A 113,043-nucleotide genomic window follows, 5' to 3' on the forward strand; every position below is an offset into this window, starting at 1 on the left:
GCCCAGACCTGATCGATTGCCAAGGTCTGCAAATCATCAAGCAGCACGATATCGGCAAAGCGACCCGGCGCAATGGCGCCCACCCACGGGGTCAGCCGCATATGGCGTGCCGGGTTGATGGTCACCATCTGAATGGCAATTTCCGGCGCCAGCCCTGCCTGTATGGCCAGCCGGACATTGTGGTCGGTGGCGCCGATTTTCAGTGTGTCGGAACAGGAGCGGTCATCGGTGCACAGGGCGAAATTGGACCAGTCGGTTTGTCCGGCAGCCCGCAGCCCGGTGACAATCTCGGCCAGTGAGTGCGGGCGCAGTTCAATGAACAGGCCGCGCCGCAGCTTGTCCTGCACTTCCTGGGTGGTCCAAGCTTCATGGTCCGAGGCCATGCCCGCCGCGGCAAAGGCGTTGATGTCGTCAATGGCGCGCATGCCGGCGGCATGGCCTTCGACAACACCGCGTTGCTCGAAAGTGGCGCGGATCATGCCCCACAGACGCTCATAGGAAGGGTTTTCGGGGTTCCAGACAGCGGGCCAGTCCATCACCTCGTCGAGTCCGGCGACCATCAATTGCTGCTGGAGAAAACTCTGTTGCTCGGCATAGCCGAAATGACCGCCCCCCCATTCATAGGCGGTTGGCGGCACGGCCGAGCCGGGCAGGGGGAAGATTTTCATGGGCGAACCAGCCAGGCGCGCCGTCAGCCAGAATTCGAGATTGTGGGGTCCATCAACATTGGAAAATTCGTGGCTGGCCTCGCAGGTCCAAGTATTGCCGTGCGGCAGCACAAGTGCGGCCTCATATTCCGGCGTCAAATGGCTGGATTCGATATGTTTGTGGACTTCGCCAAAACCCGGCACGGCGCTCAGGTTGCCAGCATCAACCCGCTCACCCACTTCGCCGCTATAGGCGCCAGCGGGCCCCACCCAGGCAATACGGCGCCCGGCTATGACAATCTCCTGGTCCGCATGCCAGTTGCGGCCATATACATCGAGCAGCCGACCAACACGCACGATGCGGTCAGCAGGGCGTTTGCCCAGAGCGACCAGCGCCAGGTTCTGCCGGATGCGGACTTCGTCAGCGGCGTTGATCAGCTGATCGGTCGGTAAGCTTGGTGTCATGTCAGATGCCCTTCATCCAGCTTCTTGATGATCCAGTCGCGATAGCGCTGATCCTTGTTCCTGATTTCCGGCAAAACCCGTGACGCTTCCTCCATAAAGAAGCGATAGTCGCGTCCCATCTCCTGGCCGCGCCGGGTGTGCATGTCCAGTGCAATGTCGGGAATTTCAGGCATCTGCTCGCCCAGCGCCACAGCTTGCCGGGCCCAGTTCACCATGTCATCGGAGGTGCGGTCCTTCTCCGAACCTGCCAGAACCCTGATGGCATGGGCCGCAAACAGGAAGCGGTCCCCGCCGGGCCGGGCATGACGCTGATGTTGCTGATACAGTGTCTCGATTAGCACTGGTGCCTGAGGATTGCCCATGCCGATGTCTTCAACCGCTATCACGCACAACCGGGACCACAGCACTTCCTCGAGCTCGGCACTGGTCTGGTACATTTCCCAGCCCAGCAACAGGGCATTGTCTGTCATGCCCCGGCGCAGGCTCTTTTGCAGGGCCGAAATGACCTCGTCTGCTGCCATTCCATGCTCGGTCGTGGTGCGCTGCCATGGATCGGCCGGTTGCTGAACCTTTATCATTCCAATTCTCCCATTGGCGGGTCACGATCCGCGACTCGCACCTGTCATTATCATCCCGTGCACCAGGCCCAGTTCAGACCGCTGGTGGGCGGTACCCGTGGGCTTCAAATGCTCACATGGAGCTGCCACCGGTGAAGAGGGCAACAGATCTGCGCTCGATCAGCTCAAGCGGCAGCCGGGTGACCGGCTCCACGGGCTCCCCGTTCAGCAGAGCCAGCAAGAGCTCAAAGGCGAGACGACCCATTTCGGGCACAGGCTGGCGGATCGTGGTCAGCGGTGGGTTCACCAGCTCGGCGAACGGCATGTCGTCGAACCCCACCAGGGACATGTCATGCGGTACCGAAAGCCCGGCGCGCCGAAATGCCTGCAGGACACCGATGGCCAGATTGTCGGAACTGGCGAATATCGCGCTAGGACGGAGCTTCCGTGCGATGATCTGTTGCGCCGCCTCACTGCCGAAGGAGCGGCTGTAGTCGCGCAGGAACACGTCCGAGGCAGCAAATGTCAGCCCGTCCTGCGCCATGGCGCGCGTGAACCCGGCCAGACGTTCACCGACGCTCATCAGACCTGGGGGGCCACCGATATACGCAATGTGGCGATGGCCGGCGTCAATCAGGTGGCGTGTCGCCAGATAGGCACCGCGTTCATTCTCAACAAAGACACTGGGAAGACAGATGCCGCGAACATCCTCGTCGAGCAGTACTACCTTGTCCTGATTGCCGAGCAGCTTTGCCAGTGATCCGTCATCGGGTTGGCTGGTGATCAGGACCATGCCGTCAACATGCCGGTCGCGCATCCGACGGACGGCTTCGATCTCGCGGGCTCGATCGCCATGCGTGGATGACATGTAAACGGCATAACCGTGTTTTTCGGCTTCTGCTTCAACAGTAGCCGCGAGCTGGGCGAAGAAGGGGTTGTCGATTTCTGGCGTCACCAGGCCAATGGCTTCGGCGCGACCGGTCGACAGACGCTTGGCAAGCAGGTTTGGTCGGTAATCCAGCCTCGCAATGGCCGCGTCGATGCGGTCCCGCGTGGCCTGTGGCAGGACGATACTGTTGTTGAGGTGGCGCGACACCGTCGTGGGGGACACGCCTGCCGCTGACGCGACGTCGCTTAGTGTCGGCATGAAGCTGTCTCAAATGGCATGGCGCGCCCTCCACTCACCAATCAGCCGGATATTTTCCGCCACGATTCCGGCAAACAGGGCCGCGCCCTTTTTGGCGGTTGCGCGACATGGGTCACCAAAGCCGCCGGTCCCATTGAAGGTTCGCAATTGCATCGGTTCGAGACCAAAAGTTGGCGGGAATGAAGGATATTCGGGAACGGCGCGAGACAGGTCGACCGCTTCAGGGCGAATGGCCAGCATCATGGCGGTCTCCACTTCATCGGCGTGGTAGAATCCGGGGCCTGCCGGTTGGCTATCGCAGATTTCGGAAGCCAGCTTTTCCAGGCCGGGGTAATCTAGGTGGATGACCGGCAGGCCAGCCTGAGCCAGTGTCCGCGCTGCCAGCGCGATGGGTTCGCGATTGCCGAAATGGCCGTTGATCACCACCAGACCCCGGACACCCATGCGCAGCACGCCGTTGCCGATCTCTTCGATCATGGCGCGCAGAGTGGCTGGCGAAAGTGACAGGGTCCCGCTGAACGCCTCGTTATTCCAGGCGTCGCCATAGGCAATCGGGGGCAGGAGCAGCGCCGAAAGTGCATCGGCGGTGCGGCGGGCGACACTGCTTGCCAAATCGGTATCGGTGCTTAGCGGAAGGTGGTGGCCGTGCTGCTCGCAGGCCCCAACGGGCAGTACCGCCAGCACGCCCTCATCTACCGCCGCTGCGACATCCACCCAAGACACTTGCGCCAAATCTCGACTGCCGCTCATTCCATTGTTCTCCATATCCGCGTTCAGACTAGCGGTCGGACACCGCAATCCGCAGCTGGCAAAACGTATCTGCCCGAGCAGCTACCGCCCTATTGGCCATGCGGCAGCGTTTCTCGCCGGGGTCCGCAGCATTGCGTACAGCGCATGATCGCTACCCACCAATGTGTAGTTGCTTCCCTCTTGTGCATTTTTTCAAGCTGCATATGATTTAGGCATGAACCCAAATTGTGCATTTGACAAGACCTTGAGAAATGGCATGAGACCGACACGTAAAGCGCTTTACAATGTCGTTGCCAATTGAGCCGGGTTCTTCTCACCGATGCCGTCATTTTGACGGTGGACGAACGCAACAGCGTCCATAGCTGCGGCTGGCTTTCATTTGAGGATGGGCGGATTACCGGTCTGGGGCCGTCAGAGGCACAGCCCGAACCGAGCCGGTTTGACCTGGTGGTCAACATGGCCGGTCATCTGGTCATGCCTGGTCTGGTCAATGCGCATACACATTCCGCCATGGTGCTGTTTCGTGGACGTTCCGAGGGGCAGAGCCTGCTCACTATGGAAGGCTGGTACAACTCCATTCGCGAACCCGAGCTTTCCCTGATTGCCGACGATATCGCGCCAGCAGTCGCGCTCTCCTGTGCCGAAATGCTGCTTTCGGGCACGACAACATTTTGCGACCAGTACTTTTTTGCCTCCGAGATTGCCCAGGCAGCCGCTGAGAGCGGTATCCGCGCCGTGGTGGCCTACGGCATCGTGCAGTTGGGCGACAAGGCGCGCGGGGAGGTGGAGCTGGCCAATGCGGCTGCCTTCATCGAGCAGCAACGCACCGCCGATGGCCGCATCGTCCCGTGGTTTGGGCCCCATGCGCCCTATGTGGATAATTCGGAAGACCTGCTGCAGGCCGAGGTCGCCATGGCGGTCCACTACGGTGTGGGCCTGCACCTGCATATGGCCGCTGGCCCTGAGGATAATGAGCTGACCATGGCCCGCTATGGTCTGACCGCCACCCAGGCGCTCTTGCGCGATGGCTTTTTTGCCGGGCGGGTGCACGCAGCGCATTGTCTTGATCTGTCAGCGGACGACATCGCCATTTTTGCTGCCGCGCCAGCTGCATCGGTGGCTTACTGTGCCTCGGCCGGTCTGCGGTCTGGCCGGGCGGGGGCATGCCCCGCAGTTGCGCTCAAGGCAGCCGGAGTGACCGTTGCGCTGGGGACTGACAATGTCGCGGCCAACAATGCCTATGACATGGTGTCTGAAATGCGCGTGGCCGGTCAGGTTGCTTCACATCGTGAGGGCGTTGCGCAGCCTATTTCGAGCGCCGAACTCATCCGCATGGCCACCATTGATGGCGCCCGTGCTCTTGGGCTGGATCACGAGATCGGCTCGCTGGAGCCAGGCAAATCAGCCGATATCATCGCCATTGATATGCGCGGATCCGGCTATTCGGAAACCCCCGACTATGAAACGCTGCTGGTCTATTCCGGCAGCGGTCGCGACGTCGATAACGTCTGGGTCGCTGGGGAACAATTGGTTGCTGAGCGGCAGCTCGTTCGGCGACCCTATCAGGATATCCGATCCGCCTATTCCGCCACTTATCGCGATTTCTGGGCGCGGGTCGAAATCAACAAAAAAGGTAACTGACTTGTCCTCGAGTAAAAATCGCCTGATCCTGGATACCGATGGTGGTGTGGACGACGCACAGGCACTGTTGATGCTTATTGCCAATGGTCGGACACCGGACGCCATCACCACGGTTTTCGGCAATGTCGGGCTGGATGTGGCAACCCAGAACATTCTCGCGACGCTGGCGATCGCCAAGGTGGATGTTGCTGTCCATGCGGGAGCAGGGCGCCCGCTGACGCAGCCGGTGATCGACGCAAAGTATATCCATGGCGATGACGGTCTGGGGGGCGCGCCAAGGCCTGACGTGGTCGCTGATGTCGCCAGCGAAGACGCCAATGGCTTTCTGATCGAAACGCTGCACGCAGCTAGCACGCGCGGAGAAAAGATCGACATCCTGATGATTGGCCCACTGACCAATCTGGCACTGGCGCTACGGCTTGATCCGACGATCATCAACGGGATCGGTCAACTCACCATTATGGGCGGCACGGTCTATGGTCGGGGCAATACGACGCCTGCGGCTGAATTCAACATCTATGCCGACCCCGAGGCTGCCGCGATTGTGTTCGGCGCCGATATCGACATTCTCGTGGCGCCCTGGGAGCCTTGCGTGCTGCACAACATGACCGGTGAGCATGTCGATGAGCTGTTTGAGGCTGTGCCCGAGAGTCCACAAAAGGCGTTCTCCACCGCCTTGGCACGCCATGCCCGTCAGACTATTGCCGGCTATGGCGGCGGCGACAATTTCCGCTTTGTCGATCCGCTCGCTGCCGCCGCAGTGATCGAGCCCGATATCATCACCAAGTCCATCCGCGCATCGGTCGATGTCGCTCTCGCGCCTGGCATCGCCCGGGGCATGACGATTGTTGACCCTTCAGGTCGCCTGGGTACGCCCATGGTGAGCCTGATCGAAGAGGTCAAGCTGGAGCGGCTCATCGCCCTCTACGCGGCCTCGATTGCCTTCGTTCCACAACACGCCTGATCCAACCATCCCAGGAGTACTTCCATGACGTTAAAAAATCTCTCCCGCCGTTCGGCCCTTGGCCTGCTGTCTGCCGTCGCCCTGATGGGCTCGGTTTCCTCCGGCGCGGTTCTGGCGCAGGAATATTCGGCCGAAAACCCGCTCAAGGTCGCGTTGGTGCTGCACGGTACCCTTGGTGACAAGAGCTTCTTCGACAGTGCTGCTGCGGGCATGGCCAAGGCCCAGGCCGAGCTACCTGTCGAAATTAAGATCATTGAAGCGGGCTATGACAAGACCAAGTGGCAGCCTGCCTTGGCCGATGCTGCAGATAGCGGCTATGACGTTGTTATCGCAGGCACCTACGATATGACGCCTTATATCACCGAGCTCGCTGACGAATATCCCGAGGTCAAGTTCATCGACTTCGACGATAGCCCGGACTTCAGCGGTGGTGCCTATCCCAACGTGCTTTCGATCATGTACGGCACCTCAACTGCCGGCTACCTGGCTGGTTATGCCGCTGCCAAGGTGTCCGAGACCGGCACCATTGCAACCATTCTGGGCATGGAATTCCCCACCGTCACCGATTTCAAGGTGGGGTTTGATCAGGGTGCCACGGATGCCAATCCCGACATCAATATCATCAGCACCGTGGCCGGTACGTTCTCCGATCCTGCAAAGGGCAAGGAAATAGCGCTGGCGCAGTTTGGTCAGGGCGCCGATGTGGTTTTCCCAATCGCGGGCTCCACCGGCATTGGCGCACTGCAGGCCGCCAAGGAAAACGGCAAGCTCGCCGTTGGCGTGGACAGCGATCAGGCCACGGTCTTTGCCACCTCGGATCCCGAGCAGGCCGAGGTGATCTTCACCTCGGTGGAAAAGAAGATCGGCGAGTCGTTGTTCCTGGCCCTCAAGGCCACGATTGATGGCACCCAGGAATACGGCAAACGCGAGCTGCTGGGGCTCAAGGATGGTGCGGTGGGGATCTCCAAGAACAGCTACTACGAAAAGCTCGTTTCCGCGGAAATTCGCGACGAGGTCGAGGCGCTTGAAGCCAAGATTGTCTCGGGCGAGCTGGTCCCCAATAGCGACATGGAATAGTCGCCTGGCGCCGCTGTCACGGCGGCGCCAATTCTGTTTTCTGGAGGGATCATCATGGCGCCGCTACTGCAAGCGACCAGCATCGGCAAGACGTATCCGGGTGGCGTGGTCGCCAATGACGGAGTCAATCTGACGGTTTCAGCTGGAGAGGTTCACGCTGTCGTGGGTGAAAACGGCGCCGGAAAATCGACCCTGATGAAAATCCTGTTCGGCATTGAGCGACCGGACGCCGGCGAACTCACCCTGGATGGCAAGCCGGTGAGCTTTGCCAATCCCCGCGACGCCATCGATGCGGGCATTGGCATGGTTTTCCAGCATTTCTCTCTGGTGCCCTCGTTCTCGGTCTATGAGAACGTCGTGCTGGGGTCCGAACCCCGATCCGGCGCCAGGTTTGACCGCAAGCGCGCCATCGAAGAGGTGCGTGCCCTGTCGAAGCGCTTCCGGCTCAAGGTTGATCCCCTGCCTGCCGTGGGGACGTTGCCCGTAGGACAACAACAACGCGTGGAAATCCTCAAGGCGCTATACCGCGACGCGCGCATTCTCATTCTCGACGAGCCCACAGCTGTTCTTGCCCCCCAAGAGATCGAGGAACTGTTTGTCGCTGTGCGTGAACTGGTCGCGCAGGGCCGGACCGTCATCTTCATAGCCCACAAGCTGCCCGAGGTTTTGGAAATCTCCGACCGCATCACCGTAATGCGTGCCGGACGATCGGTGGGCGAAGTGGGGCGCAGCGAGATCACCGAGCAAGGCCTGGCCACCATGATGGTCGGCCGCGACGTGGCGCTGCGCGTTGATCGTGCGGCGACCGCTGGTGCGCTGGCCTGCGAAATCAAGGCGCTCTGGGTCAGGAGCGAGAGCGGCCAACCCTCGCTGGAAGACCTAAATCTGCGTGTTCATGCCGGCGAAATCGTTGGACTTGTTGGCGTAGAAGGGAACGGGCAGGCCGCACTGATCGACGCCATATCGGGCGCCGGGCCAATGTCCGCAGGTGTCGCCTATCTCAACGGCACCAGTCTGGGGCCGCTCAGCACGCTGGAACGGCGCGCGATCGGGGTAGCCAACATCCCCGAAGACCGAATTGCCCAAGGGCTTGCAGGCGGGGCCAGCGTCGCCGAAAATCTAGTGGCCACCAAGCTAGGGGACAGGCGATATGTCCGGCGCGGACTGCTCGATCTCAGGGCAATCAAGGCAAACGCCGAGGCGCTGATTGCGCGATATTCAGTGCGGGTCGGTGGCGCGGACCAGGCCGTTGCCACGCTGTCTGGGGGCAATATGCAAAAGGTCGTGGTTGCCCGCGAACTGTCGGAGCAGCCCAAGCTGCTGCTGGTCAGCCAGCCGACACGCGGTGTCGATCTGGGCGCAACCCAGTTTATCTGGCGCTCATTGACCGATGCGCGTGACGCGGGCGCCGCGGTACTGCTCAGTTCTGCTGACCTGACCGAACTGCTCGCCCTGTCCGACCGTCTGGTGGTGTTCTATCGCGGTAAGCTTGTCGCCGCCTTCCACAACGATGACACGCTGACCCCGGAGGTCCTGGGCAGCTACATGCTGGGTCTTGCCGTGCAGACCCAGGAAGAAGTGATGGGAGCTCTCCGATGAGCACGACAGCAATCCTTGCCCGGCAGTCTCGCTGGAGCACTTTCCGAAAGGAAACGCTGCGCGCTGTGACCGCGATCGCGGTGGCGCTGCTGGTCACCATCATCGTGGTTCTGCTCACCTCCAAGGCACCATTGGAGGCACTTAACACGCTGCTGACCGCTCCAGCTTCCAAGCCCCGTACTATCGGCCTGTGGTTCGATGATGTGGCCAAGCTCACAGTGACCGGGCTGGCCTTCTCCCTGGTATTTCAGGCCCGTCAATTTGCCTTGGGCGTTCAAGGACAGATCTATGTCGGTGCGCTCGCTTCGTCCTATGTGGCGCTCTCGCCCATTGGGCCCACCTTTGCAGCCATTCCGCTGGGCATTGCTGCGGCGATGCTTGCAGGTGCCGCCTGGGGGTTCATCCCAGGTCTTGCCAAGGCCAAATTGGGGGCCAATGAAATCGTCTCGTCGCTGATGCTGAACTATATCGCGATTGAGCTGTGCAATTTTCTGGTCCGCGTGCAACTGCGCGAGAGGCCAGGCGTCCTGACATCGCTGAAATTTCCAGACGCCGCCGTTTTCCCACCCCTAATTCCAGGCACCCGCATCGATCTGGGCCTCATTCTGGCGCTTGTTGCGACGGTTCTCGTCTGGTTTGCGCTTTATCGCACGAGCTGGGGTCTCAAGCTCCGTCTTGTCGGTCACAATGCCCGCTTTGCGGAATATGCCGGCATCAAGTCTTCGCTGATCATGGTTTCGGCCATGACTGCTGCAGGTGCTCTTGGAGGCATGCTAGGGGCAATGTTCGTGCAGGGTCAGACCTATGGCAAAATCACCGTGCTATTTGAGGGCGGTCTGGCCTTTGAGGGCATCCTTGTTGCCATCGTCGCCCGCAGCCGGCCACTGGCCGTGCCTGTTGTGGCGATCTTTTACGGCTATCTGCGCCAGGGTGCGCAGCTGATGAACATTCGTACCGACGTGCCGGCGGAAGTGATCGGAGTTGTGACCGCCATCATCATCCTGCTGGTATCCTCCTCCTTCTCGATGCCAGGCAAGAAATGGCTGTCAGCGCAGTTTGGGCGCCGGGCGCAGCCGGCAGGCCTGTCAGCCGATGGAGCGGCCAAATGATCGAACTCTTCGCCACAATCATGTCGTCAGCCTTCTTTGTCACCGTCATTCGAACGACAACGCCGCTCCTGCTGGCAACATTGGGTGGATTGATTGCCGACCTTTCCGGTGCGCTCAACGTGGCGCTGGAAGGCCAGATGTTGGTGGGCTGCCTGACGGCCGTGATCGTATCGGTCTATGCGCCCTGGTATGTTGCGGTACTGGCCGGGCTTGCGGCGGGTGCAGTGCTGGGCCTGGTGATGGCAATCTTTGCGCTGCGGCTGAAAGCCGACATCATTCTAGTCGGGTTCGCGATCAACATCATGGCGGCGGGCGGCACCGTCTTTGCCCTAGCCATGGCGACCGGCGGCGACAAGGGTACATCTATCAATCTGGCCTCCAAGGCCATTCCGCCAGTCGATCTGTCGTTCCTGGGTGTCATCCCCGGTATCGGGCCATTGCTGGTGTCACTATTGTCGGGGCACTCTGTATTGTCGTGGATCGCCGCTTTCCTCGTCTTCGCCATCTGGTATTTTCTTTATCGCATGCCGTGGGGGCTGTGGCTGCGCGGGGTGGGGGAATATCCCGCCGCGCCTGAAGCGGCCGGTATACCGGTCAATGCCGTGCGGGCCTGGAGCTTGGTGGTGTCGGGTGCACTGGCCGGCCTTGGCGGCGCCCAACTGGCCATGTTCAATTATGTCGGCTTCGCGCGTGACATGACGGCTGGTCGCGGCTTTATCGCCCTGGGTGCCGTGCTGCTGGGCGCTCGACATCCGGTCGGTGCCCTTTTGGCGGCCCTGCTGTTCGGAGCATTCGAAGGGCTTGCCGTAGTCATGCCTGGCCTGTTCGCCGATGCACCCGCCGAACTGATCCGCATGATCCCCTTCGTCGTGACCATTCTGGCACTGATGCTGTTCAGCTACCGCGCCCAGCGTGCCCTCAAGCTCAGAGGCGTGAAATCCGCATGAACGCGCAGATCTGCAACAGCAACCAGGCAGGTGAGGCCTATTGCGGTGCCTGAAGAACTGGATCGCAATCGGTGCCGGGGCATTTACGGCACCTTCTTTCATGCGCCCACGGCCGGCGAACTGGCAGTGCTGGAAAACAGACTGATCCTGGTCGATGAGGCCGGTGTGATCAGCGCTGTCCTTGCCGAGGATGATCCGGCGCAGGCCACGGCGATAGCTGCGCTTGGCGAGGCGCTTGTGTGGCTGCCCGAAGGGCAGTTTGGCCTGCCGGGCTTTGTCGATCTGCACATCCACGCGCCGCAATATTCCCAGCTTGGGCAGGCGCTGGACGCGCCGCTGGAAATCTGGCTGCAAAAATACACCTTTCCACTCGAGGCCAGTTACGCGGACCTGGGGTTCGCCCGCCCGCGCTATGAAGCGCTGGTAGCAGACTTGCTGGCAATCGGGACCACTACGGCGCTGTATTTTGCGACGCAAGACCGCGCCGCAACTGAACTCCTCGCCGAGATCTGCATGGCCAAGGGTCAGCGCGCTCTGGTGGGCAAGGTCGTGATGGATGATCCGGCCGGATGTCCGGACTATTATCGCGACGAGTCAGCTGAAACCGCCATCGCCGAGACGCGCGCAGTGATCGAGCATATCCGCACGCATCCCGCAAATGCCGACGGACGTGTCCTGCCGGTCATCACGCCACGTTTTATTCCGTCCTGCACCGATGCAGCCCTGGACGGGCTGGGAAAACTGGCAGTCGAATGCGGCTGCCATATCCAGTCGCATTGCAGCGAAAGTGACTGGGCTCATGGCCATGTCCTTGAACGCTTCGGCCATACCGATGCCGAAGCCCTCGACCGCTTTGGTCTGCTGACGCGCAAGACGGTTCTGGCTCATTCGAATTTTCTAACCGATGCTGACATGGATCGCCTTGCCGCGCGCGGCACGGCTGTTGCTCATTGTGCGCTGTCCAATGTCTACTTTGCGAACGCTGTATTCCCCTTGCGGCGGGCGCTCGAAAAGCATTTGCATGTTGGTCTGGGCACCGACATTTCAGGTGGTCCGAGCGCCTCTATGTTCGAGGCCTGTCGCACCACAGTGCAATCCTCGCGCTTGCTCGAAGATGGCGTGGACCCCACGCTATCGGCCGCAGAGCGGGGAACGGCGGGGTCGCGGATTGATCTGGTAACCGCCTTTCACCTGGCGACGGCGGGCGGTGGAATTGCGCTGGACCTGCCGATCGGCATCCTTGCGCCGGGCTATCGTCTCGATCTGATTGCTGTCGACACCATGGCAGAGGAGGGTACTATCCGCCTGTTTGGCGAGACGCACCCTCAGGCCGTCTTCGAGAAAATTCTCTACTGTGCCAGCCGCGCCAATATTGCCGCTGTCTGGGTCGACGGCCAGCAGGTTTGCTGACCTGCATCAGTCCGCGGGTATCCAGCGCTTTGTGTCAACCAGTTGCAGCCGCGGTGAGCGGAGCGGCGCCATGATCCGGTCGCGCCATGCAGCCAACGGCTCCTGCCAGCGCGTGCCTTGCAACATGGCAGCGGTTATGGCCACTGGCGCAAGGTCTGCGCGCTCCAGCAGGGTGAGGACCGCCGCCATTGAGGTGCCCGAGCTGATAACATCGTCCACTACTGCGATCCGCTGTCCCTCCAGCAAGGGCAGTGAGCGGGGGTCGAGAAAGATGGTCTTTTGCTGTGTCGGGCTGGTGATGGAAGATATGGGCGCCGACAGAGCGTCCTGATACCAGAACTTGCGCGATGTGCCCAAGGCAACCATGCGCGAATGGCCCAGACGCCGTGCGATATTGTTGGCCAGCGGCAGGCCCAGCGTTGGCACGCCGACAACAACATCGACTCCGATCCGCGTGAGCATGTCCGCCATGGCCTGCGACAGCGCGTCCTCGACTGCAAAGCTGGCCTGATTGACGATCAGCGAGGCAACTGCAGAACTTCCATCGCCGGGCAATATGCGGATGGGCAGCAGGATTTCCCGACCATCGGGCAGGGCGGCCGGAACGCCATCCACCCAGCCATCCGTGACTCCCCCAACATGTGTCCCTGGCGCATCAATTGTTTGCCAGAACTGATGGGGCGCGAGCGACATGAGAGGTTTCCTTGCTGGGGCGCGGCAAATGTTGGATGCTGCAGCAACGTTGATTTTCAAGAGCTTAGCAATCCATGCCCCACAAGGACAGTGATCCATTCGAACTCGATGCGATGATCGCGTTACGTCATGATCTGCACGCCCATCCCGAGCTTGGGTTCGAGGAAGTCCGGACCAGTGATATCGTCGCGCGCCTGTTGGCTGACGCGGGGATTGCGGTGGACCGGGGGCTGGGCAAGACCGGCATTGTCGGCACGATCAGCGTCGGCCATGGTGGCCGCGCCATCGCGTTGCGCGCCGATATGGATGCCCTGGCCATGCCCGAATTGGGCGAGCCCAAGTACAAATCCACCGTGGCCAACACCATGCATGCCTGTGGCCATGACGGGCACACTGTGATGCTGCTTGCCGCCGCCCGTCATCTGGCGCGAACCAGACAGTTTTCGGGAACAGTGCACTTCATTTTCCAGCCTGCCGAAGAGGGTCGGGGAGGGGCCCGGGCAATGCTGGCTGATGGTTTCCTTGATCGTTTCCCGATTGATGCCGTCTATGGCCTGCATAATATGCCCGGACTGGCAACCGACGAGATGGCGGTGGTCGCGGGACCTCAACTGGCGTCCTCCGACAGCTGGGAGGTAGCGTTCCACGGGATTGGAACCCATGGCGCCAAACCCCATCTCGGTCGTGATGGCATGACGGCTGCGGCCCACTTCCTGACAGCGCTGCATACCATCGTGGCCCGCCGCGTCGACCCGCTGCAACCTGCCGTGGTCAGCGCCTGTGCCATCAGCGGCGGAGATTTCCGGGCGCTCAATGTCATTCCCGATGACGTGCGTATCGGGGGGACGGCCCGTGCCTATTCTGCCGAGGTCCGTGAGCAACTTGAGCTTGAGATCGGCCAATTGGCCGCGGGCATTGCTACCAGTTTCGGCATCACGGCGAGTTACAGTTTCAAGCGCCGAATAGCGCCTGTCATCAACGACCTCAAAGCGACCGAGACGGCCCTGGCAGCGGCCCGACAGGTGACCGGCAAGCCGGTGGTTACCGATTTTCCGCCCTCCACGGCAGGCGACGATTTTGCCGAGTTCGGCAATCTGGTGCCCGGTTGCTATGTCTGGCTTGGCAACGGGCCGGCAGTTGATGGCGCGCTGCACCACAATTCTCGCTATGATTTCAACGATGCGGCTATCCTGACCGGGGCCCGTTACTGGACTGCGCTGGTCGAAGCCGAATTGCGCTAGTCGAAGGCGCTTGCGAGTAGGGCCAGGGCGCCCTCGACATCCACCCGCATGGCGACATTGACGGGCGAGCCCGTCTCGCTCAGGCGCAGTCTGCCAGCATCGGCATCAAGGGCCAGATCAACGCCCAGACAGAACCGTTCGACCTCGAACAGTCCCGGTGCCACTGCCAGCAGCATCACGCAGGGATCATGCAGCGGTCGGCTTTGTCTGTCGTCCTGCAGGTAGGCCGTGATGAGATTGGCCGCAATATCGCCGGCCGGGGTCTGGCGCAGCGCTTTGACATAGGGGCGGTCGGCCCGAACACGCCGTGTCACATCAAGTGGCACGATGGTTGTCTTGATGCCCGAGCGCAATACGGTCGAAACGGCTTCGGGGTCGAAGGCAAAGTTGAATTCCGCCATAGGACCTGCATTGCCAGGTTCATGGATCGTGCCACCCATGACGATGAGATGGCCAATGCGTTCGGCGGCTGCAGGATGATGTGTGACCAACTGCGCCATATTGGTCAGCGGGCCGAGCGCCAGAATGTCGATCGACCCGGACGGCGCGTCCGTCAGCGTCCTGGCAAGCCAGTCCACTGCGCCGCTTTGTGGGCTCATCAGGGCTTCGGGCAGCGTGACGCCGCGTAGTCCATCATCGCCGTGAATGACACTGGCATCGATATTGTCACGCAGCATGGCAGTGGCCGCACCCGAGATGACCGGGATGTCGCTACGCCCCATTGCCGTCAGCAGCGCGCCGGCATTGGCCGTTGTCCGTTCCAGACCGATGTTGCCGGCAAGGGTGGTGACCCCGATGACGTCGAACAGACCGCTGGCCAGTGCAAACAGGATCGCCACGGCATCGTCCAGGCCTGGATCGGTATCGATGATGACGCGTCTAGTCATAGAGGGGAGCAATCACCATTTCAGGCACCTTGACCAAACCCTTGTCGGTGATGCGGATTTCGGGGATGACCGACAGGGGGATCAGGTTGAACCCCATATAGGGAATAGTGCATCCCACCGCTGACCAAGCTGTCTTAAGCGCCTGATTTTCGGCAGCAACTTCGTGCACCCGCTTGTCCGAAAGCAGACCGGCAACCGGCAGGCCGACAAAGGCAATGACCTTGCCCTGCTGCACGACCACGATGCCGCCCTTGGCGGCCTCAATGGTATCAAGCGCGAGGGCCATGTCGGCCTCATTGCTGCCCGCAACAATAATGTTGTGGCTGTCGTGACCGACGCTGGAGCCGACGGCGCCATCCTTGATCCCGAAGTCGTGCAGCAGACCATGGGCCATGCCACCATCGGACTTGCCATGGCGCTCGATGACAGTGACAAAACTCAGGTTGTCGCGCTCGAGAATTGAGGCCCAGTCATTGGCCGGGGCGATGGCCACCTTGCGGTGCGGCAACACGATACCGGGCATTTCGATACCAATGGCATTGGCCACGACCGGGCCGCTTGGCAGGTCGGGTACCAGCTTGCGTGTCTTGGGCAGATGCACGGTGTTGTAGGCAGTCTCTGGATAGCGATAACGCTGGTTCAATGTCTCTTCGAGCACCGGTGCAACCTTGCGGTCATCGACCATCAGTTCGCCGCCATACCAGGTGCTGACCGGTTTCATCTCGTCATCGAGCAAGACCAGATCGGCGCGGCGACCACCACCAAGCCCGCCAATTTCATCGCCAAGCCCAAACCGCGTCGCACCATGCAGGGAGCCCATGGCCCAGGCCTGTTCCGGTTTCATGCCGCAGCGAATGGCTTCGCGCACCACCCAGTCCAGCCCGAAATTCAGCAGATCATCGGCATCGCGATCATCGGTGCAGAGGCAAAACCGCTTGTGACTGGCGCCCAGTTCGGTAATCGGCTTGATGGCCTCCACGATCGAATTCCACGGCGTCGCCGGGTTGCCACCGCGCAGGAAGACCCAGATCCCGGCGTCGATCAGGTCGTCAGCGATGGCTCGGTCAATCGCCTCATGCGTGTCGGTGACACCAGCAGCAGCATAGGCCGGCACCAGTTCGCGACCATAGATGTGTCCCGAAACGGGCCGATTGCGCTTGAGGGCTTCCGCGATGATGGCATGGCTGCGCGGATCGCCCATGGTCACGGGCACAAAATCCATCTTTTCGCCCAGAGCAAGCGCTTCGGGCCATTTGTCGAACAGGGCGCCAATCTTGGCAGGCGTCAGATCACCGCCGGCGGTTTCCAGCTCCGGCGAGGTTGCCGGTACAGTCGATGGCACCGTCAAGAAGATCGACAATGGCGCCATGCGGGCGTCCTCGAGCATGGCCTCGACGCCGGCGACGTCCATCACATTGCCGATTTCATGACTGTCACAGAAAATCGTCGTCGTGCCGTTGAGCAGGGCCGCTTCCGCATAGGCGCAGGCCGTTACCATCGAACTCTCGACGTGAATGTGTGGATCGACCAGGCCCGGCGCGATAGTGCCGCCCTTGGCGTCATAAACACGCTTGGGGGCAGGGCCGCTTTTGTGAGCGCCTGCTGGCATCACCGCTGCGATGCGGCCATTGGCCACCCAGATTTCCCGCTCAGGCGCGATTCGCTCCGAATAGGTCGAAAGCGTTCTTGCGCCCGTGATCACGAGATCAGCCGGTGCGCGCCCACTGGCAACGGCGGCCAGGTGGATCGTGCTCTCATGCAAGGGGGCAACAGAGAAACGGGTGATGGTCATGCTGGCGTCTCCGAGAAAGCCGACAGGATCCGGACCCAGGACCGGATGCCCTTGTGAAAGCTCGACAGGTCGTATTTTTCATTGGGGCTGTGGATGCGGTTGTCGAACCGTGCAAAGCCGACCAGCAGCGAATCCATGCCCAATCGCCGCTTGAACTCGCCCAGAATGGGGATTGATCCGCCGGTTCCGGCCAGTGCGGCTTCCCGCTCCCATTCGATCGAGAGCGCGTCCCTGGCCTTGTTCAGCAGCGCGCCATCAAGCGGCATGGCCTGGGCTGCGGCCGCGGCATAGGCCTTGAAGGTCACGCTGCAATCTGGCGGCAACAGGCTTTCAACAAAGGCGCGGAACAGGCCGCGGATGCGGTCGGGGTCCTGACCGTCAACCAGCCGAAAGCTCAGCTTCGCGCTCGCCCGGGCGGGGATCACCGTCTTGAACCCGTCGCCGGTATAGCCGCTCCAGACCCCATTGATCTCGCAGGTCGGTCGCGCCCACACCTGCTCCAACACGGATCGGCCCGCCTCACCGGCAGGTGTGGTCAGGCCGACATCGGCAAGAAATTTCTCGGCGTCGAAGGGCAGCGAGGCCCATTGCTCGCGCATCACCTCCGGCAATTCGGTGACGTCGTCATAAAAACCGGGAATACCAACGCTGCCATCATCGAGACGCAGCTTGCCGATGATTGTGCCCATCACCTGTGCCGCATTGCGCGCGGCACTGCCGAACATGCCAGAGTGTAAATCGCGATCGCCGCAGACGATCTCGAACTCCTCACTGACAAAGCCGCGCCACATGGTGGTGATGGCGGGGGTATCGTGGTCCCACATATCGGTGTCGCACACCAACATGATGTCGGCCCGCAATTCGTCGCCATACGCATCAAGGAAGGGCGCAAGGCTTGGACTGCCGGCTTCCTCCTCGCCCTCGAACAGCATCGATATCCGGATCGGCAAACTGCCGGTTACGTTTTTCCAAGCGCGACAGGCTTCGATGAAGGTCAGTAACTGGCCTTTGTCGTCCGAGGCGCCGCGACCCAGAATGTGGGTTTCCCCATCCGGCTGAGGCACCAGCTTGGGTTCGAAGGGCGGGTTGGTCCACAACTCGAGCGGGTCGACCGGCTGCACATCGTAGTGCCCATAAAACAGCACATGGGGCCCAGGTATGCCGGGGCCATGACCCACCACCATGGGGTGCCCCGTCGTATCGCGCACCGAGGCATCCATGCCCAGCGCGCTCAATTCGGCGGCCAACCAGTCGGCAGCGCGCCGGCAGTCGGGTGCAAAGGCCGCTTCGGTTGAAATCGAGGGGATGGCAATCAGCTCAAACAAGCGATCCAGACTGGCGTCCAGACTCGCATCGACATGGCTCAGAATGGCGTCCAGCTGGCTCACATCGGTTCTCCATCTATGCGCGTCATTTCGGCCTTGAAGGCTTGGGCAATCTGCATGGCATCACGCAGGATCTTCTTGGGCTCGAGCGTTTGCACGGCGCCGTCACGCTTGAGCCAGCGACCTGCGACCATCACGTCGCGGACATCGCTGGGGCCGGCGGCAAATACCAGCACGGCGTATGGATCGTAGATGGGCTGCAGGCGGGGGGAAGCCAGACTGATGCGGATCAGATCTGCCTGTTTGCCTGGCTCAACAGAGCCGGTCTGCCGATCCAGACCCAGCACGCGCGCTCCCTCAATTGTCGCCATGCGAATGACATCGCCGGCGGGAAGCGGTTTGCGCGAGCCGGCCAGCAGTTTGGCGAACATGGAAACCGGCGCGAACTGGGCAAACAGGTCCAGCGTATTGCCGCTCATCGGCCCATCGGTGCCAATGCCAACCGGTATGCCGGCCCGGCGCATGGCTTCTACCGGGGCGATACCACGGCCCGCCTTGCCATTGGACCGTGGGTTGGTGGCTGCGCCGACCCCGGCCTGCACCATCATCGCGATGTCTTCATCGCTCAGATGCAGGCAGTGGGCGGCAATCAGACCCTGCTTGAGCAGTCCGGCCTGATGCACCACCGCGACGGAGGAGCAGCCGTGCTTTTCCCGCGCCCAGTCCACTTCAAGCTGGCTTTCGGCCAGATGGATCTGCACTGGCACCGTGGAATGCTCAGCGGACCATTGCGCGATGCGGGACATTGCGTCCAGGCCGGTGGAATAGGGAGCGTGAGGCGCGATCGACGCGCTCACCAGCGGATGGTCGGCGAAGGTCTCGGCCAGTTCCTCGGTCAGCGCAAAGCCGCGGTCAAAGTCCTTGTGATCGGGCGCGTCAAAATCGGCGAGCGTTTGACCAACAATGGCGCGCAAACCCGATTGCGCGACGATGTGCCCCACTTCGGTTTCGAAATAATACATGTCAGCGACGCTGGTCACGCCGGCCTCGATCATCTCCAGAGCAGACAGCGCCGAGCCCACCCGAACCATTTCCGCGGTAACGAACTTGCGCTCCAGCGGCAGGATATAGCGATAGAGCCGGTCATCGACATCTTCGGCCAGACCGCGGAATACCGACATGCCCATGTGGCAGTGGGTATTGACCATGCCGGGCATGACAATGTCTCCGCCACAATCGACGAGTTCTGCGCCTGCGATTTGGGGTGCCGCGCCGGAGCCGAGGGCCTTGATCATGTCGCCCTCAACATGCACCCAGCCATTGGCATGCTCGACCATGGCCGGGTCCATGGTCAGCACCCATGCATTGGTGAACAGCGTGCTCATTCCGGCGCGAGAATGGTGCATTGCTCGGGTACTGGCACCAGCTTTGCCGCGGCGCCCGGTTCCAGCGGCCGGGTGAGTGGTCCATTGGCAAGCAGCGCGCCTGCCGGCGTGTCACACTGGTATTGATAGGCTCGACCCAGATAGGTGCGCAGCCCCAGTGTCGTGGGAATACCTGCTATGGCCGGGTCATCTGACACCAGCAGCCCATCGGCACGGCAGGCCAGAACGAAGCTGTCAGGAATCACACCGAACTGCTCAGGCGACAGCGAGAGCGCCACGCCGCCGTCCGTTTCAGCGGTGATCTTGGCCCCGTCGCGCGACAGCACGCGCATGGGGATGAGGTTTTCGAAGCCCACAAAACGGGCGACGAAGGCATTGGCTGGTTTCTGGTAGAGCTGCTCAGGCGTATCGAGCTGCATAATCCGGCCCTGATGCATGATGGCCACGCGATCGGAAATCGAGAATGCCTCCTCCTGATCATGCGTGACATAGACCGAGGTGGTGCCATTGGCGCGCTGTAGCTTGCGGATTTCCACCCGCATATCAACGCGCAATTTGGCATCGAGATTGGACAGGGGCTCATCAAACATCAGCAGGGGCGGCTCGATGACGAGAGCGCGCGCCAGGGCAACCCGCTGCTTTTGACCGCCCGAAAGCGCTCCGGGCAGCCGCGCGGCCAGATGATCCAATCCGACCCGATCCAGCATGGCGTCGACACGCCGGGTCCTTTCTGTCCCCGAGATGCCGCGCTGTTTCAGGCCGAACCCGACATTGTCAGCAACCGACAGATGCGGGAACAGCGCATAGTTCTGGAACACCAGGCCAATATCGCGCTGATGCGAGGGCAGCCGGGTCAGATCCCGGCCACCCAGCGTGATGTTGCCCGATGTGGGCTGCAAGAAGCCGGCGATGAGCCGTAGCGTGGTGGTCTTGCCGCAGCCGCTGGCGCCGAGCAGTGACACCAGTTCGCCTTCCGCAACGTCGAGCGACAGGTTCTCCAGCACCTGGGTGGTGCCGTAGTGAGCGGAGATGGACTGCAGTGAGAGTGCCTGGGTCATGAATTCTACTTGGCTAGGAATGTGAGGCCGAGCGTGCGCTCGACAATGGCCATAACGGCAACGGTAAGCAGCATCAGCAGCACCGAAACCGAGGCGACAGTGGGATCAAAAAACTGCTCCATATGCGCCAGCAGCTGGATCGGCAGCGTTGATAGTCCTGGCCCGGTCAGAAAGATCGAGATCGACACATCATTGATCGAGGTAATGAAGGCGAGGATGAACGCCGCGATGACGCCCGAGCGGACATTGGGCAGCAGGATTGTGAAGAAGGTCTTGAGCGGCGGGGAGCCAAGGCTGATCGCCGCTTCTTCTATCGAAAAATCGAAGGATGCCAGGGACGCGCTGATCACCCGCACGACATAGGGGAGAACCAGCAGGGAATGGCCAAACAGCAGGGCCAGATAGATCGGTGTATCAAGCTGCACCGCCAGGTTCTTGAGCAGCGAAAAGCCCAGCACAAGTTCCGGTACCAGCACCGGTAGAACGAACAGCGTCGACAACCAGCCGGGCAATTGTATGCGGTGTCGATTAAGTGCATAGGCCGCCGGAATACCAATGATCAACGCGATCACGGTGGACAGCACAGCTGTCTGCAGGCTGGTTACCATCGTGCGTCGAAAGGCGCTAATGGCGAAAATGTTCTCGAACCAGTGCAGGGTCAGGCCCTGCGGCGGAAACGTCAGATAGCTGGTGTCGCTGAGGGCCGCACCAAACACGATGATCAGTGGGCCAACCAGAAAGATGAATACCAGCGTGGTCGCCGCAATCAGCAGGGGATGAATGTTCCGGGTCATCAGACAGCCATGGGGTTGAGGTGGCGGGCCAGCCGGGTCATCACCAGCACGATGGCGATCGTGATCACCACCATGACCGCGGCAATGGTAGAGGCCGCGACCCAGTCAAAGGTGACCATGGCCTGCTGATACATCAGCGTGCCCATCATCATGACCTGTTCGCCGCCCAACAATTGCGGTGTCGCATAGGAGGTAAAGCTACCTGTGAACACCAGCACTGCGCCAACGATCAACCCTGGGACGGCGAGCGGCAACGTCACCTGCATGAAGGTCGCTATCGGCTTGGCGCCGAGCGAGGATGATGCCTGAATCAGGTCCTCAGGAATGGATTCCAGCACACCCACCAGCGTCAGGATCATCAGCGGCACAAACAGATAGACCATGGCCACGATAACGGCGCCTTGCGTGTAGAGCATGGAGAAGGGTTCGCTGATCAGGCCCAGATTGAGCAGGGTCGAATTCAGAATTCCGTTCTTGCCCAGAATGATAAGCCAGGCAAAGGAACGGACCACAACGCCGGTCAGCAGCGGGAACACCGCCGCAACAATCAGAATGGATTTCAGCCAGCCCGGCGCGCGCGAGACCACATAGGCGGTCACGAAGCCGATCACCAGGGCAATGGCGGTCGTAATCAGCGAGATCTGGATCGTGCGTACTAACACCGTGCGGCGAAACCCGCTGCCAAAAAACGACACATAGGTAGCGAACGGACCGGCGGGCGTGGTGAATGTGGTTGCGATGGTCGCCAGGACCGGCAGCACAAGGAAAACCACGACCAGCGCGGTCGCGGGAGAGGCCAGTGTCCAGCCTGCGAAGCGTTTCATAAGGGGTAGCCTTGCGCCGAAGCGAGTAGGGGCGGGGTGGGCCTGACCACCCCGCGGAAGCGGTTTACATGCCGAAAATTTCGTTCCAGCGATCAACCCAGCCGCCCTTGGCAGCATTCATCTTGACGTAGTCCACGCGCTGCAGGCCGGCCACAACGTCGGCACCATAAGTCCACAGGGCAGCCTGTTCCGGCGTCAAGGTTACCGAAGTGTTCACCGGCGCATCGACACCCTGCTCGGCCAGCTGCTGCTGGATTTCAGGAGAAAGGATGAAGTTGATGAATTCATAGGCCAATTCGGGTTCAGCGGCGCCGACCGGAATGTTGACTGTGTTCAGGGTTGCGATCGAGCCTTCGGCGAGATCAGCCCAGACCACGGTGGGAACAGCCGCCTGAATCTGGGCCAGGGTGAAATCCTGCGCGATGGCGGCGCTGACTTCTCCGGTCGAGAACAGATTGATCATCTCCGAGCCGGTATTGTAATTCTTGACCACATTGGGCCGGAGCGCAGCAACGCTGTCGAATGCGGCATCGGCGTCAACAAAGGCATCCACGCCCACGTGATCGCCGGCCTTCATCACCACCATTGGGCCGGCCGTGGTTGTGATGCCGGGCAGTGACAGCGATGAGGCCAGGTCTTCGCGCCATAGATCGTCCCACGAGGTGATGGGCGCCGAGACCTTGCTGCTGTCATAGACAATGCCGACGCGGCCGATCGAATAGGCCGGGCCATAGCCGCCCTGTGGATCCTGGGCCAGTTCATAGCTGCCGGCCAGATTTGGCAATTTGGATGCGTCGATCTTCTGGAACAGCCCGGCTTCAATGCCCTGCTGGCTGTAGCTGTCGCTGAAATAGGCCACGTCAACGCCGCCGCCATTGCGAATTTGAATCTTGTTCAGGCGTTCGCCGTTGTTACCGGTTTCAAACACCACCTCGCAGCCGCACATCTCGCGGAAGGGCGCGACGATGATCGTTTCGAGCTTTTCGCCGTTGAAACCCCACCACGAAATCGTCAGCGTCTTGTCCTGCGCCATTGTTGGCGCGGCGGACAGCAGGGCGGCTGCGGAGATCGCCGCGGTGGTAATGAGGAACTTGTTCATTGACGGCATCCTTTATGATTTTTTCCTAGGGGAAATCGGCGACACATCTGATATCAGACATTTCGGGAGCGAGCCTATTTTTTCAGCGATGTCGGTGCAAGCCTATTATTTGCGCTAACCTGCTAGTGAAGCGGTTTAGTGGTGCCTTTGAGAGGTGATACGGCTGTGCATTCATCGAATTTGTACCGTCATCACGTACCGGTATGACCGGCAGGGATGGGGCCCGAAACGGCCGGTCACCTCGCTTTGCACCAACCATGGCTCATCCCGTTATTGCCGTGCGAACGACGAACGAAGCGACCAGCGTTGCGCAATGTTTAGAAGACGAGCGGCTCATAAGTATTCAGTACGTTGCCTGAAGATGGCCATATCTGTGAGCTGACTAACCTTAGTGCTGCGGTCGGACGGGTCTCGAACATGGGGGTGCCTTCACCACCGATCAGCGGGAAAGTGGTCAACTGAAGCTCGTCAACCAGCCCTTGTGCTAGCAGATCCTGCCAAAGCAGCCGGCTTAGGATGATGAGGATGTCTCTTGTCTGAGTTTCCTTGAGTATCTTCAGTTCTGAGCTTGCCGCGTGGCGGCTTATGACGCGCGTATTGGACCAAGGTTCGAGTTCGTCAACCGTTATCCGGTCCGACACTACCAGTTTGGGTTTGTTGGCGATGAGTTCGGCGTAGCGAAGGCGCGCGGGGGTGGGCTCGGCGCTCGTCGGCACAGTTGTCCAATACGCCTTGTTACCAAGGAAGGCGGTGTGGCTCAAAAGCAAAAAGCCTGCGCTTTCCAAGATGTTTACGTTGTAGTCGTCAAACGCGTTGTCGCCGGCATAACTGGGATGTCGGAACTTGAATAGCGACTCCAGGTCGTCATTTGGCCCGCTATAAAGTCCATCGATAGTGATGAAATTGCTGACTATTATCCGACCCATCCTGATGTTCTCCACGGTCGTATCTCAAGGTCCAAAATCGTTGTTCCGTTTCAGGGCGAGCCTAGAGGCCAAGTCGCGGTATAGGGTACGGCGACGGAAGCATTGGCATGAACGGTCGCCAGATCGCAGACGCAGCTCGTGAGAGCCGCCCGGAACTACGTGTCCTATTCGTCACCGGTTATGCGGAAAAAGCAGTTCTGAACCATGGCCACCTTGAAACTGGCATGCAAATCCTGACCAAGCCATTTCAGATGGACCAACTCGGAAGGAAGGTCCGGGAGTTGATCGAACAGTAAAATTTCGCAAGGTCCCGCATTTGTTAGGCGGTTCTATCCACGCACTATCCTTATCTGGATTGCTTAACATGCTCAGAACAGCGACAACCGGATTCACACCGAGGTGCCAGTGACAATACTCCAGCGAAACAACATTTCTATCGACGGTTCAGGCGAACGTACGATTGTCTTTGCGCACGGGTTCGGTTGTGATCAGAATATGTGGCGTTTTGTTGAGCCGTCTTTCCGCGGCCAGTTTAGGACCGTTTTATTCGATCATGTGGGCGCCGGGCGTTCAGACCATTCGGCCTATAATCCGAGGAAGTACGCCACGCTCGGTGGATATGCCGCCGATGTGGTCGAGATCGGTCGCGAACTGGGTTTGAAGGATGCAGTATTTGTCGGCCATTCGGTTAGCGCCATGATTGGCGCCCTCGCCCAAATTGAGGCCCCAGAATTGTTCTCTGACCTGGTTATGGTGGGGCCATCCCCGCGATACATTGACGACGCGGACTATACCGGCGGCTTCAGTGAGGCGCAGATCGAGGAACTTCTTGCATCACTTGCGGACAACCACATGGGGTGGTCTGCGGCGATGGCACCGGCGATCATGGGCAATCTCGAAAAGCCCGAGCTCAGCGAGGAGTTGACCAATAGTTTTTGTCGGACCGACCCAGAGATTGCCAAGCAGTTCGCGCGGGCGACTTTCACTTCGGATAATCGCGCTGACCTGCGAAACGTCACGGCGCGCACTCTGATTCTTCAATGCCGAGACGATATCATTGCTGCTGAAGAGGTCGGCGAATATGTTCACCGTGAAGTGGCCGGCAGCCAAATTGTCTATCTCGACGCGAGTGGTCACTGTCCCAACTTGAGTGCGCCCCAAGAGGTCATCAACGCGATGGACGCCTTTGTCTGATCAGTTGGTGCCCGAGGACCTTGAAGACCTTTATGAGAATGCGCCTTGCGGATATCTATCGCTTTCGCCAAAGGGCCGTATCGTCAAGTTCAATGGCACCTTTTGCCGATGGACCGGTCTGAGGCCCGAAGATCTGCTTGAGAAGCGGCTACGGGATCTGCTGAATGTGTCCGGCGCCATATTCTATGAAACCCACTTCGCACCGCTGCTGCGAATGCAGGGCTTTTTCGATGAGGTTGCTCTCGACATTATCAAGGCAGATGGTGAGCTTTTGCCAGTGCTGGCAAACGCTGCAGAGAAGCGCACCGAAGCCGGCGACGTTTTGTTTACGCGGGTGACAGTTTTCCGAGCCCATGAGCGCCGGCGTTACGAACGCGAGCTGGTCAATGCTCAAGAAACCGAGCGGGCCGCCAGATTGCAGCTCGAGAAGGCCAATGCTGCGCTCCAGGCCGACGCCGAGTTGCGGGAGCAGTTTATTGCCGTGCTGGGTCATGACCTGAGGAATCCACTGGCGGCCGTCGATGCGGGACTGGGCCAGCTGCTAAAACGCGGCTTTTCGGAGCGCACGCCGACGATACTCCAACTCATGCAGCGCAGCGTGTCACGCATGAGTGGACTGATTGAAAACATCCTGGACCTTGCTCGGACGCAGCACGGCGACGGTATGGTGCTGCATATTGAACACGGGCGGCCTCTTGAGCCGACGCTAACCCAGGTCATTGACGAACAGCAGGCGGCTTGGCCGGAACGTGAGTTTTCTGTCGACATTCGCATCGACCACAACCCACCAGTCGATCATGTCCGATTGGCGCAACTCGTTTCAAACCTGCTTGGAAACGCAGTCACGCACGGCGCACAAGATCTGCCAATTCGAATCCAAGCGGCGGGTAATCAAGAGATACTGGAAGTATCCGTTTCAAACGGCGGCAAACCCATTCCAGCGGAGATGATCGGAGAGCTATTTAAGCCCTTCCGCCGTGGGTCGGTGAAATCGAATGCCAAAGGTCTGGGCTTGGGGCTCTATATCGCCAATCAAATCGCTGAGGCGCACTGTGGGCGTATCGATGTCATGTCAGACGCGACAGAAACGCGATTCACCTTCTCGATGTCGACGATAGACCGCAGTTCCAACAACACGCGTGATTATGACGACTAATTGAACTGGCAATTCCCCCAGTTTTCCGGCGTTTTCTCCAAAATTAGTGTGCTCGCTTGAAAGGTCGCCCCATACTCTTGGGCTTGAACAAAGCGTCTGGAAAATTCGGTTGAGGTTTAGAATGCGCATTCTTCGAAAGCGTTATCTTGGAGCGCTAGCACTCGTGCTCGTTGGCATCATTGGCGCATTTGCGGCGATCATACTGGTCCCGGAACCACATGAGTTATCAGGACCCGTCGACACTGAGATGGCTGTTGGGTCCGCAGAATTCGAGCGCGCCATGCTTGGGCTTCACGGAGGCGGTAGCGATGACGGAAATGCCGTCGAAACGCTCCAAAACGGTGACGAAATCTTTCCGGCAATGCTCCAAGCCATCGCGGGCGCTGAGCACTCAATCAACTTTGAAACCTACGTATATTGGAGCGGCTCGATAGGGACCCGTTTTGCTAAAGCATTGGCCGAACGCGCAGCTGCTGGAGTTGAAGTAAACGTGCTGCTTGACTGGCAGGGTAGCGTCTCAATGGAATACGGTCTGATACAGTCGATGGTGTTGGCAGGCGCCAGTGTCGAGCGGTTCCGTCCCGTCGAATGGTTCACATTGGATCGCCTGAATTCGCGAACTCACCGCAAACTGCTGGTCGTCGATGGGCGCATTGGGTTTATCGGAGGCGTGGGAGTTGCCGACGAGTGGCTTGGCGATGCTCGCAATCCAGAGGAATTCCGCGATCTTCACTACCGTGTTGAAGGCCCTATCGTGAGGGGCATGCAGGGGGCTTTCGCATTCAACTGGGTGGAGGCCACTGGTCTGGTGTTGCAGGGAGAGGAGCATTTCCCTGAAACTGCCCCTGCCGGAAATGTACTCGCGCAACTGGTCTATTCAACAACGGGCTCGCGCAACGTGATGCACACAATGCTCATGACTGCACTAGCTAGCGCTCAGGACCACATTCGAATTGGCACGGCCTATTTTGTGCCGGACGAGATTGCCATCGCTCAGCTGATCGCCGCCCGGCGTCGCGGTGTAATGATCGATATACTTATTCCTGGCGAGCACCATAACAAGGATGTTGTTCGCTCTGCGTCCAGACACTTCTGGGGGGAGCTGCTCGAAGCGGGCGTCAATTTCTACGAATATGAACCCACGATGTATCACGCCAAGATAATCGTAATAGACGAAAGCTGGACCTCCATAGGATCTGCTAATTTCGACGAACGGTCGTTCCGGCTCAATGATGAGGCAAATCTCAACGTGTACAGCCACGAATTTGCCACCGAACAAATAGCCATTTTTGAACAAGATCTGGCGCGCTCATCGCAGGTCGCGCCCAAGGATTGGGCGAGCAGGCCCCTGCTGCAAAAGATCACAGACTGGATCGCCAGCACATTACGTGTGCAATTGTAGACGATGCGGGGTGTCCTCGTGCGGCCAAAATCAAGGATCAACGTCGATGCACTCGTTGTGATCTAGACGATATTATCCCGCATCAAGCGATGCTTGATCATGCCCTGACTGGTGCACGTCCGGCGCGCTGGTTTGGCGCCACCCCGCTGCATAAGGTCAGTGAGGTAGGTTTCGCGGAAACTGGAATCTTTATGTAGTGCAAAGCGGTAACCGTCGACACGATGCCATCGCGCAAACTTACCAGTCTTTCCAGAGGCGCCGTCGGCAGCGAACGAGAAGAGGAATTATCCTATGACCGACGACATTTGGCATTGTCGGGATGTCTGCTTACACCGCCGCTCTCACAAAAGCCGCCGGTCCGCACGCCACCGGTTGTTTCCATTGTCGCGAGGTGAGCGGACAGTCCGTTTTCAGGAATCCAAGCGGACACAAATCAGGCGTCGAGTCAGAATGCCGAGCCTCAAACGGGGCGGTGTGAGGCAAGCATGCCTTTTTCGCGAAGCGGCTAAAGCTGCTGCAGAAGATACTCGGTTTTCACAGCGCTTCGGGGGTTGATGGGCACTCCGGTTTCGACGAACACGCCCCTTACGCCGGCGCGCTGCGCGGCCAAGATATCGGTATCGAGTTGATCACCCAGCATGATTGCGGATTGCGCCTGAACGCCAAGCCGTTCCATTGCCAGATGGATGATGTCTGGTGATGGTTTGCCAATGAACTTTGGCGAGACACCCGCCGCCGTGGCGATAGAGTGTGCGATAGCGCCGGCGCCCGGTTCGAAGCCGTCATCGACAGGGCGGATGAGATCTGGATTGGTGCCAATGAGCTCGGCGCCGCCGAGCACGTTGCGCAGGGCGGCCTTCATCATCGAATAATCAAACTGGCGGTCGAGTGCGACGAGAACCACTTGCGCTGCGGTGCTGGCGAGCACGAAGCCAGCCGCTTCGACCCTGTTCTTGAATGACGGCGTGCCGACAACATAAACCGGGGTGCCGGGGGCATAGCGGGCGCTCACATAGGCCAGGGTCACCTCTGCTGCGGAGACGACCTGATAGGGCGTGCAGGGTATGCCAAGTCCGATGATCTTGCTGGCGAAGTCGTCCGCTGATTTTTCGGCATTGTTGGTGATGAAGCAGTAGGGCAAGCCCTGGTCGTGCCAGCTTCTAAACCGCGCGACCGCACCTGCGATAGCGTCATCGCCCCGATAGACAATGCCGTCAAGGTCCGAGAGGACAGCGGAGAACTTCAGTTCGTCAAGCGATTGGAGGCGCGTAGGGTTGTGGGGCTGCGTCACGCGATCTCGCCTTTAAGGTTTGGGTCGAGCATGTCACGCAGCCAATCTCCAACGAGACTGATAGCGAGCGTGGTCAGGAAGATTACGACGCCGGCAGGTATGCCGATCCACCAAGCAGTGGCAAGGTAGTTTCGCCCTTCGCCCAGCAACAAGCCCAGGCTGGTACCAGGCGGCTGCACCCCCAGACCGAGGAAGGACAGGGAGGTTTCCAGCAGGATGATCTCGGGGAAATTCAACGTGATCTGTACCATGATGATGCTCAGCATATTGGGCAGTACATGGCGGAAATACACCCGCGCCGGGTGGACACCCAATGTGCGGATCGCGAACGCGTAACCCTGGCCATTGGTGGAAAGGACCAGACCGCGCGCGATACGGGCATAGCCGTCCCAGCCGAACAGGCCGATCAGCACCACCAGCAGCACGAAATTGTTGCCGAAGAACGCCAGAACTGCCAGCGCCACGATCAGGAACGGTATGGCTGCCTGAAAGTCGACCAGCATCATGATCAGGTCATCGACCCAGCCACGGAAATGAGCGGCGATAATGCCCAGAGCGGTGCCGACGGACGCGCTGATGACCGTGCCCATCACAGCAATGACAATGCTGGTCCGCATGGCATAGATGACCCGGCTGAGCACGTCGCGACCCAGACCATCCGTTCCAAGCAGATAGTCAGGGAGCCCACCCAGAAAGGCCGGCGGCTGCAGCCGCTTGAGCAGGCTCTGATCGGCATAGCCATGGGGTGCCAGCACTTCGGCGAACAGGGCGGCGATGAGGACAACAACCAGCCAGATGATCGACAGGCCAATCACTACGGGCGGACGCGTCTTCCACAATCGAGTCAGCCAACCAAGGCGCCGGAGCGGTATGGGGGCGGAAGAAAGAGGGATTGTTGTCATGCTTTGGCGGCCCGCTTGTTATGGAGTTCGATGCGCGGATCGAGCCAGCCATAGGCGAGGTCGACACACAGATTGACCACCACCATGGTCAAGGCGATGAGCAGGACGACCGCCTGCACTACGGCAAGGTCGCGTTGGTTGACCGAGTTCACGAGCAGTAGGCCAACCCCGGGCCAGGCGAATACCGTCTCGATGGTGACGGCACCACCAATCAGCCCGCCAATACGCATGCCGACCACAGTCACGACCGGAATAGCGGCATTGGGCAGGGCGTGACGCAGCACCCGCCTGTCGTAAGGGATGCCCTTGGCCTTGGCGGTGCGCATGAAGGGTTGGTGCAGGACGTCCAGCACCGACGAGCGCGTAAAGCGCGCTATTGTCGCGGCGGCACCAGTCCCCAGGGTTATTGCGGGCATTAGCAGGTGCCAGATGGTCCCGGTGCCCGAACTGGGAAGCCAGCGCAGCGTCATTGAGAACACCAGGATGAGGATGATGCCGAGGAAGAAATTCGGCACGCTGTGGCCGAAAATCGTTGCGGACATGGTCAGTTGGTCAACCAGCTTGCCCCGAGACAAGGCAGCAAAGATGCCCGAAGGAATACCCAGGACCAGTGTGATCATGAAGGCTGCCGAGCCGAGCAACAATGTTACAGGAACCCGCTCCATCACCAGCTCGAGTGCGGGGCGTCCGTCGCGAAAGGAGAGGCCGAAGTCACCCTGCGCGATGGCCGAGAGATAGGTCAGGTATTGTTCGAGATAGGATCGGTCGAGACCCCATCGTTCGCGGAACCTGGCGATGGCATCGGGGGAGGCTTCGTCGGACATCATGATCTGGGCAGGGTCGCCCGAGGCGCGAAGCACGATGAAGACAAAGGTGACGGCCAGCAGCAGGGTCAGCGCGCCGCGGGCCAGCTTGGTAAGGACAAAAGTCAATTTCATTGCGACCACGCCCCGGTGCCGGCTGTCCAACCGCAGTCGACGATGGTCTGACCATCGACGATCCATTGGCGCAGATATTGTTCGTGCCCGTTGCATTCGGCGTGCAGGAGACGCGTTTCGACGGGTGGCACGAGGCCAAAGCGCGGGTCAGCTCCCGCGAGTGCTTCGACCAGTGGGCGCCCTTCGGTGCCATCCAGAGGCAGCCCCATTGTCGTCAGCACTGTTGGCAGAATGTCGGGCAGCCAGCACGGCGCTTCGGCGGTAAAGCCGCTGCGATAAGCGGGACCCTGCGCAGCAAGCACGGTTGAAAGCTCGCCCTTGTTCAGCCCCCCATGCATGCCGCCGCCGGGTGAAATCCAGGCGGCGAAAATGCAAGCGTCGATGTCCGGCCCATAGTTCTTGGAACAGTCGGTGGCGCGCAGCGTAAAGCCGATATCTGCGCCCCGCGCATGATTGTTACGGACGGCGCTCCAGGGGAGGGCGCCGGCAATGGGCGCGCCATTTGCTGCGGTGGCGAAGACCAGCCCGCAGAAATCCTGCCGGGTCAGCCAGTCAACCACCTCTTGTTTGTTCTGATCGCTCGTATCGTGCAGATACAGGCCGCTGAACGAGCCAATGGAGGCTCGACCGAATTCGGCTGGTATGATGTCCAGATTGGCCAGTTGGCGCTGACCCGTGATCTGGCCATGGTCCGACATGACAATGATGTTTTCGGGTCCGTTGCCGGCGCGCCACCAGTCAAGAATGCGACCAAAATTGTCGTCGCACCCTTTCTGGGCCTGCGCTGTTTGGGCTGCCGTCACGCCAAAGGCGTGAGAACTCATATCGGGATCATTCATCCAGTAGACGCAGAAGTCCGGATCATATGTGTCGTAGACAAGCCCGATCAAAACGTCAGTGGCATAGGTCATTCTGGCCGTGTTGGGCGCTTCCGCCGCGGGGATTTCGCCGAACCGGGTGAGGACTTGCTGGTGCAGATCCTGACTGGAAACGGGTGTGCCATGCATTGAAAACACCGGTTGGCTGAGCGCATGTGCGCTCGAATTCATCATCCGCGATGCGCCCTTGGTGGCCGTGCTGACCACCGCCATGGTGCGGCCTGCCTTCGCCATGTGCTGGCCCATGGTGGGCCGGTCAAGAAGCTGTCCGGCCTGCGCGGCCAGTTCGAGATCGTCCCATTCAGCGGTTCGGAACAGGCCGTCGGCGCGCACCGGGTGGATAAACTGGTTGGCTACCACGCCGTGGGAGCCTGGTGGACAGCCAGTCATGGTTGATGTGACAGCGACCCGCGTTTCGCTGGGAAAGACAGAGCGGGAATTGATGAAATTGCTGCCTTCGCGCATGAAACGATCAAGATTGGGCATCAGGTCGGCCGTGGCGCGGTCCCGGCGCAGGCCGTCGAAGGTTACAAGCAGAGTCGATCCGGTGCTCATGCCAGCGCCTCCGCTCGTCTGGTGGCCATGGCCACGTCATTGACCAACAGGCCGCTGACCCCTGACTGGGCGAGTTGCGCGATGTCTGTGCCCGTGTGATCGCCGCCCGCAAGGCCGGTGCCATGGCCGCCACTGGTGACCCAGACTTCGGCTCCAAGGCTGCGCAGGCGCTTTACCAGCGCGGGTGATGCATCGTTTTCCCAGAGCCGGATTGATCTTGCGCCGGCGTGCCAGAACGCTTCGGCCTGTTCGGGTGAGGGAATGAAACCCAGAATACTGGTCTCGCCCTGCGCGCAGAAGAACCGGACGGCTTCGAGCGAGTGGCATCCAGCGATAAGCAGCGGACGCAGCGTTGCCGGCACCTCAGCACTTATTGTCTGCCATAGGCGATCCAGAGCTTGCGGCGTTTCTTCCTTGAGATCGAGCAGAACCCGATTGCCGTCACGAACATAGCTCAGCACATCCGAAAGAAGTGCAATTCGGGCCCCGTCTGCATTCTCAAGTTTGGCCAGCTCTGCATAGGGCAGGGCGCTGACTTGCTCGGGCCGCTGAAACAGGCGGGCAAGATCGGCATCGTGGGCGCAAACACCGACGCCATCGCTGGAAAAACGGATGTCTGTTTCAATGGCGAAGGCGCCGGCCGCCAAGGCAGCGTCCCAGCTCTGGGTGGTGTTCTCGGCAAATCCGGCGCTGAAACCGCGATGGGCGATAATTCTCATGGAAAAACTCTGGTGTGGCGCTGTCTGCTCATGGCAGGGCGGCAAAGGTTTTGAGGTCGCGCTCGCGGCGCTGGCGAGGGGTGTCGGCGGGAATGGCAGCGAGCAGACGACGGGTGTAATTGTGCTGCGGTGCCTCAAAAAGCGTACGCGCGTCACCGATTTCGAGCAGCTGGCCGCGATACATCACGCCGACACGATGGCTGATATGGCGGACAACGGAGAGGTCGTGGGAGATGAACAGCAGGGAGAGTTGCAGTCTGTCGCGGAGTTCAAGCAACAAGTTGATGATCTGGGCTTGCACGGAAACATCGAGCGCGCTGACGGCTTCATCGCAAACCAGCAATTTGGGCTGGAGCACAAGCGCTCGTGCGATCACGGCACGTTGTAGCTGTCCACCAGAAAGCTGGTGCGGCAGACGATTGCCCATGGTCCCGAGCCCGACAAGCGCAAGCATTTCCTGAGCACGATGATCGGCCTCGGCGCGGGCCAGGGTTTCATGGGTGGTCAGCGCTTCGCGAACCTGGGCGTGTATGGTCCAGCGCGGATCAACAACGGCGGCCGGGTTCTGGAACACCATCTGCACCAGCCGCCTCTGTCGGCGCCATTGTGCTGCGCCAACAGGCGCGTAGCGCTGGCCCCAGAAAGTCACGTCACCGCTGGTTGGTGCCTCAATGCCGGCAATCATCCGACCCAGTGTCGACTTGCCGCTGCCGCTTTCGCCGACGATCCCAAGGGTCTCGCCTTGCTCAAGATGGAAGCTGACGCCATCGACGGCACGAAACTGTTCGCCACGGCCGAAAATAGTGCGACCCACCGGATAGGTTTGCACCAGATGGGATGCGACGACGCCCTGGTCGGGTGAGGGCTTCATTGTGGCACCATGGGCTGCGCGGGAAACAGATGGCAGGCGATCGTACCCGCGTTCGTCGAGGTGAGTGGGGGCTCGACCTGACACCGTGCCTGTACCTGCGGACAGCGCGGTGCGAAATTGCAGCCGGCAGGGCGGGAGGATGGTGCAGGCACCGTGCCCGCAACGGCATCAAGCGGAGTGCCGGGCTCGCGCTGAAAACCGATGCGGCAAGCCATCAAGGCGCGGGTGTATGGGTGGCGTGGGTCCTCAAACAGTGCGTCAACCGTTCCTGCCTCGACGACGCGTCCGGCGTACATGACAGCGACGTGGTCGGCGATCTCGGCAACTACGCCCAGGTCGTGCGTGACAAAGACAATTGCCAGTCCCAGCTCGTCCTGAAGATCGCGCAGCAAGCGTAAAATCTGCGCCTGAATGGTCACGTCAAGCGCCGTCGTAGGCTCGTCTGCGATCAGGAGTCTGGGCCGACAGGCCAGTGCCATGGCGATCATCACGCGCTGGCACATGCCGCCGGAAAGCTGGTGTGGATAATAGGTCTTGTGGCGAGCGGCATTGGGAATACCAACCTGATCGAGCAGTTCCACCACACGGCGATCCACCGCGCCGCCAACCAGATCCGTATGCTCCCGGATCGCTTCGGCGATCTGCAGGCCCACCCGCTTGACCGGGTTGAGTGCAGCCATGGGGTTCTGGAAGATCATGGTGACATCACGGCCGCGCATGGCGTTGAGAACGCGCTCGGGTGCGCCAAGGGTTTCCGTTCCAAACAGCCGCACCGAGCCACGGGCCGTCAGGCCCTCGTCGAGCAGACCGAGGGCCGACATGCAGGTGAGGCTTTTGCCGCAACCGCTCTCGCCAACAAGGCAAAGAGTTTCACCCGGCATGACGGCGAGGCTCACCTGCTCGACCAGTTCGAGATTGCCCGAAGAGACCGTGAGGTTGGAAATCTGAAGGACGGGCTCGGCACCGGAATGCTCGGTGGAGCGTTGAGAGGCGGCACGAATGCCGCCTCTGCCCTGTGTGATCAAACTGGCCATCAGTCGCGATTGAAGCTGAGGTTTTCGGGCCGCAGGTCCATGTAGTAGAACGTGTACGGCTGCCAGTTCACGTCCTTGGCGACGCCATAGGTCTCGAGCGGCTGATAAAGGATCGTGCCGGGGGCATCGGTCTTCCACAGCTCGAGCATTTCCCAAGCCGCCTGCTGGCGCGTTTCGAGATCAACCGTGCTTTGCAGTATGGCCCCCAACTCGTTGAAACGGGCGAGGTTTTCTGTGCCAATCCAGCTCTTGTTCGCGCGCTGGGCGCTGCCAAATGGCCCCCAGACATTCCACAGGCCGCCGACCGGGTCGGGATAACGTGTCGAATTGGACCAGGTCCGGACCTGAAGCGTTGAAGGGTCGATGCCAGAGAAGCTCTCGACAACGTTGAGTTCGACGTTGAGGCCGATTTCCTTCCACATCTCGATGATCGCCTGCGCGGCGGGCAGCGAGTTCAGATAGTAGTTGGGCTGGGTTGTGTAGCGGATGAGCTCGCCATTGTATCCAGCCTCGGCCAGTAGCGCCCTGGCGCGGTCGGGGGCGTATTCGAGCCCGACATGGTCAGGATTATACATGTCGCCGTATTCGGGGTACTGGTGCCCGTTCGGAACCACGGCCTGACCGCCCCAAAGCGCCTGATTGAGGAGCTCGCGGTCGATGCCCAGATTCATGGCCTGGCGGATCCGGATATCGTCAAGGACGGTGTCGGTGACGTTGTAGACCAGCACATGGGAGTTCGCCAGAACCACCGAGCGCGTCTCGATGTCATCATACCCGTTAATCTGGTCGATCTGGTCCGGTGCAACATTGGTGACAATGTCGAATTCGCCAGAGACCAGGCCCGCAACACGGGTCGAGGGCTCGGGGACCTCGCGGAAGGTCACCGAAGCGGCTGTTGGCATGCCGCCGAAATAGTCATCGAAAGCAACAAGGTGGATGGCCTCGTCAGCCTTGTAGCTTTCAAGCATGTAGGGGCCGGTGCCGACCGGGAACATCGGCACGCCACCATCGGTTGCCGCCTTGGCTTCCCAGTCTGCCTTGTTGACCACCCAGGATGCCCAGGATGCCAGACGCTGTTCCAGCAGCGGATCGGGTGCCTTGGTGACAAAGCGCACGGTAAGGGGATCAACGGCCACAACTTCGTCAAGCACGGAGAAATAGGCCGGGCCTTCGGGAAGCAGCGCATTCTCGCCGCTGAGGCGCTGTGGCGAGAAGGTAAAAACGATGTCTTCGGCGGTCAGGGCGGCACCATTGTGGAAGGTAACACCCTCGCGCAGCTTCACTTCCAGTGTCAGATCGTCGATGCGGCTCCAGCTTGTGGCCAGGCCCGGAATCAGGGTGGAGCCGCCGCCGCCTTCTGCCGAGAGAAAGTCGCGTCGGATCAGCGTGTCGAAAATGCTGTAATTGACGCGGGTGCCAACATTGGAAAGCTCTTTGCCTGGTTCGAGCGTTGCCGGCAAATCGGCTACGCCAACAACCAGATCATGTCGATCCTGCGCGAATGCCAGAGACGAGCATGTGGTAAGGAGCAGTGCTGCCGCTACCTTCGTGAGGTTCGTTGAGAACTTGCGAGTAAATGGCACTATGCGCCCCCTTCGTTGTTGAATGGGGTGCTGCTACGGTACCGCTATTACGTAAAGGCGACGGTGCAATGTCAGTTTGGTGACATTGCAGGCCGCTGCCAGTGCTTGCCTCGGCTGATCTGGGTACCGCCACCAGAATTTTGGTTGAGCAGATTCCGGGCTGCCCAGCACAGGTCCTGCCTTTTCCCGCACTCTGGTGGGCCCTCGCCGCTAGGACCGACGCGGTTTGAGTGGTCCGCGCCGTGTCGCTCTGACCGCCCTGAAGCTGTGCTGCAGTTGCCGCGCTATTTCTGGCGCAGGTTTTGGCGCCATTGGTCGAGAAAAATCCGGCGTTTGTGCTGGTCCATGCCAGCCAGCAGAATGGGTGACAGGGCGATGGGGCGCAGGCTTGATGGTCCGCCACCGGGCAGATCGAAGTCGGCGCCATCGGCTCCGCCGATCCTGACCACCAGTCGGGCCTCGCTCAGCGCGGTCTGGCCGGCGCTGGAGAGCAGAAAGTCGATGAAGCCGCCAGCAGCGCCGACATTTTTTGCGTGTTTGGGGATCAGCGCTGCGCGGGACAGGACCAGCGCGTAATCGCTGGGCGCCCGTACGCCGATGCGCGGGTCCTTGTCGGCGCGGGCCAGCGCATAGGAACCCAGCACATTATAGGCGATCAGGTACCGGCCATCGGCCACCGCGTCGATCAGTTCGGCCGAACAGCAGGTGGCCACAGCGCCCGAACGGCCAAAAGCTTCAAGCAGCCGACCAAAAGTGTTGGCCTGCAGGGAGTCCATGAAGGCGAACAGATAGCCCAGACCAGAGGCTTCGATATCATAGGTGGCGACGCGGCCGACAAAGCGGGAATCGGCGGGGCGCAGCAGGTCGATCAGGTCAAAGCGCGACAGGGGCACTTCGTCCGGCGCCACCAGCTGGATGTTGTAGATCAACACCGCAGGTTCCTCGGTGATGCCGAAGATCTCGTTGCGCCAGTTGCGCGCGGCCGGCAGGGCGTCCGTGGCGGGCGATCTGTGCGCCACCGCGCAGCCATTGTTGACCAGCTGGACCTGCAGATCGACAGCCGAGCTGATGACCAGATCGGCGCTGCCGCTGCCTGCCGCGCAATGGCTGGCCGCCAGTGTCGCCAGATCGTTTGAGCCCCACTGCTCATAAGCAATGGCCAGATTGGGTCGACTGGCCAGAAAGTCGAGCATGACCGGCGCGAAGACGCCGATATCGGTGGTGCTGCGCACGATCAGTGTTTCGGTTGCCGTGGGCAGGCCGAATACCGCGGAGTCTTCCTGAGCCAGGCAGGCGGTGCAGGCCATCATGGCAACAAACAGGGCCGAGACGATGCGGTTCATGGCGCGCGCTCCTCGTGCTGCAGCGGGATCGTCAGGCTGATGGTGAACCCGGTATTGGAGGCGATATCGACCGCCATCGTTGCGCCATGGGCATGGGCCACGGCGTGAGCGATGGACAGACCAATGCCGGTGCCGCTGGTGCGGTGCTGGTCGGCCGACAAAAAGCGCTGTCCGAGCAGGTGCGCTTGCTCGGCCGTCATGCCCTTGCCCTGATCATGCACGGTCAACACCGCCTGACCGCCCTGGCACAGCACGGCGATGGTCACTCTGCCAGCCCCATGCTGGAGCGCATTGCTGATCAGGTTCTTGACCGCCTCTTGCAGCGACAGGGCATCTCCGGCGACCCATGCCGCCGTCTCGCACAGGTCAAGATGCAGTCGCCCGGCTTCAAAGATCGCCCCATCATCAAAGACCTCGGCGGCGGCCATGGCGACGCGGCGCAAGTCGATCCTTTTGTGGGCGGCGCTATCGCCGCGATGGATGACCAGTGCGCGGTTCAGCATCTGATCGGTCAGGCGGCTGAGGCCGACCGAGCGGGTCAGGATCTTGCTGACGATCTCGGACTGGCGGTGTGGGTCCTGTTCCTCGGCGGCTAATTGGGCCTGCGCCCGCAAGGCGGAAATCGGCGTGCGCAATTGGTGCGCGCTGTCGGAAATCAGGTTCTGCATGCCATCGATCTGGCGGTGCAGGCGGGTGATGAACCGGTTGATCGCATCGACGATGGCGCGCAGTTCGCGCGGCACCGCGATATCGAGCGGGGTGAGGTCCTTGGGGTCACGTGCCAGCAGGTCCTGACCGATGCGTTTAAGCGGCACCAGGGCCGAGCGGATCGAGAAAACGGCAAGGGCAACCATGCCGATCCCGGCCACGGCCAGCATCATCCAGGCATTGCGCGCGATATCCCAGGCCAGAGCCTGACGGGCAATGGTAGTGTGGGCAACAATGGTGGTCACGGTGCCGCTGAAGCCGCGTTCGGCGAAGTGCCGTCGCACGGCCACCAGCCGGACCGGGTCGCCGGCAAATGTGCCATCGAAGAAGCTGAGATCGGTGTCGGTGGGGGGCAGCGCCAGATCGTCGTAACCGGTCAGGGTCACGCCCTGGGGGTCGATAACGCGATAGGCAATGCGATCTTCGGGCGCCAGAGCGAGCAGTTCCAGCGCGGTCACCGGCAGATCCACCAGCGGATCGCCTTCAACGATGGAAATCGAGGCCGAGATCTGGTTGGCCGCGCCCACCAGCAGGCGGTCAAAGGCATTGCGGGCGGCCTGATGGCCATAGGCCAGCGCCGCAGCGGTGACGATGATGCCGCCGGTCATCAGGATCAGCCCAATGGCCAGAAACAGGCGGGAGGCCAGGGACAGTGGGCGGCCATTGCGGGCCCCGATATGCCGAAATGCGCTATTGACTGGCAAAGAGCTGATATCCCAATCCGCGCAGGGTCTTGATCGACACTTCGCCCCCGTCCAGCTTCTTGCGCAGCCGGGCGACATAGATTTCGACAGCGTTCAGGCCGACATCGCCCTGATCGAACGAAAAGATGCGCTCAAATATCTGTTCCTTGGAAATGACCCGGCCACGGTTGATCAGCAGCGCCTCAAGCACACCAAATTCGCGCCGCGTCAAATTGATCGGCTGCCCGCCCAGGGTCACGACGCGCCCGGCAATATCGACTTCAAGATCCGCATAGGTGATTGTCGAGCCTTCGGAGGGATCGCGCTGCGCCCGTCGGGCCAGGGCGCGTACACGCGCTTCAAGCTCACGCAGATCAAAGGGTTTGACGAGATAGTCGTCGGCACCGCGATCAAGCGCGGCCACACGGTCATCGACCTCGAGCCGTGCCGTCAGCATCAGGATGGGGGTGGTGACACCCTGTCGTCGCTGGTCGGCGAGCAGCGACAGACCGTTGCCGTCGGGCAGGTTGATATCGAGGATGATCACGTCATAGCGCTGCAGGGCCAGCAGGTCATCGGCGGCGACCCGCGTCAGCGCATGATCCACCGCATCGCCGCGCCGGCCGAAGCTGGCGACGATGGCATCGGCGACATCGTGAGTGTCCTCAACCAACAGAATGCGAATGATGTGCGCCCTCCCAAGCGTGTGCGCAATTGAGCGCTTATGCACGGGGCTTGCAAGCCCAATGCCCGAAGTGGGGCGACGACAGCTTGATGACAGGTTGGCCTGTTAGAGATCAAGCAGGCCCGCAAGACCGGTAATCGGCGGCGGGCACAAAATGAGGAGATTCCGATGAAGCTGCTTTCCGTGGCGAAAGCCACTTTTCTGGCTGCTGTGCTCAGCGCGGCTGCTTACGCGCCGGCCGCCATGGCGTTCGAGGCCAACAATACCGAATGCATTGCGCCAGCGGGCGCAGGCGGCGGCTGGGACTTCACCTGCCGTCAGGTTGGCAAGGCTCTACAGGATCTCGATCTGATCCCGGGCACCATGCAGGTGACCAATCTGGCAGGCGGTGGCGGTGGCGTGGCCTTCGCTGAAGTCGTCAACAAGCGCAATGGCGAAGACAATCTGATCGTGGCGGCCTCTTCGGCAACCTCGACGCGTCTGGCCCAGGGGGCTTACCCCGGCAATGACATGAGCCAGGTTCGCTGGCTGGCTTCGGTCGGTGCCGATTATGGCATCATCGCGGTAGCCAAGGATTCCGATATCAACACGCTTCCCGAGCTGCTCGACATGATCAAGGCTGATCCAACCAGTGTCTCGGTCGCCGGTGGCTCCGCTGTGGGTGGCTGGGATCACCTCAAGGTGCTCATCGCGGCCAAGACGTCGGGCATTGATGATGTGCGCAGCGTCAAATATGTGGCGTTTGACGGCGGTGGTGAGGCTGTGACCCAGCTTCTGGCCGGCAGCGTGCAGGCATTTACCGGCGATGCGTCCGAAGCCAAGGGTTTCGTGGATTCCGGCGATATCAAGGTGATTGCCGTGCTGGCGCCTGAGCGTCTCGAAGGCGACTTCGCCTCCTACCCAACCGCCCGCGAGCAGGGCGTCGACGTGATCGGTGCCAACTGGCGCGGTTTTTACGGCCCCGGCGACATGTCTGACGAAGCCTATGATTTCTGGGTTGAGCAGATCGGTGCCGTTTATGACTCGGCCGAGTGGAAAGACACCATGGCGGCCAATGGTCTGGCGCCGCTCGACCTGCGCGGCGCTGACTTCGAGGCCTTTGTGGCCGAATCCGTGTCCAGCATCTCGACCCTGTCCAAGGAAATCGGCCTGATCGAATAGATCACGCCACATCCGGGGCCCGCGCATCGCGGTGCGGGCCTCGTTTTGCTGACCCCATGGGGGTCATGGTGTCATGTCGCAGGAGGGGGAGCCGATGAGGAATTCCAGCGATCGTCTGCTCGGAATTGCCGGTCTGGTGCTTTCGGGACTTATTATTTGGGGGGCTTTCCTGATCAAGGAGAGCTTTATCCAGGACCCTCTGGGTCCACGCGCCTTTCCGATTGTCATTGCTGTTGTTATCGGGCTCGCCTCGGCCACCATTCTGGTGCGGCCCGATGAAGAACCCGTCTGGCCCGCACTGCCGCGGCTGCTCGAAATCGGCGTCGCCGTGGTCGCGCTGATTGCCTATGCCCAGTTCCTGCCCATTGTCGGCTTTGTGCTGTCGACCGCGGTTTGCGGCGGGTTTCTGTCCTGGCGTCTGGGCACCCCGCCACTCAAGGCGGCGCTGGCCGGGCTGCTGATTTCAGGCGGCATCTTCCTGGTTTTCCGGATCATCCTTGGCCTTTCCCTCGCCAGAGGGCCCTGGGGTTTCTGACCCCGGCTAGAAAGACATAAAGACATGGATTCTCTTCAATCTCTCGCCGACGGCTTTCTGATTGCCCTGACCTGGCAAAATCTTGGACTGGCCCTGATCGGCTGCCTTCTGGGCACAATTATCGGGGCTCTACCGGGGCTCGGGCCCTCCAATGGCGTCGCCATCATGATCCCCCTGGTGTTCACACTGGGGCTGCCCGCCACGCCTGCGCTGATCCTTTTGACCAGCGTCTATTACGGCGCCATGTATGGCGGGCGCATATCCTCTATCCTGCTCAACATACCCGGTGACGAGCCGGCGCTGATGACCACGCTGGATGGCTATCCCATGGCCCGCAAGGGGCAGGCGGGTGAGGCCCTGTCGATCTCGGGGATTTCCTCGTTTGTGGGCTCGTTCTTTGCCACCTGGGGATTGGTGTTTCTGGCGCCGCAGCTGGTCAAGGTTGCGCTGCTGTTCGGGCCTGCGGAGTATTTCGCGCTGTTTACGCTGGCCTTTGCGACCCTGGGTGGTCTGGCCAGCCGCAATCAGGCCAAGGCTGCCTTTGCCGCCGCGCTGGGGCTGGCGATCGCGCTGATCGGCGTGGATGGCCAGACCGGCGTGCCGCGCTTCACCTTTGGTGAAGTCCACTTCTATGACGGCATCGACTTCCTGGTCGCCATTGTCGGCATGTTCGCGCTCTCGGAGGTTTTCACCTTCCTTGAACACCGTGGCACGGCCAAGGCAACAGGCGGCGACGGGACCGTCAAGCTGGGCCGTATTACCCCGCCAGTTGCGATGCTGAAACAGACGTCTGGCTCCATGGCCCGCGGCACTGTGCTGGGCTTTATCGCTGGCGTACTGCCCGGCGCCGGTGCGTCGCTGGGTTCGTTCATCGCCTATTCGTTCGAGAAACGTCTCAAGGACAAGAACGGCACGTTCGGCAAGGGCGATCCGCGCGGTGTCGCGGCACCCGAGGCGGGCAATAATGCGGCCGCCGGTGGTGCGCTTGTGCCCATGCTGGCCTTGGGCGTTCCCGGCTCGGGCACGACCGCCGTGCTGCTGGCCATGCTGCTGGCGCTCAACATTACACCCGGCCCCTTGCTGTTCCAGAACAATCCGGATGTGGTCTGGGGCCTGATCGCGGCGCTGTTCATCGCCAACTTCATGTTGCTGGCGCTCAATATTCCCATGGTCGGGTTCTTTGTGCGCCTGCTGATGATCCCGCCGCGCTATCTCATGCCGGGCGTCGCGATGATCTCGTTTGTCGGCATTTACGGTGTGTCAGGCTCGACATTTGATCTGATGGTGATGATCGCCTTCGGTGTCCTGGGTTGGGTGCTGCGCAAGCTCGATATTCCGCTGGTGCCGATCATTTTGGGCGTATTGCTCGGCGATCAGATGGAGAAAAACCTGCGGCGCGCCATGACCATTTCGGATGGTGATGTGATGACGCTGGTCGCTTCGCCACTCTCGATCGCGCTGTGGACGATGGCCATTGTCGGTTTCATCCTGCCGGTGATTGTGGGCCGCTATCTGCGTCCCAAGATCGCCGATAAGGATGACGTTGAAGGCGCCGATCCCGACTGATCGTACGGCCAAGGGTCTGACAGACAAGAGGGCGCCGCATCACACGATGTCGGTGCCCTCATCCTCTCCCGGCATAGTGCCTGCGAATGCGCGTGGCGCTTCATCTCCTCCCGGCCCCCCCCGATCAAGGGGGACAGATTGAGTTCGTCGTGTAATTTCGCGCCAGCAACGGGCGGGCAATGCCGGTGCTGATAATGCCGGTCCCCCCGATGATGAGAATACGCATGGTCGATCTCCGGATATGGGGGATATGATCGGGCCCGCGGTGTGTGCCAGCGAGCCCGGGCCGTATCTGGGTTTTAGAGCCTAGCTGCGGTGGTCACGCGAGCCACGACGATGGAATTGGGCAAGCTTGGCCCACAGATCCTCGTGCACGAAACGGGTATTGACGCTGTCGTAGACGCGGATTGGGCGGTACTTGCCGGTGTGGACATATTTCATCTGTTCATCAAACAGAGGCGCAGGCCGATAGTCCCATACCCCCGCCTCGGGATCGAGGATGAGGCCGATACACGGGGAGTCGCCGAGCGAGCGGTACTCCATGTGCGGATCGGTGCGCATATTGTACTCGATCACCTGCTCGACCAGATATTTGCCGATCTCGCCACAGGGCGAAACCTTCTCGATCATCTCGGCATAGGTCACGCTCATGGTGCGATAGGCGGTCCGGGGCACCTGCCAAACGGTCAGCTTGGACTTCATCAGCACGTTGGCGGCGGGAATATCGTTGGACAGGTTGTATTCACGGCCACCAGCGGGCCAGTGGCCGCCGCCGATCCAGATCACGATGATATTGCGGTTCTCGATTTCGGGCTTGAGCAGCAGTGCCGAGGCGATGTCTGTCACCGGGCCATAAAAGGCGATGAACAGCGGACGGTCGTCGTCCTTCATGGCCTCCTCGATGATCAATTGCGCGCCGGGCGAGTCGACGGGCGTGGTCTCGTCGGGCATGGCATGGGTGGCGCCGTCCTCAACACGAACCTTGCCTTCAAGATTCATCAGCTTGAGCACCAGCATGGTCTCGTCGTGACTGTCCTTCAGGCTGGTCTTGGACTTCTTGTCACCGAAATGGGCGGGAATGATGCCATGCAGTTCAAAGGACGGCGTAAGGATGGCCTGAACGATGGCAAACTGGTCGTCACATTCGTTCTTGGCGTCGGTGTTGACGATCACGCGCTGGCGCGCATGGGGCGGATAATCAACGTCGAACACGGTAAAATCGGTCATATTGGTCGGCCTCGGTAAAAAAAGTGATCATGGTCAGGTTGCTCGCCAAGTGCGCGAGCGACGGTTGGTCCGAGAGGGAAAAACCCCATCAGACCTGACTTTCGGCGACGGGTTTTGACGCGCGAACGCTGGCATCCGGCCGCGCGTCATCGCATCCCCGCAGAAGGGGTTCAGTGGTGCTCCTCAGCGTATGGACGCTGGCCGCTATGGGCGACAAGCTATCGTTTGTATTCGAATTGTGCGCAGGTTCGTCAGCCGCAAAAAATTCAATATAACGCCTATAATATGGGGTTTTAGTTGAATTTCTGGGTGTGGAAGAAGCGCATCCTCGATGAACCGGTCATTCGGTTTATGTTGATTATTTTCGACTTTTGATTGTTGTCGCAACTTGCTGCCGCTGTCAATTGTCCAGGCCGCAGTCCGTGGGGTGGGGTGGGCAGACGTGTTGGCTTCCGGCGTGTGGGTGGGTGGTTTGCCTTGTCTCCAAGCTCGCTGACGATGGTCGGGGTGGTGTGATCGACAGGGGGCGTTTCTTCAGCAAACTCAGGCTTTTCCCTACGTGTCAGAAAATTTAGGTAAGGTGCTGTTCATCCCCTCAGGGCTACGCTCACGGTGCCCAGAACGCCGAATGTTGAGACAAAACCCGATGGCTACACGTGTCGCCGTCATCGATGATGACCCGCTCTATATGGAATTTGTCGCCTCGTTGTTCACCAATGAGGGTAGTCTTCACGCGGTCAAAACCAGCACTTCCGATGAGTTGATGGCCTTGCTCAAGGTCGATCCTTCCATTGAGTGTGTGGTGCTCGACTATGATCTGGGCATCGATACCGGGCTGGCGCTGGGCAAGGCGATCAAAGACGGCTTCGACGATCCCCCGCCGATCATCATGCTGACCGGGCAGGGCAGTGAGCGTACGGCGGTCAAGGCCTTCCGTATTGGCTTCAGCGATTATGTCTCCAAGCGCAATCTGGATCGCAGCGAACTGATCCGGGCCATTCAGGGCGCCATTGCGCGCCGCAAGGAAGATCGGCTGCGGCTGGCGGAAACTGACAAGCTGCGCAGCAATGCGCGCTTTGACAGCCTGACAGGGCTGCATTCGGCCAGCTATGTCGAGGCCCGGTTGAGCGATCTGCGCTTCCGGCACGCCCAGGACGGGTTCACGCTGATCATGGTGCGGCCAAAGCTGCTGCCCAAGATCCGCAGCGATCTGGGCTATGTGATTGCCGACAAGTTGTTGCGCAATTTCGCCAGCCTGCTGAAAGAGGCTACCGCCGAGAGCGCGCTGTGTGGCCATCTGGGGGCTGATCAGTTCGTCATCGTCTTCGAAGGGCGGACCGACCCCGATTTTGTGGCGTCCGCCTGCAAACGTATCTACGAGAGCGTGCGGCTGTCCGAAGAACACAACCGCATGCAGATCGAAATCGAACCCGCCATTGGCGCAGCGACATTTCCTGCCGATGGCGATAGTGCCGATGCTGTCACCACGGCGGCGGCAAAAGTGCTGGAGCAGGCCGAGCAGTTGGGACTGCCCTATGGCTTCACACTCGACGAGCTGCCCGAAGGTGAACTCAGCCCCATCGTGGCTGAGACCATGTCGATGCGGCAGTTGGAAGAGATGCGCAAGGAGGCCCGCAAGCGGGTGCTCAAACGCGGCAAGATCATCATTGAGGGTCTCAACTCGGTGATTGATTGCTCGGTGCGCAATGTTTCAGAATCAGGTGCGCACCTGCGCATTGAGAGCTATTTTCAGGTTCCGGACCGATTCAAATTTCAGATCGTGGGTGTGGGCGCACCGCGAGAGGTCGAGAAGCGCTGGCAGGTCGGCGCGGATCTAGGGGTAGAGTATCGTGAGTAAGCGCCCATGACAGCCAAGGCAGAATTTGAAGCCAAGATGGCGGCTCTCAGCACGGCCTTTTCGCAGCGCACTGCTGGGGATGCCGCCGAGTTCGAAGCGCTTGGCGTTGCGCTGTGCAAAGCCGACGATCAGGCGCATCGTGACCGGATCCAGTATCTGGCACATCGGCTTGCCGGCGGCTCGGCGACATTTGGTCTGGTGACGCTCGAAGAGCCAGCCAGTCATCTCGAGACGCGTATTCTGGCGCAGGCCGATGCGACCGAGATCGGGGAGGGCAGTCAGGCGCTGGCCGAGACGATCCGACGGATCTGTGGTGAACCTGTCACCCAGAACGGGGGCAACCATGCTCCGGCCTGAAACAGAGACAGACGAGCCAGCAGCCAAGCTGATCTGCATCATCGATCACGCACGACAGACCAAGGAGCTGGCCGACAAGCTGGCGGGTCTGGGTTATGCGACAGTCGATCTGCAGCACGACATGCCGCCCGAAAACTGCCTGGCAGTGATCATCGGGCACAGCATTGATCCCGAACTGAAGCTGGCGCAGGTGATGTCGGCCTATCACCCGGTGATCCTGGTGGGTGAGGAGCAGGGTTTTGCGGCCAATCTGGCAGCGGTGCGGGCCGGGGTGCGCGCCAGCCTGGCGCTGCCGCTCGATATGGTGGAACTGGGTGCTTGGCTGACCAGCCTGAGCCAGTCCGAGACCAAGCCCTATTCGATCATGGTTGTCGATGACGACGAAATCGCCGCCCAGACTTACGGTCTGGCGCTTGAGGCGGCGGGCATGGAAGCCACCATCGTCACTGATGCGGTCAAGGCGTGCGATGAGATTAATCGCTGCGCGCCTGATCTGGTACTGATGGATATGAACATGCCCACCGCTGACGGGCTTGAAGTCGCCAGCGTCATGCGCCTGTCACGCAAAAATCTGTCGCTGCCCATCGTCTTCCTGTCGGCGGAAAAAGACATGGAACGCCAGCGCGAAGCACGCAAGATCGGCGGCGACGACTTCATCTCCAAGCCGGTTGATCTGGAGGGTCTGGCTTCGCTGATCGCCATTCGGGCGGAGCGGGCACGGGCGCTGCGTCAGGTCATGGACCGCGACAGCCTGACGGGCCTGCTCAACCATGCCCGGTTCAAGGATCGCGTGGCCGACGAGTTGGGCCGGTCGCGCCGTACGGGGTCGACCTTCTCGCTGTGCCTGCTGGACCTCGATCACTTCAAGCGGGTCAACGATACGCATGGCCATCTGTGTGGCGACCGGGTGCTGCGCACGCTGGCCCATTCGCTGCAGGGCACGCTGCGCCAGACCGACGTGATTGCCCGCTATGGTGGCGAAGAATTCGCGGTGCTGCTGGTGGGTACCGATGCAACGCGGGCGCAGATTGTCATGGACAAGGTGCGCACATCATTTGAGCAACTCAAATTTGATGGCCCGGAAACCTCGTTCTCCGTCACGGTCAGTGTCGGGGTAAGCAGTGAGCAAATGGGAAGCTCAGTGGAGGGGTTGATTGGGCGCGCCGACGAGGCGCTCTACATCGCCAAGGATAATGGACGCAATCGGGTGGTCATCGCGCCCACGCTGCAGGCACGCAGCGCTTAGGGCGATGAACCAGATGAGGGCCATTCTGGCTCTCCGCAGCAAAAGGGCCGGTGCGCAGGTGAGTGAAACAAGACCAGTCGAGTATCGTTGGTTGAGACTGGCCGGACTTAGTCTGGGCGTAGCGTTGCTGTATGTGGTGACAGGTGTGCTTGGCCTGCGACTTGCGGTGCCGCCGGGCTATGCGACTATCATATGGCCCGCCTCGGGCATTGCCATTGCCGCGCTGTTGATTTTTTCCCCGCGCCTGGTGGTCGGCGTTTTCCTCGGCTCGTTCGTGGTCAATGCCTATGTCGGCGCTGTGCTGGGCGGCGACGGTATCGACTGGCGCGCCCTGGCAGTTGCCGTTGCGATTGCCGCTGGGTCCAGCCTCCAGGCCTTGGCAGCTGCATTTGCCGCGCGGCGGCTATTTGGTGTGCCGACCATTCTGAAATCCATCCGGGATGTGGTGGTCTTCGCAGGCGTGGTTGGTCCGATCGCGAGCCTGATCGCCGCCAGCGTTGGCACGGGCACGCTGCTAATTGCCGGTCTATTGCCGGCCGAGGCCGTCGCCACCAACTGGGTGACCTGGTGGATGGGCGATCTGATCGGTATTCTGGTCGTGCTGCCGCTGGCCCTGTTGGGCCCCTGGCGCAGTTGGGGAGCGGGCTGGTCGCGGGACAATGCCGCAGGCTTGCGGGCGGCCTCGATCCTGGCCTTGATGGTGCCGCTGGGCATGACCTTCTATGGCTGGATGTGGACCAGCGAAGCGGCCTATGACCGCGGACACGCAGCGTTTCACGGTCTGGCCAACGACAGCAAGCAGGCCCTTCTGCACCGCATGGATTCCTATGCGCAGGGCCTTGATGGCGCGGCTGGGCTGTTCATGGCCTCTTCCGTGGTCACGGCCGCTGACTGGCGCGCCTATGTCGACGCGCTCAATATTGGCAAGACGCTGCCTGGCATTAATGGCATCGGCGTTATCGACGATGTGCCCACCACAGATCTGGCCGACTTTTATGCGCGGATGAGGGCGCTGGGTGTTCAGGGGCTGGAGGTTCATCCCACCGAAGTGCCGCGCGACAATCATTTTGTCATTCGTTTCATCGAGCCGCTTGAACCCAATCTACCAGCGCTTGGTCTTGATATTGCTTTTGAAGAAAATCGCCGCGAAGCGGCCATAACGGCCCGGCAAACCGGGCGCTCGACAATTACCAAGCGCATTTTTCTGGTGCAGGACGAAGTTAGGCGCGCAGGCTTTCTGCTGCTCAAGCCGTTGTACCAACGTTCGGTGCCTTTGCGCACGGTCGAGCAGCGTCGGGTTGCATTCCGTGGCTGGGTGTATGCCCCGTTCATCGGTGCGCGCTTCATGACGGATCTGACGTCGAGCCAGCAGGATACCCTGGAGCTGCAGGTCTTTGATGGCCCGGTGGTCAACGAAGACCGACTGATCTATTCGAGCCAGTCCGGTGACGAAGCCCGCGGCGTGCCGACCTATACCATCAAGGAAACCATGCCGGTGATGGGCCAGTACTGGACCATTGTCTGGAGCAGTACCGCGCAGTTCGACGCAGAAACAAAGAATAACGAGCCGATGGTGGTGCTGCTGGCTGGCCTGCTGGTCTCGGGGCTGTTTGCGGTGTTCCTGCTCAGCTATGCCCGACGCGAAGAGACCATCCAGCATCAGGTGGTGCAGAAAACCCTTGAGATTACAGCCCGGGAACAGGAGAACCGCGCCGTGTTCAACACGGCTGTGGTCGGCATTTTGCTGCTTGATGAACACGGGCGCCTGTTATCGGCCAATGAGGCGGCGCTGGAGATTTTTGGCGCGGAGGCCCAGGACATCCCCTCAATGTCGATCAGGGACCTGCTCAAGCTTGAGGGCGCGCGCTCGGTTGCTGAGCTTCTGGGCGCCCTGATGACGCGCACCACGCGAACCAAACCCGCTACCGGGCTGACCCGCGATGGCAAGCAGCTTGATCTGGAATTTCAGATCAACCCCTGGAAGACCGAAGAAGGGGAGATGCGGTACACCGCCATTGTGCGGGATGTGACCCGGCAGCGGCAGATCACCATCGCCCTTGAAGATGCCGAAGAGCGCTGGAGCAGCGCGCTGCGCGGGGCCCGGATTGGTGTGTTTGACGTCGATCTGGTCGCCGGAAAGTCAATTGTTTCAGATACCTGGATGGAGATGCTCGGCTTTCACGTCGACGACGCCATCAACCCTCAGGAAGAATGGCGCAAGCGGGTACATCCAGACGATCTGGCCGTTGTCGATGAAGCGGATGCTGCATGCTTTGCGGGGACGACGCCGCGCTCGGAATGCGAGTACCGGATACGTAAGAAGAGTGGCAACTGGATCTGGTTGCGGTCGGACGCTACCGTTACCCAGCGCGACGAAAACGGCGCAGCATTGCGCCTTGTGGGTACGCAGACCGACATCACCGCGCTCAAGGAAGCCGAGGCGGCGCTGCGTTCAAGCGAGGAACGCCTGCGCAGCGCGATCGACAATGCGCCGATTGGCATGGCGCTGATCGACCCGCAAGGGGAGTGGATCAGCGTCAACGAGGCCCTGTTCGCGTTTCTGGGCTATTCGGGCGAAGAGTTCCTCAAGCTGAACTTCCGCGAGTTGACCCATCCCGATGATGTCGGGTTGGACCGCGAACTGCTCAGTCAGCTGACATCCGGCGAGATCGCCGACTATCAGCTTGAGAAGCGCTATCTTCACAAGGAAGGCCACGCGGTGTGGGGCCTGCTCAGTGTTTCGGTTGCGCGCGGTCAGGATGGTCGGATTGACTATTTCATCGCCCAGATTCAGGACATTCAGGACCGCAAGGAAATGGATCGGATCAAGAGCGAATTCATTTCCAATGTCAGCCATGAATTGCGCACGCCACTGACCTCGATCCGCGGGTCGCTTGGGCTTGTGACCGGGGCAATGGCCGCCGAAATTCCTGCCGGAATCATGCGTCTTTTGACCATTGCGCACAAGAACAGCGAACGGCTGATCCTGTTGATCAATGACATTCTCGATCTTGAGAAGATGAACTCCGAGAAGCTGCAATTCGACATTGGAACGCACAAGCTGCTCGAAGAAATTGAGCTGGCGATGGATACCAACCAGAGCTATGCCAACCAGTTCGATGTGACCTTCGTGCTCGACACGCCCGATGTGGACATGGATTGCGATTTCGACGCAGCCCGCCTGCAGCAGGTGTTGTCCAACCTGATGTCCAATGCCGCCAAATTCTCACCGGCAGGTGGTTCGGTGCATCTGAGCCTGTCCCGTGTGGGCAAGATGGCGCGGGTGAGTATTACCGATACTGGGCCGGGCATTCCGGCCAGTTTCCGCAGTCGCATCTTTTCGCCGTTTTCTCAGGCCGACGCTTCGGCCACGCGCGAAACAGGCGGCACCGGGCTTGGCCTGCACATCTCAAAGCAGATGATGGACAAGATGTTCGGGGGGTTGGATTACACCAGTGTCGAAGGCGCCGGCAGCACGTTCTGGATCGATCTGCCGCTGACAGCCGATGCGGCGCCGGCGCAGCTTGAAAACGCCAGCAATGGCGCACAGTTGCCACGCGTGCTCCATGTGGAAGACGATGCCGGTTTCCGTGATTTTATCGCCACCGCGATGTCGGGTCAGCTCAACATCACGCAAGCTGCGACGCTGGGGGAGGCTCGGGCTTATCTGGTGGGCCAGAGCTTTGATGTGATCCTGCTCGATCTGCAGCTTCCAGATGGCCATGGCATGGATTTGCTGGAGGGGCTGGATCTGCATACCGGCTGTCCGGTGATTGTGCTTACGGCCACCGAAAGCGTTGACGATGATCCCCGGGTGAGCGCCACCCTGGTCAAGTCACGCACGCCCGAAGATGCAATCGTCGCCCTCATTCTTGAGGCTGCAGCAGAATCCCAGCGGGCGCAGGCCCGTGGCCACTAGGGGGCGTCGGCGCCCAATGCGCGCCGACAGCCCGTCTAGTTCTTCCAGCCCATCAATGTACTCACCTGTTCGGCAAGCGACATGGGGTCAAACGGCTTGGCGATGACGCCGGTCACGTCAAGCTCGAGCAGGCGCTCGACCTCGGAGGGTTGGGTGCGGGCGGTGACAAATACCACCGGAATATGAGTTGTTGCAGGATCATCGCGCAGCGCGATCCGCGTCATGGGACCATCCATTTCGGGCATCATGACATCAAGCAGCACCAGATCAGGTTGCCAGTCGCGGGCGACCTGCAGGGCGTCCATGCCGCTGGCACACTCCTGAACTTCAAAATTGTCGTTCAACTGCAGGCACATGACCGCGACGACCCGGATATCGGGCTCGTCATCAACATATAAAACGCGCATCGGCTTCCCAAATCATGCCAGCCGGTGACGCTTGCGTCGCGGCGGGGTTGTCATGGCTAAATCCTACAGCATTCAGACGAATTTGGGTATCGGCCACAGCCCTTGGTGGGCAGATCAGCGTTGCTAGCCTTGCCAAATGCTTGACGCGGGCGCGCGTTGGTCCTAGGTACGCCCTCGGTTGCAGACGCCCGCCGCTCGCTGACCCATGGTCATGGTGAAGTTCTGCTTGATAACGATCATCAATCGTCCTCCGCATTTCGCGCGGATGGCAATGCGGGCTCCCATCCTCTCTGCGAAATGCTTGCCAGAGGAAGTTGGGATTGTGTCAAAACCCCCTGAGAATGCATTTACCCATGGCCCTATGCCGGCCATTTTCGCCAGGACCGCGCTGCCGATCATCTTTGTGATGGGCATGAACGGCCTGCTGACGGTAGCCGACGCCGTTTTCCTGGGCGTCTATGTCGGCCCGGAGGCGCTCGGTGCCGTAACGCTGATGTTTCCGATGTACATGTTGGTGGTCGCGCTGGCGACGCTGGTGGCCAGCGGCATGTCGAGCCTGTTGGCGCGCCATCTGGGCGGTCAGAGGCTGGATGCCGCCAAGGCCGTGTTCACCGGCGCGCACGGGCTGGCACTGGCCATCAGTGTCGTTCTGAACGTGTTGTTTGTGCTGGTGGGGCACCAACTGGTGCTGCTCACGGCCGGCGGGTCGGCTGAACTTGCGGCGCTGGGTGAGATCTATCTGCGCATTACAGTGCTGTTTTCGCCGTTGGTGTTCGTGCTCTCGGTCAATTCTGACGCGCTGCGCAATGAAGGCAGGGTGGGGCTGATGGCGGCGATGAGCCTGCTGGTGGCGCTGGCCAATATCGGCTTCAACTATGTGTTGATTGCCGTGCTCGATATGGGGGTGGCCGGCTCGGCCTATGGCACGGCCATGGCGCAGATACTGGCCCTTGCGATTATCGTGGTGTTCCGTCTGCGCGGGCAAACCGTGTTGCGGCCTCAGGTGCTGCTGGCGCACAGCTGGGTGTCGGGTTGGGGCCGTATTCTGGCGCTCGGCGCGCCGCAAAGCCTGGGCTTTGTCGGGCTGGCGCTGAATGCGGCGGCCATTGTCGCGGCGCTGCAACTCCATGGCGAGGGCGACTACGCCGTGACCATCTCGGCCTATGGCATCACCACGCGGGTGATGACCTTTGTCTATCTGCCGCTGCTGGGGCTGGGCCATGCCATGCAGACCATTGCGGGCAATAATTACGGCGCGCGCGATTTCGGACGCACCGATGCCAGCCTCAAGCTGACGCTTGGCATTGCGCTGATCTACAGCCTGACGTCGCAGGTCATCCTTGTGCTGTTCGCCGCCCCGATTGCCGGCATGTTCGTCAGCGCACCGGCGGTCATCAACAGCGTTGTGCGCATCACCCCGATGATGACCGCGCTGTTCTTTCTGGCCGGGCCGCTGATGATGCTGGCCAGCTATTTTCAGGCCATCGGACAGGCCAGCCGGGCGGCGATACTAGGGTTGAGCAAACCCTATCTGTTCGCCCTGCCGCTGACCTTTGCCTTGCCGCTGGCCTTTGGTGAAACCGGGGTCTGGCTGGCAGGGCCCATGGCCGAAATACTGCTGGCGCTGGTGGCAATGGTCGTGCTGGCCCAGACCGCGCGATCACTGGGGCTGCGGCGTGGGTTGTTCTCTGCAGAGAGAGTGCAGCCAGCCTAGAGCGGGGCGCCACCGGGATCAGGGATCTGGCGCCAGCCATTGGGCCAGGATCTCGGTGGCTTTCGGGCTTTCGACAAGGTCGAGATGCCCCAGATCGGGAACAATAACGTATGTGCCGGCGCTGGTGTGGGTGCTCACCAGCGCCTGATAGGCATCGGCATAAAAGGCTTCATCATTGGCGCCAGCCAGCAGCAGGAAGGGCTGCTGCATCGCCGACAGGTCAGCTGCCAGATCACGGCGGGGGGAATAGCCGGTATTGAGGCGATAGCTATAGCTGGTGGTGGCCGTATGGCCCTGGGGGCCGTCCAGCACCGCCTGTGGGAAGGCAAAGCTGATCACCGGCAGGCCGTTCAATGCGGTAATGCCGATCTGGTTGAACAGCACCAGCCCGATGATCCGGCGGATTGCAACCTGGGCCCAGCCCCCGGAATCGGGGCGGCTGGTGGGGGCAGTTTCACCCAGAAACGGCGCCAGCAGCACAAAGCGATCGGCCAGCGCGCCGTGGGTGCCGCCGGCAAACCGTACCACCAGACCACCGCCGGATGAGTGCCCGCCCAGCACGATTTCGGCGTCGGGCTGTACGGTTTGCAGCATGGCAATCAGATCGGCCAGATCGTCCTCATATTGCGCGATATAGTCGATATCGCCGCGCCGTTCCGGTTCGATGCCATGGCCGCGCAGATCGGGCACGATCACGGCGGTCTTGCCGGTCTCGGCCAGCGCCGTGGCCATGGTGTTGAACTGGGCGCCATGCCAGCCCGAGCCGTGCACGAGCACCAGAATACGAGGGGCATTGGCCAGCTCGCCATAGCTGCGGAATGGCAGATTGGCCCCATCACGGGCCTGATAGAATTGCTGCTCGGGCAGGGGATGCTGGGGGCTGTCGGCGATGCTGGCAAAATCGAGCCCACCGCTTGGCGTGGCCGCTGCCTGCGACGGCGCGTCGGTGAGCATCAACAGCGTTGCCAGTCCCAGATATAGACACGCCAGCGCCAGCGGAATGATCAGAAACAGTTTCATGCAGGTGCCTGACTGGTTGGGCTGGGGCGCCGGGTCTCTCAATGAGGTGCTGCCTGTATAGTGTCTTTTATTGAACAGGGCCAACTACATATGCCCTGTTTCGGGCAGAGTTCGGTGGAAAGCGTCGCCTCGATTTGCTCTCGTGGCGCAAGTTTTTCCTGCTGGTCGCGGATCGGCGGACAATTGGGTGGCAGTGCTGGGCGCACGCGCGTCTATCTGGTAAGGCGTGGGTTCTCTTTTCGACTTCCAGCGAGTGCGGCCCCTGTGACTTACGAGCAGATTTTTCTCTTCACGCTTCTCGGTTTTGTCTTCGCGTTTCTGGTCTGGGGGCGCATTCGCTACGATCTGGTGGCGTTCTCGGCGCTGATCATTGCGGTGATTGGCGGGGTGGTGCCGATGGAGCACGCCTTTGAGGGTTTTGGCCATGAGGCGGTGATCATCATCGCGCTGGTGCTGATCGTGTCGCGGGCGATGATGAATGCCGGGGCGGTCGAGTTGGTGGCCCGGCTGGTGATCTCGCCGGACCGGCCGCTGTCGACCCATATCGGCATCATGTCGGTGGTGGGGGCGGCCATGTCGGCCATCATCAATAATGTCGCGGCACTGGTCATGCTAATGACGCTGGATATCGAGGCCGCCAAAAAGGCCAAGCGTGCCGTATCGCGCTCGCTGATGCCGTTATCGTTTGCCACCATTCTGGGCGGCATGATCACGCTGATCGGTACCCCGCCCAATATCGTGATCGCCCAGTTCCGCGAGCGCGCGCTGGGCACGCCGTTCTCGATGTTTGATTTCTCTCCCGTGGGACTGGTCTGCGCCGTGGTCGGCATTGTCTTTGTGACAACCATTGGCTGGCGCCTGCTGCCCGAGGCAGGCACTGAAGGCACTGCCAGCGAAGCCAGTGATAGCGGGCTGTTTGTGGCCGAGGCGGCGCTGGACGAAAAGTCCAAGACGATGGGCCAGACACCGGGCGATCTGATGCCGCTGGCCGATGAGCACGATGTCACCATTCTGGGGCTGGTGCGAAATGGCAAGCGTCTGCCGGGCTTTGCCAGCAATGAGGAAATCCGGGCCAGCGATCTGTTGGTGCTCGAGGGTGACCCCAAGGCTATCGAAGCCTTTATTGGCGCGGCCGAGCTCAAGGCGCAGGGCGCCGAGGATCATGGTGGATTGCGCGGCAAGTCGCTGACGCTGGTCGAGGCGATCGTGCCCGATAATGCCCGCATTGTCGGGCGTACCGCTATGGGGCTGCGCCTGCTGTATCGGCGCGGTGTCACACTGCTGGGCGTGTCGCGCCAGGGCAAGCGCTTCCGCGAGCGGGTGCGCAAGCTGCCGATCCTGCCCGGTGATGTGGTGCTGCTGCTGGGGCCCGAGGCCCGTGTCGCGGACGCAGCCGAATGGCTGGGCGTGCTGCCGCTGGCCGAAAAGAGCCATGTCGTGGTGCAACGCAACAAGGCGCTGTTCGCCATTGGCGCCTTTGGTATTGGCGTGGCCGCGGCCGTGGCCGGGCTGATGCCGCTGGCTATCGCGCTGGCGGCGGTTGTGGCCGTCTATGCGCTGACCAATATTGTGGGCGCGCGCGAGGTCTATGAGGCCGTTGAATGGCCGGTGATCGTGCTGCTGGCCTCGCTGATCCCGCTGGGGCTGGCGCTGGAGAGTTCGGGCGGCACGCTGCTGATTGCCGAGGCGATCCTGTCGCTGACCGGCTCACTGCCGACCTGGGGCATTCTGGCGCTGCTGATGGTGGTCACCATGACCCTGTCCGATTTCCTGAACAATGTGGCGACAGCGCTGATCGCGGCGCCCGTCGGGTTGTCGATTGCGCAGTCTTTGGAGGTGTCGCCCGATCCTTTCCTGATGGGGGTGGCCGTGGCGGCCTCCTGTGCTTTCCTTACGCCGATCGGGCACAAGAACAACACCATCATCATGGGCCCCGGCGGCTACCGCTTTGGCGATTACTGGCGCATGGGTCTGCCGCTGGAAATCCTGATCATCGTGGTCGCCGTGCCCTCGATCCTGTTCTTCTGGCCGCTCTAGCGGCTGAAGGGACAAGCAACTGGTGTTCAATGGATTAGAATGGTCGTGCACGCCGCTACGTTAATGCAACGACACCAACCGTCGATGATTTGCAGTCGCGACTAAAGCCGCCGTAAACAACTGTCGTGATATCGAGCCGATCAGTGCAATAATGAACGTGCGACCAATGCTGCGTCAAACCGAACAGATCGATGTCTACAAGGCCCTGGTATCAGCGCTTGCTGATAACCTGCTGCCAACGGTGGCAATTGGGGCGGCCTTTCTTGGCGTTGGACTTTACGCATTTAGCGAGACTGGCGCGGTTGCGGCACTGGGTATCACGATCCTTGGAGTCGTGGCCTCAGTCCTCAAGGCTGTATTGATCCTGTTTCATCTTCGCGCCCTTGCCCAGGGGGCGCCGACGCTCGCGGTCATCAAACGGTTCGAGGCCGCGCACGCGGTTACGACATGGTGCATGGCGGGGCTTATCGGTGCCCTGTGCGCGTTCTTGTTTTCGTTGCCCACGCTGTCCCTGCATCTGGTGGCAACCGCCTTGCTGTTTGGGTATTGCGCGGGCCTGGCGACCCGCATTTCAGTCCGCCCAAAGATCGCAATGGGCGCGGTCATCCTCGCCGCAGGCGTGGCAATTGTCGCAGCGATGGTCTTCACCCAGGATGCCCGGTTCCTGATCGGCGCCGTATTCGTGCTGTTTCTCGTCAGCGCCGTGGAGACTATTGCCTATCTGCATCGAAATGCCTGCGGCCTGATCACCATGCGCCTGCAGATGGCGCAACTGGCACGGCTTGATCCATTGACATCACTATCCAACCGTCTGGGCTTGCAGGAGGCCGTCGAAGAGTTGCCGCGTGACGCGTCTGGCTCGATTGCGGTGCACACCTTCGACCTGGATGGCTTCAAGGCGGTCAATGATCAGTTCGGCCATGCCGCCGGGGACCGGCTGCTGCAGGCCCTCTCGGAACGGCTCCGCCGGCTTGTGGGTGAGAACGATATCGTCGCCCGCGTCGGCGGCGATGAGTTCGTGGTCTTGCAGCCAGATCTGGACGGGCAGTCCGACCCGGAACGCCTGGCACAGCGTATCCATCGTGACCTGACCGAGCCCTATGAACTGGGCACCGACCAGCCAATCAGCGTGGGGCTCAGCCTTGGCTACAGCATTGCCCCCGTTCGCACAGCGTCACTGGACGCGCTGCTGCACGAGGCCGACGCGGCAAGCTACAAGGTCAAGAGAAATGGCGGCGGTTTTCGTCCCCATAACGCTCCACCGTCCGGCCCCGGATCAGCGCGCAAGAACAGCGCGGCGAGGGCCGCCGCCAGCCTCGCGAGCTAGGCTTGGCCCGTTAGGGGGGCTACTCACCCCGCGAAAAAGCCGCCGATAAAATAGGGCCAGAGGATCAGGCCGAGCACGCCCTGCCAGAAGCCAAGCTTGAGAAAGCCGATAGTGAAGAGCCAGCCGGCGAACCAGAAGGCGCCGAGCGAGCTGTGCTGGGTGATATGGATGCGGTTCATGGAACGATCTCCCTCTTGGTAACCCAATAGTGGTCCCTTTGCGCCAGACTGTCTTGATCAGGATCAAGCCAGTGGACGCTGGGCAAGCGACAGCAGTGACTTGATCGCGATATTTCAGATGAGGGCCGGGGGCAGAGCCATGGATGCGAGCGATAGCGCGACGATAGCAGTACCGGGACCAAGCGGGCCGTGGCGGCGCATCAAGCGGGAGTGGTTTCTCGCCATTGCGGTGCTGACCTGCGCCATCTTTGTACTGTCTGGCGACGTAATTTTTGCAAGCCTGGGCAATTACCTGACACTGGGACTGGTGTTCGTCTGGTTGTTTGCCGTGGTGATCGGCTCAGCCCTGGGCGTCGTGCGCCACGCCGAAGCCATTTCGCGGCGTCTGGGCGAGCCCTATGGCACGCTGGTGCTGACCCTGTCGATTACCGCCATTGAGGTGATGAGCATTACCGCGGTGATGCTGCATGGCGAGAACAATCCGACGCTGTTGCGCGACACGATGTTTTCCGTGGTGATGATCCTGATGGGCGGCACGATCGGGCTATCGCTGCTGCTGGGGGCGCTGCGCCATCGCGAGCAATCGATTAATCTGCAGGGCGCCAATGCCTATCTCGGCGTGATCGTGCCACTGGCCGTGCTGAGCATGGTGCTGCCCGACTTTACCAGCACGACGGACGGTCCGACCCTTTCTTTGGTGCAACAGATCATGCTGGGCACGATAGCGGGTGGGCTCTATTTCACCTTCCTGTTGATCCAGACCGGGCGTCATCGCAGCTATTTCACCCAGCCCGATGCTGTCGAAAGGGCCGAGGAACAGGCCTCTGGCGCGCTCCCGCTGCATTTCGGACTCCTGCTGGCCTATATCGTACCGGTCGTGCTGCTGGTGGAACAACTGGCCCGCCCGATCGACTACGTCATCGAGACGCTGGGGGCGCCACATATGGTGGGTGGTGTGATGGTGGCCATACTGGTGGCCACGCCCGAAGGGATTGGTGGCATCAAGGCCGCGCTGCGCAACGAATTGCAAACGTCGGTCAATGTGTTCTTGGGTGGTGTGTTGGCCACGATCGGGCTGACGGTGCCGATTATGCTGGTGCTGGCCCACATGCTGGGGCTCGACCTGATCCTGGGCCTGCAGTCGAGCAATCTGGTGCTGCTGATGCTGATGCTGGCGGTCAGCGTGATCACGTTTTCCAGTGGGCGCACCAATCTGCTGCAGGGTGCGGTGCACCTGCTGCTGTTCGGGGCCTTCCTGATCCTGCTGTTTGAGGGCTGAGCCCCGAGGTTTTTGGATTCTGGTTAGTTTTGCGCAACCAAACTGTTGTCCAATGCGCCACAACCCGCCTTAGACACAGCGCCCAGGCACGCATGGCCGAGCCATGGCCGGGGCGCCCAGCGAAAGTGCCTGAATTGATCGACAAGCTCCGTTCCGTCATCGCCTCTCATCGGGGTATGCAATTGGTAACTGCTTCGCTACCAGACAGGCGCGCGATAGCCTTGCTGTTTGGGGTTATCTGCAATCTGGTTCTGGCCGGGGCGGCAACGGCCCAGAGCGCGACGCCCCCGACACCGAGTGCAGCGCAACCGGTAACCGTTGGGTATCACGTCAGTCCGCCCTTTGTGATGCGCGACGGCGATGGGGCGCTGGGCGGAATGGCTATCGAGCTTTGGGAGGAGATCGCCCGGGGGCTCGGCTACAACTCCGACTATGTCGAATACCCCACCATTGGCGCCTTGTTGGCGGCGACCGAGGCGGGCGAAATCGACATTGCCACAAGCAATATCTCGATCACCGAGGATCGTGCCGCCGTGGTGGATTTTACCCAGCCCTGGTTTGACGGTGGGCTGCGGGTGATGATCGACGAGAGCGGCACCACTACGGCGGGCGATATCTGGAGCGGGCTGAGCAATGCTGGTTACCTCAAGGCCTATGGCTGGATTGTCCTGCTCATCGTTGCGGCCACGCTGGGGCTAACCCTGTTCGACCGGCGCTTTGACAAGGATTTCCCCAAGCGCTGGCGCGAGGGCGTGGCCGAGAGTTTTTATGCCGTCATGCTGCTGGTGACCAAGGGGACCTTGCCCGGACGCACCCGCCTGTTCGGCTGGCTGGGGCGCATCTTCTCAGCCCTCTGGCTGATCATCGGCATCGCCGCCTTTGCCTATGTCACCTCATCGGTGACCAGCGTGATGACCAGCCTGGCCATCGAAGGCACCATTAACGGCCCCGATGATCTTGAGGGGCATACCATTGGCGTGCTGGAGGGCAGTGTGGGCGAGCGCGCCATGCTGGCGGACTATGTCGATATTCGCCGCTTTGAGGGGATTGAAGCGGCTGTGCAGGCGCTGCGTGACAATCGGGTAGATGCGGTGGTGCACGATGCGCCCGTGCTGGAATACTACAAGCTGCAGCACCCTGATCTGAGCCTGGATGTGGTGGGACGAATTTTCCAGCCCGACAAATACGGCTTCTCGCTGCCCTATGCCGACAATTCGCTGATCATTCCCGTGACCGTCAATCTACTCGGCCTCAAGGAAGACGGCTTCCTCGATACGCTGGAAAACGCCTATTTCGGCGACGAGCGCTAAGCGCACAGGTTTGTCTGGTTTGCGGCGCTGGCTCCACGGGATCGTGGCCAGCGCCGTTTGCCTGTTCGGTCGTCAGATCCAGCCGGCCAGCACGCCAGCGCCCATCAGCGCACCAGTTGCGGCTGCGGCGCGCACCAGATTGGCGCCGTGACGGCCTGTCAGGCGGCGCAGGGTCTGCGTTGCCGCAACGCCGGTGGTGCAGATCATGGCCGTGGCCGCAGTAAAGCCCAATGCATAATTCAGCGCGTCGCCACCCGCGGGCATTTCAGCGCCATGGGCATGGCCGTGGAACAGCGCGAAGCTGCCGACCAACGCCATGGCACCAGCCAGGGGCAGGGGGCGCTTGAGGGCCGCAGCCAGACCGATCACCACGCTGGAGAGCGCAATGGCCAGTTCCACATAGGGCAGGCCGATCTGCGCCACACCCAGGGCAAAGCCGGCAATCATCATCGCCAGAAAGCTCAACGGCACCAGAAACAGTGCGCGACCGCCTAGCACCGCCGCGAAAATGCCCACGACCAGCATGGTCAGCACATGGTCCAGGCCGGCCAGCGGATGGCTAAGGCCAGCCAGCAGGGTCATTGTGGTGCCATGACCGGTATGAGCGAAAGCGAGGGTGGGGGAGGTGACCAGCAAGATCAGAGCGAGCAGAAGGCGCATCGGTTTCCTTCCGGGACCGGTTGGTCCCTGAGTGAACATGTCGGCAGCCGCCGCGGATTCCCAAAACTCGCCTGATCTTTATTGGCTGGCTGGCGGGATTTGTAAATGCCGGTCTGGTGCGATTGGCGGTGAACTGATCGGTTGTACTCAACGTTAGCAGTCTGCTAGCCCGTTCAGGCAACCTACCAAGGCTTTTCGTATGCTCGGCATCATCCTTCTCGTTCTGCTTCTGCTGCTCGTGCAGGTGCTTATGCCCGCCTATTACCTTACCCGGCAGGTGGGCCCCGAAAAGCAGATGGGGACGCGCGACGCGTTGCCCGAGCCGACCCAGCCGCTGGCGCGGTCGCGGCGAGCGCTGTCCAACCTGCAGGAAACACTGCCGATTTTCCTGGTTCTGGCGGTGCTGTGCATTGTTCTGGGCGAACAGGGCTGGCTGGCTCTGACCGGCGCGAGCGTCTATCTGCTCGGCCGGGTGGGCCATGTGGTGAGCTATATGGCCGGCTTATCCCCGTGGCGCTCGGTGTGCTTTACACTGGCGCTGGTCGGCACGGTGATGATGGCCCTGCCACTTTTGCCCCATATCTGGATGTAAGGCACGGAAGGGTCTTGCGAAGTCACCGCTTTGCCATTAGACACAGCCTCGCCTGAAGGGGTTTAGCTCAGTTGGTAGAGCATCGGTCTCCAAAACCGAGGGTCGTGGGTTCGAGTCCCCCAGCCCCTGCCAGGCACAATCAGTTCTACCGCTGATTTTCCGGTCGCCCTGGCCGCCGGACCTCCCACCCGAACCTTGTGACTATACCTGCAACGGCTTTCTGCGCCGTGGCCCATGGGATGGTTGGTAGAATTTTGTGCTTGCTGGCAACACTTTGGCCGCGTTACTCGGCAGCGTTGCGGACCTTGTCGGTGTGTCGGGCCTTGAGCCGGTTGAGCTGATGGGCGGCATGCGCCAATAACGCTGTGCGTACCTGCTCGGATGCGACATGGCCGACATCGGCCTTGACCTTGAGGTCAAGTGGATAGCGGCTCACATTGCCCATGAAGTGCTCTTCGATCTGCACGCGCACGATGCCGGTAACCCGGCCTTCAATGGCGGGGTGGGGCCCGAAATAGCGCAGTTCACACGCGGTGATCTCGAAAGACGCCGCAGTATCTGTCATCACACGCCTCCCGCTCGAAAATTAATTCCACTGCGGGTCATTAAAATCCCACACAGTCCGCGAATCAAGAACGAATCGATGTGACATGCGTGTGTCGTTAACTGGCGTGGTTAGTCGTGGCGCCTGGGTCCGCGCAGATTTTGCAGGGGGCTGCCAGATTCTTGGAGCACCCTGTTGCTTTTGACAGGGAGTTTCTCTAGATACCCACATTCCAGCCGTGCGGGATTCCTGCGCGGCCTTTGGTTTTGCACCAAAACACCAAAGAGTAGATTCGCCTATGGCCCGTACGAACCCAATCACGTTCCTGCAGCAAGTGCGGCAGGAAGTTTCCAAGGTCACCTGGCCGGGGCGAAGCGAAGTCCTGATCTCCACGATCATGGTCATCGTGCTGGTGATTGCGGCGAGCCTGTTTTTTCTGGCAGCCGATCAGGTCATTTCATGGCTGGTCGGGCTGATGCTTTCGATCCGCTAGTCGGATCACGGACACATAACTACTAGGAGCGGCGACGCTTTATGGCCATGCGCTGGTATATCGTTCAAGCTTACTCGAATTTCGAGCGCAAGGTGGCGGAAGATATCCGTCAGAAGGTTGCGCAGAAGAAGCTCGAGCATCTGTTTGAAGACGTGATCGTGCCGACCGAAAAGGTCGTCGAGATCCGCCGTGGCCGCAAGGTCGACGCTGAACGCAAGTTCTTCCCGGGCTACGTGCTGGTGAAGATGGATATGACCGACGAGGCCTTCCATCTGATCAAGAACACGCCAAAGGTCACCGGTTTCCTCGGTTCGGACAACAAGCCGATGCCGATCTCGGAGAAGGAAGCCCAGGGCATTCTGCAGCAAGTGCAGGAAGGTGTTGAGCATCCCAAGCCATCGGTGTCGTTCGAAGTGGGCGAGAATGTCCGTGTGTCCGATGGTCCATTCGCCAGCTTTAATGGTGTGGTCGAAGAAGTCGATGAAGAGCGCGCCCGCCTCAAGGTGGAAGTGTCGATCTTTGGTCGGCCGACCCCGGTCGAGCTGGAATACGGTCAGGTCGAAAAGGTCTGACCCGCTGCTGCCTTCGGGCAGCATCAGGAATTCCGGCGTGAGCCGGATACGCCGGGGCAACCCGGTGAAATCTGTGGAAGAGGGCGGTGGCTGCCAGGCTGCCGGGTAAACCTCGGACCACAGCGTCAAACGGTCCGCGTGACAGCGGGCGAACATAGATAGGACGATTATGGCAAAGAAAATCGTTGGCTACGTAAAGCTGCAGGTGCCCGCGGGCTCCGCGACACCATCCCCGCCAATCGGCCCAGCACTGGGTCAGCGCGGTCTGAACATCATGGAATTCTGCAAGGCGTTCAACGCTGCCACGCAGGAAATGGAAAAGGGTTCGCCCATTCCAGTCGTGATCACCGCCTATGCCGACAAGAGCTTCACCTACACGATGAAGCAGCCGCCGGTATCCTTCTTCATCAAGAAGGCCGTGAACCTGAAGTCGGGCAGCAAGCTGCCAGGCAAGGAATCGGCCGGTACGATCACCGTGGCTCAGCTGCGCACGATCGCTGAAAAGAAGATGGCTGATCTCAATGCCGACGATATCGACGCTGCTGTATCGATGATCGCTGGCTCTGCCCGTTCCATGGGCATTCAGGTCGAGGGTTGATAGATGGCTGGCAAGAATTTCAAGAAGGCCCTTGAGGGCATCGACCGCAACAAGCTGTACAAGCTTGATGAGGCCGTGAAGATGGTCAAGTCGCGCTCGACTGCAAAGTTCGACGAGACGATCGAAATCGCGATCAACCTGGGTGTTGACCCCCGTCACGCTGACCAGATGGTCCGCGGTGTCGTCAGCCTGCCAAACGGCACTGGCAAGACCGTGCGCGTTGCCGTGTTCGCCAAGGATGCCAAGGCTGATGAAGCCAAGGCCGCCGGTGCAGACATCGTTGGTGCAGAAGACCTGATGGAAGCCATTCAGGGCGGCAAGATCGATTTCGATCGTTGCATTGCTACCCCTGACATGATGCCGCTGGTCGGTCGTCTGGGCAAGATCCTGGGCCCACGCAACCTGATGCCAAACCCCAAGGTCGGCACGGTTACGCCTGACGTTGCTGGTGCCGTCAAGGCTGCCAAGGGCGGCGCTGTTGAGTTCCGCGTCGAAAAGGCCGGTATCCTGCACGCTGGCGTTGGCAAGGTTTCGTTCTCCGAAGAAGCTCTGCTGCAGAACATCAAGGCGTTCACCGACGCCGTGATCAAGTCCAAGCCAGCTGGCTCCAAGGGCACTTACGTCAAGCGCGTTGCCGTGTCCTCGACCATGGGCCCTGGCGTGCATGTCGAGCCCGCTTCGGCGATGTAATTCGAATTCCGGGCGGTTTCGACCGCCCGGATTTGCTACTCTCTGAGTGGCAAAAGTCCTGTCCGAGACTGCCGGTGCCAGCCAATTTGGGTTGGCTTAATTTCGCAAGATGCCAGCATAGATGGGGTGAAGACCGAAATTTCTGTCCGCAAGGGCAGGGTGTCGGTTCGAACCAGGCCAGTTGCCCTGCCGGGCAGCACGGTTGACAGGCATGTAACCGTTGCTCCTCTCCTCCTTTATGGAGATCGGAGGGCAGCAATTGGCAATGGCCCGGCTGACTTTCGCCGGGCTCAATGTGGAGACTAGTTGTGGAAAGAGCGGAAAAGCGTGAGCTTGTCGCATCGCTTCAGTCAGCCCTCTCGGGTGCTGGATCGATCGTACTTGCGCAGAATACCGGTCTGACTGTGGCCAATCTGGAGACGCTTCGCCGCGAGGTGAAGGGTGCCGGTGGCTTTGTCAAGATCGCTAAAAACCGTCTTGCCAAGCTTGCTCTTAAAGAAACCGACAATGCGGACATGTCGGGCCTTCTCGTAGGCCCGATCGTCATCGCTTATGCGGCCGACCCCATGACTGCGCCCAAGATTGCGGCAAAGTTTGCTGAAAAGAACGCGAAATACGTCGTTCTTGGTGGCGCCATGGGGCAGACCGCTCTTGATGCTGAAAACGTCAAGGCGCTGTCGACCATGCCGTCGCTCGACGAACTGCGCGCCACGCTGGCCGGGATGCTCAAGCAGCCCGCTACGCGTATCGCTTCTGTCGTCGTGGCACCGGCTGGCGGCATTGCCCGCGTTTTGGCCGCGCATGCGGAAAAGAGCAACGAAGCAGCGTAACCCCATCGGTCCTTTCAAAGGGCCACTTTGGTTTGAACTGAACACGTAAAAAGAGAGATTTATCAAATGGCTGATCTCGCCAAGATTGTAGACGACCTGTCTGCCCTGACCGTTCTGGAAGCTTCCGAACTGTCGAAGATGCTCGAAGAGAAGTGGGGCGTTTCCGCTGCCGCTCCTGTGGCTGTTGCTGCTGCTGGTGGCGCTGCTGCCGGTGGTGCTGCTGCTGAAGAAAAGACTGAATTTGACGTGATCCTCGCCTCGTTCGGCGACAACAAGATCAACGTCATTAAGGAAGTCCGTGCGATCACCGGTCTGGGCCTGGGCGAAGCCAAGGCACTGGTCGAAGGCGCTCCGAAGGCTGTCAAGGAAGGTGCCTCCAAGGCCGAAGCCGAAGACATCCAGAAGAAGCTGGAAGCTGCTGGCGCCAAGGTCGAACTCAAGTAGTTCCGACTTTCGCCTTGAAATTTGCGAGATGGCGCGTTAAGTGCCATCTCGCTACGTCGTCTCTTAGAGATGATTCGCCGGGCCGATTGGATGGGCACCAGGCGCCAATTTGCGGAATATATGACGAATTTGATGTCTGAGGTGCGCTAACGTTCTTTAGACCTCGTGGCTGCTGGCCCGGGGTTTTTGGCGTTTTTTGCACTGAATGCAGTTCCTGTGGCTCGGAGCAGCGCAATGACATCACCAGGCCTGACGACAAATTAACAGGGCAAATATCCTGATACCCGCCGGCTGATTGTCGGGTCTTTGGATATCTGCCTCCGAGACAATCGCTATAGAAACAGGAGCTTTCATGGCTACCACGTTCAACGGCCGCCGCAAGGTACGCAAGTCCTTCGGGTCCATTCGCGAAGTCACGGAGATGCCCAATCTGATCGAGGTCCAGAAGGCCTCTTATGATCAGTTTCTGCTCGTCGACGAACCCAAAGAGGGTCGTCCAGACGAGGGGCTTCAGTCCGTGTTCCGTTCGGTCTTCCCGATCACCGACTTTTCCAACACTGCATCGCTTGAATTCGTCAAATACGAGTTCGAGCAGCCCAAGTATGACATTGACGAGTGCCGTGCGCGCGACATCACGTTCGCTGCCCCACTCAAGGTGACGCTTCGCCTAATCGTGTTTGAAGTCGATGAAGAAACCGGCGCCCGTTCTGTCAAGGACATCAAGGAGCAGGACGTCTATATGGGCGACATGCCCTTCATGACGTCGAACGGTACCTTTATCGTCAACGGCACCGAGCGTGTGATTGTTTCGCAGATGCACCGTTCACCTGGTGTGTTCTTCGATCACGACAAGGGCAAGACCCATTCGTCAGGCAAGCTGCTGTTTGCTGGCCGTATCATTCCGTACCGCGGTAGCTGGCTCGATATCGAGTTTGACGCCAAGGACGTGGTGTTTGCGCGTATCGACCGTCGCCGCAAGATCCCGGTAACGAGCCTGCTCAAGGCTCTGGGCATGGATACAGAAGAAATTCTGTCGACCTACTACAACACCCTCACCTTCGAAAAGACCGCAAGCGGCTGGCAGAAGCCATACGATGCGGAGAAGATGAAGAACGCCAAGCCAAACGCTGACCTGATCGACGCCAAGACCGGCGACGTGGTTCACGAAGCTGGCAAGAAGCTCTCGGCCCGTCAGGCCAAGAAGCTGGCCGAAAACGGCCTGACACACCTGTTGGCGGTCGATGAAGACCTCTATGGCATGTATGTCGCCGAAGACCTGATCAACATGCAGACTGGTGAAGTCTACATGGAAGCAGGCGACGAGATCGACGAGAAGAACCTCGAGCAGCTGGGCGAACTGGGCTTTGACGAGCTGCCGATCCTGGACATCGATCACGTTTCGATCGGCGCCTATATCCGCAACACGCTGGCCGTGGACAAGAACGAGACGCGTGAAGACGCGCTGTTCGACATCTACCGCGTGATGCGTCCAGGTGAGCCACCAACCGTGGACACTGCCGAAGCCATGTTCCAGTCGCTGTTCTTTGACAGCGAGCGCTATGACCTGTCCGCTGTGGGTCGCGTCAAGATGAACATGCGCCTTGAGCTCGATGCGCCCGACACCATGCGCACCCTGCGCAAGGAAGACATTGTTGAAGTCGTCCGTACGCTGGTCGACCTGCGCGATGGTCGCGGCGAAATCGACGACATCGACAACCTCGGCAACCGTCGTGTGCGTTCGGTCGGCGAGCTGATGGAAAACTCCTATCGCCTTGGTCTGCTCCGCATGGAGCGTGCCATCAAGGAGCGCATGAGCTCGGTCGAAATCGACACGGTCATGCCGCAGGATCTGATCAACGCCAAGCCGGCTGCCGCCGCGGTGCGTGAGTTCTTTGGTTCGAGCCAGCTCAGCCAGTTCATGGATCAGACCAATCCGCTTTCGGAAATCACCCACAAGCGTCGCCTGTCGGCGCTTGGGCCTGGTGGTCTGACCCGCGAGCGTGCCGGCTTTGAAGTTCGTGACGTGCATCCGACCCATTACGGCCGTATCTGTCCGATTGAGACCCCTGAAGGTCCAAATATTGGTCTGATCAACTCGCTGTCGACCTTTGCGCGCGTCAACAAGTACGGTTTCATCGAGACCCCGTACCGCAAGATCGTGGACGGCAAGCTGACCGACGACGTGGTCTATCTCTCCGCCATGGAAGAGGCCAAGCACTACGTCGCGCAGGCCAATGTGACCTTCAACGACAAGCTTGAGCTCGAGCATGATCTGGTTGTGGCTCGCCACGCTGGTGACAACGGCCTGACGCCCAAGGAAAACGTCGATCTGATGGACGTTTCGCCCAAGCAGATGGTTTCGGTTGCTGCTTCGCTGATCCCGTTCCTTGAGAACGACGACGCCAACCGCGCTCTGATGGGCTCGAACATGCAGCGTCAGGCTGTGCCGCTGCTGCGCGCTCATGCGCCGTTCGTCGGTACCGGCATGGAAGCAGTTGTGGCCCGTGACTCCGGCGCCGCCATTGTGTCCAAGCGCAAGGGTATCGTTGACCAGGTTGACGCGACCCGTATCGTTATTCGTGCGACCGAAGAGACTGATGCGTCCAAGTCGGGCGTGGACATCTACAACCTGATGAAGTTCCAGCGTTCGAACCAGTCGACCTGCATCAACCAGCGTCCGCTGGTTGTGGTGGGCGATCACGTCAACGCCGGCGACATCATCGCCGACGGTCCATCCACCGAGCTGGGCGATCTGGCTCTGGGTCGTAACGTGCTCGTCGCGTTCATGCCCTGGAATGGCTACAACTTCGAAGATTCCATTCTGCTGAGCGAGAAGATCGCGATGCAGGACGTCTTCACCTCGATCCATATCGAGGAATATGAAGTGATGGCTCGCGACACCAAGCTGGGTCCTGAGGAAATCACGCGCGACATTCCAAACGTGTCGGAAGAAGCGCTGAAGAACCTGGACGAAGCCGGTATCGTGCATATCGGTGCCGAAGTGGCTCCTGGTGACATTCTGGTCGGCAAGATCACCCCCAAGGGTGAATCGCCAATGACGCCGGAAGAAAAGCTTCTGCGCGCCATCTTTGGCGAGAAGGCCTCTGACGTTCGTGACACCTCCCTGCGCGTGCCGCCGGGCGATGCTGGTACTGTTGTTGAAGTGCGCGTGTTCAATCGCCACGGCATCGACAAGGACGAGCGCGCCATGGCTATCGAGCGCGAGGAAATCGAGCGTCTTGCCAAGGACCGTGATGACGAACAGTCGATCCTGGACCGCAACGTGTATGCGCGTCTCAAGGAAATGCTGTTTGGCAAGGCTGCGACGGCAGGCCCTAAGGGCTATGTTGTTGGCACCAAGCTCAATGACCAGATGTTCGAAGCGCAGCCACGGTCGAAGTGGTGGCAGTTCGCGGTCGATGACGACAAGGTCATGACCGAGATGGAAGCCCTTCATGCGCAGTATGAAGAGAGCCGTCGTCTGCTCGAGCAGCGTTTCATCGACAAGGTGGACAAGCTGCAGCGCGGTGACGAGCTGCCTCCTGGCGTGATGAAGATGGTCAAGGTGTTCATCGCGACCAAGCGCAAGATCCAGCCAGGCGACAAGATGGCCGGTCGTCACGGTAACAAGGGTGTGGTTTCCCGCATCGTTCCCGTTGAAGACATGCCGTACCTCGAAGACGGTACCTCGGTCGACATCGTGCTGAATCCGCTGGGCGTGCCATCGCGCATGAATGTGGGCCAGATCCTCGAGACGCATCTGGGCTGGGCTTGTGCCGGCATGGGTCGCAAGATCGATGAGATGGTTCGCGCCTATCAGCGAAATGGCGATCTCAAGCCACTCCGCCTGGAAATCCAGGACCTGTTTGCCGGTGATGAGTCCATCACCGACCTCGATGACGACGGCATAGTTCGTCTCGGCGAGCACCTCTCAAAGGGTGTTTCGATCGCGACGCCAGTGTTCGACGGCGCCAAGGAAGCAGACATTGTGGTCATGCTCGAACGGGCAGGGCTGAAGGCTTCGGGTCAGTCGACAGTGTTCGATGGTCGTAGCGGCGAGCAGTTCGACCGTCAGGTGACGGTTGGGTATATCTACATGCTCAAGCTCGACCACCTTGTGGACAACAAGATCCACGCGCGTTCGATCGGTCCGTACTCGCTGGTTACCCAGCAGCCGCTGGGCGGCAAGGCCCAGTTTGGCGGTCAACGCTTCGGCGAGATGGAAGTGTGGGCTCTGGAAGCCTACGGCGCGGCGTATACGCTGCAGGAAATGCTTACCATCAAGTCTGACGACGTTGCGGGTCGTACCAAGGTCTACGAAGCCATTGTGCGTGGCGACGATACGTTCGAAGCGGGTATCCCCGAGAGCTTCAACGTTCTGGTCAAGGAAATCCGTTCACTCGGTCTCAATGTCGAACTCGACATGCGTGAGATCGAAGACGGTTCCGAACAGGCCGAAGCGGAGCTCGCACCTCCTCAGGAAGCGGCGGAATAATCCGGCACTTCCTACCCCCATTCACTTCCGGAAAGGACCGGGCCATCGCCCGGTCCTGACGGAAAGAGGAGAGAATTGATGAATCATCATTCCCACGTCATGGACCCGTTTAATCCGGCTGTTCCGGTGCAGACCTTCGATCAGATGAAGATCTCCATCGCGTCGCCAGAAAAGATCCTGTCCTGGTCGTACGGCGAGATCAAAAAGCCGGAAACCATCAACTATCGTACGTTCAAGCCTGAACGCGATGGCCTGTTCTGTGCGCGTATCTTTGGCCCTGTGAAGGACTATGAGTGCCTGTGCGGCAAGTACAAGCGCATGAAGTTCAAGGGCGTCATCTGCGAAAAGTGCGGTGTTGAAGTCACCCTGAGCCGCGTTCGTCGCGAGCGCATGGGTCACATCGAGCTGGCCGCGCCAGTAGCGCACATCTGGTTCCTGAAGTCCCTGCCGTCCCGTATCGCGCTGCTGCTCGATATGACGCTCAAGGACATCGAGCGCATCCTGTACTTCGAAAACTACGTCGTTCTTGATCCCGGTCTGACGCCGTTTACCCAGCATGAGCTGCTGAACGAAGAGCAGTTCCTGGACGCTCAGGACGAGTATGGTGCCGACAGCTTCACTGCCAAGATCGGTGCCGAAGCCATTCGCGACATCCTGCTGGCCCTCGATCTGGAAAAGATCGCGGCTAACCTGCGCGTTGAGATCGCCGAGTCGACCACCGAGCTGAAGCCAAAGAAGCTGGCCAAGCGTCTCAAGATCGTCGAGCAGTTCATCGTGTCGGGCAACAAGCCCGAATGGATGATCATGACCGTCATTCCGGTCATTCCGCCCGAGCTGCGCCCGCTGGTGCCGCTGGATGGTGGCCGCTTTGCCACGTCCGATCTGAACGACCTCTATCGTCGCGTGATCAACCGCAACAACCGCCTGAAGCGCCTGATCGAGCTGCGTGCGCCTGACATCATCATCCGCAACGAAAAGCGTATGCTGCAGGAAGCCGTTGACGCCCTGTTCGACAATGGTCGTCGCGGTCGTACCATCACCGGTGCCAACAAGCGTCCGCTGAAGTCGCTGTCCGACATGCTCAAGGGCAAGCAGGGCCGCTTCCGCCAGAATCTGCTCGGCAAGCGCGTCGACTATTCGGGTCGTTCGGTTATTACCGTGGGTCCGAACCTCAAGCTGCACCAGTGCGGTCTGCCCAAGAAGATGGCGCTCGAGCTGTTCAAGCCCTTTATCTACTCGCGTCTTGAAGCCAAGGGCTTCAGCTCGACGGTGAAGCAGGCCAAGAAGCTGGTCGAGAAGGAAAAGCCGGAAGTCTGGGATATCCTGGATGAGGTGATCCGCGAGCATCCCGTTCTGCTCAACCGCGCGCCAACCCTGCATCGTCTTGGCATTCAGGCTTTCGAGCCCATGCTGATCGAAGGCAAGGCCATCCGTCTGCATCCGCTCGTCTGCTCGGCTTTCAACGCCGACTTTGACGGTGACCAGATGGCTGTGCACGTTCCGCTGTCGCTCGAAGCACAGCTGGAAGCGCGCGTGCTGATGATGTCGACCAACAACATCCTGCACCCTGCCAATGGCCAGCCGATCATCGTGCCGAGCCAGGACATCGTGCTGGGCCTGTACTACCTCTCGTTGATGAACGAGAAGGAGCCAGGCGAGGGCATGGCGTTTGGTTCGTTCGCTGAACTCGAGCATGCCATCGACACCAAGGTCGTGACACTGCACACCAAGATCAAGGGTCGCGTTGCCTCCTTTGATGCTGACGGCAATGAGACCACTGAGATCGTAGAAACGACCCCGGGCCGTATGCTGATTGGGCAGATCCTGCCCAAGAGCGCCAAGGTGCCGTTCTCGACAGCCAACCAGCTGATGACCAAGAAGATGATCTCCAAGATGATCGACACGGTTTACCGTGGCTGTGGTCAGAAAGAGACCGTGATCTTCTGTGACCGCGTCATGCAGCTGGGCTTCAAGAACGCTTGTGACGCCGGCATTTCGTTCGGCAAGGACGACATGGTTATCCCAGCGTCCAAGTACACGATCGTGGAAGCCGCGCGTAAGCAGGTCGAAGAGTTCGAGCAGCAGTACAATGACGGCCTGATCACTCAGGGCGAAAAGTACAACAAGGTCGTGGACGCCTGGGCCAAGTGTGGCGACAAGGTTGCCGAAGAAATGATGGACGCGATCCGCACCGTGCAGATCGACGAGGAGACCGGTCGTCAGAAGCCGATCAACTCGGTCTATATGATGAGCCATTCCGGTGCCCGTGGTTCGCCAGCGCAGATGAAGCAGCTGGCTGGCATGCGCGGCCTGATGGCCCGTCCTGACGGCTCGATCATTGAGACCCCGATCACGGCTAACTTTAAGGAAGGCCTGAACGTTCTCGAGTACTTCAACTCCACCCACGGTGCCCGTAAGGGTCTGGCGGATACGGCTTTGAAGACGGCGAACTCGGGTTACCTGACCCGTCGTCTGGTTGACGTGGCGCAGGACGCGATCATCGTGTCCACCGATTGCGGCACCGAACGTGGTCTGACCATGGAACCAATCGTTGATGCCGGCCAGATCGTGGCCTCCATCGGCCAGCGTGTTCTGGGGCGTACCGCTGCTGACGATATCTTCCATCCGCTGACCGGCGATCTGATCGCTCCAAAGGGTCACCTGCTGGACGAGAAGGATGTTGATGTCATCGAGGACGCCCGGATCCAGTCGATCCGTATCCGTTCGCCGCTGACATGCGACATGCGTCAGGGCACCTGCGCGGCCTGCTATGGTCGTGACCTTGCTCGCGGTACACCCGTGAACATGGGTGAAGCTGTGGGCGTTATCGCTGCGCAGTCGATCGGTGAACCCGGCACTCAGCTGACCATGCGTACGTTCCATATTGGTGGTACGGCGCAGGTGGTTGACTCCTCGTTCCTTGAATCAGGTGCCGAAGGCACGATCACGATCCGCAATCCGAACGTGGTCAAGGTCGAAGACAACAAGCTGGTCGTCATGGCCCGTAACGTGTCGCTCGTCATTCTGGACGCCGACGGCAAGGAACGCGCAAGCCACAAGGTGGCTTACGGTGCCAAGCTGCTGGTCAAGGAAGGTGATGCGGTTCGTCGCGGTCAGCGTCTGGCCGAATGGGACCCCTACACCCGTCCAATCCTGGCCGAAGTCGAAGGCGAGGTTGTATTCGAAGATCTGGTCGACGGTACCTCGGTTGCGGAAAACACCGATGAAGCGACCGGCTTTACCAAGCGCGTTGTCATCGATTGGCGCACCAATCCGCGCGGTGAAGGCCTCAAGCCGGCTCTGGCCATTGCACGTGATGGTGCAGTGCTGAAGGTGGATCGTGGTGGCGAAGCCCGTTACCTGCTCTCGGTTGATGCGGTTATCGCCGCTGAGCCGGGCGAGAAGGTATCGCCGGGTGACGTGCTGGCGCGTATTCCGCTGGAAAGCGCCAAGACCAAGGACATCACGGGCGGTCTGCCGCGCGTGGCGGAACTGTTCGAAGCCCGTCGTCCAAAGGATCACGCCATCATCGCCGAGATCGATGGTACCATCCGCTTTGGTCGCGACTACAAGAACAAGCGTCGCGTCGTCATCGAGCCACATGAAGAAGGTGCTGATCCGGTCGAGTATCTGATCCCCAAGGGCAAGCCATTCCATCTGCAGGAAGGTGATGCCATTGAAAAGGGTGAGTACATCCTCGACGGCAACCCTGCGCCACATGACATTCTGGCCATCAAGGGCGTGGAGGAGCTTGCTCGCTACCTCGTCAATGAAATCCAGGAAGTTTATCGCCTGCAGGGCGTGCTGATCAACGACAAGCACATCGAGGTGATCGTTCGCCAGATGCTGCAGAAGGTCGAGATCGTGGATCCCGGTGAGTCCGGTCTGCTCAAGGACGAGCAGCTCGACAAGCTGGACTTTGACGAGCTCAACGACGCTCTGGTCGCCGATGGCAAGAAGCCTGCAACGGCTAACCCCGTGCTGCTTGGCATCACCAAGGCATCGCTGCAGACCCGTTCGTTCGTATCGGCCGCGTCTTTCCAGGAAACCACACGCGTCCTCACCGAGGCTGCGGTTTCCGGCAAGGCCGATCTGCTCGAAGGTCTCAAGGAAAACGTGATCGTTGGTCGCCTGATCCCAGCCGGTACCGGCGCGGGTATCTCCTCGGCCAAGCTCATCGCCACCAAGCGCGATGATTTGATCCTGGATGAGCGCCGCCGTCAGGCCAGCACACCCAAGATCGCAGCGCCTGCCGCCGAGTAGGACTGAGACAGACAAGTTTGAGGGAAGGGGGCCGCAAGGCTCCCTTTCTTTTTGTCTTGGTGGTGGCTGGTTTGATATGCGCCTGGCTATAGGAGGCCGGCGCGATAGATGGACAGCGAATGCCGCATGTTTTGGGCAATATCCGACTTGCCTTCGGTGCTGGCGAGCAGGCACCCCTGACGTCGGGATTTTGGCTAGTTGTAGCCGATATGGGTAGCGAACTGGGCAATGACCTGGCGCCAGATATCGAACTGCGCGTCGAGCACCTTGGCATCGACGCCATTGGCCAGATCGAGGTCCATTTCGATCGAGGCATCCTGATCCTGATCGAGATAGGCGCGGCTGAAGCGCTTGGTGAAGTTCCATGCATTGATGGTCTCGAGGCTGGGCTTGATGTCCAGAAATCCGAGATAGAAGTTCAGATCCTGACACTGGGTGTGATCGGTGCAGTTCAGGAAATAGACCTGATAGGTGATCCCCTCGATCTTGCCGGTAATCTGCGGGTCCCCGTTACCCTGCGCCACGAGTTCGGCGGCGCCATAACCTCGCGCGATATTGAGGATCGCGTCGGTGTCGTTCGCCTGAATGGTCTTGGCCTGGGGCGCGCCGGCGAGTGCCAAAGCGATAAGTGAACCGGCCACCAGGGTCTTGAACTTCATGAGTATCTCCTTGATGCGATGCTGCCAGGCAGGCCGAGCGCAATGGGTGCTTAAGTCGTGGCGAGTCTATACAAGCATCAGGTCAGGGCAAACCAAACCCAACGATAACTGGGCAGGGCGAGTACCGCCCGGTACGGTTTGCCCCTTGCAGCATAAGGGTTCTTTGGCAAGCCGGTGCATAGCTCCAACCCGGATAATTCACGAAAGAATCCTTGACGCAAAGGCGAGTCGGTTCTAAACAGCGCCTACCTAAGCGGTCGGTCGTGAATGTCACACCGGGTTCCTGCCATCTTGTGCGGGCATCCAGGACACTCAAACACACTGTCGGGTAACTAGACGAAGCAAATCCTTGTGCGCATGACTGCCCGCTTTTTGGGGGTGGTCCGCTGCAATTAAGGCGCCGCCGGGCCCGGTTAGGGGTCGGATGAGCGCCGTTTTGGTTTGCTTAGGCTAGACCGCAATGAATTTTGGACGATGGAAAGAGCGAAATGCCCACCATTAATCAGCTGATCCGCAAGCCACGCGCCAGCAAGCCAAAGCGGAACAAGGTTCCGGCGATGGAAGCAAATCCGCAGAAGCGCGGCGTTTGTTCTCGTGTTTATACGACGACCCCAAAGAAGCCGAACTCGGCTCTCCGCAAGGTTGCTAAAGTGCGTCTGACGAACTCGCGCGAAGTGATTTCGTACATTCCGGGCGAAGGCCACAACCTGCAGGAGCACTCCGTGGTCCTGATCCGTGGTGGCCGCGTACGCGACCTTCCCGGTGTTCGCTATCACGTGCTCCGCGGCGTCCTCGACACGCAGAGCGTCAAGGACCGCCGCCAGCGCCGGTCCAAGTATGGCGCGAAGCGTCCGAAGTAAGGAGAGAGAGCTATGTCCCGTCGTCACCGCGCTGAGAAGCGTGACGTTATTCCCGACGCAAAGTTCGGCGATCTCGTCCTTACCAAGTTCATGAACTCGCTCATGAAGGACGGCAAGAAGTCGGCTGCCGAAAGCATCGTTTACGGTGCATTCGACATTGTCGAAGCCAAGGTCAAGCAGGACCCCATCGAGGTGTTCCACACTGCCCTTGAAAACATTCGTCCTTCGGTTGAAGTGCGTTCGCGTCGCGTTGGCGGTGCTACGTACCAGGTTCCGGTCGAAGTGCGTGCTGATCGTCAGCAGGCACTGGCCATCCGTTGGCTGATCGATTCTGCCCGCAAGCGCGGCGAGAACACCATGCGTGAGCGCCTCTCGGGCGAACTCATGGATGCTCTCAATGGCCGTGGTCAGGCCGTCAAGAAGCGCGAAGACACGCACCGTATGGCTGACGCCAACCGTGCATTCTCGCACTACCGCTGGTAGTAGGAGCGCCCCATGGCACGCGAATACCCAATTAAGCTTTATCGTAACTTCGGCATCATGGCTCACATCGATGCTGGCAAGACGACCACGACAGAACGCATTCTGTACTATACCGGCAAGTCCCATAAGATCGGCGAAGTCCATGACGGCGCTGCTACCATGGACTGGATGGAGCAGGAGCAGGAACGCGGCATCACGATCACTTCGGCTGCCACGACCACTTTCTGGAAGTCGCGCGAAGGCACGATGCACCGGTTCAACATCATCGACACTCCCGGCCACGTTGACTTCACCATTGAAGTTGAACGTTCGCTGCGCGTGCTCGACGGTGCCGTTGCTCTGCTCGACGCCAATGCCGGTGTTGAGCCGCAGACGGAAACTGTTTGGCGTCAGGCTGACAAGTACCACGTTCCACGTCTCATCTTCGTCAACAAGATGGACAAGATCGGCGCCGATTTCTATCGCTGCGTCGAGATGATCGGTACGCGTCTTGGTGCCAAGGCCGTTCCTGTCCAGCTGCCAATCGGCGCTGAGAACGAATTCAAGGGCGTTGTCGATCTGATCGAAATGAACGCTCTGGTCTGGCGCAATGAAGAGCTGGGTGCTCAGTGGGACATCGTTGAGATCCCTGACGACCTCAAGGAAGCTGCTGCGAAGTATCGCGAGCAGATGATTGAGGCCGCTGTCGAGCTCGACGACGACGCCATGGAAGCCTATCTCAATGGCGAGGTGCCGAACAACGACACCATCCGTCGTCTGCTTCGTCGCGGCGTGATCGATACCAAGTTCTTCCTGATCTATGCCGGTTCGGCATTCAAGAATAAGGGCGTTCAGCCTCTGCTGGACGGCGTTATCGACTTCCTGCCATCGCCACATGACGTTCCGGCTATCCAGGGCATCGACGCCCGTACGGAAGAGCCAATCGAGCGTCACGCTGACGATAGCGAGCCACTGTCGATGCTGGCCTTCAAGATCGCCAACGACCCGCACATGGGTTCGCTGACCTTCTGCCGCATCTACTCGGGTCACGTCGAGCAGGGCGCAATGCTGGAAAACACGGTCAAGGAAAAGCGCGAACGCGTTGGCCGCATGTTCCAGATGCACTCGAACAGCCGTGAACAGATCACCGAAGCTTTCGCTGGCGACATTGTTGCTATCGTTGGCCTGAAGGACACCACCACGGGTGACACGCTTTGTGCGCAGAATGCCCAGGTTATCCTTGAGCGCATGATCTTCCCAGAGCCCGTGATCGACATCTCGGTGGAACCAAAGTCCAAGGCCGACCAGGAAAAGATGGGTCTCGCGCTCAATCGTCTGGCTGCTGAAGATCCAAGCTTCCGCGTCAAGACCGATGAAGAATCCGGCCAGACCATTATTTCTGGCATGGGCGAGCTTCATCTGGACATTCTCGTTGACCGTATGCGTCGCGAGTTCAAGGTCGAGGCCAATATCGGTCAGCCACAGGTGGCTTATCGTGAAACCATTACCCGCGCTGCCGATGTGGATTATACCCACAAGAAGCAGTCCGGTGGTTCGGGCCAGTTTGCTCGCGTCAAGCTCTCGATTGAGCCAGGCGAAGTCGGCAAGGGTCTGGAGTTTGTGAATGCCGTCGTTGGCGGTTCGGTGCCCAAGGAGTATATCCCGGGCGTTGAAAAGGGCGTGAAGTCCGTTATGGCTTCAGGCCCGCTGATCGGCTTCCCGATCGTTGATATCAAGGTGACGCTGACTGAAGGCGCCTACCATGATGTTGACTCCTCGGTGCTGGCCTTTGAAATTGCTGGTCGTGCTGGCTTCAACGAAGCCATCCGTAAGGCATCTCCAAAGATCCTCGAGCCGATCATGAAGGTTGAAGTTACGACGCCAGAAGATTACATGGGCGACGTTATCGGCGATCTTAATTCGCGGCGTGGGCAGATCCAGGGCACTGAAGGCCGTGGTGTCCTCCAAGTTGTGGATGCCTTCGTTCCGCTCGCGAACATGTTCGGTTATGTGAACTCGCTGCGCTCGATGAGCCAGGGTCGTGCACAGTACTCGATGACGTTCGATCACTACGAGCAGGTGCCGCAGGCAGTCGCCGACGAAGTCCAGGCCAAATACGCCTAACCAATAACTCAACTCAAGGTTGGCCTATTGGCTAACGAATACGGAGAATACGATGGGCAAGGAAAAGTTTTCCCGCAATAAGCCTCACTGTAACATCGGCACCATTGGTCACGTTGACCATGGCAAGACCTCTTTGACCGCAGCGATCACCAAGATCCTGGCGGAAACCGGTGGCGCTACGTTCAAGAACTATGCGGACATCGATGCTGCGCCTGAAGAAAAGGCCCGCGGCATCACCATCAACACGGCTCACGTTGAGTATGAGACGACAAACCGTCACTACGCACACGTCGATTGCCCAGGCCATGCTGACTATGTGAAGAACATGATCACCGGTGCTGCTCAGATGGATGGCGCGATCCTGGTCGTGTCGGCTGCCGACGGCCCAATGCCCCAGACTCGTGAGCACATCCTGCTCGCTCGTCAGGTTGGCGTTCCTGCGCTGGTCGTGTTCCTGAACAAGTGCGACATGGTCGACGATCCGGAACTGCTCGAGCTCGTTGAGCTGGAAGTGCGTGAACTACTGTCCTCGTACGAGTTCCCCGGCGACGATATTCCAATCATCAAGGGTTCGGCTCTTGCTGCTCTGGAAGATTCCGACAAGAAGCTCGGTCACGACGCAGTTCTCGAACTGATGGCCGCTGTTGACTCGTACATCCCACAGCCAGAGCGTCCTGTTGATCAGCCGTTCCTGCTGCCGATCGAAGACGTGTTCTCGATCTCGGGTCGTGGTACTGTGGTTACCGGTCGCGTTGAGCGCGGTATCGTCAAGGTTGGCGAAGAAGTCGAAATCGTCGGCATCAAGGCTACCCAGAAGACCACCGTTACCGGTGTTGAAATGTTCCGCAAGCTGCTCGACTCGGGCCAGGCTGGCGACAACGTTGGCGCACTGATCCGTGGTATCGACCGTACTCAGGTTGAGCGCGGCCAGGTTCTCTGCAAGCCCGGTTCTGTGAACCCACACACCGACTTCGTTGCTGAGGCTTATATCCTCACCAAGGAAGAAGGCGGTCGTCACACTCCGTTCTTCGGCAACTACCGTCCCCAGTTCTACTTCCGTACCACGGACGTGACGGGCATCGTTACCCTGCCAGAAGGCACGGAAATGGTTATGCCAGGTGACAACATCAACATGAACGTTCAGCTGATCGTTCCGATCGCCATGGAAGAGAAGCTTCGCTTCGCTATTCGTGAAGGTGGCCGCACTGTCGGCGCCGGCGTGGTCGCGAAGATCCTGAAGTAAGCCTCATTGAGACATTCGCGGCGCGCGGATAAACGCGCGCCGCGATCCATTTTCGTCAGGATTTACAAAGATGAACGGTCAGAATATTCGCATTCGCCTCAAGGCGTTTGACCATCGCGTTCTCGACGCGTCTACGCGCGAGATCGTCTCGACGGCCAAGCGTACAGGCGCGCAGGTTCGCGGTCCAATTCCGCTGCCGACGCGAATCGACAAGTTTACCGTGAACCGCTCGCCCCATATCGATAAGAAGGCACGTGAGCAGTTCGAGATTCGGACTCACAAGCGTCTCCTGGACATTGTGGATCCGACGCCTCAGACGGTTGATGCACTGATGAAGCTTGACCTCGCCGCCGGCGTTGACGTCGAAATCAAGCTCTAAAGTCGAGAAGTTTCCGCGCGTACCAGATAGAGGGTCCTCTGAAACCATGACCCGGTACAGCGCCAAGAGAGAAGGTAATAACCGATGCGTTCTGGATTGATCGCACAGAAGCTGGGCATGACCCGCATTTTCGCTGAGGACGGCTCGCACGTTCCAGTGACAGTGTTGGGCCTGCAGAACTGCCAGGTGGTGGGCCAGCGGACGGCTGATAAGGACGGTTACGTCGCAGTACAGCTTGGCGCAGGCCAGGCTAAAGCGAAAAACACGAGCAAGGCCGAGCGCGGTCAGTTCGCTGTTGCCAAAGTCGAGCCCAAGCGTCACGTCGCGGAATTCCGCGTTGATGAAGCAAACCTCATCGAGGTCGGCGCGACGTTGCAGGCAGATCACTTCATCGAAGGCCAGCTGGTGGATGTCACCGGTACGTCGATCGGTAAGGGCTTTGCCGGCGGCATGAAGCGTTGGAACTTTGGCGGCCTGCGTGCTTCGCATGGTGTGTCGGTTTCGCATCGCTCGATCGGTTCTACCGGTGGTCGTCAGGACCCGGGTAAGACCTTCAAGAACAAGAAAATGCCGGGCCACATGGGCGATCGTCGCATCACCACGCAGAACGTCAAGGTCGTCAAGACCGACGTCGAGCGCGGTTTGATCATGATCCAGGGTTCGGTTCCCGGCTCCAAGGGTGCCTGGATCCAGATCAAGGACGCGGTGAAGAAGCCTGCCCCACAGGGCGCTGCTTTCCCGGGCTCTTTTAAGGCCGCCGCTGAAGTCGCGGGGGAAGGTAACTAAATGGAACTCAAGGTCACAACCCTCGACGGTAAGGCCGCTGGCAATGTCCAGCTCGCTGAAGACGTCTTCGGTCTGGAAATCCGCCAGGATATCCTGCACCGCATGGTTCGCTACCAGCAGCTCAAGGCAATGGCCGGCACGCACGATGTCAAGCATCGTTCGGAAGGCTCGCTGACCGGCAAGAAGTTCGGCAAGCAGAAGGGTGGCGGCGGTGCTCGTCACGGCGATCGCAAGGCTCCACAGTTCCGTGGTGGTGGTCGCGCTTTTGGTCCGACGCCGCGTAGCCACGCTATCGATCTTCCCAAGAAGGTCCGTGCGCTTGCTCTCAAGCATGCTCTGTCGTCCAAGGCCAAGTCCGGCTCGCTGATCGTTGTCGACAGCGTCGCCCAGAAGGAAGCAAAGACCGCTGGTCTGCTCGCTACCTTCGGCAAGCTGGAATGGACAAACGCGCTGATCATCGACGGTGCAGCTGTCGACCAGAACTTTGTTCTGGCCGCTCGCAACATCCCGCATATCGACGTGCTGCCAGTGCAGGGGATCAACGTTGTTTCGATCCTCAAGCGTGACAAGCTCGTCCTGACCAAGGCAGCGCTGGAAGCGCTGGAAGCGAGGTTCGCATGAACAAGCTGAGCGCTTACGACATCGTTCGGAACCCCGTCGTGACTGAAAAGTCGACGATGGCTTCGGAGCACAATCAGGTCGTTTTCGACGTGGCGATCGATGCCAACAAGACCGATATCAAAGCTGCCGTTGAGCAGTTGTTCTCGGTCAAGGTCAAGGCAGTGAACACCCTGGTCCGCAAGGGCAAGGTGAAGCGCTTCCGTGGCAAGGTTGGCACGCGCAACGACGTCAAGAAGGCGGTCGTGACCCTCGTCGACGGCCAGTCGATCGACATTTCGACCGGCCTCTAAGGGAAGAGACAGAAAAATGGCTCTTAAGAATTACAATCCTACGTCCCCCGGCCGCCGTCAGCTCGTGACGACCGACCGTTCGGATCTCTGGAAGGGCAAGCCGGTCAAGACTTTGACCGAAGGCCTGTCCAAGTCCGGTGGCCGTAATAATCGTGGTCGCATCACTGCCTTCCATCGTGGTGGCGGTCATAAGCGCACCTATCGCATGATCGACTTCAAGCGCGTCAAGTTTGACGTGGTTGGTACGATCGAGCGTCTGGAATACGATCCCAACCGTACGGCTTGGATCGCTCTGGTGAAGTACGAAGACGGCGACATCGCCTATATCGTTGCGCCACAGCGTCTGTCGGCCGGCGACAAGGTCATCTCGTCGACAGGTACTGTTGACGTGAAGCCAGGCAATACCATGCCTCTCGAGAACATGCCGGTCGGTACGATCGTGCACAATATCGAGCTCAAGCCCCGCAAGGGTGGCCAGGTTGCCCGTTCTGCTGGTGCGTATGCCCAGTATGTCGGTCGTGACCAGGGTTGGGCGATCCTTCGTCTGAAGTCGGGCGAACAGCGCCGCGTGCATGGCACTTGCCTTGCAACCGTTGGTGCCGTTTCGAACCAGGATCATTCCAACACCTCGCTCGGCAAGGCCGGTCGTTCGCGCTGGTTGGGCCGCAAGCCTGTCAACCGCGGCGTGACCATGAACCCGATCGATCACCCTCATGGTGGTGGTGAAGGCCGTACTTCGGGTGGTCGTCATCCGGTTACGCCATGGGGCAAGCCGACTAAGGGTAAGCGTACCCGCAGCAATAAGGCAACGGACAAGTTCATCGTTCGCAGCCGTCACGTTAAGAAGGGCAGGTAAGCCATGACCCGTTCAATCTGGAAGGGGCCGTTTGTCGACGGCTACATGCTCAAGAAGGCCGAAAAGGCCCTCGCGTCTGGTCGCAACGATGTGATCAAGATCTGGAGCCGCCGTTCGACCATCCTGCCACAGTTCGTTGGCATCACGTTCGGCGTTCACAATGGCCAGAAGCACGTTCCGGTCAGCGTCACTGAAGACATGATCGGCCACAAGTTCGGCGAGTTTGCACCGACCCGTACCTATTACGGTCATGCCGCCGACAAGAAGGCCAAGAGGAAGTAAGATGGGCAAGCCAAAAACTGAGCGCGCTCTCAAGGACAACGAGGCTAAGGCTGTTTTGCGCATGCTGCGCATCAGCCCTCAGAAGCTGAACCTCGTCGCGCAGTTGATCCGTGGCAAGAAAGTCGAGAAGGCCTTGGCCGATCTCGAATTCAGCCACAAGCGCATCTCCGTGCAGGTCAAGAAGGTGCTTGAAAGCGCCATTGCGAATGCTGAGAACAATCATGGCCTCGACACCGACGCTCTCGTCGTTGCTGAAGCATTTGTTGGTAATTCGCTGGTAATGAAGCGCTTCACCGCTCGCGGTCGCGGCCGGTCATCGCAGATCCAGAAGCCATTCGCGCATCTGACGATCGTCGTCCGGCAAGTTGAGGAGGCCGCATAATGGGTCAGAAGATCAATCCAATCGGTTTCCGTCTGGGCATCAATCGCACCTGGGATAGCCGCTGGTACGCCAACAAGGGCGAATACGGTTCGCTGCTGCAGGAAGACTTGAAGATCCGCACAATGCTGCTGGAAGACCTCAAGGCTGCTGCGGTTTCCAAGATCGTCATCGAACGTCCGCACCGCAAGTGCCGCGTGTCGATCCACACCGCCCGTCCGGGCATCGTGATCGGCAAGAAGGGCGCAGACATCGACAAGATCCGCGCCAAGGTGAAGAAGTTCACCGATAGCGAAGTGCACATCAACATCGTTGAAGTGCGCAAGCCGGAAACTGACGCGACGCTGGTTGCCCAGGGCATTGCCCAGCAGCTGGAACGCCGTGTGGCATTCCGTCGCGCTATGAAGCGTGCTGTGCAGACCACTATCCGCATGGGTGCCGGTGGCATCCGCGTGAATGTTGGTGGTCGTCTGGGTGGCGCCGACATCGCTCGTACCGAATGGTACCGCGAAGGTCGCGTTCCGCTGCACACGCTGCGCGCTGACATCGACTACGGCACCGCCGAGGCAAAAACGACCTACGGCATCATCGGTATCAAGGTCTGGATCTTCAAGGGCGAAGTCCTTGAGCATGATCCCACTGCACATGAGCGTCGCGCCACCGAAGGTGGTGAAGGTGGTCAGCGTAGTGAACGCGGTCCGCGCTCTGAGCGTGGCGACCGTGACCGCGAACGCGCATAAGAAGGTTAGTTCATTATGCTGCAACCTAAGAAGACCAAATTCCGCAAGGCTCACAAGGGTCGTATCCATGGCGTTGCCAAGGGCGGTACCGATCTGGCATTTGGCCAGTATGCCTTGAAGGCCACCGAGCCAGAGCGTGTTACTGCTCGCCAGATCGAAGCGGCTCGCCGCGCGATCACACGCGAAATGAAGCGCCAGGGCCGTGTGTGGATCCGGATTTTCCCGGATGTGCCGGTGACCAAGAAGCCGACCGAAGTTCGCATGGGTAAAGGTAAGGGTTCGGTTGAACTCTGGGCCGCTCGCGTGAAGCCAGGCCGTATCGTATTCGAGATCGACGGCGTCCCTGAGGACGTTGCCAAGGAAGCTCTGCGTCTCGGCGCGATGAAGCTCCCGATCATGACGCGGGTTGTTACCCGCATTGCTGACTAAGGACGATGAGCATGAAAGCCAGTGATGTGCGGAGCAAGACCGCAGACGAACTGAAGGACCAGCTCGTCGACTTGAAAAAAGAACAGTTCAACCTGCGTTTCCAGCGTGCTACCCAGCAGCTCGAAAAGCCGACCGAGGTCAAAAAGGTTCGCCGCGATATCGCGCGGATCAAGACGATCCTGGCCGAAAAGAACGCAGCGAAGTAAGGAGCCGCGACCATGCCAAAGCGCGTATTGCAGGGGACTGTTGTCTCCGACGCCAATGATAAGACGGTCGTGGTGCGCGTCGAGCGCCGTTTCACGCACCCGGTTATGAAGAAGACCGTGCGCCGGTCGAAGAAGTATCAGGCTCATGATGAGGCCAATCTGGCCAAAATCGGCCAGATCGTTCAGATCGAGGAATGTGCACCGATTTCCAAGAACAAGCGCTGGACGCTTGTCACGGACACTGCGGCTCCCTCCGCGTAAGTTTAGATTTCAAGGTCGGCGAGCCGGGGACGGCGGGTCGATTTAACAAGAAGGCATCCAGTCATGATTCAGATGCAATCAAATCTCGACGTCGCGGATAATTCCGGCGCCCGTCGTGTCATGTGCATCAAGGTGCTGGGCGGCTCGCATCGCAAATACGCCTCGGTCGGCGACATTATTGTCGTTTCGGTCAAGGACGCTATTCCGCGCGGCCGCGTAAAGAAGGGTCAGGTCATGAAGGCCGTGGTGGTTCGCACCGCGTTCGACATTCGCCGCCCTGATGGCACGGTGATCCGTTTCGACAAGAACGCCGCGGTTCTGATTAACAATCAGAAAGAGCCGATCGGCACCCGTATCTTCGGACCAGTTCCGCGCGAGCTTCGCGCCAAGAACCACATGAAGATCATTTCGCTCGCACCCGAGGTGCTGTAATGGCTGCCAAGATCAAGAAGGGCGATAAGGTCGTCGTCCTGACTGGCAAGGACAAAGGCAAAACTGGCCAGGTCCTGTCGGTTATCCCGACCGAAACGAAGGCACTGGTTCAGGGTATCAACCTTGTTCGTCGCCACACCAAGCAGACCGCGTCGACCGATGCAGGCATCTTCACTAAAGAAGCGCCAATTCATCTGTCGAACCTCGCGATCGCCGACAAGGATGGCAAGCCCAGCCGCGTTGGTTTCCAGATCAAAGACGGCGTGAAGACGCGCGTCGCAAAGTCGACCGGAGATTCGATCGATGGCTGAGACCGCTTACATTCCGCGTCTCCGGACCGAATATGACAGCACCATCAAGCCGGCCCTGCGCGAGCAGTTCGGCTACAAAAATGTGATGGAACTGCCGCGTCTGGACAAGATCGTCATCAATATCGGCGTCGGCGAAGCCGTCAACGATACCAAGAAGGTCAAGTCGGCTGCAGCCGAGCTCGAGAAGATTGCTGGCCAGAAGCCAGTCATCACTTATGCTCGCAAGTCGATCGCCGGCTTCAAGGTTCGTGAAGACATGCCCCTGGGTGTGAAGGTCACGCTGCGCAAGGTTCGTATGTACGAATTCCTTGACCGTCTGGTGAACATCGCACTGCCACGCGTTCGCGACTTCCGTGGGTTGAACCCCAATTCCTTTGACGGCAATGGCAACTATGCCATGGGCATCAAGGAACACATCATTTTCCCCGAAATCAACTATGATCAGATCGATCAGGTTTGGGGTATGGACATCGTGGTTGCCACGACGGCCAAAACCGATGATGAGGCGCGTGCGCTGCTCAAGGCATTCAACTTCCCCTTCCGCAAGTAAGCGGATAGGGAAGGGAAAAAGGATCAGGACATGGCAAAGACCAGCTCCACCGTTAAAAATGAAAAGCGTCGCGCGCTCGTTAAGCAGTATGCTGCAAAGCGTGCAGCCCTCAAGGCCGCGACCAAGGACCAGGCGCTTCCGTCAAACGAGCGTTTTGCAGCCCAGCTCAAGCTTGCTGAACTGCCACGCAATTCTGCGAAGGTCCGTATCCGCAATCGCTGTGAAGTCTCGGGTCGTCCTCGTGGCTTCTACCGCAAGCTGAAGCTGAGCCGTATCGCTCTGCGTCAGCTGGGCAACCTGGGTATGATCCCGGGCCTCGTGAAGTCGAGCTGGTAAGGAGAACCGAAGATGAGCTTTTCCGATCCAATCGGCGACATGCTGACCCGTATCCGCAACGCCCAGATGCGTCGCAAGAACACCGTTTCGACGCCAGCTTCGACCCTTCGTGGTCGCGTGCTGGACGTTCTCCAGTCCGAGGGTTTTATCCGCGGCTATTCGGAGACCAAGTTCGAGAACGGCGCTGCTGAGTATGAGATTGAACTCAAGTACTCGGACAATGAGTCGGTTATCCGCACGATCGAGCGCGTTTCGCGTCCAGGTCGCCGGGTATACGCCTCGGTCAAGAATATTCCGCAGGTCGCCAACGGCCTCGGTGTCTCGATCCTGTCCACTCCCAAGGGTGTGATGGCTGATCACGAAGCGAAGGCTGCCAATGTCGGTGGCGAGGTACTCTGCCGCGTCTTCTAAGGCGCGGTAAGACGATTACTCAAAGGTAGAAGTTAGAATGTCACGTACTGGCAAACAACCGGTTGCACCGGTCAGCGGCGTTACGGTTACGATCGATGGTCGTACCGTCACCGCAAAGGGCCCTAAGGGCGAGTTGAGCATCGTGCTCATGGATGTCGTTAATGTCGAGAATGGCGCCGATGGCGTCGTCGTTTCTCCGGCCAATGACACGCGCTTCGCGCGCGCCGCCTGGGGTACTACCCGTGCACTGATCCAGAACATGGTCACCGGTGTTTCTGCCGGCTTTGAAAAGAAGCTGGCAATCCAGGGCGTGGGTTATCGCGCCGCACTTCAGGGCAAAGATATCAAGCTGTCGCTTGGTTTCAGTCACGAAGTGATCTACGAAGCCCCCAAGGGAATCACGCTGACTGTCCCAGTGCCGACTGAAATCGTCGTCACCGGTATCGACAAGCAGCAGGTTGGTCAGGTTGCGGCTGAGATCCGTGCATGGCGCAAGCCAGAGCCCTACAAGGGCAAGGGCGTTCGCTATGCTGGCGAGTACGTCTTCCGCAAAGAAGGCAAGAAGAAGTAAGGAGCGCCTGCAATGGCTATCAGTGCAAAAGGTGCGGAACGCCGCAAGGCTCGTGTCCGCAAGGCGCTCAAGGCTCGTGCCTTCGGTCGTCCCCGTCTCAGCGTTTTCCGCTCGGACAAGAATATCTACGCTCAGATCATCGACGATGCGACCGGCCGTACGCTGGCTTCCGCTTCGACGCTCGACAAGGACGTCAAGTCCGGCCTCAAGAACGGTTCCACCGCGGCCGCTGCTGCAACGATCGGCAAGCTGATCGCCGAGCGCGGTTCCAAGGCTGGCGTTGGCGAAGTGATCTTTGATCGTGGTGCGTACATCTATCATGGCCGTGTGAAGGCCCTTGCAGACGCTGCCCGTGAGGGCGGCCTGCAGTTCTAGAACACGGCGAGGAAAGAAAATTATGAGAGACGTTCAAGAGCGCGACAGCGAATTCGTCGATCGCCTGGTCCACATCAACCGCGTGGCTAAAGTGGTCAAGGGCGGCCGTCGTTTCGGCTTTGCAGCACTCGTCGTTGTCGGCGACCAGAAGGGCCGCGTTGGCTTTGGTCACGGCAAGGCACGCGAAGTTCCAGAAGCAATCCGCAAGGCAACTGAAGCTGCCAAGCGCACCATGATCCGCGTTCCGCTGCGCGATGCACGTACGCTGCACCACGATGTGCAGGGTCGTCACGGCGCCGGTAAGGTCATTCTGCGTGCAGCCGTTCCCGGTACCGGTATCATTGCCGGTGGTCCGATGCGTGCTGTGTTCGAAACGCTTGGTATCAACGATATCGTTGCCAAGTCGCAGGGCACTGCCAATCCGTACAACATGGTGCGGGCTACCTTTGATGCGCTCAAGCGCGTTGATAGTCCACGCTCGGTTGCTTCCCGCCGTGGCCTCAAGGTTTCGGAACTTCAGGCTCGCCGCGGCGAGTCTGCGGTCGAAGCTTGATCGCTGAGATCAGGAGATAATCATGGCTGAGAAGAAAACCATTGTCGTCAAGCAGGTCGGCTCGCCGATCCGTCGTGACAAAGTGCAGCGTGCGACCCTTATCGGTCTCGGGCTCAACAAGATGAACAAGCAGCGCGAGCTGATCGATACGCCTGAAGTGCGTGGCATGATCAACAAGTTGCCGCACCTCGTCCGCGTCGTCGGCGAGTAAGAGAGAAGGTCTTTCTGATGACCCGTTTGAACGAACTTCGCGACAATCCAGGCGCAAACAAGATCCGTATGCGCATTGGTCGTGGTATCGGCTCTGGCAAGGGCAAGACCGGCGGTCGTGGTGGCAAGGGCCAGACGGCACGCTCCGGCGTGGCGATCAACGGCTTTGAAGGCGGCCAGATGCCCCTTCACATGCGTATGCCAAAGCGCGGCTTCAACGCTTTCAATCCCAAGGATTGGAATGAAGTCCGCATTGACCGCATCCAGGCCTACATCGACTCCGGCAAGCTTGACGCCAAGGCTGTCATCGACGCCGAGGCTCTGATTGCTGCTCGCGTTATCCGCCGCGCCAAGGACGGTGTCCGTCTGATCGGTTCGGCCGGCTTCACGTCCAAGAAGGTGACCTTCAAGGTCAACTACGCGACCAAGGGTGCACTGGCTGCTGTTGAAGCTGCTGGCGGCAAGGTCGACGTTATCGAGGCCAAGGCGCCTTGGAAGAAAGCCCCACGCGCCGAGTAATCCACTTGGCTGGGCGTACCCGACTTGATGGTTGGGTGCGCTCTTTTGGTTTGTTGCGTTAGGGATGTGGTTCGTCTGCATCCCGAAACGTTCCGAGCGCACCTGGCCTTGAAGCCATAGGGAGCGATACATGGCGTCCGCAGCCGAACAGCTGGCACGTAATCTCAATTTTTCGACCTTCTCGAAGGCGAAAGCCCTGCAGCAGCGCATCTGGTTCACACTGGGAGCGCTGCTTGTCTATCGACTGGGCACTTTCATTCCGGTTCCGGGTATTGATCCTGATGCATTCGCTGCGACCTTTGCGCAGTCGGAGCAGGGGATCCTGGGCATGTTCAACATGTTTGCCGGCGGTGCCGTGCAGCGCATGGCGATCTTTGCCCTCAACCTGATTCCCTACATTACCGCGTCGATCGTGGTGCAGGTCGTGGCGACTGCCTCGCCGCGCCTTGAAGCTCTCAAGAAAGAGGGCGAGTCCGGTCGTCGCAAGATGAACCAGTACACCCGCTATCTGGCGGTCGTGTTCTGTGCGGTGCAGGCCTATGGCGTTGCGGCTGGTCTAGAGGCCAGCCAGGGCGTTGTGCTCAATCCAGGCTGGTTCTTCCGCATCTCGACCGTGATCACCCTGGTGGGTGGCACGATGTTCCTGATGTGGCTGGGCGAGCAGATCACCTCACGTGGTGTCGGCAACGGTATCTCGCTGATCATTTTCGCCGGTATCGTGGCCAATCTGCCATCGACTGTCGTGCAGACGCTTGAGCTGAGCCGTACCGGGGCCATCGCACCAATCGCCGCCTTTGGCGTGCTGGTGCTGGCGCTGGTGGTGATTGCCGCCATCGTGTTCTTCGAGCGTGCCCAGCGCCGGTTGCTGATCCAGTATCCAAAGCGCCAGGTTGGCAACAAGATGTTCCAGGGCGATACCTCGCATCTGCCGCTCAAGCTGAACACGTCGGGTGTTATCCCGGTGATCTTTGGCTCGTCGCTGCTGCTGTTGCCTGCTACCATTGCGTCGTTCGCGGCGCAGGGGGATGCGCCACAGTGGCTGCAGGTGGTCACGGCACTGCTGGGCCGCGGTCAACCGCTCTATCTGGCCCTGTTCGCGTTCTTCATCATTTTCTTTGCCTTCTTCTACACGGCGATTGTGTTCAATCCGACAGAGACGGCCGACAACCTCAAGCGCTCCGGCGGTTTCATTCCGGGTATTCGCCCGGGTGAGCGGACGGCCCAGCACATCGATTACGTGCTGACACGCATTACGGTTGTTGGTGCGCTTTACCTGACGGTGGTGGCATTGATCCCTGAGGTCGTGCACAACCAGCTTGCAGTCAGTCAGTTCATCGGTGGCACATCGCTGCTGATCATGGTGACGGTGACCCTTGATACGGTGAGCCAGATCCAGAGCCATCTGGTTGCCCAGCAATATGAGGGGCTGGTCAAGAAGTCCCGTCTTGGAGGAGGCAAGCGCCGATGAGGTTGATTCTGCTCGGACCACCGGGTGCAGGGAAGGGGACTCAGGCCAAGATCCTGGTTGAGGCCTATGGTATCCCGCAGCTGTCCACTGGTGATATTCTGCGTTCGGCGATTGCGGCCAAGACCCCATTGGGGCTCGAAGCCAAGGCGATTGTGGATCGCGGTGACCTGGTCAGCGACGCTGTCGTCAATGGCATTGTGTCAGAGCGTCTCGACGCTGAGGACTGCAAGCCAGGTTTCATTCTCGATGGCTTCCCGCGCACCATTGCGCAGGCTGAAGCACTCGACAAGATGCTGGTAGACAAGGGCGTCAAGCTAAACGCCGTTATCGAGATCAAGGCCGATGCCGACGAACTGGTGCGCCGCGTTATTCAGCGCGCCAAGGAATCGGGCGGAGCCCGTGCTGACGACAATGAGGAAGTGCTGCGCAAGCGCCTTGGGGTCTATCAGGAACAGACAGCGCCACTGGTTGCCTATTACGCCGATGAGGGTCTGCTCAAGACCGTTGACGGCATGGCACCGGTCGACGAGGTGACCGCGGCCATCAAGGCTGCGATTGCTCACTAAAGTTTGGGCTTGACTTGGCGGTTGACTCCGCTGAATCGAGCCCTTAAAGAACCGCTTCAGTCTCATGGATTATTGGGCTGGATTCGGTTCTCCAGAATGTTGGGGTCGGATTCCGGTCCCTTGTTGTTTAATGGCGCCAGCCGTGATGGTTCGCGCTGAATGAAGGAGAGCAGACGTGGCTCGTATCGCTGGCGTCAATATCCCGACGAACAAGCGCGTTGTCATCGCGCTGCAGTATATCCACGGGATTGGCGACAAGTTCGCCCTGGATATCTGCACTCAGGTTGGCATTCCCGTTGAGCGTCGTGTGAACGAACTCACTGACGCGGAAATCATCCAGATCCGTGAAGCTATCGACCGCGACTATGTCGTGGAAGGTGATCTTCGTCGTAATGTTGCGATGAACATCAAGCGTCTGATGGACCTGGGCAACTATCGTGGCCTGCGTCATCGTCGTGGTCTGCCCGTTCGCGGTCAGCGCACGCACACCAATGCTCGTACTCGCAAGGGTCCGGCAAAGGCGATCGCTGGTAAGAAGAAGTAAGAACCCGATTTTTGGGTTCTTCGATGTAGCTGCCGGGGCAAGCTAAGGCTAACGGCAGCGCTGATATCGAATTGAGGAATTTGATGGCTAAGTCTGAGACAACGCGCGTCAAGCGCAAGGAACGCAAGAACATCACTTCGGGCGTTGCCCATGTGAATGCTTCGTTCAACAACACCATGATCACCATCGCTGACATGCAGGGTAACACGATTTCGTGGTCCTCTTCGGGCGTGATGGGTTTCAAGGGCTCGCGTAAGTCGACCCCTTATGCAGCCCAGGTTGCTGCTGAAGATGCTGCCAAGAAGGCTCAGGAACACGGCATGAAGACCCTTGAGGTCGAAGTGCGTGGTCCAGGTTCGGGCCGTGAATCGGCGCTCCGTGCGCTGCAGGCTGCAGGCTTCAACGTCACTTCCATCCGTGACGTCACGTCGATCCCGCACAATGGCTGCCGCCCGCGCAAGCGGCGCCGCGTCTAATCTAGACCGTTTAGAGAGCTCCCGGCCGATTGAATGGGCCGGGAGTCTTATTGCGTTTGCGGCGGAGCGGCTCGGGCTGGAGCCGCGATTTTGAAAGGACATAACCGTGACGATCCAGAGGAACTGGCAAGAACTGATCAAGCCGACCAAGCTGGAGATTGTTTCGGGCAGCGACAACGCGCGCGTGGCCTCGGTAGTTGCCGAGCCACTTGAGCGCGGTTACGGGCTTACCCTTGGTAATGCTCTGCGTCGCGTGCTGCTGTCGTCGCTTCAGGGCGCGGCAGTGACGGCAATCCAGATTGACGGCATCCTGCATGAATTCTCCTCGCTTCCAGGCGTGCGGGAAGACATCACCGATCTCGTGCTCAACGTGAAAGAAATCGCGCTGAGCATGGGCGGCGAAGGCCCAAAGCGCTTGGCTCTGTCCAAGCAGGGTCCGGGTGCTGTAACGGCCGGCGACATCAAGGTCACCGGCGACATCGAAGTGCTGAACCCCGAGCTGGTGATCTGCCATCTCGATGACGGCGCCGAGATCAATATCGAGTTCACCGTCGACACCGGCAAGGGTTACGTTGCCGCTGACAAGAACCGTCCCGAAGACGCACCGATCGGCTATATCCCGGTCGACTCGCTGTTTTCGCCAGTTCGTCGTGTGAGCTACAAGGTTGATGCGACCCGTGCCGGCGAAAGCCTGGACAAGGACAAGCTGACGCTGCAGATCGAGACCAATGGTGCGGTCACGCCAGAAGACGCCGTGGCTTTTGCTGCGCGTATTCTGCAGGACCAGCTGTCGGTATTCGTGAACTTCGAAGAGCCCAGCAAGGAAAAGGCCCAGGATTCGGTTCCTGAACTGGCCTTCAACCCAGCGCTGCTCAAGAAGGTTGATGAGCTCGAGCTGTCGGTTCGTTCGGCTAACTGCCTGAAGAACGACAACATCGTTTATATCGGCGACCTGATCCAGAAGACGGAAGCCGAGATGCTGCGGACACCGAATTTCGGCCGCAAGTCGCTCAATGAAATCAAGGAAGTCCTGGCACAGATGGGGCTTCATCTCGGAATGGACGTTGTCAACTGGCCACCCGAGAATATCGATGACCTCGCCAAGCGCTATGAAGATCACTATTGATCGCGCGCTGCCAAGCACTTTAGGAGACCACCATGCGCCACGGTAATTCAGGTCGCAAACTCAACCGGACTGCCAGCCACCGCAAGGCCATGTTCGCCAATATGTCCGCCGCGCTGATCAAGCACGAGCAGATCGTCACCACGCTTCCAAAGGCCAAGGACCTGCGTCCTATCGTCGAGAAGCTGATCACCCTGGGCAAGCGCGGCGATTTGCACGCTCGCCGTCAGGCGATCGCTCAGATCCGTGACGAAGGTCAGGTTGCCAAGCTGTTCGCAGTGCTTGGCCCACGCTACAAGGAACGCCAGGGCGGCTATATCCGCATCATGAAGGCTGGTTTCCGTTATGGCGACAATGCACCACTGGCCGTGATCGAATTTGTTGATCGCGACGTCAATGCCAAGGGCCTCGATAGCGGTCCTGTGCATGTTCGTGACGACGATGAGAACGAAGCAGCGTAAGCTTCGCTCACATTAGACATTTGAAGGCGGCTGCGGTTCACTCCGTGGCCGCCTTTGTTTTTGGCGGGGAGGGCGCATGCGCAGAAATCTGGTGTTGGTGACGGGCGCCAGCGGCTTTGTTGGCAAATGGACGGTCATCGAACTCCTGCGTGCCGGTTATTCCGTTCGAGGGGCATTTCGCTCTGCGGAACGGGCGGAGAGCGTCAAGCAAGCCGTGATTGCGTACTTGGGCGACGAGGTGCTGTATCGTCTGAGCTTCGTCAAGCTCGACCTGATGCTGGACAATGGCTGGGCCAAGGCCATGCTCAAGGTCGATGCTATCGTGCATACGGCGGCAAAGGTGGTTACGCGCGAACCCAAGGATCCAGGCAAGGTCGTCGGGCCTGCTGTTGAGGGTACGGAGCGGGTGTTGCGATTTGCAACGCGGGCCGGCGTGCGACGCATCGTGATGACTTCTTCGGTTGTCACAATCGGTTATGGCCATGGGCCGCGACGCGGGCCGCATATCTTTAGCGAGACTGATAATACCGAGCTTGATGGAATAGGCTTTCCTTGGGCCTATTGCGTGGCCAAGACCAAAGCCGAGCGCGTCGCCTGGGCCTATGCGCGCAATGAAGGGCTGGAGTTGACGACAATTCATCCGGGTGCGGTTCTGGGGCCCGCACTGGACGGTTATGTCAGCCCCTCCTTGCGTCTGGTCTCAGGTTTGCTCAATGGGTCAACACCAGCCCTGCCGCATTGCGGTTTTTCCATCATTGATGTGCGCGACGTGGCGGCCCTGCATGTTGCGGCGCTCAACCATGATGCGGCCATTGGCGAGCGCTATCTGGCAGCCTCGGACTATGTGAGTTTCTCGCAGATCGCGCAGATGCTGGCGGCGTCGTATCCGGCGCAGAATGTTACCCGGAAAAAAGTGCCAGACTGGGTGATCAAGCTGCTGGCGCGCTTTGGTGGGCCGTCACGGTTGATTGCCAATGATATCGGCAATGAGAAGCACTACACACGCGACAAGGGTGAGGCTTTGCTGGGCCACCCATACCGCTCGGCCGACAGCGCCATTCTGGCTGCCGCCGAAAGCCTCTTTGCCTTGGGCCTGCTTGAGCGGCATTCAGGCTAGGGGCCGTCCAGCCCCCAGGCGTCATAGAGCCGATTAACCTGTCGCAGCGAACGGCAGGTCACCAACGGCAGCCCGCTCGGAGCGACCATGGCGTGGTAGCGGTCATAGCTGTTGCGGGTTTTCCAGATCCAGTGGATCATTGACCATTTCAGACTGTCCTGCGCCCCTTCAAGACTGCCGGGGCGATGCCTTTCGAAAAGGGTGCGGCGTATTTAGCGGGCAAAGCGCAGTGTGTAGTGTTCATCAACGAGGATGGCGCCAGTCGCGCGGGCCAGCCGTTCGGCGATCAGCCCGCTGTAATTGCCATCCATGATCCAGGTTTCCTGCGCGATGGCGTCACGCTGCAGGCTGTGAAACGCCGCCTTGGGTCGCGCCACCCAATCGGTATTGGGTTGGTGGTGCAACTGGTCCAGATAGACAGGGGGCAGGTGCTATTTCTCGCTGATGGCCTTGCACAGCGTGAACTTGCCTGCATTGGTAGGACCCATGATGACGATGCGCGGCCCCAGGCTTTCCAGCGGCATAATGTCAGCCATTGATCCCTCCCAAAGCAAAATGGCCATCCCGTTGCCGGAATGGCCATGTAACTGTTGCGCTACCAATTACTCGGGCTGCTGATCCTTGCCGGTATAGGCTTCCTCGACCCAGAACTGGTCGCGGCGATCAAAGCCGTTGAACGGGGTGAGCGACGCTTGGGTGTAGGCACCCATCAGACCGAATTCGATCCAGTCGTCCTCATCGATATCGGCCGGCAGGGTGAACACCTGAGGCAGCACGTCATAGCTGTCGCAGGTTGGACCCCAAATGGTGAAATCCGAGAATTCCTGCTCATTGTCATGCACCCGGGCGCCGCGCCATACGCGAACCGGCGGGGTGAAGTGCATGAATTTGACTTCCATAAGGCTGCCATAGGCACCGTCGTTGACGTACACGGCCTGGCCGCCGCGCTGATGCTTGACGCGCAACAGAAGCGAGGTTGACGAGGTTACCAGTGCGCGGCCGGGCTCGATGATCAGCTCCGGCTTGTTCTTGTCGCCGAAATGGTCGTTGACGGCGTTGCCGATGGTCTCGAAGTAATAGTCCATTGGCGGCGCTTCGCTGGTCGGGTAGGGGGCGGGATAGCCGCCGCCGATATTGAGGCGTTTCAGTTCGATGCCGGATTCATCAACGATGCGCGATGCCGCAGCGATGTGGCGCTCATAGGCATAGGCGTCTTCGCACTGGCTGCCGACATGGAAGCAGAGGCTGGGCGTGTAGCCCATCTGCTCGACCATTGTGACGATTTCGGCGGCTGCCTGTTCCATGACGCCGAACTTGATGCCGAAGTCATAGGATTTAAGCGCCTTGCCGGCCTTGAAGCGGGTGGTCACTTCCACATCGCGCGAGGGCGAAACGATCGCGGCCAACTGGTCGAGCTGCTGGGGGTGATCAATGGTGAAGGAGCGCACGCCGAATTCTTCGTAGGCGCGGGCGATTTCGCGCTTGTTCTTGATGGGGTTGTTATAGTGCATCACGGCGCCGGGCGCGTAGTCGCGCACCAGTTCCATCTCGGTATTGGAGGCCACGTCGAAGGCCTTCAAACCTTCGCGATGCAGCTGGGCGATAACGTGCGGGGATGGGTTGCACTTGACCGCATAGGTCAGCAATCCGTCAAAGCCCTTCTTGAAGACCTTGGTGGCCTTGTGCAGTTCACGTTCAGAGAACAGGAAAGCCGGAAAATCGGGGGCTTCGGCCGCGATCAGCGCGGAGGTGTTCGGGTAAACGTGTTTCGGCTCGGTGGTCATGGACGACTGGCCTTTCGGGGCTGGGGAAAGCGAGAAAACGAGCGCTGCATATAGGGCCGAGTGCCCCCTCACGCAAACGATTATTTGGCGTCAAAATGCGTCACTTGCATGACGCCATTTTCATGCCCGATTCCGGGCGTTTGCCTGTCGGGCGCACGCTTGGGAAACCGGTGTGCCACCACTATGGCTGGAGGTTTGGTTGATGTCGATGCGCACGCTGGTAATGGCCGGAACCGCAATTGCGGTTCTGGCGATCGGAGGAACGCTGGCCTTTGCGCCGTGGAACGCCCCAAGCAGCGCCCAGACCACCATTTCTCAGCTCAGCGTCGCGCCGCCTGCTAACGTTGTCCGCGCGGTTCCCACCAGTGATGGTGCGGTCAAGCTGAGCTATGCGCCTGTGGTCAAGACGGTGTCGCCCTCGGTGGTCAACGTCTATGCCACCCGCATCGAGCAGCAATCGGTGTCACCCTTCGCCAATGACCCGTTCTTCTCGCGTTTTTTCGGCCAGCGGCAGTTCCAGAGCCGGCCGCGCGAATCCCAGTCGCTGGGCTCGGGGGTGATCGTGGAAGCCGGCGGGGTGATCCTGACCAACCGCCATGTCATTGAGGGCGCTACCGATGTGCGCATCGCGCTCTCGGATGGTCGCGAGTTTGCCGTCGATGTGGTGATCGAGGACGCCCAGACCGATCTGGCCGTACTGCGGGTGCAGCAGGCGGGCGGTACAGAGTTTCCGGCAATCACCTTTGCCAATTCCGATGGTCTGGAAGTGGGCGATCTGGTGCTGGCGATCGGCAATCCGTTCGGGGTGGGTCAGACCGTGACCAGCGGCATTGTCTCGGCGCTGGCCCGTACGGGTGTGGAGCGTTCGGATTATGAGTTCTTCATCCAGACCGACGCGGCGATCAATCCGGGCAATTCGGGTGGCGCACTGGTCGATATGGACGGCCATCTGGTGGGCATCAATACCGCGATCTATTCGCAAAGCGGCGGCTCGGTCGGTATCGGCTTTGCCATCCCGGCCAACATGGCGCGGCTGGTGGCTGACGCGGGCGTTGCGGGCGGCGAGATCGTGCGGCCCTGGTTCGGTGCCAAGATGCAGGCGGTCAATGCCGATATCGCCGCCAGCCTGGGCATGGCCGCGCCGCATGGGGCACTGATCACCGAGGTGGCGCCAGATGGTCCGGCCGCGCAGGCCGGCTTTGCCTCGGGCGATGTGATCCTGAGCGTGGACGGGCTGGCCGTCGATGATCCCAGCGCGTTCAATTTCCGGCTTGCCACGCGGCCCATCGGTCAAACCACCGAACTGGCCCGGCTGCGGAACGGCACTACTACCAATGTGATCTTCACCATTCAGGCGGCGCCCGTGGCTGACGAAACCATGATCGCACAGATTGATGGCGACTCCCGCTTTGCCGGGACCAGTGTGCGCCAGCTTGACCCGGCTCTGGCCGAACTCAAGGGGCTTCCCTATGACGCGACAGGTGTGATCATCACGGACATTGCGGCGGGTTCCCCGGCTCAGGCCATGGGGTTGCGCGTGGATGATGTGATCATCTCGCTCAACGACATGGCGATGAATACCGCGCAGGCCTTTGCTGATACGGCATCAAAACGCGTACGGACCTGGCAGATCATCCTGCAGCGCGACGGGCGGGTGACGCGCAGTATCGTCAGCGGTTAGTTACCGGTTTGGCGGAATTTGCGATGCCTGGCTGTTCTGGTGTTCACTGGCGCGCTCGATCCGCGCTGGTGAACAGTGATGGCGCGGCGGGATTACGTTGGCGCGTGGCAAACTGCTTCGATGTTGTTGCCGTCCGGGTCGCGCACGAATGCACCATAATAGCTGGCATGGTAGTGCGGGCGCAGGCCCGGCGCGCCATTGTCGGTACCGCCGGCTGCCATGGCGGCGGCATAGAATGCGTCGACCTCGGCCCGGTTCTGCGCCGAAAACGCAAAATGCGCGGGTGGTTTCTGGGCGCCGGCCTCGGTCAGCCAGAAGGCCGCGCTGTCGCGCCCAAAGCCGCCGACCTTGACGCCGCCGGTGTGCTCCAGTGGCACCTGCAGCAGAAATGAGGCGCCCAGAGGGGCCAGAGCCTGTTCATAGAAGGCTTTGGCCTGGTCAAAATCGCTTACGCTGATGCCGGAATGGTCTATCATGGTTGTCCCCGTCCAATTGATGGTGACCCTGAGATAGCGTCTGTTACTGACAGGGTGCGTCAGCAGAAGCGCTGCCCCCGGCGCGCTTGGCGCGACAAGAATGAAATGATGATTGTGCATGGCCGACCTTTTCGCAGCTGATCCCGATAGCGTCGTTGACAGCGACACTGCCCGCCCGCTGGCTGACCAACTGCGGCCGCGTTCGCTTGATCAGGTGATCGGGCAGACCCATTTGCTGGGCCCGCAGGGCACGCTGCGGCGCATGATCTCGTCGGGTCGGCTGGGCTCGCTCATCCTGTGGGGGCCGCCGGGCACCGGCAAGACCACGGTGGCGCGCCTGCTCGCTGATCAGATCGGCTATAATTTCGAGCAGATTTCGGCCGTTTTTTCCGGGGTCGCCGACCTCAAGAAGGTGTTCGAGAAGGCACGCTTTGAGCGGCTGAGTGGGCACAAGACACTGTTGTTCGTGGACGAAATCCATCGCTTCAACCGGGCGCAGCAGGATGGCTTTCTGCCCGTGATGGAAGACGGCACGGTGGTGCTGGTCGGTGCAACCACGGAAAACCCGTCCTTTGAGCTGAACGCGGCTTTGTTGTCGCGCAGTCAGGTGTTGCGGTTTGAATCGCTGGGCGCCAGCGATCTGGAAGATCTGGTGGGGCGTGCAGAGGCGCTGACAGGGGCAACGCTGCCGCTGGAGCCAGAAGCGCGGGCCACGCTGCTGACGCTGGCTGATGGCGACGGGCGGGCCCTGCTGGGGCTTGTGGAAGAGGTGCTGGCATCGACCAAGCAGGGCGAGATGCTCGATGCCGCCGGTTTGCTGACCGTGGTGCAGCGCCGCGCACCCATCTACGACAAGGCAGCTGATGGCCACTACAATCTGATTTCAGCCCTGCACAAGACCATTCGCGGCTCCGACCCCGACGCCGCGCTCTACTATTTCGCCCGCATGCTCGACGCGGGCGAAGACCCGCTGTTTCTTGCGCGTCGGCTGATCCGCATGGCGGTCGAAGATATCGGGCTGGCTGATCCACAGGCGCTGCCGCAGGCCGTGGCGGCGCGCGATGCCTTTCAGATGCTGGGCTCGCCCGAGGGTGAACTGGCGCTGGCCCAGACCGTGGTCTATCTCGCGCTCGCGCCCAAATCGAACGCGGTCTACACCGCCTTCAAGGCAGCCAGCAGCGTGGCCAAATCGACCGGTTCACCGACGCCTCCCATGGTCATCCTCAATGCCCCGACCAAATTGATGAAGGGGGCTGGCTATGGCGATGGCTATATCTACGATCACGATACACCCGAGGGCTTTTCGGGGCAGCAGTATTTTCCTGAGACCATCGGCCGGCACAAATTCTATGAGCCAGTGGAGCGTGGGGCCGAGCGCGATTATCGCAAACGCGTCGACTATTTCGAGCGTCTGCGGGCCGCCAAGGCTGACAAGGGTGAATAGAACGCACTAGCGCGACTGCCAGCGCCCATTACGGCCGGCCTGATAGCCGTATTGGTAGAGTGCGCTCAGCCATTGCGGGCTGCCAAATACGCTGGTGCTTTCGGGGAAATCTGCCGGAATGGCGGTGAGCCGGAACGCCAGTCCAGCCTTGCGGGCGGCGTTGTCCAATTGCTCGAGATTGCTGCGCCCGAGATATTTGAGCAGGGTGGGCACGGCGCGCTCGAGCAGTGACATGCTGGAAATCTGCACGGTGGCCGGGCTGGGAGCAACCACGCCGTTGAAGATCACATAGAGCTTCTGCACGCCGCTGCGGTTTTTGACGAAGGCTTCGTAGCCGCCGGGCATCAGCAAGACCTGCTCGGTTACCCCACCATCGACATGGAGTTCATCAAAACTCATGCCCTGTGCGGCGACATCGAGCATGACGGGTGGAAATACGCCCGGCACTGCTGTTGAAGCAAGGATGATCTGGTGCACCAGTTCGAGCCTGTTGGGCAGATTGCTGATGGCGATGGCGCCGATATCCCAGATCATGGGGCGCTGCGCGTTCAGATTGGTGGTACCGACATAGAGCCGGCGGCCCTGCTTGTGTTCGACCCCAATGGCGTTGAGCGCCTGCGTGTCCACCAGCTTGCGGATGGCATCGAGCACCGGGACATTACTCATCACCGAAGGCGCGCCAAACAGGGCGCCCAGGAAATTGGCACCGGCCGAATTGTCCTTCTGGGTCAGGCTCGAGAACACGGTGCGCAGCCGGGCATCATAGTCCGAGCCGAGAAACGCCATGGGGGCGATCATGGCGCCCACACTGATACCGGTGACCACTTCGAATTCGGGCCGGCCGCCCTTGTCGGTCCAGCCCACCAGAAAGCCGGCGCCGTACGCGCCATTGATGCCGCCGCCTGAGAGTGTCAAATAGTCGACATCGCCGTCAGGGCCGGGCGCGACTTGCGCCTGTATTCTGGCGAATTCGTTATCGTCGCCCCAATAGCGTAGGCGCTGATCGGCGTGAATGGTGGCCTCGGCGACCAGTTGGGGTGGAACCTGCTGCCGTGACTGCAGGGTCGCACAGGCCGAAATGGCCAGCAGGGCCACCATGGCAAGAATGGATCGCAGGGCGGTGCTGATAGTCACTGGCTCGGGTCTCGCAGTTCAGGCTGGCACCCAGGCCAGATGATATCGGTATGCAGGTGGCCAAGCCTTGCATATGGAAGTGTTCAATTGGTTATTGGTGGAGCAGGGCAGAACATGCAGGCAATTTTGTTGGTCGGGGCGGGCGGCGCCATTGGCGCGATGGCGCGATTTGGCCTGGCCAGTCTGGTCGGACGCCTGCTACCGATGTCGTTTCCTTTGGCGACATTGTTGATCAACATCATCGGCTCGGTGCTGATGGGCGTCGTGGTGGGGCTGATGGCCCGCTTCCTGCCGCCGCAGGCTGAAGGTCTGCGCTTGTTTGTGGCCGTCGGCGCACTGGGTGGTTTCACGACGTTTTCCTCGTTTTCGCTCGATACAATCGTGCTCATTGAGCGCGGCGCACTGCCACAAGCTGGCTTGTATGTGCTGTTGTCGGTTGTGGTTTGCCTCATAGGGCTTTATCTCGGGCTTTTGATGACCCGAGGCGTGGCATGAGTGGCGTTCAACAACGGCAGGTAGAGAGTGACGAAGACGGCATGCGTCTGGATCGCTGGTTTGCCCACCATTTTCCCCAGCTTGGCTTCGGACGGCTGCAGAAGCTGATCCGTAATGGCGAGGTCAGGGTCGACAAGGCCAAGGTCACGACCAGCACGCGCCTGTCGCCTGGTCAGACCGTGCGCATTCCGCCCATTGATGATCCCGGCGTCGTCAAGCCTGTCAAGGTCAACAATGATGACGTCAATACCATCCGGGACATGATCCTGTACGAGGATGACGACATCTACGTGCTCAACAAGCCGCATGGCCTTGCCGTGCAGGGCGGTACAGGAATGAAGCGCCATCTCGACGGCATGCTCAAGAGCCTGCCCAACAAGAAGGGCGAGCCGCCGCGGCTGGTGCACCGTCTGGATCGTGATACTTCTGGCTGCCTGATCGTTGCCAAGACCAAATCGGCGGCCAGCCATTTTGGTGAAGTGTTCCGCTCGCGTTCGGCCCGCAAGATCTACTGGGCTATCGTGGCGGGCAATCCGCATCCGCAGCAGGGCGAGATTTCGTGCTTTCTGACCCGGCAGTCGACCGACGATGGCGAACAGATGGTCGTGGTCAAGAATGGCACGCCGGGTGCCCAGCACTCGATGAGCTATTATTCGACTACGGACACGGCCAGTCGCCGCTTTGCATGGGTCACCCTCAAGCCGGTGACCGGACGGACCCATCAGTTGCGTGTGCACATGGCGCAGCTGGGGACCCCGATCATTGGCGATCCTCGCTATTTCAACATCGAGAACTGGCAGGGCGCGCCAGGGCTGAGCTATGGCCTGCATCTGCATGCGCGCCGCATTGCCATTCCTCTGCGCAATGGCGATCGTCTCGACATTTCAGCGCCATTGCCACCGCATATGCGGCACAGCTTTGAAACGCTGGGCTTTGACCCCGATCGCTACAGCGTTGGCAGCGATCCCGAGGACGGCAAATGATCCTTGTCATCTTTGACATGGATGGCACGCTGATCGACACCCAGGCGCTGATCACCGAGCACATGACGGCGACATTTCACGGTCTGGGGCTTGAGGCGCCATCGCCGGAAAAGTCCCGCCGGGTTATCGGGCTGTCTCTGCCCGTCGCCATGGCGCATCTCGCGGATACGCAGGATGCGGTGCTGGTTGACCAACTTGTAGAAGCCTATCGGGGGCACTACCGCGCATCACTGGTAACCGATGCATCACGCGAGGCGCTGTTTCCCGGTGCACTTGATGCCCTCAAACGGCTCAATGCCCGCGATGACGTGCTGCTGGGCATTGCCACGGGCAAGGGATTGACCGGGGTGCACCGCATTTTGGGGCTGCACGGTGTGGCCGACTACTTCACCACCTTGCAGACGCCCGATCACAACCCATCTAAGCCCCATCCGGGCATGGTCCAGTCGGCGATGGCGGAGACTGGCGTCGATGCTGCGCAGACCGTGATGATCGGCGATACGACATTCGACATTGAGATGGGCGTGGCCGCGGGCTGCAAGACCATCGGCGTGACATGGGGCTATCACGAGCCGCGCGAACTGATCGCGGTGGGTGCGAGCACCATGATCGACCGCTACGACCAATTGGACGGCGCAATCCGTCAACTCGTGGAGTAAGTGCATGCGCGACCAGCTCGAAGACATCCAGAAGCATCTCGATGATGGCTATGGCCGCGCGCAGCACCTGAACAAGGTCGAGCTGCCCAAGCGCTTCTACAAGGAAGTGGCGGCCGGGCCGGTCGATGGTGGGTTCACCGTGACGCTTGATGGTCGCCAGGTCCGCACACCGGGCCGGAAGATCCCCGTGATCGTGCCTGCGGCGCCGATTGCCACGGCCATGGCCAGCGAATGGGCCGCACAGGGCGAATTCATCAATCCGGGCACCATGCCCACTGTGCGCCTGATCAATTCGGGCGTCGAAAGCGGCGAAGACAGCGTGCCCGCTTTTCGCGATGAGATCGTCAAATTCGCCGGTGGCGATCTGCTGCTCTACCGTGCCGAAAGCCCGCAAGGGCTGGTGAGCGCGCAGGAGCAGCACTGGGACGACGCGCTGGTGCGTCTGGCGCGCCATTTTGGCGTCAGTTTCCAGCCTACCTTTGGCATTCTGCATCAGGCCCAGCCGCAGACGACGCTGGACCGGCTTGCCGAGGTCCTCGCGAACGAGCACCTGATTTCGCTGACTGCCATGGTGTCGATGACCGGCCTGACCGGTTCGGGCCTGTTGACGCTGGGCTATTGGCACAAGCTGATCGACGCCGATGCCGTCTGGGCAGCAGCCCATGTCGATGAGGACTACCAGATCACCCAATGGGGTTCTGACGAGGAAGCGGCCGACCGCCGGGCCATGCGCCGGGTCGAGTTCGACACTGCCGTGGCCGTATTGGAGGCGATGCGCGCCTAGTGCGCCTTCGCACCACCCGTTGCGATAACCCATTGCGTGGTTTGGGCATCGATCTCCGATAGCGGGTCGGTGACGAAGTCGCGCTCATGGGCGTGGGGATGGGGCAGGGTCAGCCGTTCGGTCGCCATCCGCAGCCTGTCATAGGCAATGATATCAATATCGATCAGGCGCGGCCCCCAGACCTCCTTACGCACCCGCCCCATGGCCAGCTCGATCTCCAGCAGGGCATCGAGCAGCGCGATGGGGGCCAGATCGGTGCTGATGGCGATGGCCATATTGGCGAAGTCGGGTTGATCAGTCTTGCCCCAGGGGGCGGTGGTCAGCACCGAAGATCGCGCCGTTACACTGATCTCGCGGTGGTTGCCAATGCGTGCCACGGCATCTGCCAGTTGCGCGCGAGGGTCGCCGATATTGGCGCCGAGGCTCAGCCAGGCGGTGGCCATTAGCGTGCGCTCCGCTGCCGATGCAGCTCAATGGCCGCTTCTCCGCGCACCATGGCGATGGGGGCTTCTGGCTTGCGCAGACGAATGATCACCCAGGTGACCGCCTCAAATTCGGAAAACAGATCATCGACGATATTCTGGGCTACCGCTTCGAGCAGCTTCATTCGCCTGGTCTCGAAGGCCGCTTTGACCACATCGTAGATGTCGGCATAGGAAATGCCCGCGCTGAGCCGGTCGGTGGCCGCTGCTGCGGTCAGGTCAGTGCCCAGTTCAAGATCGATGAAGAATCGCTGGCCGAGCTTCTCTTCTTCGGCGAAAACGCCGTGATAGCCGTAAAAGCCTAGATCTTTCAGGATGATACGGTCGCCCGTGTATGGCTCAGCCATTGCTGTTACCCCAGTTCGGTGGGCGGACCATACAGCGTCGCCTCGGCGACGCGAAGGGCATCGCGATTGGCGCGCACATCGTGCACCCGGAAGATGTGACCGCCATTGATATAGCCGAGCACATTGCTGGCGATGGTGCCGGCCAGACGCTGGTCTGCCGGCACGTCGAGCAGTTTGCCGATCATGGATTTGCGCGAGGTACCCACCAGAATGGCGAAGGCTCCCCGGTGCCGTGCCGTGCCGGCGCAGGCCTGCCGCAGATTGTTCAGGATGGCGTAGTTTTCCGCCACCGACTTGGAAAAGCCGAAGCCGGGATCAAGGATCAGCCGCTCGCCGCTCAGTCCCGCCTGTTCGGCCTTGCCGATCGTCGCATCAAAGTAGCGGTTCATGCTATCGGTCAGGGGGGTATCAGGATCGCGCGCCTTGTCCCAGTGCATGGCAATCACCGGCACATCGTAAAGCGCTGCGACCGACGCCATTTCCGGCGCGCCGCGCAGACCATGCACATCATTGATGATGCAGGCCCCAGCCTGAATGGCCTGGTCGGCGACCAGCGGCTTATAGGTGTCGATGGAGATCGGGGCGGTTATGCCCTCGGCAATCAGGGCATCGATCACCGGCATGACCCGATCAAGCTCCTGTTGCACACCCACCAGTTCGGCGCCCGGCCGGGTGCTCTCGCCGCCAATGTCGATAATGTCGGCGCCCTCGGCCAGCATGAGCCGGGCATGGGCCAGCGCGGCCTCGATTAGCTGGTGCTGACCGCCATCAGAGAAGCTGTCGGGCGTGACATTGAGAATGCCCATGATGCGGGCGGTCTGGCCCAGCTGCAGCGGCGGGCGCTTGGGCAGGGCGATGGTGTGGGTGCTGTGCATTGGCAAGCCCTCAGAACGGCCAGACCAGCATCAGCATGGGCACGGCCACCAGTACGACAATCAGCGAGAGCGGGGCGCCCAGTCGCCAGTAATCGCCAAACTTGTAGCCGCCTGGCCCCATGACCAGCGTGTTGCACTGGTGCCCGATGGGGGTGAGGAAGTCGCAGCCGGCGCCAATGGCCACAGCCAGCAGGAAGGCTTCGGGCTGATAGCCCAGTTCGGTGGCGAAGGTCGCCGCGATCGGGGCCATGACCAGCACGGTGGCGGCGTTGTTGAGGAAAGGCGTCACGGCCATGGCGGCAACCATGATCAGCGCCAGCGCGCCCCACCCGGGCAGGGTGCTGGCGGTCAGTGAGAGCCAGCCGGCGATAATTTCGGTGCCGCCGGTGGTGCGCAGGGAGTCCGCGACCGGGATCAGGCAGGCCAGCATGATCAGGATGGGCGCGTCGAGCTGGTTATAGACATCGCGCAGCGGGATGGCACGGCTGAGGACCATAGCGACGGCCGCAGCGAAGAAGGCGGGCGCCACGGGCACCAGACCCAGCGCCGATGCGCCCATGGCGATGGCCAGAATGACCAGTGGCACAAGGCCATTGCGAATGCTGCCAAGGCGCAGACCGCGTTCGACCAGCGGCAGGCAATCCCACTCGCGCAGCAGTTCGGGCAGCCGCTTGATGTGGCCCTGGATCAGGATCACGTCGCCGTTCTGAAAGCGGATCTGGCCAAGTCGTTCGGTGAAGCGCTCTTCGCGGCGGCTGACGGCCAGCAGGTTCAGCCCGGTGCGATCAAACAGGGTCAGTTCCTGCGCCGTTGCGCCGATCAGCCCCGAACTTTCACCGATCACCGCTTCGATCACGCCGAAATCGGCCGCGTCCTTGGTGGCCGCACCGCGCCGCTCGGAGAACACCAGGCCGGACTGGTTGACCATCTTGTCGAGTGCTTCGGGCTCGCCGGCGATCAGCAGGATGTCGCCGGCCCGCAGCTTGGCATCGGGCAGGGGGGTACGGGGGCGGCCACCGGCACCGACGATGCGGGTCACCATGCCACGCCCATCAGCGAGTGCCTGAATGTCGCCAATGGTGCGGCCAATGGCCGAGGAATCCTCGGTGACGCGCGCTTCGGTAGTGTAGTTCTTGATCTCGACTGCGCTATCCAGGCCCTGGGTCTCGCGCTGGCGCACGGGCAGGAGCTTGTAGAACAGGGCCAGAAAGATCACCCCGACCACGGTCAGGGCCAGTCCCACGGGGGTGTAGTCGAACATCGAAAAGGCTTCGCCGGTCAGTTCCATGCGCACGCGCGAGACGATGATATTGGGTGACGTGCCGATCTGCGTCATCAGCCCGCCCAGTAGCGAAGCAAAGGCCATGGGCATCAGAAACAGCGAGGGCGATACGCCGGAGCGGCGGGCCATCTGGAAGGCAATTGGCATCATGATGGCCAGCGCGCCGATATTCTTGACGAAGGCGCTAAGCACGGCGACCACAGTGACCAGCAGGATCAGCTGCGCGCGCGGTCCTGATATATTGGGCGCAAAGCGGCGCACTGCCACTTCCATTATACCCGAGCGCGATACGGCAGCGCTGACGATCAGCGCGCTGCCGACAATGATGACGATATCGTCGGAGAAGCCGGAAAACGCTTCGGCGGGCGAGACGACGCCGATGGCGAGGGACGCAAGCAGGGCGGCCACGGCCACCACGTCATAGCGCCAGCGGCCCCAGATAAACGCCACCATCATGGCGCCGATCAGCAGGAAGGCCAAGGATTGCTGAAGTGTCATTGCGGTTCCATAGCAGCCTGTCAGCGCACAACTCAACCCAGAGCGAACGCGTAGACAAGAGACAAAATCGACATGGGCGACTATAATTGGCGGAACGGATTTGAAACTGCGGCGGATTGGACATGTCGATGCACCCAAAACAGCTTTTCACCACGCTGGGGCCGTTAACGCGGGATCAGCTGGGTAAGATCCTGCCGCACGAACATGTTTTTGTGGATTTGCGGACGCCGGACCAGCCGGGCTATGCGCAGGCCGATACCGCGGCTGTGGTGGCGCTGATGGCCCCGCAGATCGAGGCCATCAAGGCGCAGGGCATCACGGCGCTGGTCGAGTGTTCTACCGGTGGTGTCGGGCGGCGTGCCGATCTCGATCTGGCCGTCTCGCTGGCCACTGATTTCCCCATTGTGGTGCCCACTGGCAATTACCGTGAGCCTTGGATACCCGACTGGGTTGCGACCGCCAGCGAGGCGGCGCTGGAAAGCTGGATGCTCAAGGAACTCAATGAGGGCATCGAGAATACCGGGGTGCAGGCGGCTTGGATCAAGATCAGTGCCGGCGATGACGGCATAACGCCCCTTGAAGCGCGTATATTGCGGGCGGCGGCGCGTGCGGCCAAGGCAACGGGGGCGGTGATCGGCTCGCATACGATCAAGGGGCGGGTGGTAATGGATCAGCTCGACATCATCGAGGCCGAAGGTGGTCGAGCCGACCGGTTCATCTCCATCCATACCCAGGCCGAACCTGATTTTGACATGCACAGGGCAGTTGCGGCGCGCGGCGCCTGGATTGAGTATGACCATGTCGGGCGGGCGCCCGATGACGAGGTGGTGGCGCTGATCCTGCGGGCGCTGGAGGCAGGGTTGGGCAGGCAATTGCTGCTTAGTCACGACCGGGGCTGGTTTGACCCGGCCAAGCCTGGTGGTGGAGAGCCGCAGCCCTATACGCATCTGGTGGCGCACCTATTGCCCCGATTGCGGGCAGCGGGGGTGGACGACGACATGATCGTGCAATTGACCGAAACCAATCCGTTCGAGGCCTATGCCCGCTAGGCGAAGGCGGCGCGATACTGGCTGGGCGTGGTGCCTTTGAGCGCCTTGAACTGGCGGTTGAAATTGGCCAGCGAGTCATAGCCCACCAGCCCCGCGATCTGACCGACAGGCTGGCTGGTGGAGGAGAGCAGGGCACAGGCCCGACCTATGCGCAGGCGGATCAGATACTGGCTGACGGTCTGCCTTGTGTGGCGCAAGAAGGTGCGGTGCAGGCCAGACGGGCTGAGCGCAGCAATATCGGCCAGTTGCGGCACGGTGAGTGGCTCGGCGAAATGATCGTGGATATGGCTGAGCACCCGATCGATGCGGCCGCGATCGGTTGCCGCAGGGGCCAGTTCCGGCGCGGTGGCCGAAAGCGGCGTGGCCGCCCGATCCTGTGCCAGCACAGTCAGCACTCGGACCAGACTGAGAAAGCGATCCACCGCTGGCTGGGTGAACAGGGTCTGGATGAGCGGACGGGCGGTACTGGCCGTTTCAGGCGAGAACTGCAGCCCTGTTGCGGCTCGGTTGAGCATGGCGGCAACGCTGCGCAACTCGGTATTGGCTGTCAGCCGCTCGGCCCATTCGGGCAGGAACCACATGACAAGGGCAGTGTGCGGGGCGCTGCAATCAGCGCGATCAAGAGAATGCCAGGTGTGCGGCAGGTAGGGCCCGATCAGCACCAGATCGCCATCGTCATAGCGCCCGATATGGTCACCGATAAACCGTTGCCCCTTGGAGTTCAGTGTCAGGGTCAGTTCGAATTCGGGGTGGTGGTGCCACTGAAACGGAATGCCGTCGTCGAGGCGCCGGTTCAGTGTGGCCCAGGACGCGTCATCATCGGGTGAAACATGTTCCAGATAGGGCTTCATTTGGCGCTCTGTCCCCTCGATACGCCAGAATCGTATCAGTATTGGCCTGCTGGGGGCAAGCGAACGCCAGCTTGAGCGGCTAGGCTTCTCTCACAAGCCAAACCCGAATGGGGACAGGACATGGGAGACCGACATGCAAGCAGCAGCAACCAAGCGCGACAGCCATCCAACCACCCAGGTGGTGACGACCCAGCTCAAGGACATCGTCAAGAAGCTGCCCCTGCGGGTGCTGAGCCCGGCGGATTGGGAGCACTGGGTAACCAAGGGCTATGTGATTGTTCGCAATGCGGTTCCACAGGAAAATGTCGAGCGGCTCAAGGCTTTGCTCTGGGAATTTGAAGAAAAGAATCCGGCAGATCCGGACACCTGGTACACCCCGCAGCGGCGTGATCACATCATGAAGGAGCTCAACGGCACCGGCATGGTGGAGATCTACAACCACCAGTTGCTCTGGGACAACCGGATGGAGCAGCGCGTCTATGACGCCTTTGTCGATATCTGGGATATCGAGGAGCTCTGGACCAGTATCGACCGCGCCAATCTCAATGTCCCCAAAAAGGTCAAGGGTAACCCCAATGGCTTCATCCACTGGGATAGCGACACCTCGCTCGATCCGCTGCCCATCGGCGTGCAGGGTGTGCTCAGCCTGGTCAAGCAGGATGGCGATGTGGGTGGTTTCCAGTGCATTCCCGAGCTGTTCTATAATTTCGACGAGTGGGTGAAGACCCAGCCGGCCGATCGCGATCCGATGCATCCGGATACCACCGGGCTGACCATCACCAATATCGAGATGGAGCCCGGCGATCTGATGATCTTCAATACGCTGCTGGCTCATGGCGTGCGGCCCAACCATTCCGATGGCCGGGTACGCATGGCGCAGTACATTTCCATGTTCCCCGCTGACGAGGACAATGCCGCCGAGCGCGCCGAACGGGTGCGGTTGTGGCGTGAACTGGATCACCCGCAGCGCGATGCATTTCCCGGTGATCCGCGCGAATGGGAAAAGAAGAATGCCGCGGTCGCCAAACTGACGCCGTTGGGCGAAAAACTGCTCGGCGCGCAGAGCTGGCGCTGAGCTAAACGACGCGGATGGAATAGTTTTTCTGCCGTGTCGCCAATTGCGCAATAGCAGGCCTGTCCGAAGCGTTGGTGCTTCTGGAGGGGCCTGCTACATGACGCCATGTCCAGCGTCGTCCCGTTTTTCATGCGCTTCGTGCCCGGTCTCGCCCCTGTCAGTCTGGGCGAGCGGTTGCGGGCGTCCCTTGGTGCCGTCATCGGTATCGTTATTACCGGTGCGGTCGCGACCCTGGCGCTGAGCGGCAGTGATGTGCCGCTGCTGATTGCGCCCATGGGCGCCTCCGCCGTGCTGCTGTTTGCCGTGCCGATGAGCCCGCTGGCGCAGCCTTGGTCCATCATTGGCGGCAATACTATCGCGGCCCTGATCGGCGTCACCTGCGCCCGCTATATCTCCGATCCCGTGCTCGCGGCAGGTTTGGCCGTGGGCGCAGCCATCGCGACAATGATGGCGATGCGGTGCCTGCATCCGCCTAGTGGGGCGGTGGCACTGACAGCTGTGCTGGGCGGGCCTGCCATCACCGCGGCTGGTTATGGGTTCGTCATCTGGCCCGTGCTGATCAACTCATTGCTGATGCTGGCGGTGGCTTTGGCCTTCAATAATCTGACGGGTCGCCGGTATCCGCATCTCACCCCGGCGCTTGCAGTCAATCCGCATAGGACGGCTGATGCGCTGCCCAGCGGCCGGCTCGGTGTGTCGACGGCCGATATCCGTGCCGTGTTGGCACAGCATGACGTGGTGCTGCCGGTGGCGACCGATCAGCTTGAGGACATCCTGCACCGCGCCGAGATGCGCGCGTATGACCGCCGCTCGGCCGGGGTAACCTGTGCGCAGGTGATGAGCCGCGATGTGCTTTCGGTTGGCCCCAAGACCAGTCTGCGCGAGGCGCTGTGGCATCTGCGTGAGCATCACATCAAGGCATTGCCCGTGGTCGATCACGAC

Annotated in this window: 115 protein-coding genes, 1 tRNA gene and 1 pseudogene (2 of these 117 cut by a window edge); 75 read left to right on the top strand and 42 right to left on the bottom strand. The window is 60.2% G+C overall.

Annotated elements, in window-relative coordinates; translation table 11 throughout:
* The 4 genes from KD146_RS04955 to KD146_RS04970 all read right to left on the bottom strand — a co-directional run.
* Positions 1-1,112, bottom strand: the 5' portion of a protein-coding gene (locus tag KD146_RS04955; RefSeq protein WP_212657621.1) for an adenine deaminase. It extends 757 nt beyond the left edge of the window; 1,112 of the gene's 1,869 nt are visible here — the first part of the coding sequence; the start codon lies at positions 1,110-1,112; the stop codon falls past the left edge of the window.
* Positions 1,109-1,690, bottom strand: coding sequence for an AAA family ATPase (locus KD146_RS04960; protein WP_249327580.1), 582 nt, complete (start codon positions 1,688-1,690; stop codon positions 1,109-1,111). Before KD146_RS04960 ends, KD146_RS04955 begins: the two co-directional genes overlap by 4 nt.
* A gap of 112 nt (positions 1,691-1,802) precedes the next feature.
* On the bottom strand, positions 1,803-2,816 hold the full coding sequence (locus KD146_RS04965) for a LacI family DNA-binding transcriptional regulator (RefSeq protein ID WP_212657622.1): 1,014 nt from the start codon (positions 2,814-2,816) through the stop codon (positions 1,803-1,805).
* A gap of 9 nt (positions 2,817-2,825) precedes the next feature.
* Positions 2,826-3,539, bottom strand: coding sequence for a creatininase family protein (locus KD146_RS04970; protein ID WP_345790812.1), 714 nt, complete (start codon positions 3,537-3,539; stop codon positions 2,826-2,828).
* A gap of 324 nt (positions 3,540-3,863) precedes the next feature.
* On the opposite strand from KD146_RS04970, the gene KD146_RS04975 reads away from it, so the two are divergent.
* From KD146_RS04975 to guaD, 7 genes are read left to right on the top strand one after another with little or no spacing between them, the layout of a single operon-like run.
* Positions 3,864-5,207, top strand: a complete 1,344-nt coding sequence (locus KD146_RS04975) for an amidohydrolase family protein (protein ID WP_212657624.1) — start codon at positions 3,864-3,866, stop codon at positions 5,205-5,207.
* 1 nt (position 5,208) lies between these two features.
* Entirely contained in the window at positions 5,209-6,171 is a 963-nt protein-coding gene (locus KD146_RS04980; protein WP_212657625.1) for a nucleoside hydrolase, read from the top strand.
* 24 nt (positions 6,172-6,195) lie between these two features.
* The gene (locus tag KD146_RS04985; RefSeq protein WP_212657626.1) at positions 6,196-7,248 is read left to right on the top strand and encodes a BMP family lipoprotein; all 1,053 of its coding nucleotides are present in this window, start codon (positions 6,196-6,198) and stop codon (positions 7,246-7,248) included.
* Between the two features lie 54 nt (positions 7,249-7,302).
* Positions 7,303-8,847, top strand: a complete 1,545-nt coding sequence (locus KD146_RS04990) for an ABC transporter ATP-binding protein (RefSeq protein ID WP_212657627.1) — start codon at positions 7,303-7,305, stop codon at positions 8,845-8,847.
* On the top strand, positions 8,844-9,956 hold the full coding sequence (locus KD146_RS04995; protein ID WP_212657628.1) for an ABC transporter permease: 1,113 nt from the start codon (positions 8,844-8,846) through the stop codon (positions 9,954-9,956). The genes KD146_RS04990 and KD146_RS04995 overlap by 4 nt, the downstream gene beginning before the upstream one ends.
* Complete coding sequence (locus KD146_RS05000; RefSeq protein WP_212657629.1) at positions 9,953-10,903, top strand: ABC transporter permease; 951 nt, start codon at positions 9,953-9,955, stop codon at positions 10,901-10,903. The genes KD146_RS04995 and KD146_RS05000 overlap by 4 nt, the downstream gene beginning before the upstream one ends.
* Before the next feature lie 45 nt (positions 10,904-10,948).
* A complete protein-coding gene (gene guaD, locus KD146_RS05005; RefSeq protein ID WP_345790747.1) occupies positions 10,949-12,313 on the top strand; it encodes a guanine deaminase in 1,365 nt (454 codons plus the stop codon).
* 6 nt (positions 12,314-12,319) lie between these two features.
* Here guaD and KD146_RS05010 read toward each other — a convergent pair whose 3' ends face one another.
* Positions 12,320-13,006 carry a phosphoribosyltransferase gene (locus KD146_RS05010; RefSeq protein ID WP_212657630.1) on the bottom strand — a complete coding sequence of 229 codons (687 nt, stop codon included), beginning with the start codon at positions 13,004-13,006 and terminating at the stop codon, positions 12,320-12,322.
* Between the two features lie 74 nt (positions 13,007-13,080).
* Between KD146_RS05010 and KD146_RS05015 the strand changes: the two genes are divergently transcribed.
* The gene (locus tag KD146_RS05015; RefSeq protein ID WP_212657631.1) at positions 13,081-14,247 is read left to right on the top strand and encodes a M20 aminoacylase family protein; all 1,167 of its coding nucleotides are present in this window, start codon (positions 13,081-13,083) and stop codon (positions 14,245-14,247) included.
* On the opposite strand, the gene KD146_RS05020 is transcribed toward KD146_RS05015, so the two are convergent.
* The 9 genes from KD146_RS05020 to KD146_RS05060 all read right to left on the bottom strand — a co-directional run bounded on the left by KD146_RS05020 (position 14,244) and on the right by KD146_RS05060 (position 24,352).
* Positions 14,244-15,134: a nucleoside hydrolase gene (locus KD146_RS05020; protein ID WP_212657632.1), complete on the bottom strand. Its 891-nt coding sequence runs from the start codon at positions 15,132-15,134 to the stop codon at positions 14,244-14,246. The two genes, KD146_RS05015 and KD146_RS05020, sit on opposite strands and share 4 nt — an antisense overlap.
* Positions 15,127-16,926, bottom strand: a complete 1,800-nt coding sequence (locus tag KD146_RS05025) for an adenine deaminase (protein WP_212657633.1) — start codon at positions 16,924-16,926, stop codon at positions 15,127-15,129. Before KD146_RS05025 ends, KD146_RS05020 begins: the two co-directional genes overlap by 8 nt.
* Entirely contained in the window at positions 16,923-18,314 is a 1,392-nt protein-coding gene (locus KD146_RS05030) for a M20/M25/M40 family metallo-hydrolase (protein ID WP_212657634.1), read from the bottom strand. Before KD146_RS05030 ends, KD146_RS05025 begins: the two co-directional genes overlap by 4 nt.
* On the bottom strand, positions 18,311-19,657 hold the full coding sequence (locus KD146_RS05035) for an amidohydrolase family protein (RefSeq protein ID WP_249327581.1): 1,347 nt from the start codon (positions 19,655-19,657) through the stop codon (positions 18,311-18,313). The genes KD146_RS05030 and KD146_RS05035 overlap by 4 nt, the downstream gene beginning before the upstream one ends.
* Entirely contained in the window at positions 19,633-20,694 is a 1,062-nt protein-coding gene (locus KD146_RS05040; protein WP_212657635.1) for an ABC transporter ATP-binding protein, read from the bottom strand. The genes KD146_RS05035 and KD146_RS05040 overlap by 25 nt, the downstream gene beginning before the upstream one ends.
* 5 nt (positions 20,695-20,699) lie before the next feature.
* A complete protein-coding gene (locus KD146_RS05045; protein ID WP_427857082.1) occupies positions 20,700-21,491 on the bottom strand; it encodes an ABC transporter permease in 792 nt (263 codons plus the stop codon).
* Positions 21,488-22,312 carry an ABC transporter permease gene (locus KD146_RS05050; protein ID WP_212657637.1) on the bottom strand — a complete coding sequence of 275 codons (825 nt, stop codon included), beginning with the start codon at positions 22,310-22,312 and terminating at the stop codon, positions 21,488-21,490. The genes KD146_RS05045 and KD146_RS05050 overlap by 4 nt, the downstream gene beginning before the upstream one ends.
* 64 nt (positions 22,313-22,376) lie before the next feature.
* A complete protein-coding gene (locus tag KD146_RS05055) occupies positions 22,377-23,411 on the bottom strand; it encodes an ABC transporter substrate-binding protein (RefSeq protein ID WP_212657638.1) in 1,035 nt (344 codons plus the stop codon).
* Positions 23,412-23,728: 317 nt separating this feature from the next.
* Entirely contained in the window at positions 23,729-24,352 is a 624-nt protein-coding gene (locus tag KD146_RS05060; RefSeq protein WP_212657639.1) for a dihydrofolate reductase family protein, read from the bottom strand.
* 89 nt (positions 24,353-24,441) lie between these two features.
* On the opposite strand from KD146_RS05060, the pseudogene KD146_RS05065 reads away from it, so the two are divergent.
* The 4 genes and pseudogenes from KD146_RS05065 to KD146_RS05080 form a co-directional block, all read left to right on the top strand.
* Positions 24,442-24,633 (top strand): annotated as a pseudogene (locus tag KD146_RS05065) (response regulator); the annotation flags it as partial.
* A 109-nt stretch (positions 24,634-24,742) separates the two neighbouring features.
* Complete coding sequence (locus KD146_RS05070; protein ID WP_212657641.1) at positions 24,743-25,531, top strand: alpha/beta fold hydrolase; 789 nt, start codon at positions 24,743-24,745, stop codon at positions 25,529-25,531.
* Positions 25,524-26,687 (top strand): PAS domain-containing sensor histidine kinase, encoded by a 1,164-nt coding sequence (locus KD146_RS05075; RefSeq protein ID WP_212657642.1) that lies wholly within the window; start codon positions 25,524-25,526, stop codon positions 26,685-26,687. Before KD146_RS05070 ends, KD146_RS05075 begins: the two co-directional genes overlap by 8 nt.
* 121 nt (positions 26,688-26,808) lie before the next feature.
* Positions 26,809-28,089, top strand: coding sequence for a phospholipase D-like domain-containing protein (locus tag KD146_RS05080; RefSeq protein ID WP_212657643.1), 1,281 nt, complete (start codon positions 26,809-26,811; stop codon positions 28,087-28,089).
* Between the two features lie 505 nt (positions 28,090-28,594).
* Here KD146_RS05080 and KD146_RS05085 read toward each other — a convergent pair.
* The 11 genes from KD146_RS05085 to KD146_RS05135 all read right to left on the bottom strand — a co-directional run bounded on the left by KD146_RS05085 (position 28,595) and on the right by KD146_RS05135 (position 40,279).
* Complete coding sequence (locus tag KD146_RS05085) at positions 28,595-29,380, bottom strand: HAD-IIA family hydrolase (RefSeq protein ID WP_212657644.1); 786 nt, start codon at positions 29,378-29,380, stop codon at positions 28,595-28,597.
* Positions 29,377-30,282 (bottom strand): ABC transporter permease, encoded by a 906-nt coding sequence (locus tag KD146_RS05090; RefSeq protein WP_212657645.1) that lies wholly within the window; start codon positions 30,280-30,282, stop codon positions 29,377-29,379. Before KD146_RS05090 ends, KD146_RS05085 begins: the two co-directional genes overlap by 4 nt.
* On the bottom strand, positions 30,279-31,220 hold the full coding sequence (locus KD146_RS05095) for an ABC transporter permease (RefSeq protein WP_212657646.1): 942 nt from the start codon (positions 31,218-31,220) through the stop codon (positions 30,279-30,281). Before KD146_RS05095 ends, KD146_RS05090 begins: the two co-directional genes overlap by 4 nt.
* A complete protein-coding gene (locus KD146_RS05100) occupies positions 31,217-32,653 on the bottom strand; it encodes an alkaline phosphatase family protein (protein WP_212657647.1) in 1,437 nt (478 codons plus the stop codon). Before KD146_RS05100 ends, KD146_RS05095 begins: the two co-directional genes overlap by 4 nt.
* Complete coding sequence (locus KD146_RS05105; protein ID WP_212657648.1) at positions 32,650-33,372, bottom strand: glycerophosphodiester phosphodiesterase; 723 nt, start codon at positions 33,370-33,372, stop codon at positions 32,650-32,652. Before KD146_RS05105 ends, KD146_RS05100 begins: the two co-directional genes overlap by 4 nt.
* A 28-nt stretch (positions 33,373-33,400) precedes the next feature.
* Positions 33,401-34,243, bottom strand: a complete 843-nt coding sequence (locus KD146_RS05110) for an ATP-binding cassette domain-containing protein (protein WP_212657649.1) — start codon at positions 34,241-34,243, stop codon at positions 33,401-33,403.
* Positions 34,240-35,277 carry an ABC transporter ATP-binding protein gene (locus KD146_RS05115; RefSeq protein ID WP_212657650.1) on the bottom strand — a complete coding sequence of 346 codons (1,038 nt, stop codon included), beginning with the start codon at positions 35,275-35,277 and terminating at the stop codon, positions 34,240-34,242. The genes KD146_RS05110 and KD146_RS05115 overlap by 4 nt, the downstream gene beginning before the upstream one ends.
* On the bottom strand, positions 35,277-36,737 hold the full coding sequence (locus tag KD146_RS05120; RefSeq protein WP_249327583.1) for an ABC transporter substrate-binding protein: 1,461 nt from the start codon (positions 36,735-36,737) through the stop codon (positions 35,277-35,279). The genes KD146_RS05115 and KD146_RS05120 overlap by 1 nt, the downstream gene beginning before the upstream one ends.
* A 407-nt stretch (positions 36,738-37,144) precedes the next feature.
* The gene (locus tag KD146_RS05125; protein ID WP_249327584.1) at positions 37,145-38,203 is read right to left on the bottom strand and encodes an ABC transporter substrate-binding protein; all 1,059 of its coding nucleotides are present in this window, start codon (positions 38,201-38,203) and stop codon (positions 37,145-37,147) included.
* Positions 38,200-39,615, bottom strand: a complete 1,416-nt coding sequence (locus KD146_RS05130) for a sensor histidine kinase (RefSeq protein ID WP_212657651.1) — start codon at positions 39,613-39,615, stop codon at positions 38,200-38,202. Before KD146_RS05130 ends, KD146_RS05125 begins: the two co-directional genes overlap by 4 nt.
* Entirely contained in the window at positions 39,602-40,279 is a 678-nt protein-coding gene (locus tag KD146_RS05135) for a response regulator transcription factor (protein ID WP_212659119.1), read from the bottom strand. The genes KD146_RS05130 and KD146_RS05135 overlap by 14 nt, the downstream gene beginning before the upstream one ends.
* A gap of 168 nt (positions 40,280-40,447) precedes the next feature.
* Between KD146_RS05135 and KD146_RS05140 the strand changes: the two genes are divergently transcribed.
* From KD146_RS05140 to KD146_RS05150, 3 genes are all read left to right on the top strand, one after another.
* Positions 40,448-41,440, top strand: coding sequence for a Bug family tripartite tricarboxylate transporter substrate binding protein (locus tag KD146_RS05140; protein WP_212657652.1), 993 nt, complete (start codon positions 40,448-40,450; stop codon positions 41,438-41,440).
* A gap of 94 nt (positions 41,441-41,534) precedes the next feature.
* Positions 41,535-41,975, top strand: a complete 441-nt coding sequence (locus KD146_RS05145; protein WP_212657653.1) for a tripartite tricarboxylate transporter TctB family protein — start codon at positions 41,535-41,537, stop codon at positions 41,973-41,975.
* Positions 41,976-41,999: 24 nt separating this feature from the next.
* Positions 42,000-43,541 carry a tripartite tricarboxylate transporter permease gene (locus tag KD146_RS05150; protein WP_212657654.1) on the top strand — a complete coding sequence of 514 codons (1,542 nt, stop codon included), beginning with the start codon at positions 42,000-42,002 and terminating at the stop codon, positions 43,539-43,541.
* A 306-nt stretch (positions 43,542-43,847) separates the two neighbouring features.
* Here the strand turns inward: KD146_RS05150 and KD146_RS05155 are convergent, their stop codons facing one another.
* Positions 43,848-44,768, bottom strand: coding sequence for a nucleoside hydrolase (locus KD146_RS05155; protein WP_212657655.1), 921 nt, complete (start codon positions 44,766-44,768; stop codon positions 43,848-43,850).
* 646 nt (positions 44,769-45,414) lie between these two features.
* Here KD146_RS05155 and KD146_RS05160 point away from each other — a divergent pair.
* The 4 genes from KD146_RS05160 to KD146_RS05175 are packed head-to-tail and all read left to right on the top strand — an operon-like array spanning position 45,415 to position 52,148.
* Positions 45,415-46,626, top strand: coding sequence for a GGDEF domain-containing response regulator (locus KD146_RS05160; RefSeq protein WP_212657656.1), 1,212 nt, complete (start codon positions 45,415-45,417; stop codon positions 46,624-46,626).
* A gap of 6 nt (positions 46,627-46,632) precedes the next feature.
* Positions 46,633-46,983 carry an Hpt domain-containing protein gene (locus KD146_RS05165; protein WP_212657657.1) on the top strand — a complete coding sequence of 117 codons (351 nt, stop codon included), beginning with the start codon at positions 46,633-46,635 and terminating at the stop codon, positions 46,981-46,983.
* The gene (locus tag KD146_RS05170; RefSeq protein WP_212657658.1) at positions 46,970-48,229 is read left to right on the top strand and encodes a GGDEF domain-containing protein; all 1,260 of its coding nucleotides are present in this window, start codon (positions 46,970-46,972) and stop codon (positions 48,227-48,229) included. The genes KD146_RS05165 and KD146_RS05170 overlap by 14 nt, the downstream gene beginning before the upstream one ends.
* 58 nt (positions 48,230-48,287) lie before the next feature.
* Positions 48,288-52,148 (top strand): PAS domain S-box protein, encoded by a 3,861-nt coding sequence (locus KD146_RS05175; protein ID WP_212657659.1) that lies wholly within the window; start codon positions 48,288-48,290, stop codon positions 52,146-52,148.
* 35 nt (positions 52,149-52,183) lie between these two features.
* Here the strand turns inward: KD146_RS05175 and KD146_RS05180 are convergent, their stop codons facing one another.
* Entirely contained in the window at positions 52,184-52,555 is a 372-nt protein-coding gene (locus KD146_RS05180) for a response regulator (RefSeq protein WP_212657660.1), read from the bottom strand.
* A gap of 322 nt (positions 52,556-52,877) precedes the next feature.
* On the opposite strand from KD146_RS05180, the gene KD146_RS05185 reads away from it, so the two are divergent.
* The gene (locus KD146_RS05185) at positions 52,878-54,269 is read left to right on the top strand and encodes an MATE family efflux transporter (protein ID WP_345790748.1); all 1,392 of its coding nucleotides are present in this window, start codon (positions 52,878-52,880) and stop codon (positions 54,267-54,269) included.
* A gap of 18 nt (positions 54,270-54,287) precedes the next feature.
* Here KD146_RS05185 and KD146_RS05190 read toward each other — a convergent pair whose 3' ends face one another.
* Positions 54,288-55,289, bottom strand: a complete 1,002-nt coding sequence (locus KD146_RS05190) for an alpha/beta hydrolase (RefSeq protein WP_212657662.1) — start codon at positions 55,287-55,289, stop codon at positions 54,288-54,290.
* A gap of 264 nt (positions 55,290-55,553) precedes the next feature.
* On the opposite strand from KD146_RS05190, the gene KD146_RS05195 reads away from it, so the two are divergent.
* Together KD146_RS05195 and KD146_RS18330 are read left to right on the top strand one after the other, a co-directional pair.
* Positions 55,554-57,326: an SLC13 family permease gene (locus KD146_RS05195; protein WP_212657663.1), complete on the top strand. Its 1,773-nt coding sequence runs from the start codon at positions 55,554-55,556 to the stop codon at positions 57,324-57,326.
* A gap of 151 nt (positions 57,327-57,477) precedes the next feature.
* Entirely contained in the window at positions 57,478-58,653 is a 1,176-nt protein-coding gene (locus tag KD146_RS18330) for a sensor domain-containing diguanylate cyclase (protein ID WP_212657664.1), read from the top strand.
* A gap of 23 nt (positions 58,654-58,676) precedes the next feature.
* Here the strand turns inward: KD146_RS18330 and KD146_RS05205 are convergent, their stop codons facing one another.
* Positions 58,677-58,832: a hypothetical protein gene (locus tag KD146_RS05205; RefSeq protein WP_212657665.1), complete on the bottom strand. Its 156-nt coding sequence runs from the start codon at positions 58,830-58,832 to the stop codon at positions 58,677-58,679.
* Positions 58,833-58,971: 139 nt separating this feature from the next.
* On the opposite strand from KD146_RS05205, the gene KD146_RS05210 reads away from it, so the two are divergent.
* Both KD146_RS05210 and KD146_RS05215 read left to right on the top strand, forming a co-directional pair.
* The gene (locus tag KD146_RS05210) at positions 58,972-60,111 is read left to right on the top strand and encodes a calcium:cation antiporter (protein WP_212657666.1); all 1,140 of its coding nucleotides are present in this window, start codon (positions 58,972-58,974) and stop codon (positions 60,109-60,111) included.
* 221 nt (positions 60,112-60,332) lie between these two features.
* Complete coding sequence (locus KD146_RS05215) at positions 60,333-61,421, top strand: transporter substrate-binding domain-containing protein (protein ID WP_249327585.1); 1,089 nt, start codon at positions 60,333-60,335, stop codon at positions 61,419-61,421.
* Between the two features lie 72 nt (positions 61,422-61,493).
* On the opposite strand, the gene KD146_RS05220 is transcribed toward KD146_RS05215, so the two are convergent.
* Positions 61,494-62,081, bottom strand: coding sequence for a HupE/UreJ family protein (locus KD146_RS05220; protein WP_212657667.1), 588 nt, complete (start codon positions 62,079-62,081; stop codon positions 61,494-61,496).
* Between the two features lie 199 nt (positions 62,082-62,280).
* On the opposite strand from KD146_RS05220, the gene KD146_RS05225 reads away from it, so the two are divergent.
* Together KD146_RS05225 and KD146_RS05230 are read left to right on the top strand one after the other, a co-directional pair.
* Entirely contained in the window at positions 62,281-62,673 is a 393-nt protein-coding gene (locus tag KD146_RS05225; protein ID WP_212657668.1) for an MAPEG family protein, read from the top strand.
* Positions 62,674-62,729: 56 nt separating this feature from the next.
* A tRNA-Trp gene (locus tag KD146_RS05230) sits at positions 62,730-62,805 on the top strand.
* 151 nt (positions 62,806-62,956) lie between these two features.
* Here the strand turns inward: KD146_RS05230 and KD146_RS05235 are convergent.
* Positions 62,957-63,238, bottom strand: a complete 282-nt coding sequence (locus KD146_RS05235; RefSeq protein ID WP_212657669.1) for a hypothetical protein — start codon at positions 63,236-63,238, stop codon at positions 62,957-62,959.
* A 277-nt stretch (positions 63,239-63,515) separates the two neighbouring features.
* Here KD146_RS05235 and secE point away from each other — a divergent pair, with 277 nt between their 5' ends.
* The 8 genes from secE to rpoC all read left to right on the top strand — a co-directional run bounded on the left by secE (position 63,516) and on the right by rpoC (position 75,602).
* Positions 63,516-63,710 carry a preprotein translocase subunit SecE gene (gene secE / locus KD146_RS05240; protein ID WP_212657670.1) on the top strand — a complete coding sequence of 65 codons (195 nt, stop codon included), beginning with the start codon at positions 63,516-63,518 and terminating at the stop codon, positions 63,708-63,710.
* Positions 63,711-63,751: 41 nt separating this feature from the next.
* Complete coding sequence (gene nusG / locus KD146_RS05245; RefSeq protein ID WP_212657671.1) at positions 63,752-64,282, top strand: transcription termination/antitermination protein NusG; 531 nt, start codon at positions 63,752-63,754, stop codon at positions 64,280-64,282.
* Positions 64,283-64,451: 169 nt separating this feature from the next.
* The gene (rplK, locus tag KD146_RS05250) at positions 64,452-64,880 is read left to right on the top strand and encodes a 50S ribosomal protein L11 (protein ID WP_212657672.1); all 429 of its coding nucleotides are present in this window, start codon (positions 64,452-64,454) and stop codon (positions 64,878-64,880) included.
* 3 nt (positions 64,881-64,883) lie between these two features.
* On the top strand, positions 64,884-65,570 hold the full coding sequence (gene rplA, locus KD146_RS05255) for a 50S ribosomal protein L1 (RefSeq protein ID WP_212657673.1): 687 nt from the start codon (positions 64,884-64,886) through the stop codon (positions 65,568-65,570).
* 308 nt (positions 65,571-65,878) lie between these two features.
* Positions 65,879-66,400, top strand: a complete 522-nt coding sequence (gene rplJ / locus KD146_RS05260) for a 50S ribosomal protein L10 (protein WP_212657674.1) — start codon at positions 65,879-65,881, stop codon at positions 66,398-66,400.
* A 66-nt stretch (positions 66,401-66,466) separates the two neighbouring features.
* A complete protein-coding gene (rplL, locus tag KD146_RS05265; protein ID WP_212657675.1) occupies positions 66,467-66,844 on the top strand; it encodes a 50S ribosomal protein L7/L12 in 378 nt (125 codons plus the stop codon).
* Positions 66,845-67,196: 352 nt separating this feature from the next.
* Positions 67,197-71,339, top strand: a complete 4,143-nt coding sequence (gene rpoB, locus KD146_RS05270; RefSeq protein WP_212657676.1) for a DNA-directed RNA polymerase subunit beta — start codon at positions 67,197-67,199, stop codon at positions 71,337-71,339.
* A 78-nt stretch (positions 71,340-71,417) separates the two neighbouring features.
* The gene (gene rpoC / locus KD146_RS05275; protein WP_212657677.1) at positions 71,418-75,602 is read left to right on the top strand and encodes a DNA-directed RNA polymerase subunit beta'; all 4,185 of its coding nucleotides are present in this window, start codon (positions 71,418-71,420) and stop codon (positions 75,600-75,602) included.
* A gap of 194 nt (positions 75,603-75,796) precedes the next feature.
* Here rpoC and KD146_RS05280 read toward each other — a convergent pair whose 3' ends face one another.
* Entirely contained in the window at positions 75,797-76,261 is a 465-nt protein-coding gene (locus KD146_RS05280) for a YbjN domain-containing protein (RefSeq protein ID WP_212657678.1), read from the bottom strand.
* Between the two features lie 488 nt (positions 76,262-76,749).
* Between KD146_RS05280 and rpsL the strand changes: the two genes are divergently transcribed.
* The 32 genes from rpsL (at position 76,750) to KD146_RS05440 (ending at position 96,202) form a co-directional block, all read left to right on the top strand.
* Positions 76,750-77,121: a 30S ribosomal protein S12 gene (rpsL, locus tag KD146_RS05285; protein ID WP_212657679.1), complete on the top strand. Its 372-nt coding sequence runs from the start codon at positions 76,750-76,752 to the stop codon at positions 77,119-77,121.
* A 12-nt stretch (positions 77,122-77,133) separates the two neighbouring features.
* Positions 77,134-77,604, top strand: a complete 471-nt coding sequence (gene rpsG / locus KD146_RS05290; RefSeq protein WP_212657680.1) for a 30S ribosomal protein S7 — start codon at positions 77,134-77,136, stop codon at positions 77,602-77,604.
* A 12-nt stretch (positions 77,605-77,616) separates the two neighbouring features.
* Positions 77,617-79,707 carry an elongation factor G gene (gene fusA, locus KD146_RS05295; protein ID WP_212657681.1) on the top strand — a complete coding sequence of 697 codons (2,091 nt, stop codon included), beginning with the start codon at positions 77,617-77,619 and terminating at the stop codon, positions 79,705-79,707.
* A gap of 52 nt (positions 79,708-79,759) precedes the next feature.
* Positions 79,760-80,950 carry an elongation factor Tu gene (gene tuf, locus KD146_RS05300; RefSeq protein ID WP_212657682.1) on the top strand — a complete coding sequence of 397 codons (1,191 nt, stop codon included), beginning with the start codon at positions 79,760-79,762 and terminating at the stop codon, positions 80,948-80,950.
* A gap of 70 nt (positions 80,951-81,020) precedes the next feature.
* A complete protein-coding gene (gene rpsJ, locus KD146_RS05305) occupies positions 81,021-81,329 on the top strand; it encodes a 30S ribosomal protein S10 (protein ID WP_035102617.1) in 309 nt (102 codons plus the stop codon).
* 84 nt (positions 81,330-81,413) lie between these two features.
* Complete coding sequence (gene rplC, locus KD146_RS05310; protein ID WP_212657683.1) at positions 81,414-82,115, top strand: 50S ribosomal protein L3; 702 nt, start codon at positions 81,414-81,416, stop codon at positions 82,113-82,115.
* Positions 82,116-82,736: a 50S ribosomal protein L4 gene (gene rplD, locus KD146_RS05315; protein ID WP_212657684.1), complete on the top strand. Its 621-nt coding sequence runs from the start codon at positions 82,116-82,118 to the stop codon at positions 82,734-82,736. It begins immediately after the preceding gene.
* Positions 82,733-83,026, top strand: coding sequence for a 50S ribosomal protein L23 (locus KD146_RS05320; protein ID WP_212657685.1), 294 nt, complete (start codon positions 82,733-82,735; stop codon positions 83,024-83,026). Before rplD ends, KD146_RS05320 begins: the two co-directional genes overlap by 4 nt.
* A gap of 16 nt (positions 83,027-83,042) precedes the next feature.
* Positions 83,043-83,882 (top strand): 50S ribosomal protein L2, encoded by an 840-nt coding sequence (gene rplB, locus KD146_RS05325; protein ID WP_212657686.1) that lies wholly within the window; start codon positions 83,043-83,045, stop codon positions 83,880-83,882.
* 3 nt (positions 83,883-83,885) lie between these two features.
* Positions 83,886-84,164: a 30S ribosomal protein S19 gene (rpsS, locus tag KD146_RS05330; RefSeq protein WP_212657687.1), complete on the top strand. Its 279-nt coding sequence runs from the start codon at positions 83,886-83,888 to the stop codon at positions 84,162-84,164.
* 1 nt (position 84,165) lies between these two features.
* The gene (gene rplV / locus KD146_RS05335) at positions 84,166-84,546 is read left to right on the top strand and encodes a 50S ribosomal protein L22 (protein ID WP_212657688.1); all 381 of its coding nucleotides are present in this window, start codon (positions 84,166-84,168) and stop codon (positions 84,544-84,546) included.
* Positions 84,546-85,283, top strand: coding sequence for a 30S ribosomal protein S3 (rpsC, locus tag KD146_RS05340; protein WP_212657689.1), 738 nt, complete (start codon positions 84,546-84,548; stop codon positions 85,281-85,283). Before rplV ends, rpsC begins: the two co-directional genes overlap by 1 nt.
* A gap of 15 nt (positions 85,284-85,298) precedes the next feature.
* Positions 85,299-85,712, top strand: coding sequence for a 50S ribosomal protein L16 (rplP, locus tag KD146_RS05345; RefSeq protein ID WP_212657690.1), 414 nt, complete (start codon positions 85,299-85,301; stop codon positions 85,710-85,712).
* A gap of 11 nt (positions 85,713-85,723) precedes the next feature.
* The gene (rpmC, locus tag KD146_RS05350; RefSeq protein ID WP_137152189.1) at positions 85,724-85,918 is read left to right on the top strand and encodes a 50S ribosomal protein L29; all 195 of its coding nucleotides are present in this window, start codon (positions 85,724-85,726) and stop codon (positions 85,916-85,918) included.
* A gap of 12 nt (positions 85,919-85,930) precedes the next feature.
* A complete protein-coding gene (gene rpsQ / locus KD146_RS05355) occupies positions 85,931-86,179 on the top strand; it encodes a 30S ribosomal protein S17 (protein ID WP_212657691.1) in 249 nt (82 codons plus the stop codon).
* A 63-nt stretch (positions 86,180-86,242) separates the two neighbouring features.
* Positions 86,243-86,611 carry a 50S ribosomal protein L14 gene (gene rplN / locus KD146_RS05360; RefSeq protein ID WP_035102635.1) on the top strand — a complete coding sequence of 123 codons (369 nt, stop codon included), beginning with the start codon at positions 86,243-86,245 and terminating at the stop codon, positions 86,609-86,611.
* The gene (gene rplX / locus KD146_RS05365) at positions 86,611-86,922 is read left to right on the top strand and encodes a 50S ribosomal protein L24 (RefSeq protein WP_212657692.1); all 312 of its coding nucleotides are present in this window, start codon (positions 86,611-86,613) and stop codon (positions 86,920-86,922) included. The genes rplN and rplX overlap by 1 nt, the downstream gene beginning before the upstream one ends.
* Positions 86,915-87,472 carry a 50S ribosomal protein L5 gene (gene rplE, locus KD146_RS05370; protein ID WP_212657693.1) on the top strand — a complete coding sequence of 186 codons (558 nt, stop codon included), beginning with the start codon at positions 86,915-86,917 and terminating at the stop codon, positions 87,470-87,472. Before rplX ends, rplE begins: the two co-directional genes overlap by 8 nt.
* Before the next feature lie 30 nt (positions 87,473-87,502).
* Positions 87,503-87,808 carry a 30S ribosomal protein S14 gene (gene rpsN / locus KD146_RS05375; RefSeq protein ID WP_212657694.1) on the top strand — a complete coding sequence of 102 codons (306 nt, stop codon included), beginning with the start codon at positions 87,503-87,505 and terminating at the stop codon, positions 87,806-87,808.
* Between the two features lie 12 nt (positions 87,809-87,820).
* On the top strand, positions 87,821-88,219 hold the full coding sequence (gene rpsH, locus KD146_RS05380; protein WP_212657695.1) for a 30S ribosomal protein S8: 399 nt from the start codon (positions 87,821-87,823) through the stop codon (positions 88,217-88,219).
* Between the two features lie 37 nt (positions 88,220-88,256).
* Positions 88,257-88,790: a 50S ribosomal protein L6 gene (gene rplF, locus KD146_RS05385; protein WP_212657696.1), complete on the top strand. Its 534-nt coding sequence runs from the start codon at positions 88,257-88,259 to the stop codon at positions 88,788-88,790.
* Between the two features lie 12 nt (positions 88,791-88,802).
* Positions 88,803-89,165 (top strand): 50S ribosomal protein L18, encoded by a 363-nt coding sequence (rplR, locus tag KD146_RS05390; protein ID WP_212657697.1) that lies wholly within the window; start codon positions 88,803-88,805, stop codon positions 89,163-89,165.
* Between the two features lie 22 nt (positions 89,166-89,187).
* On the top strand, positions 89,188-89,718 hold the full coding sequence (gene rpsE, locus KD146_RS05395) for a 30S ribosomal protein S5 (RefSeq protein ID WP_212657698.1): 531 nt from the start codon (positions 89,188-89,190) through the stop codon (positions 89,716-89,718).
* A 22-nt stretch (positions 89,719-89,740) separates the two neighbouring features.
* Positions 89,741-89,929, top strand: coding sequence for a 50S ribosomal protein L30 (rpmD, locus tag KD146_RS05400; protein WP_212657699.1), 189 nt, complete (start codon positions 89,741-89,743; stop codon positions 89,927-89,929).
* A 17-nt stretch (positions 89,930-89,946) separates the two neighbouring features.
* Positions 89,947-90,447 (top strand): 50S ribosomal protein L15, encoded by a 501-nt coding sequence (rplO, locus tag KD146_RS05405; protein WP_212657700.1) that lies wholly within the window; start codon positions 89,947-89,949, stop codon positions 90,445-90,447.
* A 130-nt stretch (positions 90,448-90,577) separates the two neighbouring features.
* A complete protein-coding gene (secY, locus tag KD146_RS05410) occupies positions 90,578-91,915 on the top strand; it encodes a preprotein translocase subunit SecY (protein WP_212657701.1) in 1,338 nt (445 codons plus the stop codon).
* Positions 91,912-92,481 carry an adenylate kinase gene (locus tag KD146_RS05415; protein ID WP_212657702.1) on the top strand — a complete coding sequence of 190 codons (570 nt, stop codon included), beginning with the start codon at positions 91,912-91,914 and terminating at the stop codon, positions 92,479-92,481. Before secY ends, KD146_RS05415 begins: the two co-directional genes overlap by 4 nt.
* A gap of 175 nt (positions 92,482-92,656) precedes the next feature.
* The gene (gene rpsM, locus KD146_RS05420; protein WP_212657703.1) at positions 92,657-93,025 is read left to right on the top strand and encodes a 30S ribosomal protein S13; all 369 of its coding nucleotides are present in this window, start codon (positions 92,657-92,659) and stop codon (positions 93,023-93,025) included.
* 83 nt (positions 93,026-93,108) lie between these two features.
* Entirely contained in the window at positions 93,109-93,501 is a 393-nt protein-coding gene (rpsK, locus tag KD146_RS05425; RefSeq protein ID WP_212657704.1) for a 30S ribosomal protein S11, read from the top strand.
* A gap of 100 nt (positions 93,502-93,601) precedes the next feature.
* On the top strand, positions 93,602-94,627 hold the full coding sequence (locus KD146_RS05430) for a DNA-directed RNA polymerase subunit alpha (RefSeq protein ID WP_345790813.1): 1,026 nt from the start codon (positions 93,602-93,604) through the stop codon (positions 94,625-94,627).
* 32 nt (positions 94,628-94,659) lie between these two features.
* Positions 94,660-95,085, top strand: a complete 426-nt coding sequence (gene rplQ, locus KD146_RS05435; protein WP_212657706.1) for a 50S ribosomal protein L17 — start codon at positions 94,660-94,662, stop codon at positions 95,083-95,085.
* Between the two features lie 76 nt (positions 95,086-95,161).
* Complete coding sequence (locus KD146_RS05440) at positions 95,162-96,202, top strand: NAD-dependent epimerase/dehydratase family protein (protein ID WP_212657707.1); 1,041 nt, start codon at positions 95,162-95,164, stop codon at positions 96,200-96,202.
* On the opposite strand, the gene KD146_RS18170 is transcribed toward KD146_RS05440, so the two are convergent.
* From KD146_RS18170 to KD146_RS05450, 3 genes are all read right to left on the bottom strand, one after another.
* Positions 96,199-96,342, bottom strand: coding sequence for a hypothetical protein (locus KD146_RS18170; RefSeq protein ID WP_249327587.1), 144 nt, complete (start codon positions 96,340-96,342; stop codon positions 96,199-96,201). The two genes, KD146_RS05440 and KD146_RS18170, sit on opposite strands and share 4 nt — an antisense overlap.
* A 72-nt stretch (positions 96,343-96,414) precedes the next feature.
* Positions 96,415-96,606, bottom strand: a complete 192-nt coding sequence (locus tag KD146_RS18175; protein WP_249327588.1) for a P-loop NTPase family protein — start codon at positions 96,604-96,606, stop codon at positions 96,415-96,417.
* A 198-nt stretch (positions 96,607-96,804) separates the two neighbouring features.
* On the bottom strand, positions 96,805-97,986 hold the full coding sequence (locus KD146_RS05450; RefSeq protein WP_212657708.1) for a type III PLP-dependent enzyme domain-containing protein: 1,182 nt from the start codon (positions 97,984-97,986) through the stop codon (positions 96,805-96,807).
* Positions 97,987-98,188: 202 nt separating this feature from the next.
* Between KD146_RS05450 and KD146_RS05455 the strand changes: the two genes are divergently transcribed.
* On the top strand, positions 98,189-99,667 hold the full coding sequence (locus KD146_RS05455) for a Do family serine endopeptidase (protein ID WP_249327589.1): 1,479 nt from the start codon (positions 98,189-98,191) through the stop codon (positions 99,665-99,667).
* Positions 99,668-99,759: 92 nt separating this feature from the next.
* On the opposite strand, the gene KD146_RS05460 is transcribed toward KD146_RS05455, so the two are convergent.
* Entirely contained in the window at positions 99,760-100,143 is a 384-nt protein-coding gene (locus KD146_RS05460; protein WP_212657709.1) for a VOC family protein, read from the bottom strand.
* Positions 100,144-100,261: 118 nt separating this feature from the next.
* Here KD146_RS05460 and KD146_RS05465 point away from each other — a divergent pair, with 118 nt between their 5' ends.
* A complete protein-coding gene (locus tag KD146_RS05465; protein WP_212657710.1) occupies positions 100,262-101,587 on the top strand; it encodes a replication-associated recombination protein A in 1,326 nt (441 codons plus the stop codon).
* A gap of 6 nt (positions 101,588-101,593) precedes the next feature.
* Here KD146_RS05465 and KD146_RS05470 read toward each other — a convergent pair whose 3' ends face one another.
* Positions 101,594-102,721 (bottom strand): patatin-like phospholipase family protein, encoded by a 1,128-nt coding sequence (locus KD146_RS05470; RefSeq protein WP_212657711.1) that lies wholly within the window; start codon positions 102,719-102,721, stop codon positions 101,594-101,596.
* Positions 102,722-102,835: 114 nt separating this feature from the next.
* Between KD146_RS05470 and crcB the strand changes: the two genes are divergently transcribed.
* From crcB to KD146_RS05490, 4 genes are read left to right on the top strand one after another with little or no spacing between them, the layout of a single operon-like run.
* Entirely contained in the window at positions 102,836-103,216 is a 381-nt protein-coding gene (crcB, locus tag KD146_RS05475) for a fluoride efflux transporter CrcB (protein WP_212657712.1), read from the top strand.
* Positions 103,213-104,199, top strand: a complete 987-nt coding sequence (locus KD146_RS05480; RefSeq protein ID WP_212657713.1) for an RluA family pseudouridine synthase — start codon at positions 103,213-103,215, stop codon at positions 104,197-104,199. The genes crcB and KD146_RS05480 overlap by 4 nt, the downstream gene beginning before the upstream one ends.
* Positions 104,196-104,858, top strand: a complete 663-nt coding sequence (locus KD146_RS05485) for an HAD-IA family hydrolase (RefSeq protein ID WP_212657714.1) — start codon at positions 104,196-104,198, stop codon at positions 104,856-104,858. The genes KD146_RS05480 and KD146_RS05485 overlap by 4 nt, the downstream gene beginning before the upstream one ends.
* 4 nt (positions 104,859-104,862) lie before the next feature.
* Positions 104,863-105,642: an ATP12 family chaperone protein gene (locus tag KD146_RS05490; protein ID WP_212657715.1), complete on the top strand. Its 780-nt coding sequence runs from the start codon at positions 104,863-104,865 to the stop codon at positions 105,640-105,642.
* Here the strand turns inward: KD146_RS05490 and folK are convergent.
* Genes folK through KD146_RS05510 form a run of 4 tightly spaced genes read right to left on the bottom strand, consistent with a single transcriptional unit; the run spans position 105,639 to position 109,126 of the window.
* Positions 105,639-106,085 (bottom strand): 2-amino-4-hydroxy-6-hydroxymethyldihydropteridine diphosphokinase, encoded by a 447-nt coding sequence (gene folK / locus KD146_RS05495; RefSeq protein ID WP_212657716.1) that lies wholly within the window; start codon positions 106,083-106,085, stop codon positions 105,639-105,641. The two genes, KD146_RS05490 and folK, sit on opposite strands and share 4 nt — an antisense overlap.
* Positions 106,085-106,471 carry a dihydroneopterin aldolase gene (folB, locus tag KD146_RS05500; RefSeq protein WP_212657717.1) on the bottom strand — a complete coding sequence of 129 codons (387 nt, stop codon included), beginning with the start codon at positions 106,469-106,471 and terminating at the stop codon, positions 106,085-106,087. The genes folK and folB overlap by 1 nt, the downstream gene beginning before the upstream one ends.
* 5 nt (positions 106,472-106,476) lie before the next feature.
* Positions 106,477-107,346, bottom strand: coding sequence for a dihydropteroate synthase (gene folP, locus KD146_RS05505; RefSeq protein WP_212657718.1), 870 nt, complete (start codon positions 107,344-107,346; stop codon positions 106,477-106,479).
* Between the two features lie 10 nt (positions 107,347-107,356).
* Entirely contained in the window at positions 107,357-109,126 is a 1,770-nt protein-coding gene (locus KD146_RS05510; protein ID WP_212657719.1) for an SLC13 family permease, read from the bottom strand.
* Positions 109,127-109,254: 128 nt separating this feature from the next.
* Here KD146_RS05510 and KD146_RS05515 point away from each other — a divergent pair, with 128 nt between their 5' ends.
* Positions 109,255-110,175, top strand: a complete 921-nt coding sequence (locus KD146_RS05515) for a phosphotriesterase family protein (RefSeq protein WP_212657720.1) — start codon at positions 109,255-109,257, stop codon at positions 110,173-110,175.
* Here the strand turns inward: KD146_RS05515 and KD146_RS05520 are convergent.
* Entirely contained in the window at positions 110,172-111,026 is an 855-nt protein-coding gene (locus KD146_RS05520; protein WP_212657721.1) for a helix-turn-helix domain-containing protein, read from the bottom strand. The genes KD146_RS05515 and KD146_RS05520 overlap by 4 nt on opposite strands.
* Positions 111,027-111,159: 133 nt before the next feature.
* Here KD146_RS05520 and KD146_RS05525 point away from each other — a divergent pair, with 133 nt between their 5' ends.
* Both KD146_RS05525 and KD146_RS05530 read left to right on the top strand, forming a co-directional pair.
* Complete coding sequence (locus tag KD146_RS05525) at positions 111,160-112,101, top strand: phytanoyl-CoA dioxygenase family protein (RefSeq protein ID WP_212657722.1); 942 nt, start codon at positions 111,160-111,162, stop codon at positions 112,099-112,101.
* A gap of 105 nt (positions 112,102-112,206) precedes the next feature.
* On the top strand, positions 112,207-113,043 hold the 5' portion of the coding sequence (locus KD146_RS05530) for an HPP family protein (RefSeq protein ID WP_212657723.1). 390 nt of this gene lie beyond the right edge of the window; the window shows 837 of its 1,227 coding nt (coding positions 1-837); it begins with the start codon at positions 112,207-112,209; its stop codon lies beyond the right edge, outside the window.

Origin of the sequence: Devosia litorisediminis (genome assembly GCF_018334155.1) — a bacterium.
In the GTDB taxonomy this organism is placed as follows: domain Bacteria; phylum Pseudomonadota; class Alphaproteobacteria; order Rhizobiales; family Devosiaceae; genus Devosia; species Devosia litorisediminis.

What these genes read in the sequence shown, in the direction of transcription:
- KD146_RS04960 (WP_249327580.1), bottom strand. Translation starts at nt 1,690, where the DNA reads ATGATAAAGGTTCAGCAACCGGCCGATCCATGGCAGCGCACCACGACC.
- KD146_RS04965 (WP_212657622.1), bottom strand. Translation starts at nt 2,816, where the DNA reads ATGCCGACACTAAGCGACGTCGCGTCAGCGGCAGGCGTGTCCCCCACG.
- KD146_RS04985 (WP_212657626.1), top strand. Translation starts at nt 6,196, where the DNA reads ATGACGTTAAAAAATCTCTCCCGCCGTTCGGCCCTTGGCCTGCTGTCT.
- KD146_RS04990 (WP_212657627.1), top strand. Translation starts at nt 7,303, where the DNA reads ATGGCGCCGCTACTGCAAGCGACCAGCATCGGCAAGACGTATCCGGGT.
- KD146_RS04995 (WP_212657628.1), top strand. Translation starts at nt 8,844, where the DNA reads ATGAGCACGACAGCAATCCTTGCCCGGCAGTCTCGCTGGAGCACTTTC.
- KD146_RS05000 (WP_212657629.1), top strand. Translation starts at nt 9,953, where the DNA reads ATGATCGAACTCTTCGCCACAATCATGTCGTCAGCCTTCTTTGTCACC.
- KD146_RS05010 (WP_212657630.1), bottom strand. Translation starts at nt 13,006, where the DNA reads ATGTCGCTCGCGCCCCATCAGTTCTGGCAAACAATTGATGCGCCAGGG.
- KD146_RS05015 (WP_212657631.1), top strand. Translation starts at nt 13,081, where the DNA reads ATGCCCCACAAGGACAGTGATCCATTCGAACTCGATGCGATGATCGCG.
- KD146_RS05020 (WP_212657632.1), bottom strand. Translation starts at nt 15,134, where the DNA reads ATGACTAGACGCGTCATCATCGATACCGATCCAGGCCTGGACGATGCC.
- KD146_RS05025 (WP_212657633.1), bottom strand. Translation starts at nt 16,926, where the DNA reads ATGACCATCACCCGTTTCTCTGTTGCCCCCTTGCATGAGAGCACGATC.
- KD146_RS05035 (WP_249327581.1), bottom strand. Translation starts at nt 19,657, where the DNA reads ATGCACCATTCTCGCGCCGGAATGAGCACGCTGTTCACCAATGCATGG.
- KD146_RS05040 (WP_212657635.1), bottom strand. Translation starts at nt 20,694, where the DNA reads ATGACCCAGGCACTCTCACTGCAGTCCATCTCCGCTCACTACGGCACC.
- KD146_RS05050 (WP_212657637.1), bottom strand. Translation starts at nt 22,312, where the DNA reads ATGAAACGCTTCGCAGGCTGGACACTGGCCTCTCCCGCGACCGCGCTG.
- KD146_RS05055 (WP_212657638.1), bottom strand. Translation starts at nt 23,411, where the DNA reads ATGAACAAGTTCCTCATTACCACCGCGGCGATCTCCGCAGCCGCCCTG.
- KD146_RS05080 (WP_212657643.1), top strand. Translation starts at nt 26,809, where the DNA reads ATGCGCATTCTTCGAAAGCGTTATCTTGGAGCGCTAGCACTCGTGCTC.
- KD146_RS05090 (WP_212657645.1), bottom strand. Translation starts at nt 30,282, where the DNA reads ATGACAACAATCCCTCTTTCTTCCGCCCCCATACCGCTCCGGCGCCTT.
- KD146_RS05095 (WP_212657646.1), bottom strand. Translation starts at nt 31,220, where the DNA reads ATGAAATTGACTTTTGTCCTTACCAAGCTGGCCCGCGGCGCGCTGACC.
- KD146_RS05100 (WP_212657647.1), bottom strand. Translation starts at nt 32,653, where the DNA reads ATGAGCACCGGATCGACTCTGCTTGTAACCTTCGACGGCCTGCGCCGG.
- KD146_RS05105 (WP_212657648.1), bottom strand. Translation starts at nt 33,372, where the DNA reads ATGAGAATTATCGCCCATCGCGGTTTCAGCGCCGGATTTGCCGAGAAC.
- KD146_RS05110 (WP_212657649.1), bottom strand. Translation starts at nt 34,243, where the DNA reads ATGAAGCCCTCACCCGACCAGGGCGTCGTCGCATCCCATCTGGTGCAA.
- KD146_RS05115 (WP_212657650.1), bottom strand. Translation starts at nt 35,277, where the DNA reads ATGGCCAGTTTGATCACACAGGGCAGAGGCGGCATTCGTGCCGCCTCT.
- KD146_RS05125 (WP_249327584.1), bottom strand. Translation starts at nt 38,203, where the DNA reads ATGAACCGCATCGTCTCGGCCCTGTTTGTTGCCATGATGGCCTGCACC.
- KD146_RS05140 (WP_212657652.1), top strand. Translation starts at nt 40,448, where the DNA reads ATGAAGCTGCTTTCCGTGGCGAAAGCCACTTTTCTGGCTGCTGTGCTC.
- KD146_RS05145 (WP_212657653.1), top strand. Translation starts at nt 41,535, where the DNA reads ATGAGGAATTCCAGCGATCGTCTGCTCGGAATTGCCGGTCTGGTGCTT.
- KD146_RS05150 (WP_212657654.1), top strand. Translation starts at nt 42,000, where the DNA reads ATGGATTCTCTTCAATCTCTCGCCGACGGCTTTCTGATTGCCCTGACC.
- KD146_RS05155 (WP_212657655.1), bottom strand. Translation starts at nt 44,768, where the DNA reads ATGACCGATTTTACCGTGTTCGACGTTGATTATCCGCCCCATGCGCGC.
- KD146_RS05160 (WP_212657656.1), top strand. Translation starts at nt 45,415, where the DNA reads ATGGCTACACGTGTCGCCGTCATCGATGATGACCCGCTCTATATGGAA.
- KD146_RS05165 (WP_212657657.1), top strand. Translation starts at nt 46,633, where the DNA reads ATGACAGCCAAGGCAGAATTTGAAGCCAAGATGGCGGCTCTCAGCACG.
- KD146_RS05170 (WP_212657658.1), top strand. Translation starts at nt 46,970, where the DNA reads ATGCTCCGGCCTGAAACAGAGACAGACGAGCCAGCAGCCAAGCTGATC.
- KD146_RS05180 (WP_212657660.1), bottom strand. Translation starts at nt 52,555, where the DNA reads ATGCGCGTTTTATATGTTGATGACGAGCCCGATATCCGGGTCGTCGCG.
- KD146_RS05190 (WP_212657662.1), bottom strand. Translation starts at nt 55,289, where the DNA reads ATGAAACTGTTTCTGATCATTCCGCTGGCGCTGGCGTGTCTATATCTG.
- KD146_RS18330 (WP_212657664.1), top strand. Translation starts at nt 57,478, where the DNA reads ATGAACGTGCGACCAATGCTGCGTCAAACCGAACAGATCGATGTCTAC.
- KD146_RS05205 (WP_212657665.1), bottom strand. Translation starts at nt 58,832, where the DNA reads ATGAACCGCATCCATATCACCCAGCACAGCTCGCTCGGCGCCTTCTGG.
- KD146_RS05210 (WP_212657666.1), top strand. Translation starts at nt 58,972, where the DNA reads ATGGATGCGAGCGATAGCGCGACGATAGCAGTACCGGGACCAAGCGGG.
- KD146_RS05220 (WP_212657667.1), bottom strand. Translation starts at nt 62,081, where the DNA reads ATGCGCCTTCTGCTCGCTCTGATCTTGCTGGTCACCTCCCCCACCCTC.
- KD146_RS05225 (WP_212657668.1), top strand. Translation starts at nt 62,281, where the DNA reads ATGCTCGGCATCATCCTTCTCGTTCTGCTTCTGCTGCTCGTGCAGGTG.
- KD146_RS05235 (WP_212657669.1), bottom strand. Translation starts at nt 63,238, where the DNA reads ATGACAGATACTGCGGCGTCTTTCGAGATCACCGCGTGTGAACTGCGC.
- secE (WP_212657670.1), top strand. Translation starts at nt 63,516, where the DNA reads ATGGCCCGTACGAACCCAATCACGTTCCTGCAGCAAGTGCGGCAGGAA.
- nusG (WP_212657671.1), top strand. Translation starts at nt 63,752, where the DNA reads ATGGCCATGCGCTGGTATATCGTTCAAGCTTACTCGAATTTCGAGCGC.
- rplK (WP_212657672.1), top strand. Translation starts at nt 64,452, where the DNA reads ATGGCAAAGAAAATCGTTGGCTACGTAAAGCTGCAGGTGCCCGCGGGC.
- rplA (WP_212657673.1), top strand. Translation starts at nt 64,884, where the DNA reads ATGGCTGGCAAGAATTTCAAGAAGGCCCTTGAGGGCATCGACCGCAAC.
- rplL (WP_212657675.1), top strand. Translation starts at nt 66,467, where the DNA reads ATGGCTGATCTCGCCAAGATTGTAGACGACCTGTCTGCCCTGACCGTT.
- rpoB (WP_212657676.1), top strand. Translation starts at nt 67,197, where the DNA reads ATGGCTACCACGTTCAACGGCCGCCGCAAGGTACGCAAGTCCTTCGGG.
- rpoC (WP_212657677.1), top strand. Translation starts at nt 71,418, where the DNA reads ATGAATCATCATTCCCACGTCATGGACCCGTTTAATCCGGCTGTTCCG.
- KD146_RS05280 (WP_212657678.1), bottom strand. Translation starts at nt 76,261, where the DNA reads ATGAAGTTCAAGACCCTGGTGGCCGGTTCACTTATCGCTTTGGCACTC.
- rpsL (WP_212657679.1), top strand. Translation starts at nt 76,750, where the DNA reads ATGCCCACCATTAATCAGCTGATCCGCAAGCCACGCGCCAGCAAGCCA.
- rpsG (WP_212657680.1), top strand. Translation starts at nt 77,134, where the DNA reads ATGTCCCGTCGTCACCGCGCTGAGAAGCGTGACGTTATTCCCGACGCA.
- fusA (WP_212657681.1), top strand. Translation starts at nt 77,617, where the DNA reads ATGGCACGCGAATACCCAATTAAGCTTTATCGTAACTTCGGCATCATG.
- tuf (WP_212657682.1), top strand. Translation starts at nt 79,760, where the DNA reads ATGGGCAAGGAAAAGTTTTCCCGCAATAAGCCTCACTGTAACATCGGC.
- rpsJ (WP_035102617.1), top strand. Translation starts at nt 81,021, where the DNA reads ATGAACGGTCAGAATATTCGCATTCGCCTCAAGGCGTTTGACCATCGC.
- rplC (WP_212657683.1), top strand. Translation starts at nt 81,414, where the DNA reads ATGCGTTCTGGATTGATCGCACAGAAGCTGGGCATGACCCGCATTTTC.
- rplD (WP_212657684.1), top strand. Translation starts at nt 82,116, where the DNA reads ATGGAACTCAAGGTCACAACCCTCGACGGTAAGGCCGCTGGCAATGTC.
- KD146_RS05320 (WP_212657685.1), top strand. Translation starts at nt 82,733, where the DNA reads ATGAACAAGCTGAGCGCTTACGACATCGTTCGGAACCCCGTCGTGACT.
- rplB (WP_212657686.1), top strand. Translation starts at nt 83,043, where the DNA reads ATGGCTCTTAAGAATTACAATCCTACGTCCCCCGGCCGCCGTCAGCTC.
- rpsS (WP_212657687.1), top strand. Translation starts at nt 83,886, where the DNA reads ATGACCCGTTCAATCTGGAAGGGGCCGTTTGTCGACGGCTACATGCTC.
- rplV (WP_212657688.1), top strand. Translation starts at nt 84,166, where the DNA reads ATGGGCAAGCCAAAAACTGAGCGCGCTCTCAAGGACAACGAGGCTAAG.
- rpsC (WP_212657689.1), top strand. Translation starts at nt 84,546, where the DNA reads ATGGGTCAGAAGATCAATCCAATCGGTTTCCGTCTGGGCATCAATCGC.
- rplP (WP_212657690.1), top strand. Translation starts at nt 85,299, where the DNA reads ATGCTGCAACCTAAGAAGACCAAATTCCGCAAGGCTCACAAGGGTCGT.
- rpmC (WP_137152189.1), top strand. Translation starts at nt 85,724, where the DNA reads ATGAAAGCCAGTGATGTGCGGAGCAAGACCGCAGACGAACTGAAGGAC.
- rpsQ (WP_212657691.1), top strand. Translation starts at nt 85,931, where the DNA reads ATGCCAAAGCGCGTATTGCAGGGGACTGTTGTCTCCGACGCCAATGAT.
- rplN (WP_035102635.1), top strand. Translation starts at nt 86,243, where the DNA reads ATGATTCAGATGCAATCAAATCTCGACGTCGCGGATAATTCCGGCGCC.
- rplX (WP_212657692.1), top strand. Translation starts at nt 86,611, where the DNA reads ATGGCTGCCAAGATCAAGAAGGGCGATAAGGTCGTCGTCCTGACTGGC.
- rplE (WP_212657693.1), top strand. Translation starts at nt 86,915, where the DNA reads ATGGCTGAGACCGCTTACATTCCGCGTCTCCGGACCGAATATGACAGC.
- rpsN (WP_212657694.1), top strand. Translation starts at nt 87,503, where the DNA reads ATGGCAAAGACCAGCTCCACCGTTAAAAATGAAAAGCGTCGCGCGCTC.
- rpsH (WP_212657695.1), top strand. Translation starts at nt 87,821, where the DNA reads ATGAGCTTTTCCGATCCAATCGGCGACATGCTGACCCGTATCCGCAAC.
- rplF (WP_212657696.1), top strand. Translation starts at nt 88,257, where the DNA reads ATGTCACGTACTGGCAAACAACCGGTTGCACCGGTCAGCGGCGTTACG.
- rplR (WP_212657697.1), top strand. Translation starts at nt 88,803, where the DNA reads ATGGCTATCAGTGCAAAAGGTGCGGAACGCCGCAAGGCTCGTGTCCGC.
- rpsE (WP_212657698.1), top strand. Translation starts at nt 89,188, where the DNA reads ATGAGAGACGTTCAAGAGCGCGACAGCGAATTCGTCGATCGCCTGGTC.
- rpmD (WP_212657699.1), top strand. Translation starts at nt 89,741, where the DNA reads ATGGCTGAGAAGAAAACCATTGTCGTCAAGCAGGTCGGCTCGCCGATC.
- rplO (WP_212657700.1), top strand. Translation starts at nt 89,947, where the DNA reads ATGACCCGTTTGAACGAACTTCGCGACAATCCAGGCGCAAACAAGATC.
- secY (WP_212657701.1), top strand. Translation starts at nt 90,578, where the DNA reads ATGGCGTCCGCAGCCGAACAGCTGGCACGTAATCTCAATTTTTCGACC.
- KD146_RS05415 (WP_212657702.1), top strand. Translation starts at nt 91,912, where the DNA reads ATGAGGTTGATTCTGCTCGGACCACCGGGTGCAGGGAAGGGGACTCAG.
- rpsK (WP_212657704.1), top strand. Translation starts at nt 93,109, where the DNA reads ATGGCTAAGTCTGAGACAACGCGCGTCAAGCGCAAGGAACGCAAGAAC.
- rplQ (WP_212657706.1), top strand. Translation starts at nt 94,660, where the DNA reads ATGCGCCACGGTAATTCAGGTCGCAAACTCAACCGGACTGCCAGCCAC.
- KD146_RS05440 (WP_212657707.1), top strand. Translation starts at nt 95,162, where the DNA reads ATGCGCAGAAATCTGGTGTTGGTGACGGGCGCCAGCGGCTTTGTTGGC.
- KD146_RS18170 (WP_249327587.1), bottom strand. Translation starts at nt 96,342, where the DNA reads ATGATCCACTGGATCTGGAAAACCCGCAACAGCTATGACCGCTACCAC.
- KD146_RS05450 (WP_212657708.1), bottom strand. Translation starts at nt 97,986, where the DNA reads ATGACCACCGAGCCGAAACACGTTTACCCGAACACCTCCGCGCTGATC.
- KD146_RS05455 (WP_249327589.1), top strand. Translation starts at nt 98,189, where the DNA reads ATGTCGATGCGCACGCTGGTAATGGCCGGAACCGCAATTGCGGTTCTG.
- KD146_RS05460 (WP_212657709.1), bottom strand. Translation starts at nt 100,143, where the DNA reads ATGATAGACCATTCCGGCATCAGCGTAAGCGATTTTGACCAGGCCAAA.
- KD146_RS05465 (WP_212657710.1), top strand. Translation starts at nt 100,262, where the DNA reads ATGGCCGACCTTTTCGCAGCTGATCCCGATAGCGTCGTTGACAGCGAC.
- crcB (WP_212657712.1), top strand. Translation starts at nt 102,836, where the DNA reads ATGCAGGCAATTTTGTTGGTCGGGGCGGGCGGCGCCATTGGCGCGATG.
- KD146_RS05480 (WP_212657713.1), top strand. Translation starts at nt 103,213, where the DNA reads ATGAGTGGCGTTCAACAACGGCAGGTAGAGAGTGACGAAGACGGCATG.
- KD146_RS05485 (WP_212657714.1), top strand. Translation starts at nt 104,196, where the DNA reads ATGATCCTTGTCATCTTTGACATGGATGGCACGCTGATCGACACCCAG.
- KD146_RS05490 (WP_212657715.1), top strand. Translation starts at nt 104,863, where the DNA reads ATGCGCGACCAGCTCGAAGACATCCAGAAGCATCTCGATGATGGCTAT.
- folK (WP_212657716.1), bottom strand. Translation starts at nt 106,085, where the DNA reads ATGGCCACCGCCTGGCTGAGCCTCGGCGCCAATATCGGCGACCCTCGC.
- folB (WP_212657717.1), bottom strand. Translation starts at nt 106,471, where the DNA reads ATGGCTGAGCCATACACGGGCGACCGTATCATCCTGAAAGATCTAGGC.
- folP (WP_212657718.1), bottom strand. Translation starts at nt 107,346, where the DNA reads ATGCACAGCACCCACACCATCGCCCTGCCCAAGCGCCCGCCGCTGCAG.
- KD146_RS05510 (WP_212657719.1), bottom strand. Translation starts at nt 109,126, where the DNA reads ATGACACTTCAGCAATCCTTGGCCTTCCTGCTGATCGGCGCCATGATG.
- KD146_RS05515 (WP_212657720.1), top strand. Translation starts at nt 109,255, where the DNA reads ATGCACCCAAAACAGCTTTTCACCACGCTGGGGCCGTTAACGCGGGAT.
- KD146_RS05520 (WP_212657721.1), bottom strand. Translation starts at nt 111,026, where the DNA reads ATGAAGCCCTATCTGGAACATGTTTCACCCGATGATGACGCGTCCTGG.
- KD146_RS05525 (WP_212657722.1), top strand. Translation starts at nt 111,160, where the DNA reads ATGCAAGCAGCAGCAACCAAGCGCGACAGCCATCCAACCACCCAGGTG.